This is a genomic window from Collinsella sp. AF16-8 (genome assembly GCF_003462695.1).
Classification (GTDB): domain Bacteria; phylum Actinomycetota; class Coriobacteriia; order Coriobacteriales; family Coriobacteriaceae; genus Collinsella.
Map to the genome: position 1 here is coordinate 115,344 of NZ_QRXX01000003.1, position 115,343 is coordinate 230,686.

Genomic DNA, 115,343 nt, shown 5'->3' on the forward strand with positions numbered 1-115,343 from the left:
CAAGGTATTTGAGCGGTTCTATCGCGTGGACAAGAGTAGGTCCAAGGCACGCGGCGGAACCGGCCTGGGGCTTGCCATTGTCAAGCATGCGGCCCTGTATCATCACGCCACGCTTGATCTGTCGAGCGAGTTGGGCGTGGGAACCACCATTACGGTGACGTTTCCCATACAGCAGGACGAGCCATTCGCATAGCGATACAACACAGATATTGATGTAGACGCCGCATTTGACTTTCGGGTGCGGCGTTGTTGTGCAATTTTACGATTGCTTCCGACATTTTTACAGGAGAGCCTGTTTCTTATGTATAGAGTTTGGTCTCGGTAAAAAGATGCGATAACATACGGACAGTTTTGTCAATCCGAACTGGGGAAATGAAAGGCAAGCTGCATGACCCTTCTCGAACTGTTCCAGCTGCTGAAGAAGCACCTCAAGCTGGTCATCACCCTTCCGGTGGTCTGCGCGATCGCCATGGGCATCGTGTCCTTCGTTGCGATGGACAACACCTATACCGCGACGACGAGCATGTACATTCTCGCCAAGACCGACGATAGCGGTCAGATGAGCTACAACGATCTCTCGGCGAGCCAGATGCTTTCCAACGATATCGCCACGCTGCTGGATAGCGATAGCGTTAAGAGCGGCGCCGCCAAAGAACTGGGCCTTACCGATCTGGATGACTACAAGGTGTCTGTTTCCTCCGAGACCACCACGCGTGTCATTACGCTTTCGGTTACCGGCACCGATGCCAAGGAGACGGCTGAGGTCGCAAAGGCCATTGCCAGCTCGGTGAGTACGGTCGCTCAGAACGTCGGCGCTGCCCAGAGCATCAACGTTATCGACGAGGCTAAGACCCCCGAAGCCCCCAGCGGCCCCAAGCGCACGCTGTATATTGCCGTCGCGTTCCTCGCCGGTATCTTTATCGCAGTTGCCTATGTCGTTTTGGCAGACATGCTCAATACCCGCATCCGCGGTGCCGAAGAGGCAGAAGAGCTCCTGGGTATTCCCGTTGTTGGCCGAATTCCGGCTATGAAAGGTGGTAAATAGGCATGGCTAAGGCAAAGAACACCGATAAGCTCGTTGTGCAGAATGCCGCCAAGACCCTTCTGGCCAACATCCGCTTTGCGAGCGTGGATGACCCCATTCGCACCATCACCGTTACCTCCTCGATTCCCAACGAGGGCAAGTCTACGGTTTCCATTAACCTTGCTCAGGCAATCGCCACGAGCGGCAAGAGTGTCCTGCTGGTCGAGGCTGATATGCGTCGCAGGTCCCTTGCCGATATGCTCGGCGTCCGCTCCCGCGGCGGACTCTATGCAGTCCTGTCCGAGCAGGTTTCTATCGACCAGGCGATTGTCGAGACGGGTCAGAAGAACTTCTACTTCCTCGATGCCGAGCCGCACATTCCCAATCCTGCCGACATCATCGTCTCCCATCGCTTTGCCAAGCTGGTAAAGGCACTGTCCGCCAAGTTCCAGTACGTCATCTTCGATGCTCCCCCGGTCGGCACCTTCATCGATGCTGCCGAGATTGCCAGCCTGACCGACGGCGCGCTGTTCGTGGTGCGCGAGAACTTTACCAAGCGCGAAGAGGCGCTCAACGCCATCGGTCAGCTTAAGAAGTCCGAGAAGGTCAAGCTCATCGGTACCGTCATGAATTACTGTGAGACCGAGACCAGCGAGTACTACTATTCTTACTACACCAAGGACGGTAAGAAGGTTAAGAAGGGCTCCGACAATCAGGGGACTTCCAAAAAGGGCATCTTCACCAACCGAGCAAACGTTTAGTTGATTAAGGCTGACCTATGCGTGACATTCATTGCCATATCTTGCCGGGTGTAGACGACGGCGCCGCCGATCTCGATGAGAGCTTGGCGATGCTCGAGGCTGCCAAGCGGGCCGGTGTAACCAGAATCGTTTGCACTCCTCACTGCCGTGATCCCTATTTTGATTACGACAAGATGTGGGATGCCTTTGAGCTGCTGCGTGATAACGCTGACGGTTTTCCGCTCCAGATGGGCTTCGAGGTCAACCATCGAAAGCTCGTTGAGCTTGGTATCGATGCCGCGGAGCACCTGCATTTCGATGGGACCAACGAGTTTCTGCTCGAGCTTTCGACGCATGCCGATGCGTATGCGTTTAGAGAGTACGAGAACACGATTTACGATTTGCAGTGCCGTGGCTACCAGGTGATCATCGCTCATCCTGAGCGCTATCGTGCGGTTCAAAAGGATGTAAGCGTGGCGGAGCGCCTGGTCGATATGGGCTGCAAGCTGCAAGCTTCGGCGGACTTTATTGCCGGCGGTCGCTTTGGTCGCGAGAAAAAGCCGGCACAGCGCCTGTTCGATCAGAACCTGTACAGCTTCATCGCGAGCGATGCCCATAACGTGGGTCATTACGATTGCCTGGCGAAGGCTCGCGCGAAGTTTAGCGTGCGCGGAGCTCATTTTCGCTAAAATCTGTCCCTAACGTTCGCATTGAATGAAAGGGCAGCATGGATATCCAACTTAAGACGGGATGCTTTGATGACGCGGCGTTGGTGCGCCGCGTCGTTTTTATGGACGAGCAGGGCTACGAGAATGAGTTCGACGCTATCGACGAGGATCCGAACTGCATTCATGTGACGCTCTATGTAGACGGCGAGCTTGCCGGTTGCTCGCGCGTGTTTCCCGAAGAGCTTGAGCGCGCGGCTGACGCAGGGGCTCCGGTGTCGCCGGCGTGCGACTTGGACGAAGGCGTCGCGGCGGGGGAGACCTACATTATGGGGCGCGTGGCTGTGCTGCCGAGCATGCGCCGTCGCGGTCTGGCGAGCAAGATTGTCGAGGCCAGTGATACGTGCGCGCGTGATGCCGGCGCCAAGCTCATTAAGCTGCATGCGCAGGAATACGTGCTGCCGCTCTATGCCAAGGCGGGCTACACGCAGATTGCCCCGGTGGACTACGAAGACGAGGGCCAGCCCCATGCTTGGATGGCCAAGCGCGTAGATGGCAGATAGGGACGTTCCTTTCCTGCCGGCAGTCGGGGACACTCCTTGGCAATTGGCGTATCAGAGCGTTTGGACATACAGTTTTTCGATTCCGTATGTATATATGCGCGCTAATGGGTTATAAAATCTAAGTCTGGACATAGCAGGTCTGCGATGCGGCTCGGGCAACCGGGCCGTTTTTGCGGACGGGGGTAGCGCGAAAGGACTGCACATGCGTCAATTTAAGACCGAGAGCAAAAAACTGCTCGACCTCATGATCAACTCCATCTACACCAATAAGGAAATCTTCCTGCGCGAGCTTATCTCTAATGCGAGTGACGCCGTCGACAAGCTCAACTTTAAGAGCCTGCAGGACCCGAGTGTCAAGCTCGACCAGGGCGACCTGGCTATTCGCGTCTCTTTTGATAAAGACGCCCGCACCATTACCATCTCGGATAACGGCATTGGCATGACCGCCGAGGAGCTCGAGCGCAATCTGGGCACCATCGCCCATTCCGGCTCCGAGGAGTTTAAGACCGAGAACGCCGAGCAACAGGGCTCCGATGTCGACATCATCGGCCAGTTTGGCGTGGGCTTCTACTCCGCCTTTATGGTTGCCAGCCACGTGAAGGTCGTCAGCCGCGCTTATGGCGAGGACACCGCTCACGTGTGGGAGTCTGATGGTCTTGAGGGTTACACCATCGAAGACGGCGAGCGCGCCGAGCACGGCACCGATGTCATCCTGACGCTGCGCGAGAACGAGAAGCTCGACGCCGACGGCGAGGCCGAGACCTACGATCGCTTCCTGACCGAGTGGGGCCTCAAGAGCCTGATTCAGCAGTACAGCAACTATGTGCGCTACCCGATTCAGATGATGGTGAGCAAGAGCCGCCAGAAACCCAAGCCCGAGGACGCCGGCGACGACTACAAGCCCGAGTACGAGGACTACCAGGAGCTCGAGACCATCAACTCCATGACGCCGATCTGGAAAAAGCGCAGCTCCGACGTTGAGCAGAAGGATTACAACGAGTTCTACAAGTCCACGTTCCACGACTTTGACGATCCCGCGCGCACTATCAGCTTCCATGCCGAGGGCACGCTCGAGTACGACGCCCTGCTGTTTGTGCCGGGCCGCGCCCCGTTCGATCTGTACAGCAAGGACTACGAGAAGGGCCTGGCGCTCTACAGCTCCAACGTGCTGATTATGGAGAAGTGCGACGACCTGCTGCCCGACTACTACAACTTTGTCCGTGGCGTCGTGGATTCCGCCGACGTGTCGCTCAACATCTCGCGCGAGACGCTGCAGCAGAACCGTCAGCTCAAGGCTATCGCCAAGCGTGTGGAAAAGAAGATTACCGCCGACCTTGAGGACATGCGCGACAACGACCGTGAGGCATACGAGAAGTTCTTTGAGAACTTTGGCCGCGGTCTTAAGTACGGCATCTACTCGAGCTATGGCATGAAGGCCGATGAGCTCGCCGACCTGCTACTGTTCTGGTCTGCCAAGGAGCAGAAGATGATTACCCTGGCCGAGTATGCCAAGGGCATGCCCGAGGATCAGAAGGCCATCTACTACGCCGCCGGCGACTCGCGTGAGCGCTTGGCCAAGATGCCCGTCGTGAAGGGCGTGCTCGACCGCGGCTACGATGTACTGCTGCTGACGCAGGACGTGGATGAGTTCACCTTCCAGGCCATGCGTGAGTACGTGGCTGCCGATATGCCCAAGGTCTACGAGGATGACGCTGCTCGCGAGGCTGCCGAGAAGGCAGTTGCCGATGGTGCCGAGCCCGAGATCGGGGATCGTCACCTGGAGCTTAAGAACGTCGCGACCGGCGATCTTGACATGGCGACCGATGACGAGAAGAAGGAGGCCGAGGACGCCACCAAGGAAAACGAGGACCTCTTTAGCGCTATGAAGGAGGCACTCGGTGACAAGGTCGAGAAAGTTGCCGTCTCCGCGCGCCTGACCGATGCCCCCGCTTGCATCACCACCGAGGGTCCGCTTTCGCTCGAGATGGAGAAGGTGCTCCAGAAGGGGCCCGAGGGCGCGCCCGACGGCATGCCCAAGAGCCAGCGCGTTCTCGAGCTCAACGCCAAGCACCCGGTCTTTGACAAGCTTGTCGCTGCCCAGAAGGCAGGTGACGCCGACAAGATCAAGCAGTACTCCGGCCTGCTCTACGATCAGGCCCTGCTGGTCGAGGGCATCCTCCCCGAGGACCCCGTTGCCTTCGCGGCGGCTGTTTGCGAACTTATGTAGTTTGGTAGTTACGCGGTTCTACGAACCGCGTAACTACTCGACGCTGCCCTTCGTTCCGCCGTTCTAACGAACCTATTGGTTCCGTCGTTCTAACGAACGACGGACCGGTCGACGCTGCAAACGCCCCTAAGCGGCAATCTGACGTTCAATCGTCGGTCGCGTACCAAAGTACGCTTCCCTCCTCTTTCACGTCACCTTGCTCGCTCAGGGGCGTTTTCGCTGACTTATGCTCAACCTGCGACGCTTTCGTGGCCCTAAGTAGTCATCGGGGACGTTCTTGTTTGACTAGTCGTTTAAGAACATTCCCAATGACTATTCGGATTGCTAATTTGTGCGGGCTGTGGTTTTGTGACCTGCTGAAATTAAAGATACTGTACAACTGTACACTAACTCATCTTCGTAGTATATTGCTACCCGCAAAACTCAGCACCATTGTGCCGCGAGGCACTAAAGCGCCTACGTACAATGGTTGTCGATAGTACGATTCGATTCAACGACAGGATGGATGGTCCAAGCGTGAGTCTCGGCAGCAAACTATCCAACGCAAAGGTCTCCTTTGCGATATTCAAGCGCGACATTAAGCGACTTCTTGTGAACCCCGTCGCCTTGGTGGTTACCCTGGGCGTGTGCGTTATCCCCTCGCTGTATGCCTGGTACAACATCGTGGCAAACTGGGATCCGTACGGAAACACCCAGGGTATCAAGATTGCCATCGCCAACAACGATCAGGGCACTCAGAATGACTTGGTGGGCGAGCTCAACGCGGGCGACAAGGTCGTCGATCAGCTCAAGGAGAACGATCAGTTGGGCTGGACCTTCGTCGATTCGGCGGCCGATGCCAAGGAGGGCGTCGAGAGCGGTGAGTACTATGCGGCCATCGTAATCCCCAAGAACTTCTCGGATAACCTGGTCTCGATGCTCGACGGTAACTACCATCAGCCCAAGCTTACGTACTACGTCAATGAGAAGAAGAGCGCTATTGCACCCAAGGTTACCGACACCGGTGCAAACACCATCGAGCAGCAGATTAACTCGGAGTTCGTCTCCACGGTGGGTGAGACCGTTGCCAGTATTGCCAAGGATGCCGGAGTCGATTTAAAGGACAAGGCAACCCAGGCTCAGGATTCGTTGGCCGGTTCGGTATCAGAGGCTTCTGACACGTTGGGCGAAGTGCGCGATTCGATTGGCGACATGAATGCCGCCATCGATAAGACGAGTGGTTCCATTGCCTCGGCAGATGCAGCACTTGCCGGTCTGCAGGGTCAGGCGCCGTCGCTGACGCAGGCGATCTCCCAGGGCAACGACCTGCTGGGCGAGGCTCGCGCCACGGCGGGTAACTCTGTCGCCTCGCTCTCCAAGGCGCTCTCGGAAGGCAGCCTTGCGCTCACCAAGACGTCAGCCTCCGCGAACGCTGCGATTGGCAAGCTGACGGGCACGATCACATCTACGACCACCCGCATCGACAACTCGCTCGAGTCTCTCCAGGCGACGATCGACCACAATAAGGCCGTTATCGGGCACTTGGAAATTCTCGTCAATGACACGTCGACAGGTTCCAAGGAAATTGACGCGCGCATTGTATCGACCATCGGTTTGCTCCGCGAGCAGAATGAAAAGCTTCAGAGCATCAAGGACGGTCTGTCTGCACAGTCGAGCGCCATGGCGAATGACGCCGCGGCTGTCTCGGGTGCCAGCGACGCTATCAATAACGCAATCCAGACCGGTGCGACCAACCTTGGCCAGGCCCAGACGGACCTGGGTCAAAACGCGCTGCCGAAGGCCTCGAGCGCGCTTGATTCATTTGCCGCCGTCTCGGGTGATCTGACGGGAATCGTGTCTGGCCTCACGCCTACTATTGCAAGTGCGCACGGTACACTTTCGCAACTCAACGCTACGCTCGGTCAGGCCAAGACCACGCTGTCCCAGACCGACGCCTCGCTTGCCAAGGTCCAGGACAAGCTCGCCACCGCCGCCAACGACATCGCGGCGCTGCAGACCTCCGAGTCCATGGGCGAGATGGCCGACCTGATGGGCGTCGACGTCGATGACGTTGCTGACTTCATGGCATCTCCGGTCGAGCTGACCTCCAAGTCGATCTATCCGGTTAAGAGCTTCGGCTCGGGCATTGCTCCTTTCTACACCAATCTGGCGCTTTGGGTGGGCGGCTACGTGCTCATCGCCATTTACAAGCTCGAGGTCGATCGCGAAGGCGTTGGCAGCTTTACCGCGCGTCAGGGCTACTTTGGCCGCTGGTTGCTCCTGGTGATTCTGGGCGCGTTGCAGGCCATTATCGTTACGGTGGGAGATCTGGTTATTGGCGTACAGTGCGTCAGTCCGCTCCTATTTGTGCTGGGCGGCATCGCCATCTCATTTACGTACGTCAACATCATTTACGCGTTGTCCACTACGTTTAAGCATATCGGCAAGGCAATCGGCGTCATTCTTGTCATCGTGCAGATCCCGGGTTCGTCGGGCATGTATCCCATCGAGATGATGCCCGGCTTCTTCCAATGGCTGCATCCGCTGCTGCCCTTCACCTATGGCATCAACCTGCTGCGCGAGACCGTCGGTGGCATGTATTCGTTCAACTATCTGTTTAACCTGTGCATTCTGGGCGTGTTCTTGATCGTGGCGCTCTTTATCGGCCTGCAGCTGCGTCCGCTGCTGCTCAACCTCAACCTGCTCTTTGATAAACAGCTTGCCACGACGGGCCTCATGATTTGCGAGTCCAACGATATGCCGCGCCAGCGTTACTCGCTGCGCACGGCCATGCGCGTCATGCTCGATTCCGATTCGTACCGTCGTGAGCTGCTCGACCATGCGGTGACTTTTGAGCACCGTTACCCCTACTACATCAAGGGTGGATTTGCCGCCGTGGTGGGCGTACAGGTTCTGCTCTTTGTGCTGTCGACGGTTCTCGACTTGGACAACAACGGCAAGATCATCCTGTTGGTCATCTGGATCATCTCGGTTATTGCCATTTGCGGCTGGCTCATTAACATCGAGTACATTCGCGCGAGCCTCAATACCCAGATGCGCATCTCGGCGCTCTCGGACGAGGACCTGCGTCGCGAGATGCGCGAGCACACGGCCGCCATCCCGGCTGCTCGTCGTATGTTTGGCCTCAATGCCAGTGAGCGTGGCTCCAAGGACGGCGACCAGTCCACGGGCCGCTTGCCGCATATCGGCTCGCACCAAAAATCTCAGGGCACCGATAGCGCTGCAACAAATGATGGGGGCACTGCCCCGCTCGGAAAGCATTCCAAAGGAGGTGAGGCATAAATGAAGAACATCCTGCACCTGTTTAAGCGCGATGTCCAAAACGTGTCTCGCTCCGTGATCGGCATGATCGTCGTGATGGGCCTCATCATCGTGCCGTGCCTGTACGCGTGGTTTAACATCGCCGGCAGCTGGGACCCGTACGGCAATACCGGCAATCTTAAGATCGCCGTGGTCAATACCGATGAGGGTTACGAGAGCGACCTGATTCCCGTCGAGATCAACGTGGGCGAAAACGTGACGGCGACCCTGCGCGGTAACGAGAACTTTGACTGGGTTGTCCTCAACGATCGTGACAAGGCTATCGAGGGTGTTAAGTCGGGCGCATACTATGCCGCCGTCGTTATCCCCAAGACGTTTAGCGCCGACATGATGACGCTTTTCTCGACCGACGTGAAGCACGCCGACATCGAGTTCTACGAGAACCAGAAGGCCAACGCCATCGCCCAGATCGTGACCGAAAAGGGTTCGAGCGCCGTCCAGAGCCAGGTGAATGAGACCTTTACCAAGACCATCACGACCATCGGTCTAAAGACGGTGTCCAGCTTGCTCGACTACATGAGCACCGACCAAGTCAGCAACTTTATCGCCAACCTGTCCTCGACGCTGGGCGATTCGGTCGAGGACCTGCAGGACGTTCAGGCCAATGCTTCGTCGCTGGCGGGCATTTTGAGCTCTACATCCGATTCGTTGACGTCGGCGAGCGGTATGCTCAAGCAGACGGGCACCGTTGATGAGTCGACGAAGCAGTTGATGGAGCACGCCGAGAGCGGCATTAGTGATTCCAAGGAAGCACTCAAGGCCGCCAACGACGCCATCAACGCCGCGATTGACGGAAGTGCGGGCTCGTTTGACAACGTGTCCGCCGAGCTTGCGAAGGCATTCGATGCCGCGAACCAGCATGTCAACGTTACGGTGACCCAGCTCAACGAAGCCGCGTCGGCACTCGAATCGCGTGCCAAGGAAATCGACGACACGGCCGACCAGCTCCGCAGCTTTGCCGATCAGGTGAGTGACGAAAAGCTCCGGGACAGCCTCAAGTCTGTGGCTACATCGCTGGGCAGGATCGCGACGGAGTATCGTAACAACGCCAAGGACCTGAAGGCAACCGCAAAGTCCCTTTCCGACAGCATGGCAGAGGTCAACAGCACGCGTGCCGAGGTCGACCAGGCCATCGCCGATGCCAAGGCGGGCATCTCGGGCGCTAAGTCTGACTACGACTCTACGTTCTCGGTTAAGGCCAAGGAGCTCAAGAAGACTATTTCGGGCGTTTTGGATTCGCTCAACGGTATCTCGGGCGACCTGGATAGCGCTGTTGCCGGCCTGACCGACGCATCCGGTTCGCTGGCAAAGGGTCTCTCCAAGGCCGCAAAGCTGGTCAACAAGGCTTCCGATCAGCTGGGCGAGGCGTCGGACAAGATCAGCGCGTTCAAGGACGAGCTCGACGGCGCCCTGATGTCGGGTGACCTGGCGACGATCAAGACGATGATCGGCAACGACCCCGAGGGCCTGGCCGTGTCGCTTTCCGGCCCCGTCGCGCTCGACCGCAAGCCGGTCTATCCGATTCGCAATTACGGCTCTGCCATGGCGCCGTTCTACACGATTCTGTCGCTCTGGGTCGGCTCGATCGTACTGGCGGCCATGATGAAGGTCTCGGTCGACGATGAGCTCATCAACGAGCTCATCCCCGTACGCCTGCACGAGATCTATCTGGGCCGTTACCTGTTCTTTGGCGGTTTGGCCCTGCTGCAGGCAACGCTCGTGTGCGCGGGCGACATTCTGTTCTTTGGCATTCAGTGCGACAACCCGCTGCAGTTTGTGCTGGCGGGCTGGGTCGCGAGTCTCGTGTTCTCCAATATCGTCTACACGCTTACGGTTTCGTTTGGCGATATCGGCAAGGCACTCGCTGTCGTGCTGTTGGTCATGCAGGTCGGCGGTTCGGGCGGCACGTTCCCCATCGAGATGACCGGCCCCGTGTTCCAGGCGATCTATCCGTTCCTGCCGTTTACTCACGGCATCAACGCCATGCATGCCGCCATGGCTGGCGCCTACCATATGGAGTACTGGGTTGAGCTGGGTATTCTGGCGAGCTATCTGATTCCGTCGCTGGCCCTGGGCGTCGTCTTCCGCCGCCCGGTCATCAAAGCCAACGACTGGATCATCGAAAGGCTTGAAAGCACGAAGCTTATTTAGTGCAGCAGCGTGACATTGACAAAACATCGAGGTTTTCTGTACCGACGCTTTAGCGTAGTGAATTGCGTGGGTTGCTTGGTTGTTGCTACAGTAGCGGGGCGTGCCGGGGGTCCGGTGCGCCCTGTTTTTATTTGACCATGAGGCGGCATGCGGTCAAGCGCGTGCGGACACCACGCCCAGATTGAGCGCGAGGATGCCCTATGCCCCAGCATGTCACTGACAATATCGAAATGATGCCCGATAGCCCTGTTGCTCGCGAGGACCTGGGTGCGGGCGGCGCCTCCCGTGGCGCCGGTGCTCGTTCGCCGTTGTTCTGGAAAGTTCTACTGCTTTCGGTGGCGATTATCTGGGGCTACTCCTTTACCACTATGAAGGACGCGCTCGACACTATTCCGGTGTTTGAACTGCTCTACGTGCGCTTTCTGCCTGCGGCGTTGGTCATGTTTGCCATCTTCCACAAGCGCATCATCGCGCACCTCAACGCCCGCAACCTTATCGTCGGACTTGGAATGGGCGCACTTATGTGGGCCGCCTACGCTCTGCAGACAGCCGGTCTGGCGCACACCACGGCGGGCAAGAACGCTTTTTTGACGGGCACTTATTGCATTCTGGTTCCGTTCGCGAGCTATTTCCTAAGCGGCGAAAAGCTCACTCGTTACAACTTGGGCGCCGCATTGCTCTGTCTAGCGGGCATTGGCCTGGTGGCGCTCGATAGCGTCGAGTTCAACATCGGCGATGCCATTACGCTGGGCGGCGCGGTCTTCTTCGCCATCCAGATGGCGGTGACCGCCAAGTACGGTCGCAAAATGGACATCAACGTCATCACGTTTTGGATGTTTGTGGGCAATGGCGTGCTGAGCCTGATCTCGTCGCTGCTATTCGAGACCCAGGCGCCTCTGTCCGTGTGGACGCCGAATTTTATCTGTGTGATGGCGTTTCTCTCGGTGGGCTGCACATGCGTGGCTCTGCTCATCCAAAACGTCGGCCTGGCGCATGTCCCGGCTTCGACGGGCTCGCTGCTCCTTTCGATGGAGTCGCCTTCGGGCGTGTTGTTTTCGGTGCTGCTGATGGGGGAGGCGCTCACCTCGCGCCTGCTCGCCGGCTTTGTGCTTATCTTCCTGTCGATTATCTTGAGCGAGACTCACTTCGATTTTTTGCGTCGAAAGCCGCGCCCGCAATTGTAAACAACTTGTTGCGCCGCCCTCCTGGGGCGGCATTTTTTATGCCTCGCCCTTAAAGTTGTACCTTGCGCTTTACGCTATCAAAGTGCTTACTGCAAAAACGTTACTGGAGGGCATTTATGGCACTAGCTCAGTCCGATCTTCAACCGCAATCAGCGTCCAAGGCCACCGTGGCGGCGCAGGCCGCTATCGGTGACGGTCTTGTTGCAGAAGCTCAGGCGTTTGCCAACGAGCTTGCCACATGGCGCCATGATCTCCATCAAACGCCTGAGCTCGGTAACAACCTTCCGCAGACGTCCGCCTTTATCCAGGCGCGTCTGGACGAGATGGATATTCCCTATGCCGTGCTTGTTGACGGCTCCTGTGTCGTTGGCCTAATCGGTGCCGGCGCGGCAGCTGCTGCTCGGGGTAACGGTACGTGCACGGACAAACAGGCCGGTACGGTCATCATGCTCCGTGGCGACATGGATGCCCTGCCTGTTGCTGAAGAGTCAGGCGAGCCTTTCGCCTCTACGAACGGCTGCATGCACGCATGCGGACACGATATGCACGCGACGGCGCTGCTTGGTGCGGCGCGCCTGCTCAAGGCCCGCGAGTCCGAGCTTGTCGACGCCAACGCCACGATTAAGTTGCTGTTCCAACCGGGCGAGGAAACCTTTGAGGGTGCCCGCGCCGCCATCGCCGACGGTCTGCTGCAGAACCCGCGTCCCCAGGCCGCCTTCGCCATACATGTCAATAGCCAGTCGCCGCTTGGCCTGGTGCTCTACGGCAGCCCGGCGCTCTCGGGCGTGTACGGTTTTCGCATCACGCTTCAGGGCAAGGGCGGCCATGGCTCGAGCCCCGAGATCTGCATCGACCCCATCACGGCCGGCGTGCATGTGCACCTGGCGCTTCAGGAGCTTATCTCTCGCGAGGTGCCGGCGGCCAAGGAGGTCGCGCTTACCGTTGGCAAGTTCGCCGGCGGTCAGGCCGCAAATGTCATCCCCGACACTTGTGTGCTCGAGGGAACGCTGCGTGGCTTCGACGTCGAGCTCATGGAGCACCTCAAGACCCGCATCGCGGAGGTCGTCAAAGGCGTTGCCACGACCTATCGTACGCCGGCGACTATCGAGACACTCTCGGATGTTCCCCCGCTCGTACTCGACGACGGCATGACGCAGGCGTCGCTTGGCTACGTGGGCGCGGTGCTGCCCAAGTCCGCCTTCCTGCCGCTGTTCCACGCCATGGCGAGTGAGGACTTCGCGTTGATCTCGAGCGAGATCCCGAGCGCGTACTTTACCGTGGGCGCTGCTGTGACTGATACGGACGAGCATTTTGCTCAGCATCATCCCAAGGCACGTTTTAGCGATGCCGAGCTTCCCCTTGGCGCCGCGGTTTATGCCGCCGTCGCTTTGGGCTATATCGCTGACCACAAGGAGTAATCCATAGCCCAGCAGCATAAATTCTTCTCCGGTTGGCTCGTCGTGGCCTCCGGCTTTGTCATCATGGCCACGGTCGTTATCGCCAAGATTTCGCTCGGCGCGATCTATGACCGTTTTGGCCTGCGCTTTGGCAATATCCTTGGCTCCGTTGCGTGCATTATCGCCTGCGTGGCGTTGTGCTTCCCGACGACGGACCTCGGTCCCATCGTGGCCGCGGTGAGCTTTGGTATCGGAACGTGCATGGGCACCATCACGCCTACCATCGCCGCGTCCAAGCAGTTTGGCATGGCCGACCTCGGCAAGGTCACGGGCACCATTACCTCGCTCGAGATGGTTGGCGGCACGGTGGGCGCCATCGTCTCGGGAATACTGTTCGATGCCACGGGTGCCTTTACGAGCACATGGATCGTGTGCCTGGCGTGCTCGGTGGCAATGCTGGTGTTCCTGCTGGCGTCTGAGCCCATCGCGGCTAAGCTGCGCGCGAGCGTGGCGGGGGAGTAGGGACGACGTCGCTCGTAGCTCTTTGCCCCGTTTTGTCCGTGGCTGCCTTGGAAGCCGAATGGATGCTCGTACCGTCATTCGGTTTCCCATGCAGCCACGGGCTCAAGAGATGACCCGAAGTCTTTCCGTCCAACGGATTTTGTGATCCGAAGAGGCGGAAGGATTGCAGATTGCACACCGCGGCGGTGCATCTGGCCGAACGAGTCCCCATACCCTCGTTCGGTCAGATGCACCGCCGCTGTTTGTGTTTGTGCCGTATAATGACCACTACCTATGACGCGATACAAAAGAAAGGTGTTTGCCCATGCAGGCACAGAAGGCGGAGGGAACCCGCGACCTTATCGGCGCTGAGATGCGCGCCTGGCAAAAGATGCAGCAGATTGCTGCCGGCGTGTTCGAGCCGTTTGGCTTTAAGCCCATCGAGACGCCCGCCATCGAGCAGGTGGACGTGTTTGTCCACGGCATCGGCCAGTCGACCGACGTCGTGCGCAAGGAGATGTTCCGCGTGTTTAGCGGCGCCAACCTGGAGCGCGTCTTTACCGAGGGCACCGATACCAAGCTCAAGCCCAAGCAGCGCCTGGCGCTTCGTCCCGAGGGCACGGCTGGCGTGGTGCGCGCCGTCGTGGAGAACAACTTGGTGCCCCAGGGCTCCACGCCGTTTAAGGCTTACTACGCCGAGGCCATGTTCCGTGGCGAGCGTCCCCAGAAGGGCCGCTTGCGCCAGTTCCATCAGGTGGGCATCGAGTGGCTCGGCGCTCCCGATCCGGCGGCAGACGCCGAGTGCATCATTATGCTCATGGAGTTTTACAAGCGCCTGGGCTTCGATCTGTCCAAGCTCCGTCTGCTCATTAACTCGATGGGCGATGCCCAATGCCGTCCGGCCTATCGCGAGCAGGTTAAGCAGTTCATTCTCGACCACGCCGATGAGATGTGCGACGAGTGCCGCGAGCGCGCCGAGCTTAACCCGCTGCGCGCCTTCGACTGCAAGAACGACCACTGCCGCGAGATCATGGCCGACGCCCCGCTGATGGGCGACAACCTGTGCGATGAGTGCCGCGAGCACTACGAGCAGGTCAAGCGCTATCTGGACGTCGCCGGTATCGAGTACGTCGAGGATCCCACCCTGGTGCGCGGCCTGGACTACTACACCCGTACCGTCTTTGAGGTCGAGGCCCCTGGCGCCGGCGTCGGCTCCATCGGTGGCGGCGGCCGCTACGATGGCCTGGTCGAGCTCGAGGGCGGCAAGCCCACGGCCGGCGTCGGCTTCGCCGTCGGTTTTGAGCGCGCCCTGCTGGCCCTGCAGGCCTTTGGCAGCGACCTGGGCGCCGAGGAGACCCCGTGTGTCTACGTCGCCAATGCCGGCAAGGAGTTGCGCCAGAACGTCTTTGCCATTACGCAGGAGCTTCGCGCCGCAGGTATCGTGACCGAGGCAGACTATCAGGGTCGTTCGCTTAAGGCTCAGTTTAAGCAGGCCGACAAGGTGGGCGCTAAGCTCATTTTGGTCTTGGGCGGCGACGAGCTTGCCGCCGGCAAGGTCAAGGTGCGCGACATGGAGAGCCATGACGAGGCCCTCGTCGATCTGGCCAACGTGGTCGAGGCGGTTCGTGAGCGCCTGTAGCGCATGATTTTTGAGCTGTGGACTCACTAAAGCGCTCAGCTCATTGAGAGCGATTGTTACGGGGGTGTTTCGCATTTATGCGGAATGCCCCCGTTTGCATATGCCGCCCACCGAGAAATACGACCATTTGGGGCAAAAAGCCTTGCAATGCAGAAAATACTTTTGTGTGGTAAAGCGCAATCAGCGTCGAAAGTTTTTGCCGAGTGCCTATAATAAATACCGCATGTTACGTGCATAGAAGGAGGAATGGGAGGAAACGTGGCTGAGAACCTAAGCAACCAGTCTGTACCCGAAGCCGCGGCGCGCGTCGCTGCCGTGGTCAACCGCCTCGTTAACCGAATCGGCTCGAATGCCGAATCCAAGGAGCGTCTCGCCGAGATCGAGATCCCCGAGGAGCTGCGCGACAATCTGGCGCTGTTCTTGCGCCTGGAGCGCCGTGTGCTTAGCGAGTATGATCCCGAGATCGCGGACCTGTTCGACAAGATTTTGACAGCCGAGATTGTGGCCAATGCCGGAAACCCCGGCACCCGTGCTGCCGACGAGTCCGTCGACGAGCAGGGCGTGCCCACTGCCGACGAGCCCACCGCCGTGGCGTTTCGCGAGGTCGTTGATCTGATCGACAGCCTGCCGCTCGATAAGCAGCAGGTTATCGTCCGCGCCTTTACGAGCTTCTTCCATCTGGCAAACCTGTCGGAGGAGAACTACCGTGTGGCGCAGCTGCGCGAGCGCGAGGCCGGCGCATCGACCGATACCGAGGTCGATCCCGCCAACGAACTCACCGTCGCCTATCACCAGTTGGTAAACGAGATGGGTGTCGAGGGCGCCAACGAGCTGCTCGGCAAGCTTGAGTTCCACCCTGTCTTTACAGCACATCCCACCGAAGCCCGTCGCAAGGCCGTCGAGGGCAAGATTCGCCGTATCTCCAACCTGCTGGAGGAGCGTCCGCGTCTGGGCGGCTCCGACCTGGTGGAGAACGAGCGCCATATGCTGCAGGAGATTGACGCCCTGGTGCGTACGAGCCCCATCGCGCTCAAGAAGCCCACGCCGGTCGAGGAAGCCGATACCATCATCGACATCTTCGATAACACACTGTTCGACGTTATCCCCGTCATCTATCGTCGTTTTGACGACTGGGTGCTGGGCGACAAGGCCGGTACCGTGCCGCCGCTGTGCCCGGCGTTCTTCCATCCCGGCAGCTGGATCGGTTCCGACCGCGACGGTAACCCCAATGTCACCGCCAAGGTGAGTCGTGAGGTCGCCGCCAAGTATTTCACCCATATGGTGCTCAAGCTCGAGGACAAGTGCCGCCGCATCGGCCGCAACCTCACGCTCGAGGCCACCTACAGCAAGCCGTCTGCCGAGCTCATCAACCTGTGGAACCATCAGGTCGAGATGAGCACCCAGTACACGGCACGCGCCGAGCTGATCTCCGAGCACGAGCCGCATCGCGCCGTCATGCTCGTCATGGCAGACCGACTCAACGCCACCGTCCGTCGCATCACCGACACCATGTACCACAGCGCCGATGAGTTCCTGGAGGACCTGCGCGTCGTCCAGCGCTCGCTGGCCGCCTGCGGTGCCGTCCGTGCTGCCTACGGCCCGGTCCAGACCATCATCTGGCAGGTCGAGTCCTTCGGCTTCCATATGGTCGAGATGGAGTTCCGTCAGCACTCCGTGGTGCACGCTCGCGCCCTCAAGGATATCCACGAGAACGGTATCCATGGCGACCTGCAGCCCATGACGCGCGAGGTCATCGATACCTTCCGCGCTATCGGCTCCATCCAGAAGCGCTACGGCAAGAAGATGGCGCATCGCTACATCATCTCGTTTACCAAGAGCGCCCAGCATGTGGCCGACGTCTTTGATCTGGCCCACCTGTCCTTTGCACACGAAGAGGATGTCCCCGAGCTCGACGTGATCCCGCTGTTCGAGCAGCTCGAGGACCTCGAGGGCTGCGTCGACGTGCTCGACCAGATGCTTACGCTGCCCGTGGTGCAAAAGCGCCTTGCCCAGACCAACCGCCGCATGGAGGTCATGCTGGGCTATTCCGACTCCTCCAAGGACGCCGGTCCTACCACGGCCATGCTCGCGCTGCACTCCGCGCAGGAGCGCATCGCCAAGTGGGCCGAGAAGAACGATATCGACCTGGTGCTCATGCACGGTCGCGGCGGTGCCGTGGGCCGTGGCGGCGGCCCGGCCAACAAGGCCGTGCTGGCTCAGCCCAAGGGTTCGGTCAACTGCTTCTTTAAGCTCACCGAGCAGGGCGAGGTCATCTTTGCCCGTTACGGCAACCGCACGCTGGCCCAGCGCCATGTTGAGTCCGTTGCCGCCGCAACGCTTTTGCAGTCGGCCCCGAGTGTCGAGAAGACCAACACCGAGACCACGCAGAAGTTCTGGGATATGGCGGAGAAGCTCAACGCAGTAAGCCATGAGCGCTATCTGGACCTGTTGAACACCGAGGACTTTACACCGTGGTTCTCGACCGTGACGCCGCTGACCGAGGTCGGTCTGCTGCCGATCGGCTCGCGTCCCGCCAAGCGCGGCCTGGGCGCCAAGTCGCTCGACGACCTGCGTACCATTCCGTGGATCTTTAGCTGGAGCCAGGCGCGCATCAATCTGGCCGCTTGGTACGGCCTGGGTACTGCCTGCGAGCAGCTTGGCGACCTTGATCAGCTCAAGGCTGCCTACCAGGAGTGGCCGTTCTTCCGCACCTTTATCGACAACATCGAGATGTCGATCGCTAAGACCGACCAGCGCATTGCCAAGATGTATCTGCACCTGGGCGATCGCCAGGATCTGTCCGAGAAGGTCTTCACCGAGATGCAGCTCACCCGTAAGTGGGTCCTTGCCATCGTCGGTGACGAGTGGCCGCTACAGCGCCGCCGCGTGCTTGGCTGCGCTGTCCGCGTGCGCAACCCCTACGTCGACGCCCTGTCCATCGCCCAGGTCCGCGCCCTTCGCGAGGTGCGTATGAACCAGGACGAGATGGCCGAGGAGAAGAAGGCCGAGTACATGAGCCTGATTCTTTCGACTGTGACCGGCGTCTCGGCAGGATTGCAGAACACGGGGTAATCGATAGCCCTGTGGCTCTCACCGGGACCCGACGGGTTTCCCTCTGAATGCGTCCTCGCACTTGAAGCCCCCTTATCCTGCTCCTTCGGAGCTGCGGATAAGGGGGCTTCGTGCTGCGGAATGCATTCAGAGGGAAACCCGTCGGGTCCCTTCGTCCTCGGTCTTCGGGGATTGGGGCTGAAGGGAATAAAGCGCGCTTCGCGCTTAGTGTGGAGTGCGGCGAGGGCTTCTTGCGTCCTGCGGAGTGTGCCTAAAAGTAAACTGATGGCGGGCCCTGCGATGTCCGGTCTTCGACGGATTACTGCTGGGGAAAAGATAACGCGCTTCGCGCGTTTTGGATGGGGTCTATCCTGGTGGCGCATTTGGCGCTTCTCGCCTTACGACTGTGGCGGCCGCGGTCCTGTTTGGGATCGCGGTCGTTTTGTTGTGGGTCAAATATGAACGTTGTGTTAATGAGTCGGTAGACGGTGGTGTTTTTCGGTGAGCGGCGTATCCTTCCAACGGTTTATCTAGTGTGTCAGTTGAAAGGAAGAGGGCGCTCGTCATTGTTTGAATGTGAACTGCCGTTTGACCACAAGACGTTGCATCTTGAACTCGAGGATAAGAACTTCGCGGGTGTGATGGAAGGTCATCAAAACGAGTTTAAGACCACGAAATCGCAGGAAGAGCTGGTTGAGGAGTCGCTTGCCAACCCTTACGGCTCGCCTTCGCTCGAGGAGCTTTGTGCTGGCAAGAAGGATATTGTCATCATTAGCTCAGATCATACGCGTCCCGTTCCCTCGCGTGTGACGATGCCCATTCTGCTGCATCACATTCATGCCGCTGCGCCCGAGGCGCGCGTTCGTATTCTGGTTGCAACTGGCATGCACCGTCCGTCGACGCACGAAGAGCTCGTCAACAAGTACGGCGAGGAGATTGTTGCGAACGAGGAGATCGTCATGCATGTCGCGACCGACGACAGCATGATGAAAAAGATCGGCACCCTGCCTTCTGGTGGCGAGTGCATCATCAACAAAATCGCTGCCGACTGCGATCTGCTGCTTGCCGAGGGCTTCATTGAGCCGCACTTCTTTGCCGGTTTCTCTGGCAGCCGCAAGTCTGTCCTGCCTGGCATCGCCAGCTACAAGACCATCATGTACAACCACAACGGTCAGTTTGTGAACGACTCCCATTCGCGTGCCGGCAACCTGTGCCACAACCACGTGAGCGAGGACATGTTCGCCGCTGCCGAGATGGCGCACCTCGCCTTCGTGCTCAACGTAGTGCTTAACGGCAAGCACGAGGTCATTGGCTCCTTTGCCGGTGACATCCACAAGGCACACGAGGCTGGCTGCGAGTTCGTGAAGAGCCTTGCCGGTGTTGAGCCCGTCGAGTGCGAGATTGCCATCACCACCAACGGTGGCTACCCGCTCGATCAGAACATCTACCAGGCCGTGAAGGGCATGTGCGCTGCCGAGGCCACGCTTCCCGAGGGCGGTGTGATCATCGACGTCGCCGGTTGTGCCGACGGTCACGGCGGCGAGGGCTTCTATCACAACATCGCTGACAACGATCCGGCGGAGTTTGAGCGCGCCTGCATCGATCGTCCCAAGGACGAGACCCTGCCCGACCAGTGGACGAGCCAGATTTTCGCCCGCATCCTGGCGCATCACCCTGTGATCATGGTTACCGACCTGTGCGATCACCAGATGCTCAAGGATATGCACATGACGCCGGTCAATACCATCGAGGAGGCGCTCAAGCTTGCCTTTGAGATGAAGGGCGCCGATGCCAAGGTGGCTGTCATTCCCGATGGCCTGGGCGTTGTCGTTGCGCAGCACTAGCGCGTGGCTTAAACGAATCGTTTATAACCGACAAGAAAGATAAGGTTTTATGCTTACCAAACTCCTCTGCGAATTCGGCGCTACGGCCCTCATGATCGTCTTTGGCGTGGGCGTGCACTGCGATACTGTGCTCAAGGGCACCAAGTATCAGGGCTCCGGCCATATGTTTGCCATCACCACCTGGTCTTTTGGCATCTCGGTCTGCCTGTTTGTCTTTGGCGGCGCCGTGTGCATGAACCCGGCCATGGTGCTTGCCCAGTGCATCGTAGGCCTGGTGCCGTGGAGCAGCTGCATCCCCTTCATGATTGCCGATATGCTCGGCGGTTTTGTGGGTGCCGTAATCGCTTGGTTGATGTATGCCGATGAGTTCAAGGCTTCCGAGGGCGTCGTCGACCCCATTGCCCAGCGCAACATCTTCTCGACCAACCCCACCACCGAGGGCACGAACTATGCTCGTAACTTCTTCTGCGAGGCTATCTGCACCTTCGTGTTCATCAGCGCCATCCTTGCTGCTGCTAGCCGCGCCGGCGAGAACGTTCTGATGCTCGCCATCTGCGTCGGCCTGATCGTTTGGGCTGTTGGCATGGGCATGGGCGGCATCACCGGCTTCGCCATGAACCAGGCACGTGACCTTGGTCCTCGCATGGCCTATCAGGTGCTGCCGATTAAGAACAAGGCCGACAACAACTGGAAGTACGGCCTGCTTGTTCCTGGCATCGCTCCGTTTGTCGGTGCCGCTCTGGCCGCGCTGTTTGTGCATGGTTTCTTGGGCATGTTCTAGTCCAAGACAATTGATATAACGCCCGGGTCCGGCATAGGTTATCTTTCCGCCGCGTCCTCGGACATGCAAGAAGCTCCCGCTGCGCACTTCGTGCGGCGGGAGCTTCTTGCGTCCTGCGGAGTGCGGCGGAAAGTTAACCTATGCCGGACCCTGCGGGAATCCAGTTGCGTTCGAACAAGCAACCAACATATATATCTGAATTTGGATGTGGTGGGCACTTTGTTGTTAGGCGCTTTGAGGTGCGAGTGACACTTTGGGATGCGTGGCGCCTTGGGGTGGGGCGGTGCTTTGGGATGAGAGGCTTACTTACTTAGTTGAAGAGGGGTTTTATGGCTGATAGGTAGTCTTTGGCTACGTCCTCTTTTGGGGCTTGGAAGTTGTGCCAGGCCCACCATTGGACCATTCCTACGAAGCTTGAGGCTATGTGGTGTAGTAGGAAGCTTCGGTCCATGGTGGCGGCGGGGCCGTTTGGGTCGGTGGGGACGGTTTCGGCTGCTCGTGACATGATGGTCTTGCGTAAGCAGTCGGCGAAGACGCGTGAGCCGGCGCCGGCTACGAGGGCTCGTACGCCCTGGCGGCGTTCCCAGAGGTTGTTGAGGATATGCTCGACTTGTACGAGCGGATCATCGAGCGGTGTGCCATCGTCGTCGAGGGCGTGGGTGCAGATGTCGCTCACGAGTTCGGACAGTAGGTCATCTTTGCTCTTGAAGAGGCCGTAGAACGTGGCCCGACCCACATGGGCGCGAGCGATGATGTCGCCGACGGTGATCTTGCCGTAGTCCTCCTCGCGAAGGAGCTCGGAGAATGCTGCAACGATGGCGGCGCGGCTTTTTTCCTTGCGGGCATCCATGGCTATGCGTCCGCGTGAACGAGCAGGCAGCGGAGCGTGCCGGAGCAGCCCTCGTAAGGGCGCTTGCCGGCGCCGTAGCCGACGGCCTCGATGTGGTAACGGACCGGCAGGTGCTCGGACGTGCGCAGTGCGGCGACGACGGCAGCGCCCGTGGGCGTCACGAGCTCACCAGCGACCGGTGCAGGCGTGAGGGCGATATTGCCCGCCTGACACAGGTTGACGACAGCGGGGACGGGAATGGGCATAAGGCCGTGGGCGCAACGGATGGTTCCGTGGCCCTCGGAGAGCGACTCGACCACGATATCCTCAATACCCAGATCGTCGAGGCAGATGGCAACGGAGCAGACGTCGACGACGGAGTCGACGGCGCCCACCTCATGAAACAGGACGGTGTCGGGCGTTTTGCCGTGAGCCTTTGCCTCGGCATCAGCGAGTACGGAAAAAATGGCGAGGGCGCGACGCTTGGCGCCATCGCTTAGCTGCGAGCCATCGATGATGGCGGTGACGTCCGCCAAAGAACGGTGGTGATGGCCGTGGGCGTGATGGTGACCCTCGTGGCCATGACCGTGGCCCTCATGGTCATGCTCGTGGCAGTGCTCGTGTTCGTGCTCGCCATGATCATGATGGTGGTGCTCATGCTCGTGCGTGTGCTCGGCAGCTGCTTCGTTGCCGTAGAGCCAGGCCATATCGTGATCGTGGTTCTCGAGCTCCTCTGCAAGCTGGACGTCGAAATCGCAGGCGTTGATGCCATGCTTGCTTACGCGTGTGACGGCGATCGTAAAGCCGTCGACCGGCAGCGTGGCGAGCTGCTCGCGCAGGTGCTCCTCGCTGGCGCCTAGGTCGAGCAGGGCCGCGACGGTCATATCGCCGCTGATGCCCGAGGTGCCGTCGATGATAAGCGTGTGCTGATGATTGGACATGGAATGCTCCTTAACGGGCGCAGGGCGTGCCGGCGCTCAGATGATTGATAAGACTTGCCTGGTAGGCGGCGCCAAAGCCGTTGTCGATATTGACGACCGAAACGCCGCTGGCGCAGGAGTTGAGCATGGCGAGCAGTGCGGCCATGCCGCCAAAGTTCGCGCCATAGCCCACGCTGGTGGGGACGGCGATGACCGGACAGCTCACAAGGCCTCCGATGACGCTCGCCAGGGCGCCCTCCATGCCGGCGATGGCGATGACCACCTGCGCCTGGGCAAGTTCCTCAGCATGAGCGAGCAGGCGGTGCAGGCCGGCGACACCCACGTCGTAGAGGCGATCGACCTCGTTGCCGTAGAACTCGGCCGTCAACGCGGCTTCCTCGGCAACGGGCAGGTCGCTCGTGCCGGCGCAGGCGACGACGATGCGTCCGTTGCCGTTGGGGGAGGGCTTGCCACCCACCAGGGCGAGCTGGGCGTCCGGGACATATCCCAGGTCGATGCCGTTGCCGAGGAGCTCCGAGGTGCGGGCTGCCTTTTCGTCGTCCAGGCGCGTGACCAGGATGCGCTCCTGGCCGGCATCGAGTAATGCTTTGATAATGGCGGCAATTTGCTCGGCGGTTTTACCGGCGCCGTAGACAACTTCGCCGGCTCCCTGGCGCACCCCGCGCGAAAGGTCGAGCTGCGCAAAGCCCAAATCGGCGGTCGGAGCCGTCTGGATGCGCGTGAGGGCGTCGGCAGGGGTGACTGCTCCGCCGGCAACATCGCTCAGCAGCTGCTCTAGATCTCGCTTATCCATATATGTTCCCTTCGACGGCGCAAAGTTTAGCACTCAAAGGGTATGTTTCCGAACACTAAGACAGAATTGTTCGGAAACTATAGGACAGACTGATTCAATTGCTAGACGGATTGGCTAGTCGCGCAGGATGATGTCCATGGCGAGCATCAGATTGCGCTCGTCGATGGCAAACGGGGCGGCCTCGCGCGTCTTGGGCTTGGCACAAAACGCGATGCCCGTGCCCGCGGCCTGAATCATGGGGATGTCGTTGGCACCGTCGCCGATCGCGACGGTGTGGGCCATATCGACGCCGCACTCAACTGCCCAGTCCAGCAGCTGGATGAGCTTGGACTCCTTGGTCACAATGTCGGCAGCCAACTTACCGGTGAGCTTGCCGTCCACGACCTCCAGACGATTGGCCAGGCAAAAGTCGATGCCCGCGGCGGCCACGATCTTATCGGCGACTTCGTGAAAGCCGCCGCTCACCACGCCGACCTTCCAGCCCTTGCTGTGTGCCGAGCGCACAAGCTCCAACGCGCCGGGGGTAAATGTCACGCGCTCAAAGGTGCGCTCGAACACGCTCTCGTCCAGGCCGGCGAGCAGCCCCACGCGCTCCTCGAGCGCCTGCTTAAAGTCAAGCTCGCCGCGCATGGCGCGTTCGGTGATCTGTGCCACCTGCTCGCCCACGCCGGCCTCTTCGCCCAACAGGTCGATGACCTCCTGGTTGATGAGCGTGGAGTCGATATCCATAACGATGAGGCGTGCAGTCATGGCGGGCCTTTCCGAGTGCTGTTTTATTGGGGCATATTGTCGCACGTGACGAGCGCGGGCGGGTGTCGCGGCGCGTCAATTGTTTCGTCTCCGTCAAGTCTTTGGGCAGGAGCCACTTTTTCGCAGCACATCGACGCGAGTGCGATAAGATAGAACGCCATGTCTGGCTGCGCGGTTTACGCAGGCTGGGCAAATCTGTACGACGCCGCCCGGAACGACACGGGGCGGCACAGATCCATAAAGGAGGATCACTGGTATGAGCCAGACCCGTCCCATCGATGAGCATTCCATGCACACCCGTACCTGCGGCGAGCTTCGCAGCGAGAACGTGGGCGAAGAGGTCACCCTCACCGGTTGGGTGAGCCGTCGCCGCGACCACGGCGGCCTTATCTTCTGCGACCTTCGCGACCGTGAGGGCATCACGCAGCTCACCTTCGACCCCGAGCACTCCGACGGCGACGCCTTTAAGATCGCCGAGACCATGCGTCCCGAGTGGCCCATCAAGATTCACGGCGTCGTGCGCGCCCGTGGCGAGGAGACCACCAACACCAAGCTCGCGACCGGCGAGATCGAGGTCCTGACCGACCACGCCGAGGTGCTCAACACATCCGTCACCCCGCCGTTCCAGATTGAGGACGGCATCGAGACCAGCGAGGACACCCGTCTGCGCTATCGCTATCTGGACCTCCGTCGTCCCGAGATGATGGCCAACCTCAAGCTGCGCTCCGACTTTACCTTTGCCATTCGCGAGGCGCTGCACAACCGTGAGTTCATGGAGGTCGAGACGCCCTCCCTGTTCAAGTCCACGCCCGAGGGCGCCCGCGACTTCATCGTTCCCAGCCGCATCCAGCCGGGCAACTTCTACGCCCTGCCGCAGTCCCCTCAGCTCCTGAAGCAGCTGCTTATGGTCGGTGGCGTCGAGCGCTACTACCAGGTTGCCAAGTGCTTCCGCGACGAGGACTTGCGTGCCGACCGTCAGCCCGAGTTCACCCAGGTCGATATCGAGATGTCCTTCGTGGACCAGAACGACGTTATGAGCGCGCTCGAGGAGGTCCTGGCCGACGCCTTCGGCCGCATGGGTGTCGAGATGCCCACGCCGCTGCGCCGCATGGACTATTGGGAAGCCATGGACACCTATGGCTCTGACAAGCCCGATACCCGCTATGGCATGCACCTGGTCGACCTGACCGACATCTTTGCCAACTCCAAGTTCAAGGTCTTTGCGACTGCCGCAAACGAGGAGGGCTCCGTCGTCAAGGCCATCAACGCCAAGGGCGCCGGTGCCTGGGCTCGCGCCAAGATCGATAAGCTCGCCGGTGTGGCCTCCACGTTTGGCGCCAAGGGCCTGGCCTGGATCGCATTCCGCGAGGACGGCTCCATCAACAGCCCCATCGTCAAGTTCTTCTCGGACGAGGAGATGGCGGCTCTGCGCGAGCGCATGGGCGTCGAGCCCGGCGACCTTGTGATGTTCGCCGCCGGTCCGCGCCTGCTCTCCGACGAGATCCTGGGCGGCATGCGTTCCCACATGGCCAATGCGCTCGAGATCAAGCGCGAGGGCCACGACTTCCTGTGGGTCGTCAACTTCCCGCTGTTCCACTGGGACGAGGATCGCAAGGCTTACGCTGCCGAGCACCAGCCCTTCACCCTGCCGACCGAGACCGACATCGCCAAGATCGAGGCCGACCCGCTGGCGGCCGGTTCGTGCACCTACGACTTTGTCATGGACGGCTTTGAGGCCGGCGGCGGCGGTATGCGTATCCACAACGCCGAGATGCAGATGTCCATGCTCAAGCTCCTGGGCTTTACCGAGGAGCGCGCCGAGTCGCAGTTTGGCTTCCTCATGGAGGCGCTCAAGTTTGGTGCGCCCCCGATGGGCGGTTTCGCTCTGGGCCTGGACCGCGTGTGCATGCTGCTCACCGGTTCCGACTCCATCCGCGACGTCATGGCGTTCCCCAAGACGGCCAGCGGCTCCGACCTCATGTCGGGCGCCCCGAGTGCCGTTAGCGGCGCCCAGCTCAAGGACGTCAGCCTGCGCCTGATGTAGGCAAGCGGCTACATATTGCCCGTAACGAGGGAGGGACACGTGCCTTCCCTCGTTTTTTATACGCCGAGATTGTGAGGGCATGGGATGACCGGGCGTTGCGGAAAGTGCGTCCCGGAATCTGCGTCCAGAACGGGTCGCGCTTTCCCAAAGGGGGTCCTCTGGGAAAGCGCGACCCAGAATTCGGCAAAATAATGGGACACAGTTTCCGCTTGAGCGGTCTAACGGAAACTGTGCCCCAGAATGAGCGCTCAAAACGGGGCAGGCTTTCCGCAACAACTGTCTGGCGAAAAGCCCGGCCCAGTTTCCTACAGCGAGTCTCTCTGAACGAGCTGCATGTGCATCACGGAGGTGGTGGGCTCGGCGCCCTTGATCATGTCGAGCGCAATGTTGGCGGCCATGTGGCCTTCTTCGCGCAGGGGCTGGCGGACGGTCGTGAGTGCGGGGACGCTGCGCGCCGCAATCTCGTGATCGTCGAAGCCGACGACAGAAACGTCCGCCGGAACGGATAGGCCTGCCTCGTTGAGTGCGGTGATGACGCCAGCCGCGATACGGTCCGATCCGCAGAGCACGCCATCGAAAGCAATCTCGCGCGCGAGGATCTGGTGCATGGCCTGATAGCCGTCTCCGCTGTTCCAGCCGGTATAGATAACGTTTGCGCCTGGGAGGTCTTCGCCCAGGACGGTGCGGTAGCCGCGCAGGCGGTCGACAACAGCGGGGTTGTCTTGCGGTCCCAACACGGCGACGATATCTTTGCGCCCGCGATCTTTCATAGCGAGTGCCGCAAAGCGTCCACCCTCTTCGTCGTCAGAGTAGACTGTCGAGAACACATCGCGATAGGGGTGGCCCTCGAGCTGGCCGCACAACACGGTGGGTACGCCCAGCTCGCGCAGCACCTCGAGCAGCTCGCTGCCCTTGTAAGGGGAGACGTCGATCACGGCGTCGAACGAGCGGCGCTCAAAGTGCTCGCGTGCGCGGTTGCGCTCATGCGTAGAAGACGCCTGCAAGATAACGGGCAGATAGGATGACTCCGACAGTTCTTCGGTAATGCCGCTCAAAAACTCGCTATAGGTGGGGTCGCTGAAGAGTTCACTCAGGGGCTCGGTCACGAGCACGGCGATGATTTCCGTGCGTCCGACAGCGAGCGCTCGGCCACGAGCGTTGGGGACAAAATTGACTTTCTTGGCCGCTGCGCGGACGCGCTTTTTGGTTTCCTCGCTAATGCGGGGCGAATCGTTGAGGGCGCGCGATGCCGTGGAGCGCGACACGCCGGCAGCTGCGGCAACCTCGGCAAGCGTAGGTGCGGTGCGAACTGGTTGGGTCATGGCGTCTCCTGGAAAATGCGGTCGATGTTGTCACTGATACGGGCTGGTGCGGATAAAGCTTACTATAGTGCGCCTGAACAGCGTTCATGATATCCGGCCACTGGTGGCATTTCACGTTCAAGCTGCTGTTGAACATGGCTTGCACGGGTGGGGCATAGATGGGCGCGGCCGTTGTCAGCCGCCTGGGAATGCTGTTTTGCGCTGAGTTTCGATACTCAGGGTGACATAAGTGTCGTGGTTGTACAACCGGTTGCACCGTTAACCCGACCAAATCGACCGTTCAGCGGACAACCGGTTGCACAGTTTTTTGCATCGCCCGTAAGATAAGGACAACCGGTTGCACAAGAATCACTAAGATGACGAAGGAGCATCACCATGGACGCCATTAACGATTGGGAAAACCAGGCGCTCACCCACAGGAACCGCCTGGCACCCCATGCGTACTTTATGGGTTACGAGACCGCCGATCTCGCCGCTACGTACAGCCGCGAGCTGTCGCGCGGGTTTGTCCAGCTGTCCAGCTCGTGGCAGTTCCGCCTCTTTGAGGGGCCTGCTGCCGTCTCCAACGAGAACCTCTCCACGTATAAGCCCGAGTGGGATCACGTGGAGGTTCCACACCTGTGGCAGGTAGATGGCTATGGCAATCTTGCCTATACCGACGAGGGCTTCCCGTTCCCGGTGGATCAGCCGTTTGTTCCCTCCGATGACCCCACGGGCGTTTACCAGCGCATCGTCAACCTTCCCGCCGTTCCCGCCGGCGCTCGCGAGATTATTCGCTTCGACGGCATCGAGAGCTATGGCGAGCTGTACGTCAACGGCCAGTTTATCGGCATGACCAAGGGCTCGCGTCTGTCCGCCGAGTTCGACGTGACCGACGCGCTCGTCGAGGGCGACAACCTGTTTGCGGTCAAGGTCCTGCAGTACAGCGATGGCAGCTATATCGAGGATCAGGACATGTGGTGGGCTTCGGGCATCTTCCGCGATGTGTACCTTATGCAGCGTCCCGCCGCGCACCTGGTCGACTTTAGGTTCCGCACGCACCGCGAGGGCGATGCCGCTCTGATCACGCTCGATACGGTGGCCGAGGGCGCTACCCGCGTCGTGTTTACGCTCAGCGATGGCGAGAACGTGGTCGCTACGGGCGAGTGCGTCGACGGCCATGCCGAGTGCAGCGTTGCCGATGCCCACTTCTGGAATCCCGAGGACCCCTTCCTCTATGACCTTACGTTTGAGGTCTACGACGGTGACGAGGTCAGCGAGTACGTTCCGCATCGCCAGGGCCTTGCCGAGGTGACGGTCGAGGGCAATCATATCTACCTCAACGGCACCTACTTTAAGATGCATGGCGTCAACCGCCACGATCACGACGATCACAAGGGCCGCGCCGTGGGCCTCGATCGCATGCGCCGTGACCTGGAGCTCATGAAGCGACACAACATCAACGCGGTGCGCACCTCTCACTATGCCAATGACCCGCGCTTCTACGAGCTGTGCGATGAGTATGGCATCATGCTGGTCGCCGAGACCGATATGGAGAGTCACGGCTTCGAGAATATCGGCAATATCGCCCTGGTCACCGACGACCCGGCATGGGAGCCGGCCTACGTCGACCGCATTGAGCGCCTGGTGATGCAGGAGCGCAACCACGCCTGCATCATTATGTGGTCGATGGGCAACGAGAGCGGCTATGGCTGCAACATCCGCGCGATGTACGCCAAGGCTCACGAGCTCGATGATCGTCCGGTCCATTACGAGGAGGACCGCAACGCCGATACCGTCGACGTCATTTCCACGATGTACTCCCGTGTGTCGCAGATGAACGACTTTGGTGAGCATCCGTTCCCCAAGCCGCGCATCAACTGCGAGTACGGCCACTCCATGGGCAATGGCCCCGGAGGCCTGTCCGAGTACCAGGAGGTCTTCGATCGCTGGGATTGCATCCAAGGCCAGTTTATCTGGGAATGGTGCGACCACGGTTTGGCTGCTGTGACCGAGGACGGCGTTGCTTACGATATGTATGGTGGCGACAACGGCGATTACCCCAACAACAGCAACTTCTGCATCGATGGCATGGTGTTCCCTTGGCAGCAGCCGAGCCCGGGCCTCACTGAGTATGGCCAGGTCATCTGCCCGGTTCGCATGGCTTATGACACCGAGGCGGGCGAGCTGACCGTCACGAACAAGCGCTGGTTTACTACCCTCGAGGATGTCTGCCTGTCGGCGGAGACCCTGGTAGACGGCGATGTAGTGTGCCGCAAGACGCTTATGCCCGGCGCGGTGGCTCCCGGCGAATCCGTCCAGCTGCCACTGGTGATTCGCGAGGCCGCGGTAGGCGAGACCCTGCTGACCGTGCGCGCCTACACCATGGCGGCTCACGCCTGGTGCGAGCCGATGTTCCAGCTGGGCGCAAGCCAGTTTGCCATCGCAAACCATCCGGCGCCGGCCATCGCCGCCCCCGCTCGTCCTGAGCTTACGGTCGAGGAGACCGAGCAGGAGATCCGCATTCACTCCCTCAACGGCGAGCTGACCTTCAGCAAAGTCAACGGTACCGTGAGCGAGTGGAAGGCATCCGGCCGCGACGTAATGGCCTCTGGTCCCCAGGTTGGTTTTTGGCATCCGCTCGTCGACAACCACGCTCAGGAGTATGACTCCCTGTGGAAGGACAACTTCATCGATGTGATGCAGACGTCTACCCGCAAGGTTTCTTGGAAGCAGGACGGCAATGCGGTCGTCGTTACCGTGAGCCAGCGTATCGCTCCTCCCGTCCGCGCGTTCGGCATGCGCGTCGAGCTCGTCTACACCGTGCTTCCGAGCGGTCGCGTCGACCTCAAGGTTTCCGGCGAGCCCTACGGCGATTACTCGGATATCATCCCGCGCATCGGCATCTCCTTCGAGGTCCCCGGTTGCAATCGTGCCGTCGAGTGGTATGGCCACGGCCCGGGCGAGAACTATCCGGACTCGCTGCGCGCCAACCCGGTCGGTCATTACCGCACTACGGTCGACGACATGTTTACGCCCTACGTTATGCCTCAGGACTGCGCCAACCGTGAGGGTACCCGCTGGGTTGCCCTGCGCTCCAGTCACGGTGACGGCGTGTTGGTGACTCGTCCGGCTGATGCCGCCTCCAACCCGTTCTCGTTCTCGGCATGGCCCTATAGCTGCGAGGCAATCGATAACGCCAAGCACGTCTACGACCTTGTCAAGGGCGATACGGTCACGGTCAACATCAACGACCAGCTGCTCGGCCTTGGCTCGAACTCTTGGGGTTCCGAGGTACTCGATTCCTACCGCACCCGTTTTGAGAGCTTCAGCTTTGAGGTGTCCCTGCGACCGCTGACGTCTGCCGATCTGGCTCAGGCGCTGGCACCCATTAAGGAGGCATAAGTCATGCATGTCTTTAACTCGCGCGCCGATTTCGACGCTCAGATGAAGTCTGTCAAGAAGTGGATGCGCACCGGCCAGGCGCTCGATGGTGTTGCCGACCTGCAGCATGACGTGGCGTACTCCATCGGCGACTCGTTGGTGTACTGGTGGGTGAACGCCCACGAGGCAGCTACCGCCGATCTGGTCGGTCACCGTCGCTACCATGCCGTGCTCGCCCCGCTCGACGGCGACCTGACCGTCGAGGTGGCTTCCAAGACGGATCTTACCTGCACGCGCGCCTACAGCGATATCGACGATCGCGAGCGCTTTGAGGGTACGGGGGAGACCGTGACGATTCCCGCCGGCGGCGTTGCCGTCGTCGAGATCGACGAGGCCTACCGTGTCGTGGCCGATGCCGCGGATCCCCGCGTCGTGGTACTGCACGTGACGGTTGAAGGTTATTCCTTCCCCAACAAGTAGTATTCGTCCGTTTGGACGTTTGCTTCGCGCCGTTAAGGGGGATGGCTTTGTTGACTCCCTTTTCCCCATTCCCCTTAGCAGGTGCGCCGTCCACGATTGCGCTTGCAGTCCGGACGGTTTTAGATGAGATATAACGGATGATTGGGAGGGCTTATGAGCTCTGAAAAACGAGGAACGATCGGTTCGTTCGCTCTGCTGGGCATGACGGTCGCCGCCGTGTTCGGTATCAAGAACATCATCAACAACAACGCGGCCATCGGCTTGGCAGCTGCGCCGTCGTTCTTCTTCGCCACGCTTTTGTACTTTGTCCCCTATACCCTGGTTACCGCTGAGTTCGTCGGCCTCAACAGGGACTCCGAGTCTGGCGTGTACGCATGGGTTAAGACCTCGATGGGTGGTCGCTGGGCGTTCCTGACGGCATTTAGCTACTGGTTCGTTAACCTGTTCTACTTTGCGTCCGTCCTGCCCAACGTCATCATTTACGCGAGCTACGTGTTCTTTGGTGCCAATGCCGAGCTCTCGCAGCTGTGGATCACCATTATCGAGATCGTCGTCTTTGCTATCGCCACGTGGGTTTCGACCAAGGGCGCTAAGTGGATCGGCTCCATTTCCTCTTTCGGCTCGACCGCGGCTCTCGGCCTGACTGCCGTGTTCATCTTGCTGTCCCTGGCTGCTGCCTTTGGCGGCGTCGAGTTCGCTACGGCTCCTACCCCCGCTAACATGGCTCCCGACATGAGCAACTTCGCAACTATGTGGGGCTTCTTCGGTACGCTTGCCTGGATCATCCAGGGCGTTGGCGGCGCTGAGTCTGTCGGCGTGTTCCTTAACGACCTTAAGGGCGGCGTCAAGGCCTTCGTGCGCACCGTCGTTATCGCCGGCCTGACCATCGGCCTTCTGTACGCAGGCGCTTCGCTGCTGGTCAACCTGTTCATTCCCGAGGGCGGCGTTGCCATCTCCACCGGTATCTTCGACGTATTCGGCGCTGTCTTTGCCCACTTTGGCATTCCCATGGAAGTGTCCACGCGCGTCATTGGCCTGATCCTTCTCGCTGCCACGCTGGGCTCCCTCATGATGTGGACCTCTGCTCCCATCAAGGTCTTCTTCACCGAGATCCCCAAGGGCGTCTTTGGTAGCAAGATCGTCGAGCTCAACGAGCACGGCATTCCCGCCCGCGCCGCTTGGCTGCAGTTCGCCATCGTCGTCCCCATCCTGATCATCCCGGCCTTGGGCTCTGGTAACCTCGACGACCTGCTCATGATCGTCACCAACATGACGGCTGCCACTGCTCTGCTCCCGCCGCTGCTGATCCTGCTTGCCTACTTTATGCTGCGCAAGAACTTCGACGCCGCTCCCCGTGACTTCCGCATGGGCTCGCGCAGCTTTGGTCTGGTCGTTGCCGCATTCCTGCTTGTGGTCTTCTGCTTTGTGCTTGTCTGCGGCACCATCCCGCTCGATCAGCCGCTGTGGCTGACGCTGGTCTACAACGTTGGCGGTGTAGTTGTCTTCCTGGGCCTTGCCGTGATGTGGTACAACCGCTATATCAACCGCCTGCGCGAGACCGATCCCGAGGCCGCCGAGAGCGAGCTGCGCCCCTCCGTCCTCGACATGATGGAGTAGCGGCTAGGATTAATCTACGGCTGTGGAATAAATCGGTTCCCTTTCCTAAGGAGGGGCCTTACGAGGCCCCTCCTTTTGTGTTTTGGGGCATGGTTTTGGACCCCGTGGTCAAAAAATGCCAAATATGAGTACTGTTGCAAAAGAGGTGTCATATTTTTCGGCCTGTTCTGAGCAAAAACGGGCTCAAAATCAATTTATATAACCCCCTTTAAAGGGCGTTTGACGGCTTTCAACCTCTTCGAATCGCTCAAAGGAGGCAATTTGCTCTCGATTTTGCTGCTACTAAATTGGTGACAGTACTCATATTTGCCACTTTTTGCCCACGAGGTGTTCAGAGGAGCTCTCGACAAGCATCTAACGCTACAATAACTACCACGTGGCTGGGTTTGCCGGCCGAATGTGCGATGCCGTGGGAGGGGACATGGTCGAGTTTACAAAGACGATTAAAGATCCGTTGGGACTGCATGCCCGCCCGGTTGCGCTGCTCTATGACATAATTGCCAAGCATCGTAGCAACGTATCAGTCAGCATCGGCGATCGCCATACCGACGGCCGCGATGTAATGGGGCTCATGGCTCTCTACGGCGAGTGCGGCGAGGACATCATCTTCCGCATTTCGGGCGTAGACGAGGCCTCGTGTGTCACGTCGATCAGAAACCTCTCCCTCTAAACGCAACAATGTGACAAAGGGGCTGTCCCCTTGTCACACCTGTTTCATATGGGAAACTTTTTCGAAAACTGAATAGGGACCCTTTCCAAAAAGTTAACCACGTGCTAGTTTACTGTAGCGAACATAGACGTGGTTAACTTTTGCTGCGTCGATGTTGAGGACGAACTGACGTTAGGAGCACACTCATGTCTTGCGGACCGCAGATGCCGGCCATGCCGCTTTCGATGGTGAAAGCGGGCGAAACCGTGCACGTGTCTCGTGTAAAGGGCAATGAGGACATGAAGCACCACCTCAAGGACCTCGGCTTTGTCGAGGGCAGTGAGGTTCACGTGGTGAGCTCGAGTGGTGCCAATATCATCGTCACCGTGCTGGGCGCACGCTTTGGTATCGATACCAAGGTCGCCATGCACATCATGACCGTCGGTTAGTTCGCAGCATTTCATAAAAGCTGAAAGGGGGAAAAGAATATGAAGACGTTGGGTGACGTTAAGGTGGGCGAGAGCTCTACCATCGTCAAGCTTCACGGCGAGGGCGCGCTTCGCCGTCACCTTATGGACCTGGGCCTCATCAAGGGCACTTCGTTCAAGGTCGTTAAGGTTGCACCGCTCGGAGATCCGGTCGAGATCAACGTGCGCGGCTACGAGCTTTCCATCCGCAAGGAGGAGGCTGCCGTCGTCGAGGTCCAGTAAGGGCCCGCGGCAACTATTTATGCAGATAAAGTTAGGTTTTTCTAACTTAAATTTGCAATGTTGAAGCACATTATCCAGCCCGTGCGGAGAAAGCAGCGCGGGCACACAAGGAAGAAGGATTGAATGGCGGATTCTCAGATCCATGTCGCGCTGGCGGGTAACCCCAACTGCGGCAAGACCACGCTTTTCAACCTGATCACCGGCGCCAACGGCTACGTTGGCAACTGGCCCGGCGTCACGGTTGAGAAAAAGGAAGCCAAGCTCCTGAGTGACAAGAACGTCACGATTACGGACCTCCCCGGCATCTACTCGCTTTCCCCCTACAGCCCCGAGGAGCAGTGCTCGCGCGATTACCTCATGAGCGGCGAGCCCGATGTGGTCGTCCAGGTTGTCGACGCGACCAACCTTGAGCGCAATCTGTACCTGGCACTTCAGGTCATCGAGACCGGCCTACCCGTGGTCGTGGCCCTCAACATGGCCGACCTCGTGGAGAAAAACGGCGACAAGATCGACACGGACAAGCTTTCCAAGAAGCTCGGCTGCCCGGTCATGATGATCTCGGCCCTTAAGAACAAGGGTATCAACGAGCTGTTCGAGCAGGTCAAGAAGTCCGCTGCTTCCAAGGGCCAGGTGCCGGAGCACAAGTTCGATTCCTCCATCGAGGACGTTCTGGACCACATCGAGAACAACCTGCCGGCGAGCGTTCCCGCCAACAAGCGTCGCTACTACGCTGTCAAGCTGTTTGAGCGCGACGCGGACGCCTGCAAGCTCATCAACCTCACCAAGGAGAAGGCCGCTCGCGTCGAGCAGCTGGTCGCCCAGTGCGAGCAGGATTGCGACGACGACGCCGAGTCCATCATCACCGGCGAGCGCTATGGCGTGATTGCCCACATTATCGACGAGTGCATGACCAAGGCTCCGGCCAAGATGAGCACCTCCGAGAAGATCGACCGCGTGGTTACCAACCGTATCCTGGGCCTGCCGATCTTTGTGGTCATCATGTTCTGCGTGTACTACATCGCCGTTTCCACCCTGGGCGGCACGGTGACCGACTTCACCAACGACCAGCTCTTCGGCACCGACGGCTGGTACGTGCTCGGTCAGGGTCGCGACGCCTATGACGCAGCTGTTGAGGCTGCGGGCGACAACGCCGACTCGGTCGACCCGGCACAGTACGGCCCCTATGTCCCGGGTATCACCACCGCGGTGCATGACGCTCTCGTGGCGGGCGGTACCGAGGACGGTGGCCTCGTCGATTCGCTGGTCTGCGACGGCATCGTGGCTGGCATCGGCGCCATCATGGGCTTCGTCCCGCAGATGTTCCTGCTCTTTGTGATGCTGTCTTTCTTGGAGGACTGCGGTTACATGGCCCGCGTCGCCTTCATCATGGACCGCGTGTTCCGCCGCTTTGGCCTGTCCGGTAAGTCCTTTATCCCCATGCTCGTGTCCTCGGGCTGCGGCGTCCCCGGCGTCATGGCTACCAAGACCATCGAGAACGAGAAGGACCGCCGCATGACGGTCATGACCACCACGTTCATCCCTTGCGGCGCCAAGCTGCCGATCATCGCCCTGCTTATGGGTTCCATCATTGGCGACTCTTCTACCACCGCTGCGTGGATCAGCCCGCTCTTCTACTTCCTGGGCGTCTTTGCCGTCATTGCCTCGGGCCTCATGCTCAAGAAGACCAAGCTCTTCGCCGGCCGCCCGACGCCGTTTGTTATGGAGCTTCCTGCCTACCACTTCCCGGCGATCCGCTCTTGGGCGCTGCACGTGTGGGAGCGCTGCTTCGCATTTATCAAGAAGGCCGGCACGGTCATCTTTGCGTCCACCGTCGTCGTTTGGTTCCTCTCCAACTTTGGTAGCTACAACGGCGCCTTTGGCTACCTGCCTTCCATGGAGGGCATCCCCGAGGAGTTCATGGATTACTCCGTGCTTGCCATGTTCGGCAACCTGGTCGCTTGGATCTTCGCCCCGCTCGGCTTTAGCACCTGGCAGGCCACCGCACTGACCGTCTCTGGCCTCGTCGCCAAGGAGAACGTTGTCGCCACCGCCGGCTCGCTGCTGTCCGTTGCCGACGCCGGCGAGACCGACCCGAGCCTGTGGACCGCGTTTGCGGCTATGTTCCCGACCATGGGCGCTTGCGTCGCCTTTGGTGCCTTCAACCTGCTGTGCGCTCCGTGCTTTGCCGCTATCGGCACCATCCGTAACCAGATGAACTCCGGTAAGTGGACCGCGATTGCCATCGGCTACGAGTGTGCCTTTGCTTGGGTCATCGGCCTGTTCATCAACCAGTTCTATAACCTGCTTGTTCTTGGGCAGTTTGGTATCTGGACGGTTGTGGCCATCGTGCTGCTGGCTGCGATGCTCTTCCAGATCTTCCGTCCCATGCCCAAGCATGCATGGACCGACGGGGACGAGACCAACACCGCTTCTGCCACGGTTTCCGCTTAAGTCCGAATAAGGATTAGCCCCTTTTCACGAGCCCGGGTGTCCCAGCGACACTCGGGCTTTTTGGTGCAATGGGGGACAGATTGCTTTGCTCCAGAAGTTAAGATGTGACGTTTCCGCAGATAAAACCGACCAAAATAAACCTGTCCCTTTTTGGCAGGTGGAGAATGGGGTAAAGTAAGTGGTGGTTAACTAGAGGAGGCTTTCTATGGCACCTATCGATATTGTTGTACTGGCTGTTATCGGTATTGCGTTTGTCGCCGTGTGCGTGCGCATTTATCGCAAGGGCACCTGCGCCGACTGCGCTCAAGGTGGCGTTTGCACGGGACATTGCTCCAACAAAAAGACTTGCGCCGCACTTAAGGGCGTAGACAAAATTGCCGAAGACTTGGGCCGCGGGATCAAATAAGGCCCGGACATCCAGGCGCCCCGCGAGCATCCGTTCGCGGGGCGCTTTGCACATTTGGCGGCGAGCGCGGCGAGCTGAAGGGTGATTTTGGGGTATCGTTACCTGTACTGTTAATTGGCAACTTATCTATAACGGAGTAACCCCATGAGCGCTCGCGTAACCATGAAGGACATAGCCGCCGAGCTTGGCGTTTCCATCAATACCGTGCATAAGGCCCTGACGGGCAAGGCCGGCGTGAGCGAATCCGTGCGCTCTAAGGTGAATGCCAAGGCCGAGGCCATGGGCTACCATCGCAACACAAGTGCCTCAAGCCTGCGGCGCAAGGATATCAACCTGGTGTTTTGCCTGCCCCGCGCATCGCGCGAGGGGGCGTACTTTTTCCGTTACCTTTGGGAAGGCTGCAACCGCTTTGAGCAGGAGGTCATCGATCAGGGCATTACGGTTGAGCGCGTAGAATTTGGCGTGGGCGGCTACGCCGATGCGCTCGAGCAGATTGATGAGCGTCTGCAGGTAGGCGAGAAGATTGACGGCCTGCTTGCCTATGTTCCGGGCGATGATCGCGCGACCGAACTCTTGAGGCAGATTGCCGAGGCGGGTGTGGCGATTGAGCTCGTCGACGGCGACCGACCGCACCTCGATCGCCTGGGTGCCAGTCTGGCGGACTATTCCGCGGCGGGCAGTCTTATGGCAGAGCAGGCGGCTAACCTGGTCCACGCTTCTGGGGCTGACGCCCGCGTGCTCCTGTTGGCGGGCGATCCTTATACCGATTCACACTATCTGACCGCCCGCGCCTTTCATAATTACCTGCGCGAGCACGATATTCCATGGCGGGTTGAGGACCTTGCCGGTGCCCATGCGCAAGTCAAACAGCTCGAGCGCGAGCTTGAGCAGCGCTTGAGTGCGCCGGATGCTCCCGAGCTCATCTGTAGCGTTTTTGCCGTTGGTTCCGAGGTGGTCGCCGACGCGCTTGTTTCAAGCGGCAAGGCCGGCAAGGTCATGGTAATCGGCAACGACCTGTTCCCCGAGAGCGCCTTGGCCTTGCGCCGTGGCATCTTTACCAATATTGTCTATAAGGACCCGGTGAGCTTGGCCTACCGTGGCGCCAAGACTTTGGGCGAGTATTTGCTGTGGGGTAAAACTCCGGCGGAGCCCGTGCAGAAGGGTGCTGTGGAGATGGTGTTTGCCAGCAACGTCGACCGCTACTGCGAGCTTGCGGGAATTTAGCCGTTTGGTCAGGTACCCCCTCTTGCGACGTGCATTTTTTGGAGTATTCAGCAATGGCGTGTCCCGAAAGGGGCTAGGACGACTGTTTTAAGTGCCCCCGATGGCGTAATTCGCCATCGGGGGCACTTATTTATGCCGATTGGGCGCAATATGAGCATCAAATAGGGCTTCGAAGACGGTGCGCGGTGCGCTCCGATGCTGAATACTCCCAAAAATGCACGACGGAACATGACCCACCTGGTCAAAGCACTCAAGTTCGGTATTCGGGGCGCCTGCCAATTCGCAATACATGCAAGTCACGGCTCCAGTAACCGTTGAACGGGCAAAATCGACCGTTCACCCCATGGTGGTTAGGTGAACGTTCACCTTTTAAGTCGCAATGAATTAGTATAGTGAACGTTCACCTAGAGGATAACGAGCGCATCGTGCGCCCGCTCCGCCAACAAAGGGGTTGTTTGATGAAAAACTTCATGGACGATCAGGATTTCCTGCTGAGCACTAAAACCGGCGAGGAACTGTTCCACAACTTTGCCGAGGGTATGCCTATCGTTGACTACCACTGCCACATTTCTCCCAAGGAGATCTGGGACGACAAGCGTTTTGAGAACATCACCGAGGTTTGGCTGGGCGGCGACCACTACAAGTGGCGCCTAATGCGTGCCAACGGCGTCGACGAGCGCTTCATTACCGGCGATGCCCCTGCTCGCGAGAAGTTCCAGAAGTGGGCCGAGACCCTGGGCCGCTGCGTGGGCAACCCCGTCTTTGAGTGGAGCCACCTGGAGCTTAAGCGTTACTTTGGCTACGAGGGCGTCCTGAACGGCAAAACCGCTCAGGAGGTCTGGGACCTTGCCAACGCCAAGCTCGCCGAGGCCAGCTTTACCTGCCGCAACCTCATCAAGCAGTCCAACGTCCGCATGATCTGCACTACCGACGACCCCGCCGACAGCTTTGAGTGGCACAAGAAGATTGCCGCCGACGACAGTTTTGACGTTCAGGTCGTTCCCGCCATGCGCCCCGATGCCGCCCTGCGCATCGAGCGTGGCCAGGAGTTCGCCGACTACTGCAAGCATCTCTCCGAGGTTGCTGGCGTTGAGATCAGCGACTTCGAGGGCATGAAGGCTGCCATCTCCAAGCGCTACGACGTTGCCCACGAGCTGGGCTGCCGCGCTTCCGACCACGCGCTCGACTACGTTATGTACGTTCCGGCTACCGCCGACGAAATCGAGACTATCTTTGCCAAGGGCCTTGCCGCCGAGCCGCTTACCGAGGACGAGGTCCTCAAGTACAAGACGGCCTTTATGCAGTTCGTCGCCGGCGAGTATGTCCGCCTTGGCTGGGCCATGCAGCTGCACTTTGGCTGCAAGCGTGACAACAACCGCGCTATGTTCGCCAAGCTCGGTCCCGACACCGGCTACGACTGTATCTCCAACTACACGCCGTCCGACCAGCTGGCCGATTTCCTCAACTCCATCCAGGAGTCCACGGGTCTGCCCAAGACCATCCTGTACAGCCTGAACCCCATCGACAACACCATGATCGATACCGTGATGGGCTGCTTCCAGGAGGCTCCGACCGCCGGCAAGATCCAGAACGGCTCTGCCTGGTGGTTCAACGACAACGAGGTCGGTATGCGCGAGCAGCTCACGGCGCTGGCTAACGAGGGCGTGCTGGGCAACTTTGTGGGCATGCTTACCGATTCCCGCTCCTTCCTGTCCTACCCGCGTCACGAGTACTTCCGTCGCGTGCTGTGCGGCGTGATCGGTGAGTGGGTCGAGCAGGGCAAGTACCCCGCCGACATGGAGCTGCTGGGAGCCATTGTGCGCGACATCAGCTACAACAACGCGGTCCGCTACTTTGGCTTTGACCTGGATACCGTCGAGGCCTAAACCCGCATCGAATCACACCGAACTCGGGAGCGCCGTTGCCACACGCGACGCTCCCGTTTTGCCTGCACGCTAACAGCAATCTAAGGAGAGACATCGATGGAGAACATCAGCTACGAGACGCTCGAGAAGATCGGCTACAAGGGCTACCTGCTGTCCAAGGACGCGTCCGAGAAGGTTCTGCAGTTTGGCGAGGGCAATTTCCTGCGCGCCTTCGTCGACCGCTTCTTTGACATGGGCAACGAGGCAACCGGCTGGAACGGCAAGGTTGTCATGGTGCAGCCCATCAGTGGCGCCTTTGGCTTTGCCGACGGCATCAATGCCCAGGACGACCTGTACACCGTGCTGGTGCGCGGTAAGGAGAACGGCAACACGGTTGACGAGTCCCGTGTGATCAGCGCTTGCAGCCGCTGCCTCAATCCGTACCGCGAGGCGGACTACCGCGCCATGATGGAGGTTGCCGTCTCCGACGACCTAGAGATTATCGTCTCCAACACCACCGAGGCTGGCATTGCCTACGATCCGTCCTGCAAGGCCGACGATATGCCGCCCGCGAGCTTCCCCGCCAAGCTTGTCCAGGTCCTTCACACCCGCTGGGCTGCCGGCAAGCCGGGCGTCATCGTGCTCGCCTGCGAGCTCATCGACCATAATGGCGAGGAGCTGCTGCGCATCATGAACCAGTACGTAAGCGATTGGGGCTGGGAGGACGAGTTCTCGCAGTGGATGGCCAACGACTGCACCGTCTGCACCACGCTCGTCGACACTATCGTCCCCGGCCGCATCCGCGACCCCAAGGAGGCCGCTGCCGTGGCCGAGCGCCTGGGCTACGAGGATCCCTTCCTGGCCGTGCGCGAGCCCTTCCAGATGTGGGGTATCCAGGGCGATGAGTCGCTCAAGGAGCGTCTGCCCTTCATGAAGGCCGGCCTGCCGGGTGTCTTTGTTACCCCCGATGTCACCCCGTACAAGAAGCGCAAGGTCCGCATCCTCAACGGTGCCCATACCGCCTTTGTCCCGGGTTCCTGGGTTGCCGGCTTTGACATCGTGCGCGATTGCATGCACGACGAGACCGTTCGCGGCTTCATGAACACCATGCTCTACGACGAGGTCATCCCGACGCTTGCCGCCGACCTGGACGTCGAGGACTGCAGGGCCTTTGCCGCCGCCGTCGAGAACCGCTTCGACAACCCGTTTATCGACCACGCGCTGCTCTCCATTTGCCTCAACTCCACCGCTAAGTGGCGTGCCCGCGACCTGCCTACGCTCAAGGACTATGTTGCCGAGACCGGCAACCTGCCCAAGTGCCTGGCGACGAGCCTCGCTACGCTCATTGCCTTCTATACTCAGGAGCTCGTTGCTCGTGAGGGCGATGGCCTGCACCTGCGACGCGCCGACGGCACCGAGTACACCGCTCAGGACGATGCCTTCGTGCTCGATTTCTACGCCGCCCACGCCGGTGCAGACGATGCCGAGCTGGTGCACGACGTGCTCACCAATGAGCAAATGTGGGGCGAAGACCTTACGCAGATCGCCGGTCTTGAGGGGTTCGTCGTCAACGCGCTTGCCGTCGTGCGCGTCGAGGGCGCCAAACAGGCCTTCGCCAACGCCCAGGCCTAAATCCTTCTGTGCGCCCGCCGGGCAACTGGCGGGCGCCCGCTGACTTCTGCTCAACCTGTAGGGTTAGGACCATTTGTAATGAACACTATCCAGATCAATCCGGCCGACAACGTGATCGTTGCGCTGTCGCCGCTTGCCAAGGGCACCGCCGTCGCGGTTCCCGGGGTGGGCGAGGTCGTGGCCGCGGAGGATATTCCGCAGGGCCACAAGATGGCCGTGCGCGCCATTGCGGCGGGGGAGGACGTCGTCAAGTACGGTCTTCCTATCGGCCACGTGACGGGCGACATCCAGCCCGGTCAGTGGCTTCATACGCATAACGTCAAGACCAACCTTTCGGGCGAGGTCGAGTACACTTACAACCCGACGCATCCGGTCGTTGAGCCGGTTGAGCCCGAGACCTTTATGGGCTTCCGCCGCGCCGACGGCCGCGCCGCGACGCGCAACGAGCTGTGGATCATCCCCACGGTCGGCTGCGTCAACGAGGTCGCACGTGCCATGTGCGAGCAGGCTCAGGATCTGGTCGAGGGCTCGCTGGAGGGCGTTTACTACTTCCCGCATCCCTTTGGCTGCTCGCAGACCGGTGCCGACCATGCCCAGACGCGCCGTCTGCTGGTGGCGCTCTCGCGTCACGCAAACGCTGCGGGTGTGCTGTTCCTGTCCCTCGGTTGCGAAAACTGCACGCACCAGCAGGTACTCGACGAGCTCGGTGACTTCGATCGCGAGCGCGTTCGATTCCTCGCCTGCCAGGATGTAGCCGACGAGCAGGTCGAGGGTCACAAGATCCTGTCCGAGCTTGCCGACCTGGCCAAGCAGGCCAAGCGTGAGCCCATTCCTGCCTCCGAGCTGGTCATTGGCCTTAAGTGCGGCGGCTCTGACGGTCTTTCGGGCATTACCGCCAACCCCACGATCGGTCGCGTGAGCGATATGGTTGTCGCCCGCGGCGGCACGTCGGTGCTCACCGAGGTTCCCGAGATGTTTGGCGCGGAGAGCATTCTGCTCGATCGCTGTGAGGACGAGCGGGTCTTCAACGCTGCCTCTGACATGCTCAACGGCTTTAAGGACTACTTTATCAGCCATGGTGAGGTGGTCTACGAGAACCCGAGCCCCGGCAACAAGGACGGCGGCATTACCACGCTCGAGGACAAGAGCTGCGGCTGCGTGCAAAAGGGCGGATCTGCCCCCATCGTCGACGTACTGCCGTATGCCGGTCAGGCTACCAAGCATGGCCTGAACATGCTGTGCGGTCCGGGCAACGACATGGTATCCACCACGGCCCTGACGGCTGCCGGCTGCCACGTAATCCTGTTCTCGACCGGCCGCGGCACGCCGTTTGGCGCACCGGCGCCTACCCTCAAGGTGTTCACCAACCAGCGTCTGTGCGACCACAAGGCCAACTGGATGGACTTTAACGCCGGCGTGGTCGCCACGGGCGGGCGTACGCTCGACGAGGCTGCCCACGACCTGTACCAGCTGGTGCTAGAGACGGCGAGCGGCAAGCTTACGAGTGCCGAGCGTCGCGGCTGCCACGAGATCAGCATTTGGAAGGACGGCGTCTGCCTGTAGCGGCAAATGGATTCGCATAGGCCACTGTTGACCATGGCCCCGTCGGGAGTGTTCCCGGCGGGGCCATGTTTGTTTCGTCTGTTCAAGCCTGTCTTCCTGGGGGGGGGCACGGAAGCCGCAAAACAATAAACGTTCACCTAATCGACCTCAAATTTAAACCCATTCAATACCCATGTAATCGTGATTTTTTTCAAGTCAGATGTCCGTTTAACGGCAAAAAACGACCGTTCAAGGATAATATACAAGTGAACGTTCACCTTTCATAAGCAATCGCGCATAATCTAGCTAAACGTTCACCCTGAACGGCATGCAGACAGACATCGGTATGGACTCCAATGTCTTGTTACAAGACAATCGAGAAAAGAGAGGGAGCTCGATGACTAACAAGATCGGTAAAAAGCGCAAGATCACATTCTGGACGCGCTTGGGCTTTGGTATGGGCGGCATGCTCAACTCCGGTGCCCTGAGCTTTACGCACAGCTACATGGTGCTGTTCCTGTCCACGGAGTGCGGTCTGTCCGCAGGCGAGGCTGCGCTGATCAGCTCGTTCGCCATCTATCTCAACGCCATTCTGTGCCCGCTCATGGGCTTTGTGGCCGATAACTTCTACGCTACCAAGATCGGCCGCATCTTTGGCCGCCGCCGTTTCTGGATCTTGCTGGCTATCCCGATGATGGTCGCCGAGCCGCTCATCTTTGTGGCTACGCCGTTTGGTTTCCCGTACTACTTTGTGTTGTACCTGATCTACAACGTCGCGTACACGTTCTGCACCGCCAACCTGTCGCCGCTTACCATCGAGATGACCGATGACTTCAAGGAGCGTACGTACCTCACCGGCTACAAGCACCTCTTTGGTAACGCCGCCGGCTTCCTGATGGCAGCACTCGTCGGCTTTGGCTTTGGCACCTTCGGCGAGACCAACCCGTTCAGCTACTTCATTATTGCTACGATTAACGCTTCGGTCATGGCAATCTCGCTGCTGTGCGTGTACCTGTCCACGTGGGAGCACACCCCCGAGGAGGTCGCTCAGGAGAAGATCGAGAGCGTCGGCGAGGGTATCAAGAAGTTTTTCATCGACGTTATCTCTACCTTCCGCAACAAGTCCTTCCGCAAGGTCCTGTATGCGCAGGTCTCCACGAAGCTCGCCGCTGCCTGCTGGTCTGCGTGCCTGTCCTTCTTCATCGTCTACTGTCTGCAGATTCCTAAGTCCTACGAGTCCGTGATGGAGATGCCCGGCAAGGTCGTCGCTATCGTCTGCACCGCCATCTGGGTCGCCCTCATGGCCAAGAAGGGCTTCCACAAGTCTTGGTACCTGGCAAACGTCGGTTGCGCCGCGTGCATCATCGCCTACAACTACTTCGCCTTTGGTCAGATCAACGGCACCTCCACGATCGCCATCGCCATGATCGCCTACCCCATCATCTTCGCCATCTGGAAGTTCTTCTACGTTGGCTTCCAGTATCTGCCCGATGTTCTGCTCAACTACATCCCCGATGTCGATGAGCTCATCACCCTGCGTCGTCGCGAGGGCATCTACAGCTCCGCACAGCAGCTCTGCCAGCAGATCGCCCAGGCTGTTGCCGTCAACGTATGGGCTATCGTCCTTGCTGCCTCCGGCTTCATTCAGACCGCCGGCAACAGCGACGCCGTGACCCAGCCCGCCACCGTGCCTCTGTACATCTGCGGCTACATGCTCATCGGCTGCGCCGGCTTCTTCCTGCTCGCGGCCGTCCTTGCCCGCGGCATCAAGATTGACAAGGAGCAGTGCGACATCCTTTGCGACGAGATCCACCGTGTCAAGGAGGGTGGCAAGATGGCCGACGTCAAGCCCGAGGTCAAGGCGCTTTGCGAGGAGCTCTCCGGCTTTAAGTACGAGGACTGCTTTGCCCACAACAATGTTGGCTTCCAGGACGGCAGCGTAATTCCCGCCGAGTAGGGCCAACGCATTGTCCAAACCAAAGGGCCGTGCCACCGGAGATCCACCGGCGGGTACGGCCCTTTTTTAAAAACGAGTAGTATGAACTTCTGATTACATTTGAGGGAGAGACCCATGGAGACGAACGTTATCTGGCGCAATGCCCGCGCGGCCGTTATCGAGCTCGACGATGGCGGCTACTTTACCTGTGCCGATACGTGGGAGATCTTTGTCAACGATGAGCCCGCCGGTACCACGAATACGGTCGAGACCTATGTCGATGGCCTGACTCCCGGCAAGCGCAACCTGATCCGCTTTGTCTGCGGCGAGCGCGAGTTGAGCGTAGGCGTCACCACGCCGGCGGAGCCCTTTACCATCAACGTTCGCGACTGCGGAGCCAAGGGCGATGCCGAGCACGATGACACCACCAACATTCAGGCTGCCATCATGGCCTGCCCCAAGGGCGGGCGCGTGCTGATCCCCGCCGGCAACTACCGCATCAAGTCCCTCTTCCTTAAGAGCAATATCAACATCGAGCTTGCCGAGGGCGCGGTGCTGCTGGCCCGCCACGACCGCGCCGCGCTTGCCTACATTCCGGGCACGGTCACGGGTGACGAGGGGGCTGGGTACGCCGGCACCGATATGCTGCCCCTGGGCCGTTGGGAGGGCGAGAGCTTCTCGACCTACTGTTCGACCTTTACGGGCCTGAGCGTGCACGACGTGTGCATCTATGGCCGCGGCGCCATCGACGGCCAGACCGATTTTGCCGAGGACAACTGGTGGAACAAGGACTTTAAGAACATCTTCCGTCCCGAGGAGGGCCGCGAGATCGCCCGCCCGCGCATGATCTTCCTGTCCGAGTGCGAAAACGTGAGTCTTGCCGGCTTTACCGTGCGCAACAGCCCGGCGTGGAATATCCATCCCATTCTGTGCGAGCACGTCGATGCCCTGTGCCTGTCCATCGAGGGTCCCAAGAACTCCCACAACACCGACGGTTTCGATCCCGAGAGCTGCGGTTTTGTCCGCATCCTTGGCTGTCAGTTCTCGGTGGGCGACGACTGCATCGCCATCAAGAGCGGCAAACTGGGCATTGAACCCGAGCTCCGTCCCGCCACGCACGACGTGCTGATCTCGCACTGCTACATGCACGACGGCCACGGCGCTGTGGTGCTGGGATCCGAGGCCGCCGGCGGCATCAAGGACCTCACCGTGAGCAAGTGTCTCTTTGAGCGCACCGACCGCGGCCTGCGCGTCAAGACACGCCGCGGACGCGGCAAGGACGCCGTCAACGAGGGCATCACCTTCGAGCACATTCGCATGGATAAGGTGCTCACGCCCTTCGTGGTCAACTCGTTCTACTTCTGCGACAAGGACGGCAAGACCGACTACGTGCAGTCTCGCGAGGCGCTGCCCGTCGACGACCGTACGCCCGGCTTTGGCGCCACGACGTTTTGCGATATCGAGGCCACCAACTGCCATGCGGCCGCGGCCTATATCACGGGCCTTCCCGAGAGCAAGGTGACGCGCCTGACGTTCCAGGATGTCCATGTGACCTTTGCCGCCGATGCCGAGCCCTTTGTGCCGGCCATGGCCTGCGGCGTGGAGCCCATGGTGCGCCAGGGCATCATCGCGCAGAACGTGAAAGTCCTCGACCTGCAGAACGTGCGCATCGAGGGTCAGGATGGCGACGAGCTGCAGCTGCAAAACGTCGACAAGGTTATCCGCGCGTAGGGTAGTGCTCCTGCACAAGTGAATACGGCATGTTGAGGCGTGCGACGGTCGGGTCTGCCCGGCTGTCGCACGCAATCTATAGGTGCCGGCATTGCATGGTGGGTGTTCTGTGACAGAAAGCGTAATGACAGATGAGTGGTAAAGAGCAGCTCTTTGAGGTATCGCTCGAACGCGAAGGCGCGTATCGCAGCATTTCGGCGGCGCTCGAGGCGGCGGAGCGGTGCGTGTCCGATACGACCGTGCCGGTGCGTGTGCTGGTGGCGCCGGGCGAGTATCGCGAGCAGGTCGAAATTCGTCGTCCGCATGTGACGCTCGAGGGCGAGACGGCCGACAGCGTGCGTATCGTGGGAGGCCTGGGTGCCAAGATGCCTTCGGAAGATGGTAGCGGCCAGGATGGAAGACTCGGCACCTTCCGTACGTACACGGTGCTGGTCGATGCCGACGACGTGACGCTTGCGGGTCTAACAATCGAAAACAACGCCGGTGATGGGCGCGAGGTCGGCCAGGCGATTGCCCTGTATGCCGATGGTGACCGCCTGGTTGTCGATGCCTGCTGCATTAAGGGACACCAGGACACGCTCTTTTTGGGGCCGCTGCCGCCGCGCGAGGCCAAGCCGGGCGGCTTTATAGGCCCCAAGCAGTTCGCCCCGCGCCGCGTGGGGCGGCAGTATTTTCGACGTTGCCGGATCGAGGGCGATGTCGACTTTATCTTTGGCGGCGCGCGTGCCTACTTTGAGGGGTGTGAGATTCGCTCGCTCAACCGCGATATGGATGTCAACGGGTATGTAACGGCAGCCTCCACGCCCCAGGGCGAGCCGTACGGATTTGTGTTTCATGGCTGTTCGTTTACAGCCGATGAGGGCATTGCCCCCGGATCGGTCTATCTGGGTCGTCCATGGCGCGAGTGGGCCCAGACCGTTTTGCTCGAATGCTGGCTGGGCCCCCATATTTCACTCGAGGGTTGGTGGGATTGGAATAAGCCAGCGGCACATGACGGCACCCTGTATGCCGGCGGTGCCCTGTTTGGCCCGGCGGGTGATACTGCCGCTTGGGTGCCGTGGGCGCATTGCCTGACCGGTCAGGATTCCGAACGCTATGCGCGTGACCGAGTGCTTGCCGGCACGGATGGTTGGGATCCCGAGGGCGGCGACGGTGATGCGGTAGAGACGGCCGGGCTATCTGCCAATGGCCGCACCGTGCACATCGAGACGTACTACGAGGACGAACCTGCGCTGCGCGCCCGACTGAAGCGCGAGGGGCGCTCGGCCGCATTTACGGGCAAGACTCCCACAGACTTTGAGGCATGGAAGGCTGCGACCAGGACTCGTCTGTACGATATTTTGGGTCTTTCGCTTATGGACCGCGCCCCGATTGAGATTCGTGAGCTCAATCGCGTGCGGGTTGCCGGCAGCATCGTGCGTACTCATGCGGTGCTGCAGGTTGAGCACGATGTGTGGATGCCGTTTTACCTGTTGGAGCCGTCCCGCCCCAAGCTTGACGAGCGGGGACTCAAGCGCTGCTATATCTGCCCGCATGGTCACCAGGGGGCGGGTGCTGCAAGCATAGCCGGCGTTGCGGGCGTGCCGGCGGTCGACGATGCCGTGCGTAAGTTCAATTACGACTACGGTCTGCGTTTGGCGCGCATGGGTTATGTGACCGTCTGCCCCGATGCGCGTGGTTGGGGATACCGTCGTGACTGGAAGGGTCAGGGCGACGACGAGAACAGCTACCTGCGCGGTACGTGTCTGAATCAAGCACGTATGGCCGAGCCGCTGGGTCTTACGGTCGCGGGCCTCAACGCCTGGGACAACATGCGCTTGATTGATTACTTGGAGACACGCGGTGACATTGCCATGGACGACCTGGGCTGCTTTGGTTTTTCGGGCGGCGGTTACATGACGTTGTACCTGTCCGCGCTCGACCCGCGCGTGCGCAAGGCGTTTGTCTCGGGCTATCTGTACGGCGTTGATGATTCGCTACTGCACCTCAACGGCAATTGCAGCTGCAATTACACGCCTGGACTCTGGCGTCTGCTCGACATGGGCGACATTGCATCGCTTGTCGCGCCACGGCCGCTCTTGGTTCAGAGCTGCGAGAAAGACCATCTCAACGGCGCCCGCGGGCTTGCGAACGTAGACGAGCAGCTCGATATCGTTCGCGACGCCTACGCGCTGCTGGGCAAGGACGAAAACCTTCTGCACGAGGTCTGCCCGGGTGGACACCACCTGGGCGTGGCGCATCTTGCCGAGGATATCGAATGGCTCGATTCGCAAGTTGCGGAATACGCCCACGCATAGCCCCTCGGATGTTGTGAATGAACGGTATGTACCTGTATGACCGCCGGTGTGCGGGTGAGGAGAAGAATATGGAAACGAAAAACTTGAGCGAATCGACCGTCTGCTGCTTTGGCGATTCGACCACCTGGGGCGATAACGGATGCGGCGGGGGAGGCAACGACATCTCTTGGACCTCGCACCTGGGTGCGCTGCTGGGCGGCGCTACGATCGAGAACTTTGGTATTAAGGGTTCGCGTATTGCCGTCAAGGCCGACCGTAGCGATTCGTTTGTTGAGCGCTTGGACGGCATCGATCACACGGCAGATATCTGCATCGTCTTTGGCGGCGTTAACGACTTTAGCCGTAACGTGCCGCTGGGAGAGCTGGGCAGCACGGACGTGCACGAGTTCTACGGTGCGCTCGACTACCTGATCCGCACCATCACGGCGCGCTCGCCTCAGGCAAAGCTGATGTTTATGACGCCGTGCAAGACGAGCGGCAAACACGAGAAGGATATTCCGGCAAGCAACGAGGCCAACCATCTGGGCCTGACGCAAGACGCCTATGTGCGCGCGATGCTGGAGGTCTGCGATCGCTACTCGGTGCCGGTGATCGACCTGTATGCGCAAAGCGGCATCAGCCCGTTTTTGCCGGAGCACCGCGAGCTCTACATGCCGGACGGTCTGCATTACAGCCCTGCCGGCTATGAGCGCCTGGCGCATCGCATCGCTGCGGGCCTCACCGCCGTTTGCCGTTAAAAGTTTGCCGTTCACGGGGATTATAGGGTTAACGTTCACCCTATAATCCCCGTTCGCGTTACACTAGGGGAAACGTTCACCCATCAATAACGTCAGAGGGGACAGCAATGGGTTGCAATCAGATTCTGGACCGTTATATCGAGCAGTTGATCGAGACCTCTACGCCTCAGGCGCCGGCCTGGAATATCGAAAAGCTACGCGCCGGCAAGGAGAACACCTGGAATTACATTGACGGCTGCATGATCAAGGCGCTCATCGAGCTGTACGAGATCACCGGCGAGCAGCGTTACCTGACCTTCGCCGACGACTATATCGACTTCTTTGTCCAGGATGACGGCACCATCAAGCATTACGATCCCCAGGAGTACAACCTCGACAACGTCAACGCGGGCAAAACCCTCTACAAACTCTATGACCTGGTGGGCAAGCCCAAGTACCGTGCCGCCATGGATACCATCTACCGTCAGCTCGAGACCCAGCCGCGTACCAAAGAGGGTGTGTTTTGGCACAAAGCCGTCTACCCCAACCAGATCTGGCTCGACGGCATGTACATGGCGCAGCCGTTCTACATGCAGTACGAGCTGAGCTTCCACAACCGCCGTGCCTGCTCGGATAGCTTCCATATGTTCCAGGTGGTGCACGACCTGATGCGCAACCCCCTCAACGGCCTGTACTATCACGCCTACGACGCGAGCCGCAAGCAGTTCTGGTGCGATCCCGTCACCGGCCTTTCGGCCAACTTCTGGCTGCGCGCCGAGGGCTGGTTCGCCATGGCGCTCATCGATACCTGGGAGCTCATGCCGCCCTCGATGTCGGCCGAGAAGGACGAGATCCGCAAGATGTTCCACGACCTGATCGACGCCATGCTGCCGTATCAGGACGAGAAGACCGGCATGTGGCACCAGGTCATCAACCTGCCCAATATCGCCCCCAACTATCTGGAGGAGTCGGGCAGCGCCATCTTTGCCAACGCCATCATGAAGGGCGTGCGCCTGGGCGTGCTGGGCGAGCGCTACTACCAGTACGGCCGCCGTGCGTTTGACGGCATCTGCGACACGTGCCTGTCCGAGCGCGACGGACAGCTGGCGCTCGACAACATCTGCCTGGTGGCGGGTCTTGGCAACACCGCGCACCGCGAGGGCACGTTTGGCTACTACATGAGCGAGCCCGTCGTCAAAAACGACGCGAAGGGCGTGGCGCCGCTGGTGCTCGCCTATATCGAGACTATGCATCATGACAAGTTGGCCGGTAAGCGCGATCCGCTCGCCCCCTCGGGCGTCTGCTCTATCGACGACCCGTTTGGCGGCTACACGCCGGGCATCAATGCGTGCAAGGAGGTCTAGGCATGGCGCAGTCGAAAGGCGCGCTGAGCGTCGGTGTGCGCCTGCACGACCTGCCCGAGGGTACGGTCGAGGAGCGCATTCGCATGGCAGGCAAACTGGGTTTCTCGTGCGTTCAGCTGCCGAGCAAAGTACTCTACAAGTCCTTTGGCATTAACCGTTCCGGCCTTACGCACGAACTCGCCGACCATCTGCGCGAGGTGCTCGACACCAACGGCGTGCAGGTGGCGGTGCTCGGCTGCTATAAAAACCTGGCAACGCCCGATCAGAATCAACTGGTCGATACCTATGCCGAGTATGAGGCGTGCCTGAGGTTCGCGCGCTGGCTTGGGGGCTGTCCGGTGGGGACCGAGACGGGGCGCCCCAACGCGCAGAACAAGATGGCCGACGACCGTTTTTCGGCCGCTGCGCTCGATGCGTTTTGCAAAGGGCTCGCACGCGTGTGTTCGATGGCCGAAAAGGAGGGCGGCGAGCTTCTGGTCGAGCCCGGCTGGAACGAGATCGTCAATACGCCCGAGCGCTGCCGCGAGGTTCTGGAGCGCGTTTCGAGCACCGCACTCGGCGTGATCTACGACCCGGTGTCGCTGCTGCATCCCACGATCGTCGGTGAGGCTTCCGAGCAGGTGTCGCGCATGCTGCATTTGTGCGGCAGCAAGATTCGCGTGCTGCATGCCAAGGACTACGAGATCGTAGACAACGAGGACCAGGATGGTTGGTGCGATGGCTCGGGCTCTCGTTTGGTATGCCACGGCGCCTGCACGTGCGGAAACTTTGATTTTGAGGCCATTGCCGCCTGGGCAGCCGCCGCGCGACCGGGCATTATGACCGTTATCGAGAACAGCACACCGTCCACGGTCGAGCGTTCGCGCGACGAGTTGCTGCGCATGGGCCGCAGCGTGATGTGCGAGCACGTGATTCTGTAACGAAGCAGGTTGGCGAAAGAGATTGTCGTAGAGGTCCAGGAGAGGAACCGATGGCTATTCATATTGTTGAGGAAGCGAACCGTTGCCTTGGGTGCAAGAAGGCGTTCTGCCAGCTTAAAGGCTGCCCGGTGCAGACGCCTATTCCGCAGGTCATTGACTTGTTCAAGCAGCGTCGTCTGGAAGAGGCAGGTGAGCTGCTGTTCCAGAACAACCCCATGAGCGCGGTCTGCTCCATGATCTGCAACCATTCGGGTCAGTGCGAGGGCGCGTGCATCCAGGGCCGCAAGGGTGCGCCGGTGCACTTCTCGAGCATCGAGAACTATATCTCGACTGCGTATTTGGATCGTAGGGAGTGGAAGCCTGCGCCGTCGTGCGGCAAGCAGGTTGCCGTGGTCGGTTCCGGTCCTGCCGGCATTACCGTGGCCATTAAGATGGCCCAGCTGGGCTGTGCCGTCACGGTGTTTGAACAGCGCCCCGAGATCGGCGGCGTGCTGGAGTACGGCATCCCCGAGTTTCGCCTGCCCCGTGCTCTCGTGCAAAAGTACCGTCACGTGATGTGCTCGCTTGGCGTGCGCGTCCGTCCCTCGACCACCATCGGTGGCGCGCTGCATATCGACGACCTGCTGCGCGACGGCTACGATGCGGTCTTTGTCGGTACCGGTACCTGGCGCGCCCGCAAGCTGGGTATTCCCGGCGAGTCGCGTGGTAACGTACTGTTTGGTATCGATTACCTGGTCGATCCCACGAGCGTGGCGATCGGTCAGAACGTGGCGGTTATCGGCGCCGGCAACGTGGCCATGGATGTTGCCCGCACGGCTCTGCGCTCGGGCGCTCGCAAGGTTACCGTGTATGCCCGATCGCGCCATATCTCGGCCATCGATGACGAGGTGGAGCTGACCGAGCTTGACGGTGCCGAGATCGTGCGCGGCAAGGCGATTTGCGCCATCGACGATAACGGTCCGGTTTTCGAGACGGCTATCTTTGACGAGGGCGACAACGTGGTGGGCTACGAGGAAGAACTTGACCATGTGCCCGCCGACACGGTTGTGATTGCGGCCTCGCAGGTGCCCAAGGACAAACTGGTGCTTACGACGGGCGGTCTGGAGACCGACCATCGCGGTCTTCTTTCGGTCGATGAGTGCGGCATGACCACCGTGCCTGGCGTCTTTGCCGCCGGCGACGTGGTCAACGGCCCGCTCACCGTGGTCCATGCCGTAGCCGGCGCCAAGCTCGCCGTCGAAGGCATGACCAGCTATCTGGGCCTCTAACCCACCCCGCCCATCAGTTGCGGTGGAATACGGACTGTTTTGGCTGTCAAAGGCCTTATCTACTCCGTATTCCACCGCAACTTTTTGTGGGCTGAGTAAAAGCCGGGGGAGCGTGTACGGTCGGGTACAGCGCAGTTGCTGATACGATAAGTACGTTAGCAACTGCCGCCGAGCGGCTCAAACGAAAGGAACCCTGTATGGAGTCTTCCGCCTACCCGATGCTTTTTAGCCCGATCAAGGTCGGTACGACCGAGGTCAAGAACCGCGTCTTTATGCCGCCGGTGTCCACGAACCTGGCCGATCATGGCTATGTGACCGACGACTTGGTCGATCATTACCGTGCCCGTGCCAAGGGCGGCGTGGGCCTCATCATCACCGAGGTCGTGACGGTCGAGCCCACCTATACCTATCTACCGGGTGACATGTGCTGCTACGACGACACGTTTATCCCTGGCTGGGAAAAGCTCGCCGCGGCCGTCCACGAGTATGGCTGCAAGATCATGCCGCAGCTCTTCCACCCCGCCTACATGGCCTTTAACATTCCGGGCACGCCGCGCCTGATCGCTCCGTCCTTTGTGGGCCCGTCCTATGCCCGCGAGGCGCCGCGCCCCATCACGGTCGATGAGATCCACGAGCTCACGCATCAGTTTGGTGACGCTGCTGTGCGCATGCAGAAGGCCGGTGTCGACGGCGTCGAGGTCCATGCGGCACACGCCCACGGCATGCTCGGCGGCTTTTTGACCCCGCTCTATAACAAGCGCACCGACGAGTACGGTGGCTCGCTCGACGCCCGCATGCGCTTCCTGCTCGAGGTCATCGCCGAGATTCGCGAGCGCTGCGGCAAGGACTTTATCATCGACGTCCGTATCTCGGGCGACGAGTACACCGATGGCGGCCTGACCCTCAACGACATGATCTATGTCTCGCGTCGCTTGGAGAAGGCCGGCGTCGACATGATCCACGTGTCGGGCGGCACTACCATCAAGCGCGGTTCTGCAATTCCCGCCGCCGGCACGCAGCAGGCCTCGCACGCCGCCTGCTCGCGCGAGATCAAAAAGCACGTCAACATTCCCGTTGCCACGGTCGGCCGCATTAACGAGGCATGGATTGCCGAGGAACTGATCGAGGACGGCGCCGCCGACATCTGCATGATGGGCCGTGCCAATCTGTGCGATGCCGAGTTCTGCAACAAGGCGGCTGCCGGCAACGCCGACGAGATCCGTCCCTGCATCGGCTGCCTGCGCTGCCTGAACGGCATCATGTTTGGCAAGCGCATCTCCTGCACCGTCAACCCGGACGTAGAGCGCGACGAGGCCGGCTATGAGCCTGCCGCCGAGGCCAAGAACGTGCTCGTTGTGGGCGCCGGTCCTGCGGGCATGGAGGCGGCCTACATTGCCGCCAAGCGCGGCCACAACGTGGTGCTCGTGGATAAGCAGGACGAGCCGGGCGGCGAGATGCGCATCGCGGCCGTTCCGCCGGCAAAGCAGGAGCTCACGCGCGTGATCAAGTATCAGTACCGTCGCCTGGCCGAGGCCGGCGTCACATGCGTCTTTGGTACCGAGCTGACCGCCGAGGACATCCAGCGCGACTACGCGGGTTACGAGGTTGTCCTGGCCTATGGCGCCGAACCCATCGCCCCGGCCTTTATGCAGGGCTTTAAGCAGGTCATGACGGCTGATGACCTGCTGGGCGGCAAGGCTTTCCCGGGCAAGAAGATTGTCATTGTGGGCGGCGGCACCGTTGGCTGCGAGACGGCCGATTACCTGGCCCCGTTGGTCAACGATCTGTCGCCGGCCAACCGCGATGTCACCGTCATCGAGATGACCAAGACGCTTGCTGCCAACGAGGGTGGCGCCGGTCGCGCGGTGCTCATCACGCGCATGCTCTCCAAGGGCGTTCACGTGCTGACCGAGGCCAAGGTGACTGAGATTACCGAGGACGCCATCAGTTACGAAAAGGACGGCGAAGTCCATACCATCGCCGACGCCGATACGCTGGTGCTTGCCATGGGTTACCGTCCCAACACCAAGCTGGCCGATGACCTTGCCGCTGCCGGCGTTGTCACCCACGTGCTGGGCGATGCCCAGAAGTGCGGCAACATCCGCGACGCCATCGGCGACGGCTACAAGGTCGCCTGCGAGCTGTAGGCTCTTGGCAAATAGGGGAGTGGCCGCCTTGCGGTGGCTCAAGCGATAGCCAATCAAAAAAGGCGCCGCGACACATGGATTGTCGCGGCGCCTTTTGCTTGGCGGTTTGTTGGGGGTCGGTGCGCCCCGTGGGCCTTATTACAGGCCCAAGATCTCCTTGACCTTGGCGATGATGGCCTCGTCGGTAGCGTTGGCAAAGAAGTACTCCTGGAAGTGCTCGCCGGCAAGTGCGCCCTTCACCAGGTCCTGATCGATCTCGCCCAGGACGTCGACGAGCGGACGCATGGTCACAGCGCGCACGCCGTCGAGGATCTTCTTGTTGCGTTGCTCGGGCTCAACGCGCTCGGCGGGGTAGCCGTTGCCCGAGCCAAAGCCAAAGAGCTTCTCGAAGGTGTACTCGAGGTTGAGCTCCTGGCCCCAGCCGTTCTTGAGGGCGAAGGGCATGGCGACGGCGTTGCCATCGTTGACCTGGGCAAAGGTGTAGGCATCCAGCGGGTCGGCAACATGGCCGCACAGCACGCCGGGGAAGGAGTTGCAGGCGAGCATAGCGCCCTCGCCGGTGCCGCAACCGGTCACGACGTAGTCGGCGGCGCCGGAGTTGAGCAGCACGGCGGCAAGGATGCCGTTCTGCACGTAGGTGAGAGGCTTGGAATCGGCATCGGCATACATGCCATAGTTAAAGACGGCGTGGCCCATGGGCTCGACAACCTTCTTAAGCGCAGCCTCAATCATGGGGTTCTTGGAGTTCTGAGAATTCTCGTTGATCAGAGCGATCTTCATAGGAGTTAACCTTTCTACCAAGCGTTTTTTCTTTTTGTTTCTGTGCGCGGGCGGCGGCTAATCCGACCCGCGATGAGCCACGCGGGCGGTCGGCAGTTAAGTCTGTCGCGAGTTCCGCACAAACCGAAGCGCCTGTGTTGGCTGGTGCGTGACGGTGGCGAGGGCGCGCGGAGTGCGGCAGATTGGCGTGAAAGAGGAGCGAAGCGTACTTCGGTACGCGAGCGACGGTTTGAGCGCCAAGGTGCCGTGCTCCGCGCGGCCGCAGCCTATTGCGGCTGTTTGCCGATGTAGGCGAGTATGCCGCCGTCCACGTACAGAATGTGCCCGTTGACGAAGTTCGATGCGTCGGAAGCCAAGAACACGGCGGGACCCTTCAGGTCCTCGGGCGTGCCCCAACGGGCTGCCGGCGTCTTGGCAATGATGAACTGGTCAAATGGGTGACGGCTGCCGTCGGGCTGCGTCTCGCGCAGCGGTGCGGTCTGCGGGGTGGCGATGTAGCCCGGCCCAATGCCGTTGCACTGGATATTGGCCTCGCCAAACTCGGAGCAGATGTTCTTGGTGAGCATCTTGAGTCCGCCCTTGGCGGCGGCATAGCCGGCGATGGTCTCGCGGCCGAGCTCGCTCATCATGGAGCAGATATTGATGATCTTGCCGTGGCCCTTGGCGATCATGCCCGGCAGGCAGGCCTTGGACACGATAAACGGCGCATTGAGGTCAATGTCGACGACGCGACGGAAGTCCTCGGCGCTCATGTCGAGCATCGGCGTGCGCTGGATGACGCCGGCATTGTTGACGAGGATGTCGGGCGTGGTGCCAAAATCGGCCTCGATCTTGGCGATGAGCTCGGCGACGGCGGCCTCATCGGTGACGTCGGCAACATAGCCGTGAGCATCAAAGCCTAGCTCGCGGTAGTGCTTCTCGGCCTCGGCGACTTTGTCGGCGTGACGGGCGTTAAAGGCGATTCTGGCGCCGGCTTCGCCGAGTGCCTCGGCCATGGCCATGCCGATGCCATAGGTGGCGCCGGTCACGAGCGCGACCTTGCCGTCTAGGCGGAAGCTGTCCATAAGGTTAGACATTACAATCCTTCCAAAAGAAACGTTCATCTATATAAGTCTTGCTTCTATTACAAGTTCAGTATAGGAGAAGCGGAGGAATTAAAAGTCAGGTTTTCCTAGAATCAGGTGAACGTTCACTTTTAAAAGGTGAACGGTTGTAGCCGCTCGTCGCGATATCTGCTACATGGAGTAGCGCCCGTGCGCATCGCATTTCTCCTCTCATAGATGCGCGGCGCAAGAGGTCCCGAGTTCAACACGAGCTCGGGGTCTTTTTGTTTGGATTACGGACGCATTGCCGGACGAAAACACTATGCGTTTGGTAAATAGTCGTATGAACGTGAAATTTGTATCTAGTTTCCGTACGCAAATAAGACGAAAACAGTTTGCGTCTGGTTCTAAGCAGTACGCAAATGTTTTTCGTCTTATAATACGGTTCAGATGAGCATGAAAAGGAGAAGGACCGTACGTATGGTTGTCAGAGAGAGTCCTACCGTCGAATACAAGGAAAGCGTAACGCCGACGTTTCTTAAAACGGTGAGCGCCTATGCAAACTACGGGACGGGCAAGATAGAGTTTGGCGTTGACGACGGTGGTGTTGCAGTCGGTCTTTCTGACCCGGTTGCGGAGTGTCTGCGCATCGAGAACATGATTAATGACAGTCTGGATCCTGCGCCTCGTTACACGCTCGAGCTCGACGAGAACCGCGGAACTGTAACGCTTACGGTTTACGAGGGGCAGGACAAGCCCTATCGAAGCAAGGGGAAGGCCTACAGGCGAAATGATTCGGCGACGGTAGAGGTCGACCGTTTTGAGTACGGCAGGCTGACGCTCGAAGGCAGCAATCTGACGTTCGATGCGCTCACCTCGGCTCGCCAGGACCTGAGTTTTCATACGCTCGAACACAAGTGCATCGAGCATCTAGGCATTTCTGAGCTCACGTCGGATATCATGCGAACGCTTCGCCTGCTCGGCAAGGATGGCTATACCAATGCCGCGGCGATATTGGCGGATAACAACGAATTTCCGGGCATCGACTGCGTTCGTTTTGGCGACACCGAGGACGTGCTTTTAGATCGTGAGACGACGACGGGCCTGTCTGCAATTGAGCAGGTTGATAGAGCAGTTGCCATGTTCGCGCGCTACTATCGTTATGAGCGCATCGAAGGTGTCGAGCGTGTTCAGACCGACCGGATTCCCCTCGAGGCATTCCGCGAGGCAGTTGCAAACGCTCTAGTGCATCGGACGTGGGACGTGCAAGCGAATGTTCAGGTTGCTCTGTATGATGATCGCGTCGTTGTGACTTCACCCGGGTCGTTGCCCGCTGGCTTGACGACGGAGCAATACCTGTATGGACAGATATCCGTGCTCAGAAATCCCATCGTTGCCGAGGTCTTCTTAAAGTTGGACTATATCGAGAAGTTTGGAACGGGAATTGCGCGCATTAGGCGTGCCTATCGCGATTCGATTAATCAGCCGGTCTTTGATATTCGTGGCGGCGTGGTAGCTGTCGCGTTGCCCGTTACCGATGCCTTTGAAGGGTCTGGAGAAGAGGCTCAGGTTCTTAAGGCCTTGTCGGGCGGACGAATTATGTCGCGAAGTGAGATTGAGAAACAGACGGGGCTGAGCCGTGCGCGAACACTGTCCGCGCTCGAATCTCTGCTCAGCCGAAACGCGATCATGAAACAGGGGACAGGCCGCGCCACGAAATACGAGCGAGCGTAGTCCGAAAGACCTGTGTTGCCAGGCAGGCCTCAAGCCGCGAATGGCTTGGGGCCTTTTGCATGCCGGCTGGCAATGGACCAATTTATGTCAAGTTATAGCAACATATAGCTCCGCTTGCGGGGTTTGCGACGGGCTATTCCTCATCGTCCGTATAGCGCGTGCGTCGTTATTTGCGACATCGATATGTCGGGCACTCGAGCCTCGTTTGCTCCGCGGCTGTTCGCTATTTGGCGCCAAACGCCATGCGGACGAATCGCTGGGCAAACAGCTTGTTGGCGAAGTTGATGATGTGGCCCAAGAACAGTGCCGAGATGGCGGTGGTTACGCCAAAGCCGCCTAAGTTGTGCATGCATACCAGCGACAGCGTGAGCGAGACGACGACATGCGAGCAGTCGAACACGACCTTTACGTCTCCAAAGCGGCGCTTGAGCTTTTCGGCAATGACCTGCACCAACCCATCGGGCGCGTTGGGTACAACGCCCATGTTGACGACGAGGCTTACGCCAAATGCGGTAACGGCGAGGGAGAGCAGCATGGTCAAAACCTGTGCGGGGATCGCCGTGGGATGCAGCGGGTTGACCGCCATAAAGAAATCGGTGAAGCCGCCAATCAGCGTTGAGAAACAAAGTTCGAGCAAAATGCGCGGCTGAAATTCGCGTCGCAAGATGGCCAGTTGCGCCGCGATGTAGGCGACATAGGTAGCAGTAATCCAAAAGCCGAGCGTCTTGCCCGTGAGCATGGATAGGGTCGTGGCAAAGCACGTGAGCGCCGCAACGCCCAGGCCAGATGCCGTCTGGAGGCTCATGCCGAGTGCCAGTACGGCAATGCCCGCCAGATACATGAGCAACCTGATGACGGTATGACGCCAATCAATGTCTGCGCCATGCATGATGATGAGCGGTCGCATGCTGCTGCATCCTTTCGATTGAAAGAAATGTGAAAGAAATGACTGACCTGGGCCGGCAAAGAAGAGGGTTATCGGAGGCGCTGCTTTAAAAGCAGAAAGGCCGGCCCCATGGTCAGTCGTCTAGGAATGTCTCGATGCGCCGGAATGGGACTGAAGGGCTCAGCGAGACGGAAGGAAAGCAAATGAGATGACGTGGGCAATAGGATGCCAAGATGGTAGGGTGCGTCTTAGCATCCTATTGCCCAAGCTTGACGAAATCGGTTTCGCTTGAGGCTTAGTATACGCACAGGAGCCCATTTGCAAAGCGAAATAGAATAAATAAGGTGAACGTTCACCTAATAGCAACAACTTGTTAGCTGAATGCCCAGCCCAGCCTCTCTTCTTAGTCCTGGCGACGCGAGCGCCCCCTATTTCACCGCAACTGAGGGGATGGGGGATGCGATAGTATTACGTGATGAAATTCGACAAACCGTGGGCTTTATCCGAGGGCTTTATGGAACAGCACCAGCATTATCAGAGCCTGCAAGACCAGGCATACAACGCATTGCGCTCTAAGATCATCTATGCCGAGCTCAAGCCCGGCACACGTCTTTCGGCGATTGGTCTGGAAAAGGAGACGGGAATCGGGCGCACTCCCATTCGCGAGTCCTTTGTGCGTCTGCGTGAGCAGGAGCTGGTGGAAACCCGCCCCAAAAGCGGCACCTATGTCTCAAGAATTAGCATGGAGCGTGCCGAGAACGCTTGCTTCTTGCGCGAGAAGCTCGAGAGAAGCGTGCTCATCAAATGCTGCTCGGCCGCCACGTCCGAGCAAAAGCATCGGCTGGAGCAGATTCTTGCCGAGTCCGAGTCGCTCGACCATCGCGAAACGCGTCGTTTTTTCGATCTGGACAACCTGTTCCATGAGACGTGTTTTGAGATTGCCGGCCGTCATATGTTGTGGGATTGGATGAAGAGCGTCAACACGCATTTTGAGCGATACAACTGGTTACGTATGGTGTCGCAGGATCTGGATTGGGAGCCGATTCGTCGGCAGCATCGCCGGATTCTCGAGGCCATTAAGAAGGGCGATACCGACACGGCGAGCTATCTGGCAGAGACGCACCTGCATCTGATGCCCGAGGAACAGGGCCCGGTTATCGCCTTACATCCCGACTACTTTGAGCTGCCCAAAGACGCGGCAATCTAATTCGTCCTCTTCTTTATTAGTTGCGGTTAAATAGGGACTGTTTTGCGGCTCTGGCGGCGTAAGCAGTCCGTATTTCACCGCAAGTGCGAGGCGCTACCGGGGCATGAAAAAGCTGCGGCGCCGCTTGGAGGAAAAGACCGGAAGCAAGGGTCCATTCCCCCAGACGACGCCGCAGCTGTTTTGGTGGACTGGATTATGTTGAGTCGGTTGATTGACCGGGAAAGCAAAGCGGCTCGGGGGCGTGTCGCTTCCGTCACGTTCTATCAGCATACAAGACGGTTTTGGTTCTTGTTCGTGACGGAAACGGCGCGCTTCCGAGCCGCTTTAAAAGAAAGGGGGCGAGGTCTAGGACACGCCCCCTTTCACGATAGAGAGCTAAACCTAGCCGCGGACCTTCTTGACGACGTCCATGGCCTCGCGGGCGATCTGCTCGACCTTGGAGAAGTCGCCGTCGGCGAACAGGGCCGGCTTGACCATCCAGGTGCCACCACAGGCGATGATGGCGCTGGAGCTCAGGTACTCCTCGACGTTGGCGGTGCTCACGCCGCCGGTGGGCATAAAGCGATGACCGACAAACGGAGCGGCGAGGGCCTTGATGGTGTTCAGGCCACCATACTGAGCCGCAGGGAAGAACTTGGTGACCTTGAGGCCCAGGTTCTCGGCGGCGGTAACCTCGGAGGGGGTCACGGTGCCGGGCAGCACGGGCAGGTCGATGTCGATGCAGTGCTTCACGACGTCCTCGTTGTAACCCGGGGAGACGATGAACTTGGCACCGGCGGCGCGGGCCTGTTCAACCTGCTCGACAGTCAGGACGGTGCCAGCGCCGACGCACATCTCGGGCTCGGCCTCGGCCATGGCGGCGATGCACTCGGCGGCGCAGGCGGTGCGGAAGGTGACCTCGGCGGACTTCATGCCAGCTGCCATAAGGGCGTGGGCGAGCGGTGCGGCGTCCTCGACCTTATCGAGCACGACGACCGGCACGATGCCCAGGGACTCAAGCGTGGTGTAGAACTGATCGAACATGATGTTCCTTTCGATGTACGGCGCGCGCTGGCGCGTGATTGCCAAATATGCTGGTCATGAGCCGGTTTTGGATTGGTTATCGGAGGCACTGCTTGGGGTCACAAGCAATTTCAAAACCGGCTGCGCGACCAGTCGTATAGGAAGTGCCAGGCAAAACCGGAATGGGACTGGTGGTTTTGCCCGACCGGAGGAATCGGGGAGCGGGTCGCAGGGGTATGGGTATGGAAAGCTGCGGCCCGCGGAATGGGGACGGCTTAGCGCGCGACGCGGGTGCCACCGTCGGCGGCGGATGCCACGGCTGCGATCTCGTCTGCGGTCACCAGGTTGGAATCGCCCTTGATGGTGAGCTTGAGGATCGAGGCGGCGATGGCGTAGTTGACGGCGTCCTGCGGGGCAAAGTCGTTGATGAGGGCATGGACGAGGCCGGCGTTGAAAGCGTCGCCGGCGGCAACGCCCTCGAGCACGTGCACGTCGTGAGCAGGGGAGAACCAGTGCTCGCCGCTCTCGGCGTCAAAGAGCATGCCCATCCAAATGGAGCGCTCGACGCAGGAGATGTTGCGGACGACCGAGGCGACCTTCTTGCAACCGTACTCGGCGCAGATCTGACGGGCCATCTCGACGTAGGTGTCGCGCTCCTCGATGCCGTGGGCAAGGGAGCCGGAGACGCAGGCCATACCGAGACCGGCAGGAGCGTCCTCGTCGTTGGCAATGCAGATGTCAACGAGCGGCAGGAGTTCCTTCATGGTGGCCTGCGACTTCTCGGGCGACCACATCTTGCCGCGATAGTTCACGTCGCACACGGTGGCGATGCCTTTGGCGCGGCAGGCGGTGAGGGCATCCTTGCAGGCGGCGGCCATCTCGTCGGAGACGGCGGGCGTCACGCCGGAGAAGTAGAAGACATCGACACCCTTGAGGATCTCATCCCAGTCAAAGACGTCGCGCTTGGCCATGTTGATGGCAGAGTACTTGCGGTCGTAGACGCAGCCGTTGCCGCGCTGCGAGGCGCCGACCTCAAACACATAGGAGCCAAGACGGTCGCCCTGGCGCACGACGCGCGAGGTATCGACGTCGTAGACCTTCAGCGAACGCAGGGCGCACTCGCCCAGACGGTTGGCCGGGACAACGGAGACGTAAGCTGCCTTGTCACCCTGGTAGGCCAGGGAAAGCGCGGTGTTGGCTTCGGCGCCGCCGTAGCGGACATCAAACTCGGTCGCCTGCTCAATGCGCAGATGGTCTTTGGGCGAGAGCCTCATCATGATCTCGCCGAAGGTAAGAACCGTTTTACCCATGGTCGCGCAGCTCCTTCTTACTCGTGCGTACACCTTTGATATGGCGTTGGCACGGAGGTGCCAAGACGGTAGGGTACATCTTTGCACCTCCGTGCCAACGCTTGCCGAAATCGGTTTACGAAATCGGTTTCGTTTCGAGTTGTAGTATACTCACCTACAGCGTTTTGCAAGCGAGATTTTTAAAAAAATGCCTAAAATGGCTCAGACTGCCGACAATTGGGAAACGGGGTGCGCTATGGCGCAGATGAGAATCAAGGACATTGCCGCCGAGGCGGGCGTGAGCCCGGCCACGGTCTCGCGCTATCTCAACAACCGCCCCGGGCAGATGACCGAGGAAACTCGCGCGCGCATCGCGGCGGTTATCGAGCGCACCGGCTATCGCCCACGTGCCGCCGCGCGCAATCTGCGCAGCTCGCGTACCAACCTCATCGGCGTGATCTTGGCCGACATCGCCAACCCGTTCTCCAGCGCCATGCTCGAAGGGCTTTCCGCCAGTGCCGCCGCGCGCGGCTGCTCGCTTATGACTGCCATTAGCGGCAACGACCCCGCCAAGGAGGCAGAGTCGCTCACCAGACTTATCGATGCCGGCGTGGACGGCCTGGTCGTCAACACCTGCGGAGGCAACGACAAGGCGATCGCCGCGGCAGCGGGACGCTTGCCCGTCGTGCTGCTCGACCGCGATGTTGCCGACGGTGGCATCGATCTGGTGACCTCTAACAACCGCGAGCTGGTTGCCGGCCTGGTAGACGCCTTGGCCGCTGCTGGCAGCGAGCGCCTGTGCCTGCTCACCGAGGCAAGCGATGACAGCCCCGTGCGTCGCGAGCGCGCCGAGGCCTTTGCCGACGAGCTTTCGCGCCGCGGCCTGGCCGGCGAGGTCGTCACCCTGGCCGACGGTGGCGCCACGGGCGTCGGCCGCCTGGACGAGACCATCCGCGAGTACGCAGGCAAAAAACTCGGCCTCATTGCCGTCAACGGCCTGGTCTTTCTGCGCCTGACCGAGGCGCTGGCGCAGTTGGGACCTTCGTTGCCGGCTAGCCTCAAGATTGCGACGTTTGACGATTACCCCTGGAACCACGTGCTCTTTGGCGGTGTGACCACGGCCGCGCAGGACACCCTCACCATTGCCGAGCGCGTGGTCGAGCGCCTGTCCGAGCGCATCGACGTCGTTACCACTACGGTGGGCGATGCCGCAAAGCTCACCCCCAAGCGCATCGAGATCCCCGGTCACATCGAACACCGCGCTTCGACCTCGCGCTAGCCGCTCGTTCGCAACGGCCTGCCCACGCACGTTTTTTGAGCGCTTGATACGCTTTAACCCTGCGGAAACATTTTTCTGCGATAGTATCTGCGGTATAGACCAGTCGAAACCCGCCCGAAAGAAAGGGGAGCGACATGAACCAGCAGAACATCGATTACGTACTCCGCTCCGTAGAGCAGCGTGACATCCGCTTTGTGCGTCTGTGGTTTGTCGACATTCTCGGCCGCCTCAAAAACTTTGCCATTAGCCCCGAGGACCTCGAGGTCGCATTTGAGGAGGGCATTGGCTTTGACGGCTCGGCCATCGAGGGTTTTGCCACGCCCGAGGAAGCCGACATGCTGGCGTTCCCTGATGCCTCGACCTTCCAGATTTTGCCGTGGCGTCCGAGCCACAACGGCGTCGCCCGTGTGTTCTGCGACGTGTGCACTCCCGATCGCGAGCCCTTCGCCGGCGACCCGCGCGCTGCGCTGCGCCGCATGTTCCATAAGGCCGAGAAGGCCGGCTACCTGCTCAACGTTGGTGCCGAGCTGGAGTACTACTATTTCCCCGACGAGCGCACGCCCGAGCCGCTCGACAACGTGGGCTACTTCGATCTTTCGGTGAGCGACGCCGCGCGCGACCTGCGCCGCAACACGGTCCTTACGCTCGAGAAGATGTCCGTGCCCGTGGAGTACACCTTCCACGCCGCCGGTCGCTCGCAGCACGGCATGAGCCTGCGCCACGCCGAGGCCCTGAGCATGTCCGACGCCATTACCACGGCCAAGCTCATCATTAAACAGCAGGCCTACGAGAGCGGCTGCCACGCTTCCTTTATGCCCAAGCCGTTGGCGGGCGAGGACGGCAGCGCCATGTTTTTGCATCAGTCGCTGTTCGACCACGACGGCAACAACGTCTTTTGGGGCGAGGACGACGAGAAGTACCATCTTTCCGATATCGCCAAACACTATATGGCCGGCATCTTGGCGCACGCGCGCGAGATCAGCGCCATCACCAATCCCACGGTCAACTCGTACAAGCGCATCACCACGGGTGGCGACTCCGTGCCGCAGTACGCCACGTGGGGCCTGCGCAACCGCGCGAGTATGGTCCGCATCCCGGTCTACAAACCCGGCAAGCCGCTGTCCACGCGCATCGAGCTGCGCAGTCCCGACCCCATGGCCAACCCGTACCTGGTCAACGCCGTCACGCTGGCGGCTGGTCTGGACGGCATCGAGCGCAAGCTGGAACTCCCGCCCGAGGCCACGGCCGAGACGCTCAAGCTCACCGACCGTCAGATGGTCGAGGCCGGCTACACGCCGCTGCCGCGCTCGCTCAAAGAGGCGCTCGACGTGTTTGAGGACTCGCAGTTTATGAAGGATGCCCTCGGCGAGCACATCCACAGCTTCTTCCTTAAAAAGAAGCGCGACGAGTGGCATAAGTTTGAGTCTACGATCACCGAGTGGGAGATCAAGCACTACCTGGCGAACTCCTAATCGCGCTGGCTTGTTTCAGTACGATTGAGCTCATTTCTTTGGAGGCCGATATGTCCGATAAGAGTGCCCTGTTCATGGCGCGCACGACGCGCTTCCACGAGTTTGCCCGCAGCTTGACGACTACCCTGGGTGTCGAGGTGAGCCTGGCAACCCCCGATTCGCCGACTGCGGCGCACGACTTTGACCTGCTGATTCTCGATTCCGATGGCATCCGCAGCGACCGCATCGATCAGATTGCCAAGTGGCTCGACGACCGCGGCGGTGTCCCCATGTTGGTGATCGTTGACGACGAGGCGCTCGGTACCCTGCGTCTGCCCAATCACGCGCATGCCGACTTTGTATGCCCCACGGCGACACCCAACGAGCTCAAGGCTCGCGCGCAGCGCCTGATGGGCGAGGAGGAGACCGTTACCGCCGACGATGTGCTCAATATCGATAACCTCGAGATTAACCTGGCTACCTACCAGGTGACACTCGATAACGAGCCCATCGACCTGACGCTGATGGAGTACTCGCTGCTGAGCTTTTTGGCGACGCACCCCAACCGCGCCTACAGCCGCGAGGTGCTGCTGCACCGCGTGTGGGGCTTTGAGTACTGCGGCGGCACGCGCACCGTCGACGTGCACATTCGACGCATCCGCTCCAAGGTGGGCCCGCAGATCGCGGCGCACATCACCACCGTTCGCGGCGTGGGCTATCTGTTTAAGGACTAGATTTCCACCACAAAGGGGACAGGCACCTTTGTGGTGGTTTTGACGCAGGTGCGGGTCCCTCTCGAATCTGCAACAGAACTTAAGCCTTCCTAAAAGATTGCGTTCTCGTACACGTACGCCCGCATATTGGGGTACAACTCAACGTGAACAACGATGGCCCGCCACGTGTTTGGCGGGCCTTTGGTTATTTGACGAAAGGATCGCAGCCATGAGCGAGAACGATTCCCGGCGTCCCCAGGATGTTGGCAATGCCGGCGAGACTCAGCAACAGCCGCGCGTGCAGGTGGAGTCGACGCCTGCCGACGGCAACAACATTCCCTACGTGCAGGCCTACGACACGCAGACCGGAAAGCCGCTGGGCAGCCAGCAGGTTGTAAACAAGCACACAGTGGTCAAGACCAAGACCAAAAAGCTGCCGATCTTTATTACGGCGCTTGCCGGCTGCGCCTGCGGTGCTCTGCTGGTCATCGCACTCATCATGAGCGGCACGCTCAACATTGGCGGCGGAAAGAATGCCGTGACGGCGGGTGCTTCGGGTTCATCGACGCAAAAGATTACGATTGATTCCGAGGACACCACGCTGGCCGAGGCCGTTTCTGCCAAGGCCCTGCTCTCCGTGGTTTCCATTACCGCCACTTCGAGCGGCGGCCAGAATGGCTCGCTTTCGCAGTCTGCCGACGAGTCGAACAACTCGGGCAGCGTCGGTTCGGGCGTAGTACTCGATACCGAGGGCCATATCCTCACCAACAACCACGTGGTCGATGGCTATGACCAGTACGTGGTGACCATGGACGACGGCACCACCTACGAGGCCGAGTTCGTGGGCAACGATGCCTCGAGCGACCTAGCCGTCATCAAGCTCAAGGACGCCGACGCCTCCAAGCTCACGCCGATTGAGATTGGCGACTCCTCCAAGCTCAACGTGGGCGAGTGGGTCATGGCGATCGGTTCGCCGTTTGGCAACGAGCAGTCTGTCTCCACGGGCATCGTGTCGGCGCTCTACCGCTCCACGGCCATGAGCTCTACCAACGGTAACACCATCTATGCCAACATGATCCAGACCGATGCCGCCATCAACCCGGGCAACTCCGGTGGCGCGCTCGTCAACGACAACGGTGAGCTCGTGGGTATTAACTCGCTCATCGAGAGCTACTCGGGCTCCAGCTCGGGCGTGGGCTTTGCTATTCCCGTTAACTACGCCAAGAACATTGCCGACCAGATCATCGATGGCAAGACGCCGGTGCATCCGTACATGGGCGCCACGCTTTCGAGCGTCAACGCGCTCAACGCCCGCACCAACAAGCTGAGCACCGATAGCGGCGCGTATGTGGCGAGCGTCGTTGAGGATGGTCCTGCCGCCAAGGCCGGCATTCAGGAGGGCGACGTCATCACCAAGCTGGGCGACGACGAGATCACGAGCGCCGATGGCCTGATCATTGCGCTGCGCAGCCACGAGGTGGGCGAGAAGGTCGAGATCACGCTCATGCGCGGCAAGGAAGAGAAGAAGGTCACCGTCGAGCTGGGCTCCGACGAGGAGCTGCAGAACCAGCAGCAGAACGACAGCGCAACCGATACTGGCAACGGCGGTATTACCGACGAGCAGCTGCGTCAGTATCTGGAGGAGCTGCTGGGCCAACAGGGCCAGGGCCAAGGCCAAGGCTATGGCCAGGGTTTCTAACGAGCCACTTCACACATATCGAAGCCAGAGGGGGCTGTCCCGCCAACGCGGGACAGTCCCTTTTTTCTTATTGATCCGTTGGGGACGGGGAAACGGATCATTTAGAAATGGCAAGGGCATGAGTTGATCGCGCGATCCACTCCGGTCTGGCGGCTGCCGATTCGATGCGGTTCGAAAGGGTTATTCGGCACCATGGCGACCGGTGGTACTCTTGTATCCGTTTGAAATCGAGCGAAGGAGTGCCGCTATGGAGCAATCGAGCCTGTTTGGTGACGGCGTGGACATCGATACCGAAACGCCCGCGAGCGCGGATGCCGCCGCACCGACCGACGCCCATGCCCAGGCGGCAGCGCGCGCGGCCGAGCTGCGCCACGAGCTCGATTACCACGCCTATCGCTACTACATGCTCGATGCGCCTGAGATCACGGACGCCGCCTTCGACAAAATGCTCGTTGAGCTGCAGGAAATCGAGGCGACCTACCCCGATTTGGTGACGCCCGACAGCTATACCCAGCGCGTGGGCGGATACGTGAGCGAGCAGTTTACGCCGGTCACGCACATGGCCCGCATGTATTCCATGGACGATGCCATGGGCCTGGACGAACTTGACGCGTGGCTCCAGCGCACCGAGGATGCGCTCGGCGCCGGTAGCGTCACCTATACCTGCGAGCTCAAGATCGACGGCTTGGGCGTGGCGCTTACCTACCAAAACGGCACCTTCGTACGTGCGGCCACACGTGGCGATGGCGCAACGGGCGAGGACGTGTCGCTCAACGTGCGCACTATCAAGGATGTGCCCATGCACCTGTCCGAGCCGGCGCTCGCCCACATGGGCGCCGACCGCGATCGCGCCATCGAAGTACGCGGCGAGGTCTATATGCCCAAGGGCAGCTTTGTGCGCCTGAACGACGAGGCCGATGCCGAGGGCCGCGACCCCTTCGCCAACCCGCGCAACGCCGCCGCCGGCAGCCTGCGTCAAAAGGATCCCAAGGTCACGGCGCGTCGCGATCTGGCCACCTTTATCTACGCAATCGCCGATACCGATCCGCTGCACGTCCACAGCCAGCGTGAGTTCCTCGACTGGCTGCGTAGCGCCGGCTTTAGCGTCAACCCCAACGTGGCGCGCTGCGCCACGCCGGTCGAGGTCCACGAGTTCTGCGCCCAGGCCCTCGAGCATCGCGGTGACCTGGACTACGACATCGATGGCGTGGTCGTAAAGGTCGACAGCTTCCAGCAGCAGCTCGACCTGGGCTTTACCGCCCGCGCGCCGCGCTGGGCCATTGCCTTTAAGTTCCCGCCCGAGGAAAAGCAGACCGTCCTGCGCGAAATTCGCATCCAGGTGGGCCGCACCGGTGTGCTCACGCCGGTCGCCGAGTTCGACCCGGTGACGGTTGCCGGCTCCACCATCGCGCGCGCCACGCTGCACAACATCGACGAGATCCGCCGAAAAAACGTGCGCGAGGGCGACACTATCATCGTGCACAAGGCGGGCGACGTGATTCCCGAGGTCGTGGGCCCGGTGCTCGACAAGCGCCCGGCCGACAGCGTTGACTGGCACATGCCCGAGGTCTGCCCCGTGTGCGGCAGCCCCGTTGTCCACGAGGACGGCGAGGTGGCCTACCGCTGCGTGTCCATCGACTGCCCCGCACAGCTCAAGGAGCGCCTGCTCCACTGGGTGAGCCGCGGTTGCATGGACGTGGACGGCCTGGGCGACGAAATCGTCGACAAGATGATCGCTGCTGGCCTGATCCACGATGTCGCCGACTTCTACCAGCTCACGGTCGACGACATCGCCGGCCTAGACACGGGTCGCGTGTATGCCAGCTCCAACAGCAAAAAGGGCGTCAAGAAGGGCGACCCCATCCCGGTGGGCCTCAAGACGGCCGAGAAAATCATCGCCGAGCTCAACAAGTCCAAGAGCCAGCCGCTCGGTCGCGTACTGTTTGCCCTGGGTATCCGCCACGTGGGCAAGAGTGTGGGCGAGGTCATCGCCGAGCGATTCCTGTCGATTGACAAGCTCATCTTGGCAAGCGAAGAGGACATCGCCGAGTGCGAGGGCATTGGTCCCAAGATTGCGGCGAGCGTCAAGCAGTTCCTAGCCGTGCCCGAGAACCTTGCCGTGCTGGAGCGCCTGCGCCAGGCGGGCCTGTCGCTCGAGGTTGACTTGGGTGCCGCGCACGCGCAAGCCGCAGCCGACGCTGGCGTGGCCGGCGAGCTCGCCGACGCACAGCCGCTCGCGGGTCTGACTTTTGTGCTCACTGGCACGCTCGTCAACCGCACCCGCGACGAGGCAGGCGCGGCGCTCAAGGTGCTCGGCGCCAAGGTTTCGGGCAGCGTGTCAAAGAAGACGAGCTATCTGGTCGCCGGCCCCAAGGCGGGGTCCAAGCTCACCAAGGCCGAGCAGCTGGGTGTGCCCGTGCTGGATGAGGACGCACTCGAGCAGATCTTGGCGACTGGTCAGGTGCCCCAGGCTTAAGGCGCTGATAATCAAATGGAAAGCCTATCGGAAAGTGTGATGCTTTCCGATAGGCTTTTATACACGTTAACATTAACGTGTATACTTAGCAGTGAAGATACATGTTGAGAGGAGCCGTTATGGTTACTGTCGCATTTTCGGAGCTGCGCCAAAACCTTACGCAGGTGGCCGAAAAGGTTGCCAATGAGGGCGAGGAGGTTGTGGTCTTCAAGCGGAGCAAGCCGTTGTTCAAGATCGTGCCGCTCGACTATCAAGGCCCGGTTGCAGTGGAATATGACGCTGCCCAGGAGCGCGGGGGTGCAAAGCCGACGCGCGGCTCGGACAAGCCCAAGCGCGACGTGGGTACGATGTGGCATCCCAAGATCACCTGGAAGGAGATTCGCGAGATGCTCGCGGAGGATGAGGACTACCAGGAGTATCTCGATATCGTGGCTAAAATGCCAAAGGGAACGCCGCTCGATACGATGACGGTTGAAGATGAAAAGCGCGTCGCGAGGGAGCGCTACCTATGAGGGCATTTCTCGATACCAATTTTCTGCTCGATTGCGTGCTTCCGGGCCGGCCGGAGCATGGGGCGGCGCAAACGACCAAGGGGCTCGTTGACGTGGGACTTATCGAGGGTGTTGTTTCGGCATGCTCTCTCAAGGATGCATACTACATTCTCACTAAACAGGCGGGCGAGGCGCGCGCCCGCGAGGTAGTGCGCGACTGCCTTAAGAGCTACTCGGTAGAGCCTCTCGACCAAGAAGCTTGTTTTGCCTCCGCCTATTCCGATGAGCCGGACTTTGAGGACGGCTGTATCCGTGCGATGGCAGAGCGTGCCGGTGTGGACTTTATCATCACACGCGACCGCGCCGCTTTTGTGCGCTCGACCATCAAGACCTTCTCGCCCGCAGAGTTCATCCGGGCGTTTCCGATCCCGGAGGAGTAGAGCCGCCATATCGGGGACTGTTCTCGACATGGCGGCTCTCCTGGGGTCGTCGCTGATGATGTCGTCGATGAGGGCGATTTCGCGTTGCCCCGCTACGCTGCTAACTTGTCAAAAGCCCCGCGCCGGTTGAGCACGGTAAATGCAATCACGCAGATGACCGCCGACAGAATCGAGCCGCACGGCGAGGCGATACCCATGGGGAACAGCGTGTCGGAATAGGCGTTCGACAGCAGCCATGCACCGGGCACGCGAATGAGTGCCACAGCCAGCACGTTGTGCGTAAAGCCGATGTAGCTCTTGCCGTATGCAGCGAAAAAGCCGCTAAAGCAAATGTGGATGCCGGCAAAGATTGCATCGAAAATATAACTGTGCATATAGCCGGTACCGGCCGCGACCACTGCGGGGTCCTTGGCAAAAAAGCCAATAAACGCCGGCGCCACCAGCCACATCAGCACCGTGATCAGGCAGCCGTACACCACCGAGATCGTCATGGCATCCTTGAGCACCTGACGCGCGCGTCCGCCCTTGCCCGCGCCGGCGTTTTGCGCCGTGAGTGCGCTGACGGTGGCACCCATGGAACTCGGCACAATGAACAAAAAGCTGATCATCTTCTCGACCAGGCCCACGGCGGCGGCGTCGACCAGACCGCGGTGGTTGGCGATGACGGTGATAAACATAAACGCCACCTGGATGCAGCCGTCCTGCACGGCCACGGGCACGCCGATTTTAAGAATGCTGCCGAGCACCTCGGGCTGGGGGCGCAGGTCGCTGCGCTTAACGTGGATGTTTGTGCGACGGCTCTTGAGCCACACGAGCGCGAGGGCAACGCTGGCCGTCTGCGCGGTCACCGTGCCGAGCGCTGCGCCCACGGGGCCGAGCCCCATGTGGCCGATAAACAGAAAATCGAGCGCGATGTTAATGATGCACGCCACGCCGATCACGTACATAGGCGAGCGCGAATCGCCCAGCCCGCGAAAGATGGCCGAAAGAATGTTGTACGCGGCGATAAACGGAATGCCGACAAAGCAGATGCGCAGGTAGGCAGCGGTGCCTTCGACCGCTTCGGCGGGTGTGCCAATGAGTGCCACGATCTGCGGGCACAGCGCGAGCAGGACAGCGGCCAGCACCACCGAGACACCCATAAACAGCGTGATGGTATTGCCGATGGCGGTCTCGGCGCGGTCGAAGCGGCGCGAGCCCACGGCGTGGCCGACGATGACCGTCGTCCCCATGGCCAGGCCCACGAGCGTCACGGTAATGATATAGAGCGTCTGCGCGCCGTTGCCCACGGCGGTGATGCCGGCGGCGCCGCTAAACTGCCCCATCATGTACAGATCGGCCATGCCGTAGAGCATCTGCAAAAAGTACGAGAGCATATAAGGCAGGGCAAAGACCGCGATGGTCTTGAGGACATTGCCGCGTGTGAGGTCGTGTTCCATAGGTGGGGCTTTCTGGCTGGGTTTGTTTTGCTACCAGTGTAGTGAAAACCCTATAACGATTGTAGAGTCAAGGTTTGTGTCGGCAGTGGGGCGAAAAAAGTCACGCTCGTAATCATTTCCGTTGAATACAGGCATAAGCCGTACATGCGTGGTGCCTGCGCTGGCCTTAAAGAAATCGGTTTCGCATCGCTTGACACCGTTGCCTGTCGCGCAATAATACGTGCGTTTGCGAATGACGTTTGACGGAGATGATGATGCGGGTGCGTAATCTCAAACTGCTGATGTCCTATCTCGGCGAATTCAAACGCGATTTTATCCTCGGCGTGCTGTTCATCGCCGTCGAGACTGCGCTTGAGCTCTTTATTCCCGTGATCATGGCTAACATCATCGACGTGGGCGTGCCCGCGCGCGACACCGGCTATATCCTGTTCCAGGGAGCACTCATGCTGGTGTGCGCGGCCGTGTCGCTTGTACTCGGCCTCGGCTATGCGCGTTATTCAGCACGTGTGGCGGTGGGCCTCGGCGCCAACCTGCGCGCCGCGGAGTACCGCAAGATCCAGACCCTCGCCTTCGGCAATCTCGATGAATACGAGACGAGCTCGCTGGTCACTCGCATGACCACCGACATCACCGTTATTCAAAACGCCGTAGGTAACGGCTTCCGCCCCATGGTGCGCGGGCCGGTAAATCTGGTCATGGGCCTCGTCTACGCTTTTGCACTCTCGCGCGAGCTCGCGGCGGTCTTTGCCGTAATTCTGCCGATGCTCGCCATCGTGCTCGGTATCATTACCGTGCGCGTGAGCCCGCTCTACCGCCAACTCCAGACCTCGATGGACCACCTCAACGGCGTGGTGCAAGAGGACCTTACCGCCGTGCGCGCCGTGAAGGCTTACGTGCGCGCCGAGCACGAGTGCGACAAGTTCGACACCGTCAATACCGAACTCGCCGGCACGGCGACCAAGACCTTCGGCACCGCCGTGCTCAACCTGCCGGTGTTCCAACTCTCGATGTATGTGGCTGCGCTCTCGATCCTGTGGATTGGCGGCCGCATGATCATCGAAGGTCGCTTGGGCGTGGGCTCGCTCACGGGCTTTATGAGCTACGTGCTGCTGATCATGAACTCGCTCATGATGATTTCCAACGTGTTTTTGCTGCTCACGCGCGCTCTCACGAGTGTGGGCCGTATCGCAGAGGTGCTCGATGAAGAGCCCGTTATCGCCAATCCTGTGGGAGACCTCGCGACTGCGACGCCAGGGGACGGCAGTATCGAGTTTCGCGACGTTTCCTTTAAATACCGCGCGGATGCAGCCGAGGATGTGCTCGAGCATATCGACCTTCGCATCGAGAGCGGCTCGACGGTGGGCATCCTCGGCGGCACGGGCTCGGGCAAGAGCTCGCTTGTGCAGCTGATCGCGCGCCTGTACGACGCCACCGAGGGCGCCGTGCTTGTGGGCGGACACGACGTGCGCGACTACGACCTGGTTGCCCTGCGCGACGCCGTGGGCATTGTGCTGCAAAAGAATGTGCTGTTCACGGGCACCGTGCGCGAGAACCTGCAGTGGGGCAATCCACAGGCGTCGGACGATGAGCTCCTCGCGGCTTGCCGCGCGGCGTGCGTGGACGAGTTCCTTGATCGCATCGGCGGACTGGACGGCGAGTTGGGCCAAGGCGGCGCCGGTGTTTCGGGTGGTCAGAAGCAACGCCTGTGCATCGCGCGCACGCTGCTCAAGCATCCGCGCGTGCTCATTTTTGATGACTCCACCAGCGCGGTCGATATGGCGACCGACGCTAAGATTCGCGAGCACATCGCTCGGATTCCCGATACGACCGTGCTCATCATCGCCCAGCGCATTGCGAGCGTCATGGATGCCGATCGCATTGTGGTGTTGGATGACGGTCGTGTCCACGGCGTGGGCACGCACGAGGAGCTGCTGGCGGGCGACAACATCTACCAGGAGATTTACGCCTCGCAGATGGAGTTTGCGGGGAACGCGGACGCCGGCGACGGCAGCGACGATGACCGCGCGAATGATCCGTTTTCCTTCGCCCCCAGCGGATCGACCTTAGAAGGGGGTGAGCGCCATGCCTAAGACCGCGGCCCAAGCACGTCCTGCCGACCTCAAGCGCACGGTGCGCCGCTTGTTCTCCTACATGGGGCATGCCAAGTTCTCGTTGCTCGCGGTGGGCGTGCTCGCCTCCGTTGCCGCCATCGCGAGCCTCGCCGGCACCTACATGGTGCGCCCCATCGTTAACGGTTTGGCCACGGGCGGGGAGGAGCTGCTCGCCAAGCAGGTCATCCTAACGGCGATCATCTACGCCGCGGGCGTGCTCTCGGCTCTGGGCTACTCGCAGATTATGGTGCGCGCGGCCCAGCGCGTGGTCTCCGACATCCGCCGCGACCTGTTCGCGCACATCCAGACGCTGCCGCTCAGCTATTTTGACAGCACGCGCTCGGGCGACATCATGAGCTTCTTTACCAACGACGTTGACACCGTCTCCGAGGCGCTCAACAACAGCTTTGCCAACGTGATTCAGGCCGCCATTCAGGTTGTGGGCACCACGGCCATGCTCATCATCCTTAACTGGCAGCTCACGATTATCACGCTCGTGTGCGATGCGGCCATTGTGCTGTATGCGCGCTACTCGGGCGCGCGCTCTAAGCGCTTCTTTGCCGCCCAACAGGCATCGCTTGGCGACCTGGACGGATATATCGAAGAGATGGTCTCGGGCCAAAAGGTCATCAAGGTCTTTAACCGCGAGGCGGCCAATGTCGCCGGCTTTACCTGCCGCAACGACGAGCTTCGCCGCACCGGCACCGCCGCCGTGAGCTATGCCAACTCCATGGTGCCCATGACCGTCGTGATTGGCTACGTCAACTATGCCATCGTCGCCGTGGCGGGCGGCATGCTCTGCATCAAGGGGCTCGCCGACGTGGGCGCGCTCGCGAGCTATCTGGTCTTTGTACGCCAGGCGGCCATGCCCATCAACCAGTTTACGCAGCTGGGCAACTTCTTGCTCAATGCGTTGGCCGGCGCCGAGCGCCTGTTTGCCGCCATGGATCTTGAGCCCGAGGCGGACGAGGGCCGCGTGGAGCTGGTGCAGACGGGCGACGCCGCGTGGGCGTGGAAGATTCCCGAGGGCCAGGGCGTGGGCGCGTATGGGCACCTGCGCGACGTGGCCGCTGTTGATGAGTCGGGCTGTGCGGTGGCCGCCGACGGAACCGAGCTTGTGTGCGGCTTGGTCCCGCTCGCCGGTGACGTGCGCTTCCACGCCGTGGACTTTTCCTACGTGCCGGGCACCCGCGTGCTCACGGACCTCAACCTGTTTGCCAAGCCGGGCCAAAAGATCGCCTTTGTGGGCTCCACAGGCGCCGGTAAGACGACCATCACCAACCTCATCAATCGCTTCTACGAGGTCGATGACGGCGAGATCACGTACGACGGCATCGATGTCAAGCACATTGCCAAGGCCAGTCTGCGTGGATCGCTGGGCATTGTGCTGCAGGATACACACCTGTTTAGCGGCACCATTGCGCAGAACATTCGCTTTGGCAAGCTCGACGCGACCGACGAGGAAGTGCGCGCCGCCGCCGAGGCCGCCTGCGCCGATTCGTTTATCCGCCGCCTGCCTAAAGGCTACGACACGCCGGTCACGGCCGATGGCGCCAACCTGTCGCAGGGCCAGCGCCAGCTGCTCGCCATTGCGCGCGTGGCTGTTGCCGACCCGCCCGTGCTCATCTTGGACGAGGCCACGAGCTCTATCGACACGCGCACCGAAAAGCTCATCGAACGCGGTATGGACCGCATCATGCGCGGACGCACCACGTTTATGATTGCGCACCGCCTGTCCACCGTCCGCGACGCCGACGCCATCATGGTCCTCGAACACGGCCGCATCATCGAGCGCGGTACCCACGAAGAGTTGCTCGCCCAGCACGGCGAGTACTGGCAGCTGGCGCATGGCTTAAAAGAGTTGGATTAACCCGTTCGAGCACGATGCTTTGGCCCTTCCGTGCCCCTCACCTCGCCTCAAACCATCACAACATTCGACGTTTTTTGCCAAAAACGGGAAAAGCATCGAATGTTGCGATGGTTTTTCTACCACTCGATCGGGCGGAATCGCTTTCTTGCGCACGAAGGTGTGCGGACCCGTGGGCAGGGGAATAAGGTTGGTTATCCGACTCCATTGGAGGGCTCATGGACCTGCCGATCGTCCTGTCCCATAAGACTGCTTGGCTGTACCACAACGTGGCGCGCCCGTCCGAGCCGCTCTCGCGAGCAAGCAGCCTATACGACGAGGACTCGCTTGCTAGCGAGGCGGAGCCGGCTGCGAGCCTGTCCAAATTGGGACTCGATGTCAAGGGGCTGAGGGCTTCAGCGGCAGTTGGGATCGTTACCGACTATCTGGTTTCGCTTGGTATTCCACGAGAAGAGCTCGGTCATATCGACACGCTCGTCAACTTCGATTTTGAGCGCTCGACGCCGGCTGGATTTAGGTGCCACGTGTTTGGGGCACCGGTACCTCCAGACCATCTTCTTGAGGTGGCAGAGGGCCTTCTAGTGGTTGATGAGGTCATGTGCTTTGTCCAAGCGGGTTCGTGGATGAGCGAGCCCGAGCAGCTGGAATATGGGTATGAAATCTGCGCCCGATACCATTTGAATCATCTGTCGACAGACGATTATATCGAGATGGGGCAGAGGTATACCGTTGCCGACTTGATTGCTTATTGCGATGAGAATCGATCTCGTCAGGGGGCCATACGCGCGGCCGCCGTGCTCAAACGCGTGCACGATGGCGCGCGATCGCCCATGGAGACGGCCACCGCAATCATGGTCGTAGCAAAACGTTCCCAGGGAGGGCTGGGATACGCCAAGATCGAGCTCAACCATCGGGTCGATGTTCCCAGCGAGTTCAAGTATCTCGCTAAGGCCGGGTATTTCGAGATTGACGTATATGCGCCTGCGAGCGGTACGGGAATTGAATACAACGGTTCGGACCATCTTGATAAACAGCGCAGCGCGTCGGATGCGGAGCGTATGACCGTGCTGAGCGCGCTGGGCTTTAGGATGATCGTCCTCACCGGGACTCAGTTTGCCCACCAGCTGCAATTGCACCGGGCGGTGAACGCCATCGCACTCGCTATGGGTCTCACGTGCGACCGAAGCGAAGCGTTCCAGAAACGTCAAAACGACCTGCGAGAATTCGTGATTCGACACTGGGGTGGTGGCCTTTAGGGGCGTTCTGGCCCTTCTACGGGGTGCTGTGGGCAGGCAGACCATCACAACATTCGACGTTTTTCGCCAAAATCGGAAAAAGCATCGAATGTTGTGATGGTTTGTATGCTGAGGATGGGCTTGGAAAGTCCGTTTTGCTCGAAGCGACCTGTCCTGTCGTACGGGTGTCGGCATGATTCTCTCGTGCGGTATTATGTTTTCCGAAGAATAAAACGCCGCGTGAGGGGAGGCTGCGTGGACGGGCACGTGCAACATGACGGCTTTGGTCGCGATATCAACTACCTGCGCATTGCCGTTACCGACAAGTGCAATTTCCGCTGCATTTACTGCATGCCGGCCGATGGCGTGGCGCCCCGCGCGCACGACGAGCTGCTCAGCGCCGAGGAAATCGCCCGCTTTGTGCGCCTGGTGGCGGGGGAGGGAATTCGCCGCGTACGCCTGACGGGTGGCGAGCCGCTGGTCAGCCGCCGTATTATCCCGCTCATTCGCGACATCCGCGCGATTCCGCAGATCGAGGACATCTCGCTTACCACCAACGGCGCCCTGCTGCCCAAGCTGGCGCCGCAGCTCAAAGACGCGGGGCTTAATCGCGTCAACATCTCGCTCGACACGCTCGACCCTACGCTCTTTGGAAAGATCACGCACCTGGGCCGGCTCGAACAGACCATGGCCGGCATCGACGCGGCGCTGGCTTGGGGCTTTGAGCCCGTTAAGGTCAACTGCGTTGTGGTGCGTCGGCTCAACCAGGATGTGGCGGCTCTTACGCGGCTGACCGTCGACCGCCCCATCCACCTGCGCTTTATCGAGTACATGCCCATCGGCGACGAGCGTACGAGCTCGCATTGCGCTGTGGACCCGCATGCGCCCGCGCTCAATCCCGAGCTGTGGGACGCGAGCGATACCGTGCCGAGCGACGAACTGCGGGCGCGCATCAATACCGGGGTCGCCGCGACGGGGCTGGCCGAGCTCGAGCCGCTCGACATCAACGACGCTCCTGCCGGCGCGGGCCCTGCGCGCTACTGGCACTTTCCGGGTGCGGCGGGAACGGTCGGCTTCATTAGCGCCATGTCCAACCATTTTTGCGCGAATTGCAACCGTCTGCGCCTGACGGCCGATGGCAACGTGCGTCCGTGCCTGTTCAGCGATGCTGAGTATTCGGTGCGTGAAGCGCTGCGCCGTGGTGATGATATGCAGGTACTTTCGATTTGGCGCGATGCCGTGGCCCACAAACCGCAGGAACACGCGATAATTGAGGGCACGCAACGATTTATGTCCCAAATCGGAGGATGATCATATGGCCAAGAGCAGGTACGCCGATGCCACCAAGGCCGCTCGCAGGGCCGCGATGTCTGCCCACAAAGTCACGGCTGCAGCGAATGCTGGCAACGCCGCCGTGCCCGCGCAGCCGACTGCCAGCGCTGTCACCGAGCCCGCCCGCGACGCCCGTCGCGACGAGCTGACGCATGTGGACGCCAAGGGCGAGGTTCGCATGGTCGACGTGTCCGACAAGGCCGAGACCCATCGCATTGCCATCGCCGAGGGCACCATCCTCATGCATCCCGAGACGCAGGCCATGGTGCTGCAGGACCGCGCCAAAAAGGGCGACGTGCTTGCCTGCGCGCGCGTGGCGGGCATCATGGCCATCAAACGCACGAGCGACATCATCCCCATGTGCCATCCGCTGCTCATTACCAAGAGCAAGTGCGACATTGCGCCCATCGCTCCGGCGGGGACGCCGGCCGAGGACGTGCCCGAGGGCTGGGCGCCGGCGCGCACGGATGGGCAGGTTGGCTTTCACGTACTGGTTACGGCCGGCGTGACGGGCAAGACCGGCATCGAGATGGAGGCCCTGACCGGCGCGAGTGCCGCGTGCCTTACGATCTATGACATGTGCAAGGCCGTCGATCGCGGCATGGAGATCGTCGACGTGCGCCTGCTGCACAAGGAGGGCGGCCGCTCGGGCGTGTGGGATCGCGCAGAGCGTCAGGCCGCTGCTGTTGAGGCCGTGGGAGCCGCGGGCGACGCACCCGCAAGCGCACCTGCCGCCATCGCGCCCGCAGCTCCCGCTCCGGCTGTCCCCGCGATCGCGTTTATCGGCTACCAAAACTCGGGCAAGACCACGCTCGTCGAGAAGGTCATCGCCGAGCTCACGCGCCGCGGCCTGCGTGTGGGTTCGCTCAAGCATCATGGACACCATGGCTTTGATATCGATGTTCCCGCTAAGGATACGTGGCGCCATCACCAGGCTGGCTCCAAGCACGTGGGGCTCATTTGCGCCACGCGCTGGGCGGAGTACGCCGACACGCGCGAGGAGGACGAGATGCCCGCGCGCGAGCTGCTGTCGCGCTACAACGATGTCGACGTGGTGATCATCGAGGGCTACAAGACCGAGGGCTTCGACAACATCGTCGTCGCGCGCTCCGGTGTCGACCGTCTGCGCGGCAAGAGCTCGCTCGACCTGGTCGACGGTCACACGCTGGCCCTTGCCTGCAACGAAGCCCTGGCGCGTCAGGCCTTCGACGCCGGCTTTGCGACCCGAGCCATCAACATCAACGACGCCCGAGCCATCTGCGATCTCATCCAAGACCACCTTTAAGGCTTGACGCTGCGCCGGCCCCAAGCACCCCATCTCGCCCCTCAAGCCGTCGCTCGCGTACCAAAGTACGCGTCGCTCCTCTTTCGGGGCGACCTGGGGCACTTGGAACCGGCTCGCTGCGCTGCCATAACATGCCAAAAAGGGACAGGCATCTTTGTGGTGGTTTTTGCAAAAAAGCTTTGACTTAAAGTTAGCTCAAGGTGTCATAATCGCTGACAAACGATTGCGATCACGGAGGCCTCATGTCAAAACTGTACTTTATGCGTCACGGTCAAACGCTCTTTAACTTGCTTCGTCGCAAGCAGGGCTGGTGTGACTCGCCGCTCACCGAGCTGGGAATCGAGCAGGCTAAAACTGTCGGTGCGACCCTGCGAGGGCGTGGCCTTACGTTTGACCATGCGTACAGTTCGACGTCCGAGCGTGCGTGCGACACGCTTGAGCTTGCGTTCCCCGGTCAGCCTTACGAGCGCGTCAAGGGCCTTAAGGAGTGGAACTTTGGCAAATTTGAGGGCGCGAGCGAGGATTTGAATCCGCGCCTGCCGTACGGCGATTTTTACAAGCAGTATGACGGCGAGGGCGAAGTCGAGTTTCGCGAGCGTATGATGGCGACCATCACCGAGTTCATGCAGCGCCCTGGACATGAGAGCGTGTTGTGCGTGAGCCATGGCGCCGCAGCGGCTCAGGTCATGCGCGGCGTGGGCGTGGAGCCGCTCAAGATGAAGCACCGCATTGGCAACTGCTGTGTGCTCGAACTCGACTTTGATGCTACTACCGGCACATTTGCTCTTGCAGATTTGTACAACCCCTACGGCACCCCGCGCGAGTAACATCGGGGCATCAGCCAAAACCACCACAAAGGGGCCAGGCACCTTTGTGGTGGTTTTGCCGTTTACAGGCGATTTCCTACCGTTCAGCGGACTTTCGCACCAATGGGGCTTACGCTGCATGCAAGTTTCATCCTACAATCGCCCACGTGCTCACAAGTTTGTTACTCCTCTGGAGGCATCACTTGCGCATAATAGAAGACGAGGAATATCGCCCCGTCGTCTAGCGCCGATGTCCGAGGAGTTTTTTCATGCTCATTTTAAAGAAGATCAACAATAACGTTGCTCTCGCCGCCAGCGATGACGGCCGAGAGGTTGTTGTCTTTGGCAAGGGCATCGGTTTTCACGAGATGCCCTACGAGCTTGCCGATGAGTCGCTCATCCAGCGCAAATTCTATAACGTTCCCGAGAGCCTGCAGGATATGGTCGGCACACTTCCCGACGACGTTCTGCTCGCGGCAAGCAACATTGCCTGCTTCGCATCCCAGCAGCTTGGTTGCAAGCTGTCCGGTGGCCTGCCCTTTATCCTGGCAGATCACCTGCAGTTTGCCGTTCAGCGCGACGACGACCAGATCAGCGCTCCCAACCCGCTCGAGCATGAGGTGGCTTTCATCTACCCGCGTGAGCTCGAAATCGGTCAGGCCGCGCTCGCCATCGTGCAAAAGCACACCGGCGCCAAGCTGGGTCAGAACGAGGCCACGAGCATCGCGCTCCACATCGTTAACGCCGAGGTCGACGGCATGGGCCGCGCCAAGGACATGGACTTCATCATGAAGAGCACCCGCGTGCTTGACGAGGTAACCCATTCCGTGGAAAAGCAGCTCGGCTGCTCGCTCGACACGGCGTCGTACTGCTACATTCGCTTTCTTGCGCACCTGCGCTTTTTGGTTCGCCGCCTTGTTAAGGGCAGCTGCACGCAGACCGAGAACTCCTCACTGTTTATGCAGGCCGCCCGCGATTTTCCCGAGGCCTACCAGTGTGCGTACGCCATCAACCGCGTGTTCGAGAAAGAGTTCAAGCAGAGCTGCTCGGACGAGGAGCTCTTGTATCTGATGATGCATATCAACCGTCTGCGATCGGCTTCGCAGACCGAGTGAGTAAAGCCGCCAGCCCGGCGGCAATCGCAACAATTCTTTTTGGTTTCTAACTGCGGGCAAGGTACCGGCTCGCGGTAGGGGATATTTTTGTCGAAATTTGGAAAAGAGAGGACAGATCATGGCAGGTAAATACGACGATCTTGCTGCCCAGATCGTAGAGCTGGTTGGCGGCAAGTCCAACGTCAAATGCGTCGCACACTGCATTACCCGTGTTCGTTTTAAGCTCAAGGACGAGTCGAAGGCCAATGACGAGGCAATCTCCGAGCTGCCCAACGTCATCAAGGTCATGCACGCCAACGGCCAGTACCAGGTTGTTGTGGGCAACATCGTCGAGGACGTCTACGACGCCGTTCTCAAGGCCGGCGGTTTTAGCGACGGCGGCGCCGTCGACGCCGATGACGACGATGCCGCTCCCAAGGGCGTTACCGATGTGATCATCGACCTCATCTCGGGCATCTTCGCCCCCATGCTCGGCACCTTCGCCGCTGCCGGTATCATGAAGGGCCTGCTGGCGCTCGCTACCTTCCTGGTCCCGAGCTTTGCCAACGACGGCGCCTACACGCTGCTCTACACCGTCGCTGACGGCATGTTCTACTTCCTGCCCGTGGTGCTTGGCTTTACCGCGGCCAAGAAGTTCAAGATGAGCGAGTTCAACGGCATGGCCATCGCCTTTGCCCTGGTGTATCCCACCATGGTTGCCCTGACCTCGGGCGAGGTTGTCGGCTCCGTCGAGCTCGGCTTTGCTGGCACCTTCTCTTGGTACACCACGTTCCTGGGCCTGCCGCTCATCATGCCTGCCTCGGGTTACACCAGCTCCGTTATCCCCATCCTGCTCATGGTCTGGTTTGGCTCCACCCTCGAGCACTGGGTTAAGAAGTGGATGCCCGCTTCTATGAAGATGTTCTTCACCCCGCTGATCGTCGTCACCGTTACCGTCACCCTTGGCTATCTGGTCATTGGCCCCATCGCCACGCTCATCACCAACCTGCTTGGTGAGTTCTTCGCGCTGCTGTTTGGCCTGCCCATGATCGGCTCCCTCCTGGGCTGCACCCTCGTCGGTGCCTTCTGGATGTGCCTGGTCATCTTTGGCTTCCACTGGTCGCTCGTGCCCATCGCGCTGGTCAACCTGTCCACTCTGGGCCACGACTACATCCTGGGCTCCGTTATCGCCCACTCCTTCTCGCTGGGCGCCGTGCTCTTCGCCATGTATCTCAAGAACAAGGACGAGAAGTTCCGCGGTATCGCGCTGCCGGCCATGATCTCCGCCTTCTTCTTTGGTGTCACCGAGCCCGCTATCTACGGTGTCGCCCTGCCCGATAAGAAGGCCTTCATCAACGCCAGCATCGGTTCTGCTGTGGGCGGCCTCATCATTGGTCTCTCCGGCGCCGTGGTGTACATGTCCGGTGGTCTGGGCGTCTTCAACTGGCTGTCCTTCATCGACCCCTCCGGTGTTAACGGCATCAACCACATGATCTGGGCTATCGTTGCCTCTTTCGTGGGTGCCGCCGTGGGCTTTGCGATCGAGTTTGCCACCTACAAGCCCGAGGCTGCCAAGTAGCCCAAACGACAAAGACTCGGTACCAAGCCGGCGGGGGGGGGGAGCGCCCCGCCGGTTTTTTTCAAAGGGGCTAGATGCCATGCGCTCGTCCGAGCGACTGCCCAAAATCAAAACCATGCCGGATTACGGGGCTGAAACGGTGAGTGCTGACCATACCCCGTTTTTCCGTAAACTGACAAGCCTCCTACCTGCGGTTTTGTCCTTGCCGTTTCTGGCATGCTCAAGGGGCACTGGTTCTGCCCCGTAAACCGGCATGGTTTTGAACCTGCCAATAAGGGACAGGTTTATTTTGGTCGGTTTTATCTGGGCAAACGTCGTCTCCGTCAGCTCCGTCCGCATATCTTAAGCCGGCATAGTTTCGATGGGTCGGTCCGTGCGCGTCCCGCAACATGCCTCGCCACGAAACCGGCCTATCTACTACGTTTAAGTGGTAGGGGCCAACCACACGGTGGTTTTTCGAAAACCGCCAAGCCGTCTACCTGCGGTTTTATTTTTGACAATTGCGGCGTGGTCGGGGGTTCACGACTAAACGTAGTAGATGGGCCGGTTTCGTGGCGGCCGACTCAACGCGAACTCCGATCGGGACGCAAATTACCTCGTGGACGCCGCTTCGGCGTCCACGCAACATCCCAACACGTACGAAAGGAGCCAACATGGCTTTTCCCGATGGATTTCTGTGGGGCGGTGCCACTGCCGCCAATCAGTGCGAAGGCGGATACAACGAGGACGGCAAGGGCCTCGGCGTTCCCGACATCATGACCGGCGGCACGGTCTCCGAGCCGCGCCACATTACCGACGGCATTCTGCCCCAGTACCACTATCCCAGCCACGAGGCCGTGGACATGTACCATCACTATCTCGACGACATCAAGCTTTTTGGCGAGATGGGCTTTAAGTGCTACCGCATGTCCATCAACTGGAGCCGTATCTTCCCCAACGGCGACGAGGCCGAGCCCAACCAGGCCGGCATCGAGTTCTACCGCCGTGTGTTCCAGGCCTGTCAGGAGCAGGGCATCGAGCCCATGGTCACCCTTAGCCACTATGAGCTGCCTTATGGTCTGTCCAAAAACTACGGAGGCTGGAAGAACCCCAAGCTCATCGATTTCTACCTCAACTACGCCCGCACCGTCATGACCGAGTACAAGGGCCTGGTGCGCTACTGGCTCACCTTTAACGAAATCAATTGCCTGCTCATGGGCGGCTTTGGCGGCGTGATGGGCGGCGGCATGGTGCCCGAGGCAACCGACACGCCCATGGCCTTTGGCGACTGCGACTGGGACGACCCGCAGGCGCGCTTCGATGCCCTGCACCATCAGTTCCTGGCGAGCGCCAAGTGCGTCACCATGGGCCATCAGATCGATCCCCAGAACAAGATCGGCTGCATGATCGCCGGCAACGCCTGCTACCCGCACACGTGCAATCCGGCAGACGTTCTGGCCGCACAAAAGCAGCAGCGCGAGATGAACTTCTACTGCGGCGACGTGCAGGTGCGCGGTGCGTATCCCTCGTGGGCGCCCAGCGTGTGGCGCCGCGAAGGCGTGCACGTGGAGGTTTCGCCCGAGGACGCCGCCACGCTGGCCGCCGGCAAGGTCGACTTCTACAGCTTTAGCTACTACATGAGCGCCACGGCCACGGCTGACCCGGTGCTGCTGGAGCAGGGCAACATCTTTGGTGGCGCCGGCAACGAGTACCTCAAGAAGAGCGATTGGGGTTGGGCGATCGACCCCGAGGGCCTGCGTTACTACCTGGAGGAGGTCTACGACCGCTACCAGGTGCCGCTGATGATCGTCGAGAACGGCCTGGGCGCGGTGGACGAGGTCGAGGCGGACGGTGCGATTCACGACGGCTACCGCATCGATTACCTGCGCGAGCATATCAAGCAGATGGAGATTGCCATCGAGGACGGCGTGGACCTGATGGGCTACACCATGTGGGGCTGCATCGATTTGGTGAGCGCCTCGACCGGCGAGATGAAGAAGCGCTACGGCTTCATCTACGTCGACAAGGACAACGACGGCAACGGCACGCTCGCCCGCAGCCGCAAGGACAGCTTCTTCTGGTACAAGAAGGTCATCGCCACCAACGGCGCCGACCTGGCCTAGCCAAGTCTCAACCAGCGTAAACGTCGCAACCACCACAAAGGGGCCAGGCGCCTTTGTGGTGGTTTTTGCTTTGGTAGATGTGTGGGACATGCCTTACAATCTACCAAGTAGTTCATGACGGGCGAAAAACGGAGAGAAGGGTCCTGATGCGTCCTTAATGTTTCATGCGGATAGATTGATTTGACAGACGGTGGCGAATGCCCACCGCCCGTATTCGTATGAAACAAGGAGTCTCCATGCTCGCATCTCTTCTCTCAAAACCTCAACCTTCGCTGTCCATGCAGGCCAAGCGCCTGGTAGCGATGCGCTTTCTCATCTACACCGGGTTTCAGACCAGCTACTTTATCGGCGTCATCGGAACGCTTACCTATGCGGACGATGCCTCGGTCGTCGCGACATCGCTGGCCGTCCTGTTCATGAACGTTTTCGTGATCCTGGGATCCTTTGCGGGCGGCGCTGCGCTCGACGCATGGGGTCCGCGCCGCCATTTCTTGCTGAGCATCGTCGGCACGCTCGCAACTGGCACGACAATCATCGCCTTTGGTAGCGCGACCGGCGTCGTCCTGCTCGGCGCGGTGTTTCTGGGCTTTGTGATGGGATTCGCCCAGCCCATCGCCACGTCCTATCCGGCCTACCTCACCGACGATCCTGTCGAGCTCAAAGACATCAACTCCGCCATCGCCATGTTTTCAAACGTGAGTATCATCGTTGGCCCCACGCTGGGTGGCTTTGTCGCGGCTGCTGCGTTGTCGCGCGCGGTGTTTGTTCTCATGATGCTCTTTACCGTGCTGGCGCTCATCGCCGGTTGGGGCTTTAGGCCGCAGACCAGCCATGTCGCCGGGGATGCGGATGCCGATTCGGCGGAGGAAGGGGAGCGTGCGGGACAAAGCTCCAACCCCAGCACATCCACCCGCGCCACCTTCGCAGCCAGCATCAAGACAGTCTTCACCAACAGTGTCCTCGCGCTACTTTTCTGCATCATTTTTCTTTCGAACTTTGGCTACGGAGCCTTCGATCCGCTCGAGTCGTTTTTCTATCGCGATGTCCTACGCGTCGGCGTTGAGTGGATGGGCTGGCTCTCGTCGGCCTCGGGCGTGGGCGCGGTACTGGGTGCCGTGCTCGCGCTCCGCTTGCCGCCGCACTTGGTCAACCTAAAAACGCTGCTCGTGGCACTTATGTCCGTGGGCCTGGGAAGCCTGCTCTATGTGGGGACGCCGTACGTGGGTGTGGCCCTTGTCGGTCAGGTCGCCCTGGGCATAGCTTGGGGTGTCGTCAACCCGCTCCACAACACCATCGTGCAGACGACGGCGCCGCTCGAGCAGCTTGGTCGCGTCAATTCGGTCATGGGCTTTGGCAATATGTTCGCTGGCGTGGCCCCGCTGGCGATTGCTCCGTGGCTGGCGGCGACGTTTGGCGTGCAGCAGACGCTCATCGGAGCAGGCATGGTCGTGACGGCAGTCCCCGCGGCGTTGCTGCTGTTTGGGCGCCGGCATTTTGATCGTGCCGCAAGGCAGTAAAGACCATCACAACATTCGATGAAAATCGCGATTTTGCCGAAAAACATCGAATGTTGTGATGGTTTGGCCCACAAACGCCACTTCCCCCACAAAGGGGGCCAGGCACCTTTGTGGTGGTTTTTGCTTTGACGGGCCGCGCCTGTGCCTTGGTATACCATGTACGCCGTTTGCGAATACACCCCACACCGCCGCACAACTCAGAAAGGCCCCCATGGACGCCACCTTCAGCCATATCAAAGCCGTGTTCTGCGATATCGACGGCACGCTGCTCACGAGCCAGCACACGGTGTCACCGCGCACCGTGGCGGCGATTCGCGCCCTGCGCGAGCGCGGCGTGCTCTTTGGCCTGTGCACCGGGCGCGACGCCCACGCGACCGAGGCCATGTACGAGCTCTGGGGCATCGAAGGCCTGGTGGACGTGATGGTGGGCTGCGGTGGCGCCGAGGTCATCGACCGCGCGCACGACATCAACGAGCTGAGCTATCCGCTGCCGGGCGAGACCATCGCGCGCATCTGCAAGCACATGGCGGACCTTCCGGCAACGCCCGTCTGCCCCCGAGACGGCGTGTTCTACGTACCCGAGAGCAACGCGTGCGTCGAGCACCTGTCGCGCGTCGACGGTGTGCCCTACCAGGTGGTCGATTTTGCCGAGTTTTTGCGCGAGCCGCAGCCCAAGGTGATGTTTACCATGGCGCCCGAGGTAATGCCGCGGGTGATTGAGCGGGCGTCGACGTTTGCCGATAACACTGTTAAGGCGGCGGCTCTGCAAACCACGCAGCGGCTCTACGAGTTCATGGATCCGCGCGTGTCCAAGACGCGCGGCCTTGTGCGCGTGGCAGAGCTCAACGACATGGATCTCCAGGACATCTGCGTGTTTGGCGATGCCGATAACGACACCTGCATGGTGGCTGACGCCGGCGTGGGCGTGGCTATGGCAAACGGCAGCGACGCCACCCGCGCCGCCGCCGATTTTGTAACCGCCAGCAACGACAAAGACGGCATCGCGATCTTTATTGAGGAACATCTGCTGTAGCGGGGGGGGAACTACCACAAAGGGGGCAGGCGCCTTTGCGGTGGCCTCAGGCGATTTGGGCGAATTGATACCTAAAATCTGCGCGCAAATTCAAATATGGTCGTCAGAACATCATGCTTCTAACCACCGATGGGTTTTTAGATATTCTCATCAATTTGGTAGGATATTCATCCCGGTTAATGACCCCCGCTCACGGTCGATTTTCGACCGTTCACAGGATGCTCGCTCTTGAGCAAAATGTTGTGCAAATAAAACTAATGCCATTAAAAAATAATACGCAACTAAATTACCAGCAGAAACAAAAAATAGATAGCGAATAAACGAAGGTAAATCTGAGCAAATGTCAAGAGAATTGAGAACTCGCTACAAAAATGTCGGTTTTGTTGCTCAGATGTTTAAACAATCGTTATAATTGCATTACTAAACGAGCGCAATTACAGATTGCGCAGATACGTTTGATGGTGAAAGAGCAAGATCGCGGTCTCTTGGGGAGGAGACATCGATGAAAGCGAATTCGGACAAATCTAAGCAGAGTAATAAAGCGACGCGCCGTGTACTGGCAGGCGTTTTGTGCGGAGCCTCCGTTTTGAGCCTGGTACTGTCGCTCGTCATGCCCCCGATCTCGCAGGCCATTGCCAACGATGCCCAGACGGTTTCTACCGAGGAAACTGTAATGGGGGGGGTTCCTCAAGTGAGTCCGCTGCTGTAGATAACACCAGCGAGGATGCCGAAAACCAGAATAGCGACGAGACCAATGGCGGCGAGGCTGGCTCTTCAAATAGTGCTGAGCAGGCTCAGAGTGCGAATGCGGCTTCAGCGAGAGCGACGGCCACCGTGGAGAAGGGAATTTATGTTCCCACGTCTATCGGTATCGGTACGAATATCGATGTCTCCACCCCCGATCCCGGCGTGGCCACCTACGTCGGCCGCGACATGTACATCGGTGGTAAGCCGAGCGACACTAGTAATCTTGATGCGAAGAACGCCCCCACCGGCTCATATGCCGCTGAGGCGGAGGGCCTTACCTTGGTCCGTGGCAAGCTTGCCATGAATCCAGTCAAAGAGAGCTGGCCCTATCAATCAATTGGTGCTGGTTTCCGCTTTGGCACCGTTGGTTTTGGTTCCCAGTTCCGTCCTGTCGCCGGCAGCACCGTGCTTGCGGTGGCCGGAATTAAAAGTGCGATCACCAAGATGAGCGTTGGTTATAGCGGCGACTCGCCGGAGACGACTACCGTTGGCGCTTGGAAGAAAGGCGCTTGGGTCGGACGGCAGAAATCTTCTGAGGGCGCGACTCCTTCCGGCTTTGCCTACACTGCGCAGATCGCAGGCCCCATCACATACTGGCGCGATAACAATGAACGCCAATCCGTGGTGACAACGCAGGGTAATTGGTACGAGGGCATGAACTCTCAGGAAAGCAACCTGTTCAATCAAACTGTTGATTTGACTAATGTCAACAATAACGATTATTCGAGCTACAACGGTGAAGATGGGTACCTCTCGAAGCTATCGAAACAGCTCAACTCGTTTGCAAATACCGGCACGCTCGAGGTTGGTTTCGCGAGCAATCACAACAACTACGTAATCAACAAGTACGACAAGACGGATTGTAATTATGGCCTGGTGTTTGATGAGTCGTATAAGACCATATATTCGGACTGCGCCGATACGTCGCTCAATGGTAAGAAATTCAAGAATAGCGAGCGTCTTATCACGTTTAAGGGCGACAACACCTCTATGCAGCAGGTGTTCACCATCGATGCTTCTCAGCTGAGCAATACATACAACAACGAGTATTATCGTGGCGTTGATTTCGCATTCGAGGGCATTCCCAAGGGCGCCTCGGTTGTTGTGAACGTTACCGGATCTTCGAATATTGAGTTTCACAATGGCTGGCGCTTTTGGTGGAACGGTACCGAGATTTCGCGTGGTTACGAAACTCAATATTCCGGCAAGGAGCTGGGCGAGGCATACGCGACGGCTTCCCAGTCCATCATGTGGAACTTTGTCGATACGCAAAGCCTTACCATTCGAGGCGGCATCGCGGGAGAAAACCGCGCGGACTGGGGATACGGCGGCACAGCCACCGGTGCCAAGTGGACTGACGACGATCCTGCGGCGGCTATGATCGGATCGATTCTCGTTCCCAACGGAAGTTTCGACGACCATGTGACTACCAACGGCCGCGTTTATGTGGGCGTCGATTTCTCAATGAACAGCCCGAAGGTTGCCGCAGCATTTGGTGAGGGTAACTCGGCTTCCGTCATCGATATGGATCAGGAGCGTCACAACTTCCCGTGGTCTGGGTCGTATACGCCCGACGGCTCCGCCGTTGCGTGGAGCAAGGTCGATGCGGCGAACGGCAACACGTCGCTTCCTGGTTCCTCGTGGGCTATCTATGGTTCTGTCGAGAATGCTGTCGCGGGCAAGGACGCTATCGTGACGGTGACTGACGGTGGCGCAAATGATTACGCTTCGGGTGATGGCAAGCTTCAGTTCAACTATCTGAACCAGAAGGCAAACATCGGCAATTCCAACGATACCAACTACTTCACGTATTACATCAAAGAGGAGACGGCGCCGGCTGGCTACCAGAAGTCAGACACCATCTACTATGCCACTATGAACAATACTGGCGAGAAGCCGAACTACGTTCAGGGTTACGTGGATGAGAACGGCAAAAATGTTCCGTTCGAGAATAACCCCACAGGTGCCATTCCCAACACCAAGATCATCACCGGTACGGTGTCTTGGACCAAGGTGGGGGAGGGCGACACAAAACACACTCCTTTGGCTGGTTCTGAGTGGAAACTCACCAAGACTAATGACGCCGATGGTGCGGCCGTTAACCAGTCCTGGACCGTGAGAGATCAGGTGAGCGACCAGTCGACTTCGAGCGATACCACGTGGGTAGACACCGACACCGCGCCTGGCAAGTTCAAGCTCGAGGGCCTGCTGCCGGGCACGTACACGCTTGTTGAGACCCAGGCTCCGTTTGGCTACGAACTGAACAAGAACACCTACAAGTTCACGGTGGACAGCACAAACGGCTCCATTACGTGGAAAGAGAACGAGCAGCCGAACATCGTTGGCGGCACTACGTACATCTCCGACAAGTGCAGTGCTACGTCCGTGAAGATCCCGGTGACCAAATCCGTTCGCAATACGGATTGGCCGAAGGATGCTGACGGCAACTATGTGCCGTTCGAGTTCAGCATTGTGGCTACGGGTGACTATGCAGCCAAAGCCCCCATGCCCGAAGCGCCCAAGATTTCTGTTGCCCCAAAGGCAAGGGAGACCGACGCCGACAAGCCCAACAACATCACGGCGACCTTTGGCGCCATGACGTTCAACAAGTCGCACCTGTCCGATACCCCCGGTACGGCGGGTGACTACGCCAGGACCTACACCTACACGGTGAAGGAGGTCGCGCCTACCACCGGTGCCATCGATAAGCTCCGCTACTCCAAGGCCGAGTACCAGGTTGCCGTCACGGTGGAGGCCGAGCTGAATAAGGCCGGCAAGTACTCCGGCCTCACCACTTCCACCACGGTCACGCAGATGAAGGACGACATGGGCAACGCCCTGGGTGAGAACGGGCAGGGCGTCGTGGTTCAACCCTCCGCCGCCGCGCCCGACGCCATTCCCGACTCCACCTTCACCAACACCTACTCCACCACTCTGCCCCTTTCTGGTATGTCGGGCGTCACTCTGACGTACCTTGCCGGCGCGGCGGCGCTTTGCGCTGCTGCGGCCTGGATGCACATTCGTCGCAAGGCGAATGCGAAGGGAGGCGAGCGTCGTGAATAAGAAAGTTTGCTCCTTCCCGATCTTGTTTGCGCTGCTCGCCCTCTTGATCGGCACCTGCGCGGTTGTGTTCCCCGCATCCGCGCAGGCCGCGCCGAGCGCGACCGGATCCATCACGGTGACAGGCACCGTGGCGCGCAGCTACGACGCCTACCAGATCTTTGACGCCAACGTCGTCGATGACGACAACGACGCCAAGATCGCCACCGACCTTGTCTGGGCAAGCGATGCCGTGCGCGACGCCGCGCTGCCTGTGTTGCACAGCGCCGGCATGCCCAATTCCCAGACCACCGCACAGGAAGCTGCCGAGTGGCTCAACACCGATTCCCGCCTTACGAGCGCGCTGAGCGCACAGCTCGCTCGTTCCCTCCAGAGCTCTGGCGCCGTGTCCGTGGCCCTTAACGCGGGCACGACGGCCGAGCTGCCCTGTGGCTACTGGCTCATCGTCGCCAAAGACGACGCCATCTCCCAAAACGAGGCCGGCACCGCGCCGATCATGGCCCTGGTCGGCGGCAGCGCCGTCACCGTCAAGCCCAAGGCCGCGACGCCCAAGGTCCAAAAGCACGTGCTGGAGGACAGCACCGCCGCATGGCAGAAGGCCGCCGACGCCACGGTCGCCGACGACCTGTACTGGCGCCTCTCGGCCACGGTCCCGGCCGGGCTCACCGCCTACGACACCTATACGGTGCGGTTCGTCGACACCATGAGCGCGGGGCTCGACCCCTCCAAGGTGGCCGCGAGCATGCGTGTGTACGTGGCGGCGGGCGCGGACGGCGGCTTCGACGCCGTCTCGGCCGGCAAGGACGGACGCGCCGGCACCGAGCCCGCGAAGGGCTGGACCGACATCACGGCCCAGTGCGCCACCAAGGTAGCGGCTGACGGCAAGACCTTCACCGTGCGCACCGGCGACCTGATCGCCGCGCTCGGCGGGGCCGACGCCTTCACCGCGGGCGCTCGCGTGGTCGCCGTGTACAATGCGCCGCTCAGTAGCGCGTGCAACCACGGCATCGCGAAGGGCAACCCCAACGAGGTCTACCTGCGCTACCCGCGCTCTCCCTTTGCCGACCAGTCCGGCGACGCCGGCTTCACCCGCACGCCGAGCGACGACGCGTGCGCCTACACCTGGGATCTCGCACTCACCAAGCGCGGCAGCGACGGCGACAAGCCGCTTGCCGGGGCGGTCCTGAGCATCGCCGACGACCGCGGCCGCACACTGGCGGCCGACGGCACGTGGGATGCGGAGGGCAAGGCCACCGTCACCACGGGCGAGGACGGCCACGTGACCGTCTCGGGCGTGGACTCGGGCAAGCTGGAGGTCCGCGAGCTCAAGGCGCCCAAGGGCTACACCGCCTTTGAGGGCACGCGCTCCGTGATGGTCAAGGCCGAGGGTCTGGACGTCGACCAGGTGGCCGCCGCCAAGCCCAAGCTCACCATCACGGCCGAGTCGCCCCTGCGCGCCGACAGCGCGGACGGGTCGACGGGCAGCCTGGAGGCGTCGCTCATCAACACGCCCACCGGCACACCCCCTAGCATTACCACCGGAGGCTTTATGCCCTCGACTGGCGATATGGCAATGTACGCCGCGGCCGCCGCAGCGGTCGCCGGAGCCGCGCTCGTCGTGGTCGCGCTCCTGGTCAAGCGGGGAGGTGGCAGCCATAAAGAGTAGCTGGCAGCCCCACAGAGAGCGGGGCGAGACGTAGCGAAGTAGATGCTAAGACACAGACAGATGATGACCGATCGAATGAGAATCAAACGGAAAACGGAGGAAAAGAAGATGAGCATGAGCAAGAACATCGCACGCCTGGCAGTAACCGCCGGCCTCACGGCAGCGCTGAGCTTCGGCGGCGTGATGGCGCCCGTGACCATGGCGTTTGCTGAGGGTACGAGGTCGACCGTCACGTTCGAGGACGCCGATTACGCTGCGTCCACGACCTATAAGGGTATCCAGATCTTCAAGGCAAAGGTCACGACGACCGGTGGGAATACGACGGTGAGTAGCATCGAATGGGCCAGCTCCGATGCCCAAACTGCTGTCGTAAACGCCATCAAGAAAAAGGATGCATCCTACAAAAGCGAGAACGCACAGGATGCTGCCGATTGGCTTAGCACCAAATCTGAAGTTACCGGGACCGATTCGAAGGTTGCTAGCGACAACGTTCTCAGTCTAATTGCCGATGGCCTGAAGAACAGCACCACCTGGAAGGTGACGAGCGAGGGCAGTGCATCCCTTTCCGGACTCGGCGCCGGCTACTGGCTCTTCCTCACCGCTACTCCCGGTAAGCCTGCTGACAAGTCGACCGATGTGTCCACCTCTCCCGTCTACGCCGTGATCGACGGCGTGAACGCGACGACCGTTACGCCAAAGAAGGGCGTGCCTACTGTCGAGAAGAAGGTCCTCGACGATGCCGACGCCGCCGATGCCACCGACATCAAGGGCTCCAACAAATGGAATGATGTCGCCGATTCCCAGATCGGCCAGGAAGTTAACTACAAGCTTACCGGCACGATCGCCAGCAACTACGCTACCTTTGGCACGTATGCTTACAAGTTCACCGACGGGCTTTCCAATGGCCTTGACTATGTCAAAGGCTCGGTTAAGGTGTACGCGCTGAACGGCGAGACTTACAGCGAGATTGAGTCGAGCAATTATACCGTGACGGATGCTGATGCTAGCAACAACAACACGCTGACGGTCGAGTTCAAGACCGGAGACGGCAAGAAGGGCCTCAAGGACGTCGCGAGCGTGACCGCCGACACCAAGATCGTTGTCTTCTACAAGGCAAAGCTCAACGGCAACGCCGTGATTGGCAATGCAACCGACGGCAACAAGGGCGGTAACCCCAACACCGTCAAGCTCGAGTACTCCAACAACCCGTATGCCGAGGGCACGGGCGAGACGATCGAGGATACCGTCGCCGACTTCGCGTTCAAGCTCAACCTCAACAAGGTCGACCAGGGCACCGAGAGGGGCCTTGCGGGCGCCGTCTTCACCATCCAGTCCGCTGATTCGAACACTCAAGACCAGTATATCGCCTCGAAGGACGACCCCACCGCGGGCGTCGTCGCGGGCCAGCTCGTGACCGTTGCCGACGTCAACCACCTGCCTGACTACGTGACGTTCACGTCCGACAAAGACGGCAAGATCCCCGTCTCCGGCCTCGACGCCGGCTCCTACAAGGTGACCGAGGTCAAGGCCCCCGGCGACTCCTACACCAAGGCCAAACCCTTCACCTTCAAGATCACCCCGACGTATGACGCCGTGACCATGAAGGTGACGGAGCTTAAGGCGGAGGTTTCCGAGTACGACAAGGGCCGCAACGACATCGCCTTCGGTACGCTTGACGACACTGCCGGTGACAACAAACTGAACGGCACGGAAGGCGCCGGCACCAACGCCGCCACCGGTGAGATCACCATCAACGTCGGCAATACCAAGTCCGTCGGCCTCCCGCTGACCGGTCTCAACGGTGTGACCTTCACTTGGATCGCTGGTGGCGCGGTGCTGTGCATCGGCGTGGCGCACCTCATCCGCAGCCGTAAGCAGGCCGAGGAGTCCGAGCAGGAGTAACGCTCGCTCACCCATCCCTTTGGCAGGTGGGATGCGATGGCCATGAGACTTGCGGACACTTTTCTCGTCCATTGACGCTCTTGCTTTGCCATTCTCTTTTCGGGGCAGACTCCGCACTGGAGTCTGCCCCGTTCTTTTTGGGATAACGCAGTCAGCCTCCATCGTCCGATGCGGGCACGCTCGTCATCGCGTTTCTTGACTCGTATGAGGTTCGGTTTAAGGTCCGTAGGCGCACGCGCGATACGGACGGTGGACGGCATTTGCGCCGAAAGCGCAAATAAGAATGCCCGGGGGTCGGATCCCGGGCATTTAACAAAAACTGAAAACTAGGCCGCCCGCGCTCCCAAACATTTACGCGGGGTGCGTCGTTTTCTATTGAGATTGTATCCCGAATCACCCCGCCGATCCGGGATATTTTGAAAACTCAAATGTAGGCTTAGGCACGAACGGTATCTCTTTAATTCCGAAAATTATGTATAATTCCAATACAAACTGGAATCGAACGAAAACAATGGAAATGAACGAAGCGTTAATCTACTTACAAGAAGCACTAGGCCTCTCCGCCAAGACCAAAACTTGGCCTGGATCCGCACGCTTGCCGCTGCATCTGCGGGCGATTGAAGTCCGCGCTGTTGACGCAAACGGTTTTTCGTTTTTGCTTGCAAGTTTGCCTACTGGCGTCGGGCTTCCCGAGGCTAAGAGGGTCTATAGTCAGCTAGCCTTGCGTGCGGAGACTCCTGTTGTCGTTTCGTTTCCTGATGCCGATGCACGTCAGCGCAAAGCATTGGTCGCACAAGGGATTCCGTTTGTTTGCCCCGGCAGACAGGCTTTTCTTCCATTTATGGGCACGGCCTGCACGGAGAGGGGCGGTGCCCGGTTTCGCAATCACGCGACCAAGATGTCACCCAACGCACAGGCTGCCGCAATCTGGGGAGCAGCCCAGGAGCCATATCGCCCCCATGACCTTTGTCGTGCGCTTGGGATCTCGGCAAGCCGCGCGAGTGAGGCCATAACCGAGCTTGTTGACAGGGGGCTCGCGAGGCGCGAGCGTTGCGAGCGACGTGTCGTCGTGTTCCCTGTTGCCGTTGATCTTCTGCTCAGTGAGCACATGGCAGAGCTCTCCTCGCCTGTCTTGAAGGTCTTATTTGCAAGGAAGACGCCGCAGATCGAGTATCTTGTTGACGCCGGGGAGACGGCGCTCGCTGCGCGTTCGATGCTCGCTGCGCCGGGTATGGAACAAAAGGCCGTCTTAAGAAGTGCATGGCGTCAACTGAGTGACCTCGAAGTCGCAGACGGGGAGTTGCCGGATAACGAAACGGCGATGATCCAAGTGTGGCGCTATGCGCCCGTGTTTGCCAACTCCTCCCGTGTCGATGACATTTCGCTTGCGCTATCTTTGGCGGCAATCGACGATGAGCGAATTCAACTCGAAGTCGATCGCATGTTTGGAAAGGAATATCCATGGCAAGAAGCGCTGTAGAAGGTCTCCAAGAATTCGAACCGTAGGCGGCGTTTCGGTCCTAGCTGCGTTGTCCGGTGCATGAGTTTGCTAATCGGCTATTATTTGTTTAGACAACCTGAGTTGTAGAGGAGTGACCGGCGATGGTGCAGGGCGCCAAACATATGAAGAGCAATAACGCTGCGGCCAACGGCGGCTCAAGCCCTCAGCCCAAACCTCAACCAAAGCCCAAGCGCCGCCGCAAGCGGCTGCCGCGCTGGGCCGACCGGCTCATCACCATCGTCATCATCCTTATCGGCGTGGGCCTTATGACCTGGCCGTGGATCTTGGACCGGCTCGAGGCCTCGGGCGTGTTCAACCAGATCAGCACCGTGTCCAGCACCGTGGACGCGCTGTCTGCCGAGGAGCGCGAGCGCATCCTGCTCCAGGCGCGCTCCTTTAACGAACAGCTGGCGGGCGAGGCCACCGAGCTTCCCGCCGACCAGATCGAGCCCTACGCTCAGCAGCTCATCTTTGACCGCGACCCTATGATGAGCTGGGTCGAGATCCCCTCCATCGACGTGAGCATGCCCATCTACCACGGTACGAGCGAGGAAGTCCTTATGGCGGGCGTCGGCCACCTGGAGGGCACGAGCCTGCCGGTGGGCGGCACCTCGACGCATTGCGTGCTCACCGCGCACTCGGGCATGCGCAACCTGAGCATGTTCGACGACATCCACTCGCTGGAGCCCGGCGACCTGGTGCTGCTGCACACCATGAACAAGACGCTCGCCTACAAGATGGTGGACTCCGAGGTGGTGCTGCCCGAGGAGATGGAGTCGCTGACCATCGAGCCCGGCGCCGACAAGGTGACGCTCGTCACCTGCACGCCCTACGGCGTGAACGACCATCGCCTGCTGGTGCATTGCGTGCGCACCAAGTACAACAAGAAGGACGTCGACAAGCAAAAGTCGCTGGCCGGCCGCCACTGGGGCAAGCGCGAGTTTGCCGTGCTCATCGTGGTCCTAGCCATTGTGCTGTTGCTGCTGGACATCGTGATCCACGCGGTCCGCAAGCACCGCAAGGCCAAGGCCTCGGCATAAGACATCGTCCAGAACCACCACAAAGGGGACAGGCACCTTTGTGGTGGTCGGGGCTTCCAAACCATCACAACATTCGATGAAAATTTCGATTTTGGCGAAAAGTGTCGAATGTTGTGATGGTCTTCGTTGTGGGCGAGACGGTTTTCATTGCGGGCGGGATGCTTTTCGTTGCGGACGGGACGGTTTTCGCTATGGACGGTGCGGTTTTGCTGCAGAATCGCCGGCCCGTCGCCTGCCAATCCACCGCTCTCGTTACGTTTTCGCTGCATTTGGGTAAAGCACCTGCTCCAAGCGGCGTTGCCCTGTATACTAGAGCGGTTTAACTGTTATGCGGAAGGGAGCGCCTATGGCACTCAGCGAGAAAGACGTGCGCGGCATCGCCGAGTACGCAAAGATCGCACTGACCGATGACGAGCTCACCCAGATGACGTCCTACATGAACGACGCCGTCCAGATGCTCGAACCCGTCCTGCAATATGACTTGCCCGACGTGGAGCCCACGTTCCATCCTATCGGAAGCCTGTCCAACGTGATGGGCGATGACCTGCGCGAGCCCGAGCGCGATCTGCCGCTCGACGTCGCGCTCGAAAACGCCGGCAGCGCGCGCGACCGCTACTTCCGCGTGCCGTCCATTTTGGGAGAGGGGGAGAGCGAGTAATGGCGCTAAGCTTCGATTCCCTTACCGCCGCCCAGATCGCCGCGGGCGTTGCCGCCGGCGACTTTACCGCTACCGAGGTGGCCCAGGCCTCCCTTGCCGCCATCGAGGCGCGCGAGGGCGGGGTCCAGGCATTCCTGCAGGTGGCGCCCGAGCTTGCGCTCGAGGCCGCTGCGCGCGTGGATGCCGACCGTGCCGCAGGCAAGCCGTTGCCCCCGCTCGCGGGCGTGCCGCTGGCCATTAAGGACAACATGAACCTCGTGGGCACGCGCACCACCTGCGCCTCCCGCATGCTCGGGGACTACCAGAGCGTCTACACCGCCACCTGCGTCCAGCGCATGCTCGATGCCGGCTGCCTGCCCATGGGCAAGGCCAACATGGACGAGTTTGCCTTTGGCAGCTCCACCGAGAGCTCGGCGTTCCACCGCACCAACAACCCCTGGGATACCGAGCGCGTGCCTGGCGGCTCCTCGGGCGGCTCCGCTGCCGCCGTCGCCGCGGGCGAGGTCGCGCTCTCGCTGGGCTCGGACACCGGCGGCTCCATTCGCCAGCCGGCGTCGCTGTGCGGCGTGGTGGGCTTTAAGCCCACGTATGGCGCCGTGAGCCGTTACGGCGTGGTCGCCTTTGGCTCGTCGCTCGACCAGGTGGGTCCCTTTGGCCGCACGGTCGAGGATGTCGCGCTGGCCATGAACGCGCTTACCGGCGCGGGCCACGATCCGTACGACTGCACCAGCCAGGATTGCGCCGTCGACTTTACCGAGCATCTCAACGACAGCATCGAGGGCAAGCGCGTGGGCATCATCCCCGCGTTTATGGAGGCCGAGGGCCTGACCCCCGAGGTCAAGGCCGCTGTTCAGCGCGCCGCCCAGGAGCTGCAGAACCAGGGCGCCGAGCTGGTCGAGGTCGACCTGCCGCACCTGGACGCCGCTATCGCCGCCTACTACGTCATCGGCCCGGCCGAGGCGTTCTCCAACCTGGCCCGCTTCGACGGCATTCGCTACGGCTATCAGGAGGAGGGCTGCGCCAACCTGTCCGACCAGAGCTCGCTTTCGCGCGCCCACGGCTTTGGTGCCGAGGCCAAGCGACGTCAGATGCTCGGCGCCTACCTGCTGAGCTCGGGCGTGTACGACAAGTACTACTACGCTGCGCAAAAGGCCCGCACGCTCATCACGCAGGACTACGACGCCGCGTATGCCAAGGTGGACACCATCCTCATGCCCGCCTCGCCGCGCACGGCCTTTAAGTTTGGCGAGATCAGCGATCCCACGCAGATGTACCTCTCCGACCTGTACACCATTTCGCTTAACATCTGCGGCAACGGCGGAATCTCGGTGCCGCTGGGCCTGGGCGAGGACAGCAAGCTGCCCGTTTCTGCCCAGCTGGTGGGTCCGGCCTTTAAGGACCGTCAGCTGCTCACGTTTGCCCGCGCCTTGGAGCGCGGCTTTGCCGATGCCGCCACGGGTGCGCCCGCGCTTTCCGTCGCGCCCGATTTTGCTGGGAAGGGAGGCGAGCTGTAATGAAGGAGCTTTCCGAGGTCCTGCAGGATTGGGAGGCTGTGATCGGCCTGGAGATCCATACCGAGCTCACCGCACTCGATACCAAGATGTTCTGCAACTGCAAGCTCAGCCACGATGACGAGCCCAACGCCAACGTGTGCCCGGTGTGCCTGGGCCTGCCCGGCGCCCTGCCAGTGCCCAACAAGCGCGCCATCGAGAGCATCGTCAAGGCCGGTCTCGCCACCAACTGCGAGATCCAGCGCCACTCGATGTTCTACCGCAAGCACTACTTCTATCCCGATATGGCCAAGAACTTCCAGACCACGCAGGGCCCGGTCGCCTTTGCCATGTACGGTCACCTGGACCTGGACGTGACCGGTCGCGGTGCCGCCGAGCGCCCCGACTGCGCGTTTGGCGAGGCCGAGGCTCAGAGCCTGGCGAGCGCCTCGGCCAATGCCGAGGGCCTGTCCACGTCCATGTCCTCCACGATGCGCGAGGGCAATCAGCGCGCCGGCCACCTGGCCAGCTATGACGCGTCCAACCTGCAGATGCCCGAGCGTCGCGAGGACGGTTCCTACACGGTGCCCATCCGCATCCTGCGCATCCACATGGAGGAAGACGCCGCCAAGATGGTCCACGTGGGTGGCGCCGAGGGTCGCATTACCGCCGCGGCCGAGTCGCTCGTCGACTACAACCGCTGCGGCACGCCTTTGATTGAGCTCGTGACTGAGCCCGACTTGCGCACGCCCGAGGAAGCACGCCTGTTTATGGAGAAGCTCCGTCGCATCTTTGTGACGCTGGGCATTTCCGATTGCTCCATGGAGAAGGGCTCCATGCGCTGCGACGGCAACGTGTCGCTGCGCCGCCGCGGCGAGACCAAGCTGGGCACCAAGACCGAGCTCAAGAACCTTAACTCGTTTAAGAGTCTGCACGATGGCCTTGCCTACGAGATCTGCCGCCAGGCCGAGGTGCTCGAGGAGGGCGGCATTATCTACCAGGAGACCCGCCACTGGGAGCCCAGCCGCAAGCGCACCGTGGTCATGCGTGTGAAGGAGACGGCCGATGACTATCGTCTGTTCCCCGACCCCGACCTGGCGCCGTTCGACCTGGACGACGAGTTTATCGACCGCTGCCGTGGCGAGATCCCCGAGCTGCCCGATGCCAAGCGCGTCCGTTTTGAGGCCGACTTTGGCATTAAGGCGGCCGACGCCGAGCAGATCGCCGGCGACCCGGAGTTTGCCGACTTCTTTGAGGCCGCCGCTGCCGGTATGGCCGGCAAGGAGGCCCAGACGGTCGCAAACCTGCTGGTCAACGAGATGATCGCCTACCTTAAGGGCGCGGGCGTGTCGCTCGCCGAGTCCGGCATCGCGCCGGCTCAGGTGGCGGCACTCGCCAAGCTGCTGGCGACCGATGCCATCAGCTCCAATCAGGCGCACGAGGTCTTTGAGGCCATGGCTCAGACCGGCGACGATCCCAACAAGATCGTCGACGAGCGCGGCATGCGTCAGGTGAGCGATGCCGGCGCGCTGCAGCCGATCGTGGACGAGGTGCTGGCAAACTGTGCCGATCAGGCGCAGCAGTATCGTGACGGCAACCAGAAGGTCATCGGCTTTTTGGTGGGCCAGTGCATGAAGGCGAGCCGCGGCAAGGGCAACCCGAAGCTCTTCAACGAGTTGCTGAGAACGTCGCTCTCGTAGCTGCGAGGCCGGGGAAGCCCCGAGTCGCCGGGGTATTTCCTCCAAATTTCAAACAGTCCTATGCAAGACGAAGGCCACATTTAGTGGCCTTCTTTGCATGCGGAACTCATTTGGAGCAAACACCCCGGCGACTCGGGGCTTCCCCGGCCAGACGACTCGGCCGTTCGGGTCAGGTGGGCTGGATTGAATTTGGTGAATGAGGGCGTCGTTGGCGCCCTCATTCTTTATAAATGTTGGGAGCGCCAGGTGGTGGGGGTGGTGCCGGTGTGTTGCTTGAAGGCTTGGGCGAAGGCGGCCTGCTGAGGGTAGCCTAGACGCTCTGCCACCTGCGCTATCGTGAGCGCGCTATCGGCCAAAAGGTCCTGTGCTCGCTCCATACGGCGTCTGCGAATGTAGACGCCCAGGGACTCGCCAGTTTGGGCTTTAAAGGTGGCGCATAGCTTGGAGCGGCTTGTGTAGAGCCTCTCGGCCACCTCGTTGATACCCACACGCCTGCCTTTGTCGAGCGCGCGCTCAATCATTACCGTTGCTTCCTCGGCAATGGTCACGCTGGCGCGTGTGTCTGCCGCCTGCTGCGCCTGCTTGTGGGCCGCGCGCGAACAGGCGAGCTCCGCGACCATGGTCTCCACGATGCCTTGCATATAGACGTGTCCGCCTACGGTGCGGGCGCGGTCCTCGTTAATCCGGTGTAGTGTGTGGCAGATGGCGGACGTCGCTTCCTCGTGCCATGGCTCGGCAAACGCCTCAAAGACCCCTGCGAACTCGGTGGGATAGCGGTGCTCCAGTTCGTCAAAATATCCAGGCAAAAAGAGGACCGAGCGCGAGTGGTAGAGCTGCCCTGCAAACAGCGGGCTTAGCTCCTCACCGCAGCTATCTTGGACAAAGCTGCAGATCGCGCTGTTCGGCCACGGTCCATGCAGCGGCTTGAGGTTCGCAGGCGTTATGCCGGCTTCGGGCATGCACATGAGCGTGGGCGCGCTGACCTCGCTCACGCACGCGTACGGTTCGGGCGTGTATTCGGCTAGCTGCATGTTGTGCGTCGGGGTAATGAAATGCTCCATGACGATGCAGGTGGGGGAAAGGGGCATGATCCATGCGCGTCCGTGTGCCCGATCGTTTGCCACCTCGCCGGTAAAGACGGCGCCCTTGCCGGAAAGCTCCAGGCCAAACTGCTCAAACTGCGGTGCGTAGAGCTCGGTTATATCGGTTGCTGCCCGCCGCATTTTCAAAAGCGTCCCCTTCATTTGCGAAAACGTCCACGCCTGGCCCAATTGTGTGCCCTGGCTAACACGCCCATGATAAGTTTCTTACGGTTAACTCTCAAGCCGTTAGAAAGGAATCTCATGGCAAAGGGATCAAAAAAGGAAGGCGGCGGCATCGGCGAGCTACTTGCATATGCCGGTGACCGTAAATTCCTAACGTATTTGGGCATGGCCCTCTCGGCGTTCTCGCAGCTGTTGAGCTTTGGCCCGTACGTGTGCATCTGGCTTGTTGCGCGAGACCTGATTGCCGTGGCGCCCAACTGGAGCGAGGCCGCCGACATCGCGATGTATGGTTGGTGGGCTGTTGGTTTTGCCCTGGCAAGCATCGTGGTCTATTTCGTGGGGCTCATGTGCACGCACCTGTCCGCGTTTCGCTGCGCATCCAATATCCGCAAGGCTACGAGCGAGCATCTGCTTAAGCTGCCGCTCGGCTACTTTGACGCGCACGCCACCGGTGAGCTGCGCCGTATCGTAGACGGCTGTGCCGCCTCCACCGAGACGCTGCTCGCGCACATGCTGCCCGATATCGCCGGTGCCACCGCCATGGTCGTGGGTCTGCTTGTGCTGCTATTTGCCCTCGATTGGCGTTTGGGCGCGGCATGCTTAATCTCGGTCGTCGTTTCGTTTTGCGCCATGGCCGCCATGATGAGCGGCAAGGGCGCCGAGTTTATGAAGGCTTACATGGGCGCGCTGGTCAAGATGAACAAGACCGGCACCGAATACGTACGCGGCATCCCCGTGGTCAAGGTATTCCAGCAGACGGTCTACTCCTTTAAGGCGTTCCACGATGCGATCGCCGAATACGCCGATATGGCACAAAGCTATGCGGGCACGTTTTGCCGAGGTCCGCAGGTACTCAACCTTACCGCGCTCAATGGTCTTGTGACATTCCTGTTGCCCGTGGCGTTGCTGTTGGCGCCGGGCGAGACGGACTTCGCGCATTTTATGGCAAACTTCACGTTTTACGCGATCTTTTCGGCCGTGGTACCGACGGCCATGACCAAGCTCATGTTTGTGGGCGAGGCCTCTCAGATGAGTGCCGATTCGCTGGCTCGCATCCGAAGCGTTATGGATTCCAAGCAGCTCTCCGTGCCCGCCCTGCCCAAGCACCCTGCTGGCAGCGATGTGCGATTTGAGGACGTGAGCTTTACGTACGAGGGTGCCGAGGCGCCTGCCGTCAACCATGCGAGCTTTAGCGTTTCCGCGGGTAGCACCCTCGCCCTGGTGGGTCCCTCGGGCGGCGGTAAGTCAACCTGCGCCAGCCTGATCCCGCGTTTTTGGGATGTTTCCGCAGGCCGTGTGCTCGTAGGCGGTGTGGACGTTCGCGACATGGACCCGCACGAGCTTATGGACCAGGTCGCCTTCGTGTTCCAGACCAACCAGCTGTTCCGGCAAACACTTGCCGATAACGTGCGCGCTTCCAAGCCTACGGCCACTGACGACGAAGTGCGTGCGGCCCTCTCCGCAGCTCAGTGCGACGACATTGTGGCCAAGCTTCCACAGGGCATCAATACCATACTCGGTGCCGGCGGAGCATATCTTTCGGGCGGCGAGGTCCAGCGCGTGGCACTCGCCCGCGCGATCCTTAAAGACGCGCCTATCGTGGTGCTCGATGAGGCCACGGCGTTTGCCGACCCCGAGAACGAGGCGCTCATCCAGCGCGCCTTTAGCAAGCTGGCGGCGGGTCGCACGGTCATTATGATTGCGCACCGACTCTCGACTGTAGTGGGGGCCGACAAGATCGTGGTGCTCAACCAGGGTAGCGTGCAGGAGTCGGGTACCCATGCCGAGTTGCTGTCCCAAGAGGGTCTGTATGCCAAGATGTGGGCCGAATACGAACAGGCCGCGAGCTGGAAAATCACTGCAGCGACCGCGGATGCCGCTGTCACGAAGGGAGGCGAGGCCTAAATGTTCGCCTCATTCCAAAAGAAGTACTTCCTATCCGATAAAGGCGTCGCCGGCGTAAAACGCGGCATTTTCTGGACCACGCTCACCAATCTCATTACCATGGCCGGCATGGGCTTTTTATTCCTGGTTATGGCCGGCTTTGTCGAGCGTCTCGCCAGCGGGGCTGACCTGCCGGATGCCCTGCCGATCGTGGGCGGCCTCCTGGTCTTTTTTGTGTTGCTCTTTGCTTCTAACTGGCAGCAGTATTACTACACCTACTGCATCTTTTACGAGGAGTGCGGCAAGCAGCGTATGGAGATCGCCGAGCGCTTGCGCAAGCTGCCGTTGTCGTTTTTCGGCCGTCGTGATCTGGCCGATCTAACCGAAACCATCATGGGCGACGTTCAGACTATGGAGCACGCCTACAGCCACGTGCTGGGAGAGCTTTGGGGTGCCATCATCGCAAGCGCCATTGTGTTCGTGGCGTCGCTGTTCTTTTGCTGGCAGCTGGCGATCGCGGCGTTTTGGAGCGTTCCCGTGGCCTTTGCCGTGCTGTATCTGACGCGCGGCCCCATGATCCCGGTGTTCGACCATGTGCGTGCCGAGAAGGTCAAGGTCACCGAGGCGATCCAGGAGACGCTCGACTGCGTGCGCGAGATCCGCGCCACCAACCAGGAGGCCCATTATCTTGAGGGACTCAACGCCGTGATCGATGCCGAGGAGCGCGAGACCACCAAAGGCGAGCTCGCCAACGGGCTTTTGGTCAACTCCGCCTTTGCCATCCTGCGCCTGGGGATTGCCACCACGTTGGTCACGGGCGCTGCGATGGTCGCCTCCGGCCAGGTCGACTTTTTGATGATGTTTGCCTTCCTGCTTATGGTGAGCCGCATCTATGCGCCCTTTGATCAGGCGCTGATGCTGATGTCCGAGCTGTTTGCCGCCGAGTCGTCGGCCAAGCGCATGCGTTCCATCATGGAAGAGCCCGTGGCGCGGGGCAGCGAGCAGTTTGAGCCCGTAGGCCACGATGTGGTGTTCGATCACGTGGCATTTGGCTATGGTGCGGGCGAGGACGGCCGCGCCGGCGAGAAAGTTCTTACCGATGTGAGCTTTACCGCCAAGGAAGGCGAGGTCACGGCACTGGTCGGTCCTTCGGGCTCCGGTAAGTCCACGGTGAGCCGCCTGGCCGCGCGCTTTTGGGACGCCACCGAAGGCACGGTCACCGTGGGCGGCGTGGATGTTGCGAGCGTGGATCCCGAGGTGTTGCTGCGCGACTACGCCATTGTGTTCCAAGACGTGCTGCTCTTTGACGACACGGTGATGGGAAACATCCGCCTCGGGCGTCGTGGCGCCACCGATGAGCAAGTGCTTGCGGCTGCGCGTGCCGCCAACTGCGATGAGTTTGTGAGCCGCATGCCGCAGGGTTACAACACCATGATCGGCGAGAACGGCTCCAAGCTGTCCGGCGGTGAGCGCCAGCGCATCTCTATCGCCCGTGCGCTGCTCAAAGACGCGCCTATCGTGCTGTTGGACGAGGCGACGGCGAGCTTGGATGTGGAGAACGAGACCGTGGTTCAGCAGGCGCTCTCCCGTCTGCTTGCAGGTAAGACGGTTATCGTTATTGCCCACCGTATGCGTACGGTGGAAAATGCCGATAAGATCGTTGTACTCAAGGATGGTGTGGTTGCCGAGCAGGGCACTCCGGCGCAGCTCAAGGCGGCAGGTGGAGAATTCGCCCGCATGGTGGCGCTGCAAAAGGAAGCAGCTACCTGGCAGTTGTAAGAAGGGGCAAAGGGACAGTCCCTTTGTCACATTGACAATCGGTTACTCCGCATCGTTAATTTTCAAAAGGTTAGCCATGGCTGACCTAGATAGTTAGATAAAATTGAGATATTTCAAAAGCGTGCTCGAGCAAACTTATTTACTCGGGTGCTGAGGCACCGTGCCGCGTCCAATGCGGCAAAAGGGAGAAGCAACATGAAGAAGTCGACGTTCAATACCCTGCTTGTCGGTGGCGGTTTTCTGCTTGGCACGGCCGGCATCAAGCTGCTTACCAGCGCTCCGGTCAAGAATGCCTGCGTGCAGGGTATCGCGTGTGGCATGCGCATCAAGAACGGCTACCAGGACATGGTCGAGCAGGCCAAGGCTAATGTCGACGACATGGTTGCCGAGGCTGCTTACATCACCCAGAGCGAGGCCGCTGCTGACGAGGCAGCCGAGTAACGCTCCCAGGCACAAACTATGAGATTCTCGATTATTAGCGAGATCCCCGGCAGGACCCGTCTTCAATTGGCGGGTCCTGTGCCAGAGAGCGATCTCGATGCACTTCTTAAGCTTGGCGGCGACATCGACGGCGTGCACAAGGTGCGCGTCTACGGCCGCATCGGCCAGATGGCACTCGAATACGACGAGTCGCGCCGCGATGCCGTGCTGGCCGCCGTCGGTGCGCTCGACGCTCAGGCCATTGCCGACGCAAAGACAGGCTACGTGATGCAGCTTGAGCCACGCAAGCACAAGCTCGTCATGGATCTTGCCACACTTATCGGTGCCCATTACGCACGTCGCTGGTTCTTGCCGACGCCTCTGCGTGCGGTGTTTGTCGTGGCCGGTTACATGGCATTTTTGCGCGCTGCCCTTCATGAGCTCGCGCAGCCGCGCCTGACCGTTCCCGTGCTCGACGCTTCGGCCATCGGCATTTCGTTCGTCAAGCGTGATGTCGACACCGCGGGCCAGACGATGTTCCTGCTCAACGTGGGCGAGCTGCTCGAGGACTACACCCGCGCCATGAGCGAAAACGAGCTCATCAACTCGCTGCTCGATGTGCCCGACAAGGCGCAAAAGGTCGTCGGCGACACCGAGGTAAGCGTTGCCGCCACCGAGCTCGAGCACGGCGACTTGGTCGCCGTGCGCACCGGCATGTCCATCTGCATCGACGGTGTTGTCGAGCAGGGGAGCGCTATGGTCAACCAGGCGACCCTGACCGGCGAGCCGCTGGCCGTCGAGCGCAGCGTGGGCGACGACGTGTTCGCCGGTACCGTCGTGGAAGACGGCGGCATCTTGGTGCGCGTGCGCGCCAATACGGCGCAAACCAAACTGCGCTCAATCGTCTCGCTCGTGCAGACGGCCGACTCGCTCAAGTCCGAGGGCCAGTCGCATATGGAGGACCTTGCCAACAAGATCGTCCCGTGGAACTTCCTGCTCGCGGGCCTGGTTGCGCTTACTACCCGCAGCCTCATCAAGACCTCGGCGGCACTGATGGTCGACTACTCGTGCGCACTCAAGCTCACGGGTTCCGTTGCCGTCATGACCGCTATGAGCGATGCTGCCAAGATGGGCGTCATGGTCAAGGGCGCGAAGTACTTTGAGTCGTTTGCCAAGGCCGACACCATTGTGTTTGACAAGACCGGCACGCTTACCGAGGCGCAGCCGCGTCTTGCCTGCGTGCTCACCACCGATGGCTGGAGCGAGGACGAGGTCCTGCGCCTTTCCGCTTGCTTGGAGGAGCATTTTCCGCATCCGGTGGCGCGTGCCGTGGTCAATGCGGCACGCGAGCGTGGGCTCGAGCACCGCGAGCGCCATGCTGCTGTCGAATACATCGTGGCGCACGGCATCGCTTCGTCCATTGAAGGGCGTCGCGCGATTATCGGCTCGGCACACTTTGTGTTTGAGGACGAGGGCGCGCAGCTCGATTCCGACATTAAGGAGCGCATTGAGTCTCAGATGCAGGGCCTGTCACCGCTGTATCTGGCGGTCGATGGCAAGGTCGTCGGCGTGCTCGGCATCGAGGATCCGCTCAAGCCCGGGGTCCGCGAGGCAATCGCCGACCTGCATGCGCTGGGCGTCAAGCATGTCGTTATGCTCACGGGCGACTCCGAGCGCACGGCCGAGCGCATTGCGCGAGAGGCGGGTGTCGACGAGTTTAAGGCCGAACTGCTGCCCGAGGACAAGTACGCCTATGTGGAGCGCATTAAGAGCGAGGGGCGCCATGTTGCCATGGTGGGCGACGGCGTCAACGATTCGCCGGCGCTCGGTTTGGCCGACGTGGGCTTGGCGATGGGTGGCGGAAGCGACATCGCCAAGGAGGTCGCCGATATCATCCTGACCGATACGGATCTTGCCGCAATCGTGCGCCTGCGCCGCATGAGTCAGGGCCTCATTGATCGTCTGACGAGCTCCTACTCTAAGGTGATGCTCACCAACTCGGCGCTGTTGGCATTGGGTATTACCGGCATGATCACTCCGCAGACGTCGTCACTGCTGCACAACGGCTCAACGATCGCCTACAGCCTGGGCAACGCAAAGGCGTACCTGCGTTAGCAGACGTGTTCGCCCACGTTATCTGGCCTGCGCCCAGACGGCATCGGTGTCGTCCGAGCGCAGGCCTTTTGCGTTTGACCATGTGCTAGCTTCTCTATATAGTGTTGCTAGCAGGGCTAGCAATTGAAGGGAGCGGGATCGGCGTGGGTGCTGTTAGCGGCATGGCGCAGGTGAACGTTCGCGTAGATCGCCAGGTCAAGAACCGTGCCGAGGAGGTGCTGCGGCTTTCGGGTGGGTCACTGCCCGAGCTCATCAAAAAGGTGGTGGCTAAGGTCGCGCAGGGTGGCGGGCAGTGCGAGGAAGTGCTTGCGGCCGTCGACGACCGGCAGCAGACCGTCGCGCCCGATGCACCGTTCGCCGCATCATGGGCGGTGGCGGATCAGCTTTACGCGGATCTGGGCATCGCTACGTCGCCCGTATCCGACGATCGCGATTGGGACACAATCTATTCCGAAGCCATGGACGAGCGCTATCGCCAAAAGGGGATGATCCTGTGAGCAGGGCTTCCCTCAAAATAATGGTGGATGCCAACGTATGGGTTGATTCGTTTTGCGTCGACCATGCCGAGTCGCTTGCCGCGCGTGCGTTTATTGGGCGGGCGACGGAATCGGGCGCAACGTTGCTCTTTCCAGTACATATCGCCAAGGACGTGCTGTACGTTGTCCAGCACGAACTGAAGCGTAGCGTTCTTGCCAGCGGGGGAGCGCTCGACGAGGCTTCTGCCCGCGCGATTGGCGATGCGGCGCTGGCGTTTGTTCGGAATATGACCGAAAACGCCACGGCCGTGGGTGCAGATGCGTCGGACCTTTGGCTGGCCGACAAATACGTAGCGCTCCATCGCGATTACGAGGACAACTTGGTGCTCGCCGCGTGCAAGCGCGCGCAGGTCGATTACTTGGTGACCAACGATCGCAAGCTGCTCGAACATGCCGATCTTGCAGCAAAGACCCCGCGCCAAATGATGCCGATTCTGGCTTTGGCCGAACGCGGCCGCGCGGCTATCGGTTGACGCAAACTGTTTGCGGGCCTCTTGGACGACGATGCGCCAAGGGGCCCGCGTCTGCTATTTACAAAAGCTCGGCCTTAATGGCGGGACTTTCTGCGAGCTGCTCGGCTGCCTTTTCGTCGGAGCTATCGAGTGCTGCCAGGCTTCGGTAGACCCACTCGTTGACCTGGGTGTTCTTGACGCCTGCGGTCTGCATAAGGGCGCCTACCTCGCGGATTGCTGCGAACAGATCGGCCTTGGGGCCCGCGAGCTCGACCTCGATACCGTGGTAGGCAGCCACGCCGCGGTTCTCACTCACGTGGTCGATAAAGCCCTCGACGGTCTCAAGCTGCTGAGTGAGAGCTGCATCATCGTCAGCGTCCAGCGCGACGAGTGCGTTCGATACCGTGAGGGCGGGATGTCCGCAGGGGACAAAGCCCTCGATGACATCCATAGCTTCGGTAATGGTTGCGCCTAGGCCTGCGAGGGCATTGACGAGTTGCTGCTTGGTATCCATAACGGTCCTTTCGACGGGTCAATTTTGCTTGGCGAAAATATACGTGACGCGATCGGTAGCAAAAGTGCGAAGTGTGGCGCACATTGGGGTCTTCACAGCTCGTGCATAGAACAGCTGTCCGCTTTCAGAACGTGGTAAGATAACACTCCACAAGCGGGGCTTGCCCCGCATGTTCCTTGAAAAGTCGACGGTTATCGGGTGTTTGCAGGCCCGATACCATCCAGACTTTCCCGACATTCGGGGGCGACTGGTTTCGACACGATAGCTCTGAGAGAGGAAGCAAGCCGAGGTCTCCTCGCCTCGTTAAACAGGGGTACCGTCAAATTGAATTGACAACAACTCTTCTTTTGAGCCTATGGCTCTCGCTGCTTAGTTTATAGCGGCGCGTCAACCCGGTGATTTCCCCGACACCGGCGCGACGTCATGTTAGGGGAATGCTCCTGCGCACGTAATCGGTATGGCGCAGGCTAAGACCGAACCGGTTAGGACACCGCGAGCGTGTCGCTGCGCGCAAAGCGTCCGAGACTAAACCAGCGACTGAGCTTGGAGATGCCAATCAGGGGGCTTTCGTGGACCGGAGTTCGATTCTCCGCGCCTCCACCATAAGTAACAGGCAGGTAGATACTCATATCTACCTGCCTTTTTATTTCTTGTCCGCACCGCGGAGAATCGAACTCTGTGCAGGGCGCGGGCGTAAAGAAAACGCGTAAGCGTTTTTAGCCCGCGGGCGAGGACGCCGGCAGGTGGCCGAAGCCGGTGCGGATTTGCGAAGCAAATACGCGGATTCTCCGCGCAAAGCCCCAGCCAAAACAGATGTGCTGCCGACGGCATTTCTGCTGGCTGTGCCCCGCGCCGACAGATCCCCTTCATCCGCGGAGAATCGAACTCTGTTTAGGGCGCGGACGTTAAGCAAACGCTACGGCAACGCAGGGTGGGACACGCTTTCCTAACGGCGGCCCAGGCGGAAAATCCATCCCGGAATTCCGGCTCAGACTGGGGTGCAGTTTCCGGATGACGCCTCAAGCGGAAACTGCATCCCGGAATCTTCATTCGGAATGGGATGCAATTTCCAAATGAATGGCTAGCGGAAAGTATATCCCGGAATCCGCGCTCAGAACGGGTCGCGCTTTCCCAACGGCGGTCCAAGCGGAAAGCGCATCCCGTAATCCCGCCTCAAACTGGGACGCACTTTCCGCTGCACCTGCCGCCTCGAAAAACCTGCGCGCCCTCCATTCCAAAACTGGGTAGAAGAAAGCCAAAACGCAATCGCAGGAGGTCAATATGACTGCAGAAGATAAGGCAAAGAACGCCGGCAAGGTCGCGCTCGTCTTGGAGGGTGGCAGTTTTCGTGGGCAGTTTACCGCCGGCGTGCTCGACGTTCTCATGGAGGCCGGTGTCGAAATTCCGGCGGTATATGGCGTATCGGCCGGTGCGCTCAACGGCGTCAACTACAAGTCACACCAGATCGGTCGCGTCAATCGCATCAACCTGACCTTCTGCAATGACAACCGCTACATGGGTGCCGCATCCTTCGCATCCACGGGCTCCATCGTGGGTTACGACTTTATCTTCAACGATATCCAGGACCGCCTGGATCCCTTTGACAACGAGGCGTTCGACGCGAGCCCCATCGAGATGTACGCCGTCGCGACGGACATGCTGTTTGGAACCGCTGCCTACCTGCCGGTCAAAAGCGCCGTGCTCGACCTCGATGCTGTGCGCGCCTCCACCTCGCTGCCGCTGGTGACGCCGCCGGTCGAGATCGACGGGCACAAATACGTCGACGGCGGCGTGGCCGATTCGGTTCCTATCGAGCATGTGCTCGAGGAGGCGGGCTTCGACCGTGCGGTCGTCATCGTCACCCAGGACCGCTCGTACGAGAAAAAGCCCTACGAGTTTATGCCTGCCGCGCGCGCCCGCTATGCCGACTACCCCTACCTGCTCGAGGCTATCGAGACGCGCCACGACCGCTATAACCTCCAGCGCATGCACCTGTGGAAGTATGAGCGCGAGGGCCGCGCGCTGGTCATCGCTCCGCAAAAGCCGGTCGAGGTCGGCCATGTCGAGCACGATCCGGCAAAGCTTTTGGACCTGTATATCCAGGGCCGTCAGGAGGCAAAGCGCCTGCTCGCGGAAATCCAAGAGTTCGTTGAGCGCTAGCGACGGCGAACCCTCAAAAAATGACAACAGCTAAAGAGTTGGAAAAATCACGGCTCGTGGATGACATGTGCAGAAACTCTGGTCGGAGCCAAAATACCTGTTGACTCGTACGGCGAGCGGGGTAATATGGACGGGTTACTTGCAGAGCCCCGTGAATCTCTGTAACAACACGTACTGTACATGGAGGAGTCTAAGTGATTTCGAAATCGACTCACTACGCCAAGCAGGGCGAGGTCCAGCGCAACTGGGTTCTCGTCGACGCCGATGGTGCTGTCCTGGGCCGTCTTGCCACCCAGATCGCAATGATCCTGCGCGGTAAGAACAAGCCCCAGTTCACGCCCAACAGCGACTGCGGCGACTTCGTTGTCGTCATCAACGCCGATAAGGTCCAGCTTACCGGTAACAAGGCCGACACGAAGACCTATTATCGCCACAGCGGCTACAACGGCGGCCTCAAGGCTGAGAGCTTCCGCCAGGCT

General features: G+C 60.2%; 86 protein-coding genes and 1 other RNA gene (2 of these 87 cut by a window edge). 74 read left to right on the plus strand and 13 right to left on the minus strand.

The annotated features are described in order from the left end of the window. From DWW73_RS04085 to larD, 15 genes are all read left to right on the plus strand, one after another. Positions 1-193, plus strand: the 3' end of a protein-coding gene (locus tag DWW73_RS04085; RefSeq protein WP_117634258.1) for a cell wall metabolism sensor histidine kinase WalK. 1,232 nt of this gene lie to the left of the window's left edge; only the last 193 of its 1,425 coding nucleotides appear in the window; the start codon falls outside the window, past its left edge; the stop codon is at positions 191-193. A 195-nt stretch (positions 194-388) separates the two neighbouring features. Beyond that, positions 389-1,045 carry a YveK family protein gene (locus DWW73_RS04090; protein ID WP_055250503.1) on the plus strand — a complete coding sequence of 219 codons (657 nt, stop codon included), beginning with the start codon at positions 389-391 and terminating at the stop codon, positions 1,043-1,045. A gap of 2 nt (positions 1,046-1,047) precedes the next feature. Then, entirely contained in the window at positions 1,048-1,785 is a 738-nt protein-coding gene (locus tag DWW73_RS04095; protein WP_117583801.1) for a CpsD/CapB family tyrosine-protein kinase, read from the plus strand. A 17-nt stretch (positions 1,786-1,802) separates the two neighbouring features. Next, positions 1,803-2,453, plus strand: coding sequence for a tyrosine-protein phosphatase (locus DWW73_RS04100; protein WP_022094060.1), 651 nt, complete (start codon positions 1,803-1,805; stop codon positions 2,451-2,453). A 38-nt stretch (positions 2,454-2,491) separates the two neighbouring features. Continuing rightward, positions 2,492-2,992: a GNAT family N-acetyltransferase gene (locus tag DWW73_RS04105; protein WP_117563685.1), complete on the plus strand. Its 501-nt coding sequence runs from the start codon at positions 2,492-2,494 to the stop codon at positions 2,990-2,992. 202 nt (positions 2,993-3,194) lie between these two features. Further along, positions 3,195-5,219: a molecular chaperone HtpG gene (htpG, locus tag DWW73_RS04110; RefSeq protein WP_117778824.1), complete on the plus strand. Its 2,025-nt coding sequence runs from the start codon at positions 3,195-3,197 to the stop codon at positions 5,217-5,219. A gap of 516 nt (positions 5,220-5,735) precedes the next feature. Beyond that, positions 5,736-8,501 carry a YhgE/Pip domain-containing protein gene (locus DWW73_RS04115; protein ID WP_233509118.1) on the plus strand — a complete coding sequence of 922 codons (2,766 nt, stop codon included), beginning with the start codon at positions 5,736-5,738 and terminating at the stop codon, positions 8,499-8,501. After that, the gene (locus tag DWW73_RS04120) at positions 8,502-10,691 is read left to right on the plus strand and encodes a YhgE/Pip domain-containing protein (RefSeq protein WP_117778826.1); all 2,190 of its coding nucleotides are present in this window, start codon (positions 8,502-8,504) and stop codon (positions 10,689-10,691) included. A gap of 200 nt (positions 10,692-10,891) precedes the next feature. After that, the gene (locus DWW73_RS04125; protein WP_117778827.1) at positions 10,892-11,875 is read left to right on the plus strand and encodes a DMT family transporter; all 984 of its coding nucleotides are present in this window, start codon (positions 10,892-10,894) and stop codon (positions 11,873-11,875) included. Positions 11,876-11,991: 116 nt separating this feature from the next. Continuing rightward, a complete protein-coding gene (locus DWW73_RS04130) occupies positions 11,992-13,293 on the plus strand; it encodes a M20 family metallopeptidase (RefSeq protein ID WP_199413462.1) in 1,302 nt (433 codons plus the stop codon). 3 nt (positions 13,294-13,296) lie between these two features. After that, positions 13,297-13,794 carry an MFS transporter gene (locus DWW73_RS04135; protein ID WP_255413119.1) on the plus strand — a complete coding sequence of 166 codons (498 nt, stop codon included), beginning with the start codon at positions 13,297-13,299 and terminating at the stop codon, positions 13,792-13,794. Between the two features lie 304 nt (positions 13,795-14,098). After that, positions 14,099-15,412 (plus strand): histidine--tRNA ligase, encoded by a 1,314-nt coding sequence (gene hisS / locus DWW73_RS04140; RefSeq protein ID WP_117778828.1) that lies wholly within the window; start codon positions 14,099-14,101, stop codon positions 15,410-15,412. A gap of 258 nt (positions 15,413-15,670) precedes the next feature. Continuing rightward, the gene (locus DWW73_RS04145; RefSeq protein WP_369833029.1) at positions 15,671-18,484 is read left to right on the plus strand and encodes a phosphoenolpyruvate carboxylase; all 2,814 of its coding nucleotides are present in this window, start codon (positions 15,671-15,673) and stop codon (positions 18,482-18,484) included. 545 nt (positions 18,485-19,029) lie between these two features. After that, a complete protein-coding gene (gene larA, locus DWW73_RS04150) occupies positions 19,030-20,307 on the plus strand; it encodes a nickel-dependent lactate racemase (protein WP_117778829.1) in 1,278 nt (425 codons plus the stop codon). 49 nt (positions 20,308-20,356) lie between these two features. Beyond that, positions 20,357-21,088, plus strand: coding sequence for a D/L-lactic acid transporter LarD (gene larD, locus DWW73_RS04155; protein ID WP_117778830.1), 732 nt, complete (start codon positions 20,357-20,359; stop codon positions 21,086-21,088). A 310-nt stretch (positions 21,089-21,398) separates the two neighbouring features. On the opposite strand, the gene DWW73_RS04160 is transcribed toward larD, so the two are convergent. The 4 genes from DWW73_RS04160 to serB form a co-directional block, all read right to left on the minus strand. Beyond that, positions 21,399-21,938: a TetR/AcrR family transcriptional regulator gene (locus DWW73_RS04160; RefSeq protein ID WP_117778831.1), complete on the minus strand. Its 540-nt coding sequence runs from the start codon at positions 21,936-21,938 to the stop codon at positions 21,399-21,401. 2 nt (positions 21,939-21,940) lie between these two features. Then, on the minus strand, positions 21,941-22,858 hold the full coding sequence (locus DWW73_RS04165; RefSeq protein WP_117778832.1) for a LarC family nickel insertion protein: 918 nt from the start codon (positions 22,856-22,858) through the stop codon (positions 21,941-21,943). 10 nt (positions 22,859-22,868) lie between these two features. Next, entirely contained in the window at positions 22,869-23,651 is a 783-nt protein-coding gene (gene larB, locus DWW73_RS04170; protein WP_117778833.1) for a nickel pincer cofactor biosynthesis protein LarB, read from the minus strand. 114 nt (positions 23,652-23,765) lie between these two features. After that, positions 23,766-24,401 carry a phosphoserine phosphatase SerB gene (serB, locus tag DWW73_RS04175; RefSeq protein WP_117563673.1) on the minus strand — a complete coding sequence of 212 codons (636 nt, stop codon included), beginning with the start codon at positions 24,399-24,401 and terminating at the stop codon, positions 23,766-23,768. A gap of 256 nt (positions 24,402-24,657) precedes the next feature. Here serB and aspS point away from each other — a divergent pair, with 256 nt between their 5' ends. Then, on the plus strand, positions 24,658-26,445 hold the full coding sequence (gene aspS, locus DWW73_RS04180; RefSeq protein ID WP_117778834.1) for an aspartate--tRNA ligase: 1,788 nt from the start codon (positions 24,658-24,660) through the stop codon (positions 26,443-26,445). Between the two features lie 305 nt (positions 26,446-26,750). On the opposite strand, the gene DWW73_RS04185 is transcribed toward aspS, so the two are convergent. Then, positions 26,751-27,767, minus strand: a complete 1,017-nt coding sequence (locus tag DWW73_RS04185; protein ID WP_117778835.1) for a LacI family DNA-binding transcriptional regulator — start codon at positions 27,765-27,767, stop codon at positions 26,751-26,753. Between the two features lie 375 nt (positions 27,768-28,142). Between DWW73_RS04185 and DWW73_RS04190 the strand changes: the two genes are divergently transcribed. From DWW73_RS04190 to DWW73_RS04285, 20 genes are all read left to right on the plus strand, one after another. Beyond that, positions 28,143-31,151 carry a glycoside hydrolase family 2 TIM barrel-domain containing protein gene (locus DWW73_RS04190; RefSeq protein WP_117778836.1) on the plus strand — a complete coding sequence of 1,003 codons (3,009 nt, stop codon included), beginning with the start codon at positions 28,143-28,145 and terminating at the stop codon, positions 31,149-31,151. A gap of 3 nt (positions 31,152-31,154) precedes the next feature. Then, positions 31,155-31,610: a hypothetical protein gene (locus DWW73_RS04195; RefSeq protein ID WP_117736198.1), complete on the plus strand. Its 456-nt coding sequence runs from the start codon at positions 31,155-31,157 to the stop codon at positions 31,608-31,610. A gap of 153 nt (positions 31,611-31,763) precedes the next feature. Continuing rightward, entirely contained in the window at positions 31,764-33,227 is a 1,464-nt protein-coding gene (locus tag DWW73_RS04200; RefSeq protein ID WP_117736197.1) for an amino acid permease, read from the plus strand. Positions 33,228-33,648: 421 nt separating this feature from the next. Beyond that, positions 33,649-33,897: an HPr family phosphocarrier protein gene (locus DWW73_RS04205; protein ID WP_117634215.1), complete on the plus strand. Its 249-nt coding sequence runs from the start codon at positions 33,649-33,651 to the stop codon at positions 33,895-33,897. Between the two features lie 185 nt (positions 33,898-34,082). Then, the gene (locus tag DWW73_RS04210; RefSeq protein ID WP_231500839.1) at positions 34,083-34,325 is read left to right on the plus strand and encodes a FeoA family protein; all 243 of its coding nucleotides are present in this window, start codon (positions 34,083-34,085) and stop codon (positions 34,323-34,325) included. 39 nt (positions 34,326-34,364) lie between these two features. After that, on the plus strand, positions 34,365-34,586 hold the full coding sequence (locus DWW73_RS04215; RefSeq protein WP_006234774.1) for a FeoA family protein: 222 nt from the start codon (positions 34,365-34,367) through the stop codon (positions 34,584-34,586). 123 nt (positions 34,587-34,709) lie between these two features. Then, positions 34,710-37,037 (plus strand): ferrous iron transporter B, encoded by a 2,328-nt coding sequence (locus DWW73_RS04220; RefSeq protein ID WP_117778837.1) that lies wholly within the window; start codon positions 34,710-34,712, stop codon positions 37,035-37,037. Positions 37,038-37,242: 205 nt separating this feature from the next. Further along, on the plus strand, positions 37,243-37,443 hold the full coding sequence (locus DWW73_RS04225) for a hypothetical protein (RefSeq protein WP_035136858.1): 201 nt from the start codon (positions 37,243-37,245) through the stop codon (positions 37,441-37,443). Positions 37,444-37,587: 144 nt separating this feature from the next. Next, the gene (locus tag DWW73_RS04230) at positions 37,588-38,667 is read left to right on the plus strand and encodes a substrate-binding domain-containing protein (protein ID WP_117778838.1); all 1,080 of its coding nucleotides are present in this window, start codon (positions 37,588-37,590) and stop codon (positions 38,665-38,667) included. Between the two features lie 458 nt (positions 38,668-39,125). Continuing rightward, positions 39,126-40,553, plus strand: coding sequence for a glucuronate isomerase (gene uxaC / locus DWW73_RS04235; protein ID WP_117778839.1), 1,428 nt, complete (start codon positions 39,126-39,128; stop codon positions 40,551-40,553). Positions 40,554-40,649: 96 nt separating this feature from the next. Next, the gene (locus DWW73_RS04240; protein WP_117778840.1) at positions 40,650-42,164 is read left to right on the plus strand and encodes a tagaturonate reductase; all 1,515 of its coding nucleotides are present in this window, start codon (positions 40,650-40,652) and stop codon (positions 42,162-42,164) included. Positions 42,165-42,242: 78 nt separating this feature from the next. Continuing rightward, entirely contained in the window at positions 42,243-43,727 is a 1,485-nt protein-coding gene (locus DWW73_RS04245; protein WP_117778841.1) for a UxaA family hydrolase, read from the plus strand. 376 nt (positions 43,728-44,103) lie between these two features. Beyond that, positions 44,104-45,663: an MFS transporter gene (locus tag DWW73_RS04250; RefSeq protein ID WP_158563779.1), complete on the plus strand. Its 1,560-nt coding sequence runs from the start codon at positions 44,104-44,106 to the stop codon at positions 45,661-45,663. Positions 45,664-45,777: 114 nt separating this feature from the next. Next, entirely contained in the window at positions 45,778-47,373 is a 1,596-nt protein-coding gene (locus DWW73_RS04255; RefSeq protein WP_117778843.1) for a glycoside hydrolase family 28 protein, read from the plus strand. Positions 47,374-47,504: 131 nt separating this feature from the next. Further along, the gene (locus DWW73_RS04260) at positions 47,505-49,670 is read left to right on the plus strand and encodes a pectinesterase family protein (protein ID WP_117778844.1); all 2,166 of its coding nucleotides are present in this window, start codon (positions 47,505-47,507) and stop codon (positions 49,668-49,670) included. A 68-nt stretch (positions 49,671-49,738) separates the two neighbouring features. Continuing rightward, complete coding sequence (locus DWW73_RS04265) at positions 49,739-50,407, plus strand: SGNH/GDSL hydrolase family protein (protein WP_117778845.1); 669 nt, start codon at positions 49,739-49,741, stop codon at positions 50,405-50,407. Between the two features lie 107 nt (positions 50,408-50,514). Then, positions 50,515-51,750 (plus strand): glycoside hydrolase family 105 protein, encoded by a 1,236-nt coding sequence (locus tag DWW73_RS04270; RefSeq protein ID WP_117778846.1) that lies wholly within the window; start codon positions 50,515-50,517, stop codon positions 51,748-51,750. 2 nt (positions 51,751-51,752) lie between these two features. Next, on the plus strand, positions 51,753-52,670 hold the full coding sequence (locus tag DWW73_RS04275) for a sugar phosphate isomerase/epimerase (protein WP_117778847.1): 918 nt from the start codon (positions 51,753-51,755) through the stop codon (positions 52,668-52,670). 50 nt (positions 52,671-52,720) lie between these two features. Continuing rightward, a complete protein-coding gene (locus DWW73_RS04280) occupies positions 52,721-53,938 on the plus strand; it encodes an FAD-dependent oxidoreductase (protein ID WP_117778848.1) in 1,218 nt (405 codons plus the stop codon). 197 nt (positions 53,939-54,135) lie between these two features. Further along, the gene (locus tag DWW73_RS04285; protein ID WP_117778849.1) at positions 54,136-56,085 is read left to right on the plus strand and encodes an NAD(P)/FAD-dependent oxidoreductase; all 1,950 of its coding nucleotides are present in this window, start codon (positions 54,136-54,138) and stop codon (positions 56,083-56,085) included. A gap of 138 nt (positions 56,086-56,223) precedes the next feature. On the opposite strand, the gene DWW73_RS04290 is transcribed toward DWW73_RS04285, so the two are convergent. Continuing rightward, positions 56,224-56,865, minus strand: a complete 642-nt coding sequence (locus DWW73_RS04290; protein WP_117778850.1) for an RpiB/LacA/LacB family sugar-phosphate isomerase — start codon at positions 56,863-56,865, stop codon at positions 56,224-56,226. Positions 56,866-57,131: 266 nt separating this feature from the next. Next, a complete protein-coding gene (locus DWW73_RS04295; RefSeq protein ID WP_117778851.1) occupies positions 57,132-57,941 on the minus strand; it encodes a gluconate 5-dehydrogenase in 810 nt (269 codons plus the stop codon). A gap of 447 nt (positions 57,942-58,388) precedes the next feature. On the opposite strand from DWW73_RS04295, the gene DWW73_RS04300 reads away from it, so the two are divergent. Beyond that, entirely contained in the window at positions 58,389-59,642 is a 1,254-nt protein-coding gene (locus DWW73_RS04300) for an ATP-binding protein (RefSeq protein ID WP_158548901.1), read from the plus strand. Positions 59,643-59,865: 223 nt separating this feature from the next. Here DWW73_RS04300 and DWW73_RS04305 read toward each other — a convergent pair whose 3' ends face one another. Beyond that, positions 59,866-60,549, minus strand: a complete 684-nt coding sequence (locus DWW73_RS04305; protein ID WP_117778852.1) for a YitT family protein — start codon at positions 60,547-60,549, stop codon at positions 59,866-59,868. Positions 60,550-61,042: 493 nt separating this feature from the next. Between DWW73_RS04305 and DWW73_RS04310 the strand changes: the two genes are divergently transcribed. Continuing rightward, positions 61,043-61,735, plus strand: a complete 693-nt coding sequence (locus DWW73_RS04310; protein ID WP_233509120.1) for a GntR family transcriptional regulator — start codon at positions 61,043-61,045, stop codon at positions 61,733-61,735. Positions 61,736-62,116: 381 nt separating this feature from the next. On the opposite strand, the gene eda is transcribed toward DWW73_RS04310, so the two are convergent. Further along, a complete protein-coding gene (gene eda / locus DWW73_RS04315) occupies positions 62,117-62,758 on the minus strand; it encodes a bifunctional 4-hydroxy-2-oxoglutarate aldolase/2-dehydro-3-deoxy-phosphogluconate aldolase (RefSeq protein ID WP_089573205.1) in 642 nt (213 codons plus the stop codon). Between the two features lie 254 nt (positions 62,759-63,012). Continuing rightward, positions 63,013-64,047, minus strand: a complete 1,035-nt coding sequence (locus tag DWW73_RS04320; RefSeq protein ID WP_117778854.1) for a sugar kinase — start codon at positions 64,045-64,047, stop codon at positions 63,013-63,015. Between the two features lie 235 nt (positions 64,048-64,282). Between DWW73_RS04320 and DWW73_RS04325 the strand changes: the two genes are divergently transcribed. The 7 genes from DWW73_RS04325 (at position 64,283) to DWW73_RS04355 (ending at position 72,575) form a co-directional block, all read left to right on the plus strand. Then, entirely contained in the window at positions 64,283-65,305 is a 1,023-nt protein-coding gene (locus DWW73_RS04325) for a LacI family DNA-binding transcriptional regulator (protein WP_158563780.1), read from the plus strand. 134 nt (positions 65,306-65,439) lie between these two features. Continuing rightward, positions 65,440-66,777 carry a glutamine synthetase family protein gene (locus DWW73_RS04330; protein ID WP_117778856.1) on the plus strand — a complete coding sequence of 446 codons (1,338 nt, stop codon included), beginning with the start codon at positions 65,440-65,442 and terminating at the stop codon, positions 66,775-66,777. A 50-nt stretch (positions 66,778-66,827) separates the two neighbouring features. Continuing rightward, positions 66,828-67,490, plus strand: a complete 663-nt coding sequence (locus tag DWW73_RS04335) for a response regulator transcription factor (protein WP_089573201.1) — start codon at positions 66,828-66,830, stop codon at positions 67,488-67,490. Positions 67,491-67,698: 208 nt separating this feature from the next. Then, a complete protein-coding gene (locus DWW73_RS04340) occupies positions 67,699-69,168 on the plus strand; it encodes a S1C family serine protease (RefSeq protein WP_117778857.1) in 1,470 nt (489 codons plus the stop codon). Positions 69,169-69,415: 247 nt separating this feature from the next. Next, the gene (ligA, locus tag DWW73_RS04345) at positions 69,416-71,644 is read left to right on the plus strand and encodes an NAD-dependent DNA ligase LigA (RefSeq protein WP_117778858.1); all 2,229 of its coding nucleotides are present in this window, start codon (positions 69,416-69,418) and stop codon (positions 71,642-71,644) included. Between the two features lie 119 nt (positions 71,645-71,763). After that, on the plus strand, positions 71,764-72,156 hold the full coding sequence (locus tag DWW73_RS04350) for a type II toxin-antitoxin system Phd/YefM family antitoxin (protein ID WP_158563781.1): 393 nt from the start codon (positions 71,764-71,766) through the stop codon (positions 72,154-72,156). After that, entirely contained in the window at positions 72,153-72,575 is a 423-nt protein-coding gene (locus tag DWW73_RS04355; protein ID WP_117778860.1) for a PIN domain-containing protein, read from the plus strand. Before DWW73_RS04350 ends, DWW73_RS04355 begins: the two co-directional genes overlap by 4 nt. A 92-nt stretch (positions 72,576-72,667) precedes the next feature. Here DWW73_RS04355 and DWW73_RS04360 read toward each other — a convergent pair whose 3' ends face one another. Further along, positions 72,668-74,014: an MATE family efflux transporter gene (locus tag DWW73_RS04360; RefSeq protein WP_117778861.1), complete on the minus strand. Its 1,347-nt coding sequence runs from the start codon at positions 74,012-74,014 to the stop codon at positions 72,668-72,670. Positions 74,015-74,268: 254 nt separating this feature from the next. On the opposite strand from DWW73_RS04360, the gene DWW73_RS04365 reads away from it, so the two are divergent. The 20 genes from DWW73_RS04365 to gatB all read left to right on the plus strand — a co-directional run bounded on the left by DWW73_RS04365 (position 74,269) and on the right by gatB (position 103,739). Next, positions 74,269-76,104: an ABC transporter ATP-binding protein gene (locus DWW73_RS04365; protein ID WP_199413464.1), complete on the plus strand. Its 1,836-nt coding sequence runs from the start codon at positions 74,269-74,271 to the stop codon at positions 76,102-76,104. Then, entirely contained in the window at positions 76,097-77,995 is a 1,899-nt protein-coding gene (locus tag DWW73_RS04370) for an ABC transporter ATP-binding protein (RefSeq protein ID WP_117778862.1), read from the plus strand. The genes DWW73_RS04365 and DWW73_RS04370 overlap by 8 nt, the downstream gene beginning before the upstream one ends. 215 nt (positions 77,996-78,210) lie before the next feature. Continuing rightward, positions 78,211-79,248 (plus strand): hypothetical protein, encoded by a 1,038-nt coding sequence (locus tag DWW73_RS04375; protein WP_117563642.1) that lies wholly within the window; start codon positions 78,211-78,213, stop codon positions 79,246-79,248. A 234-nt stretch (positions 79,249-79,482) separates the two neighbouring features. Next, entirely contained in the window at positions 79,483-80,538 is a 1,056-nt protein-coding gene (gene moaA, locus DWW73_RS04380) for a GTP 3',8-cyclase MoaA (protein ID WP_233502285.1), read from the plus strand. A gap of 4 nt (positions 80,539-80,542) precedes the next feature. After that, a complete protein-coding gene (gene mobB / locus DWW73_RS10390) occupies positions 80,543-81,844 on the plus strand; it encodes a molybdopterin-guanine dinucleotide biosynthesis protein B (protein WP_117563641.1) in 1,302 nt (433 codons plus the stop codon). Between the two features lie 242 nt (positions 81,845-82,086). After that, entirely contained in the window at positions 82,087-82,671 is a 585-nt protein-coding gene (locus DWW73_RS04390) for a histidine phosphatase family protein (protein WP_117563640.1), read from the plus strand. A gap of 248 nt (positions 82,672-82,919) precedes the next feature. Beyond that, entirely contained in the window at positions 82,920-83,765 is an 846-nt protein-coding gene (locus DWW73_RS04395) for a PRD domain-containing protein (protein WP_117778863.1), read from the plus strand. Positions 83,766-83,883: 118 nt separating this feature from the next. Beyond that, positions 83,884-85,323, plus strand: coding sequence for a PTS transporter subunit EIIC (locus tag DWW73_RS04400; RefSeq protein WP_117635881.1), 1,440 nt, complete (start codon positions 83,884-83,886; stop codon positions 85,321-85,323). Between the two features lie 653 nt (positions 85,324-85,976). After that, complete coding sequence (locus tag DWW73_RS04405) at positions 85,977-87,425, plus strand: glycoside hydrolase family 1 protein (RefSeq protein WP_117563637.1); 1,449 nt, start codon at positions 85,977-85,979, stop codon at positions 87,423-87,425. Between the two features lie 236 nt (positions 87,426-87,661). Further along, positions 87,662-88,942: an MFS transporter gene (locus DWW73_RS04410; RefSeq protein ID WP_158563782.1), complete on the plus strand. Its 1,281-nt coding sequence runs from the start codon at positions 87,662-87,664 to the stop codon at positions 88,940-88,942. Between the two features lie 211 nt (positions 88,943-89,153). After that, positions 89,154-89,975 (plus strand): HAD family hydrolase, encoded by an 822-nt coding sequence (locus DWW73_RS04415; RefSeq protein WP_117563635.1) that lies wholly within the window; start codon positions 89,154-89,156, stop codon positions 89,973-89,975. 502 nt (positions 89,976-90,477) lie between these two features. Next, positions 90,478-90,684 carry a hypothetical protein gene (locus DWW73_RS04420; RefSeq protein ID WP_089573188.1) on the plus strand — a complete coding sequence of 69 codons (207 nt, stop codon included), beginning with the start codon at positions 90,478-90,480 and terminating at the stop codon, positions 90,682-90,684. A gap of 125 nt (positions 90,685-90,809) precedes the next feature. Further along, on the plus strand, positions 90,810-93,785 hold the full coding sequence (locus tag DWW73_RS04425) for a SpaA isopeptide-forming pilin-related protein (RefSeq protein ID WP_117778865.1): 2,976 nt from the start codon (positions 90,810-90,812) through the stop codon (positions 93,783-93,785). Then, positions 93,778-95,448, plus strand: a complete 1,671-nt coding sequence (locus tag DWW73_RS04430) for a SpaA isopeptide-forming pilin-related protein (RefSeq protein WP_158548898.1) — start codon at positions 93,778-93,780, stop codon at positions 95,446-95,448. Before DWW73_RS04425 ends, DWW73_RS04430 begins: the two co-directional genes overlap by 8 nt. A 114-nt stretch (positions 95,449-95,562) precedes the next feature. Continuing rightward, a complete protein-coding gene (locus tag DWW73_RS04435; protein ID WP_158548897.1) occupies positions 95,563-97,350 on the plus strand; it encodes a SpaA isopeptide-forming pilin-related protein in 1,788 nt (595 codons plus the stop codon). Positions 97,351-97,861: 511 nt separating this feature from the next. Continuing rightward, complete coding sequence (locus tag DWW73_RS04440) at positions 97,862-98,830, plus strand: MarR family transcriptional regulator (protein WP_117563631.1); 969 nt, start codon at positions 97,862-97,864, stop codon at positions 98,828-98,830. 143 nt (positions 98,831-98,973) lie between these two features. Beyond that, positions 98,974-99,891 carry a class C sortase gene (locus DWW73_RS04445; RefSeq protein ID WP_158550115.1) on the plus strand — a complete coding sequence of 306 codons (918 nt, stop codon included), beginning with the start codon at positions 98,974-98,976 and terminating at the stop codon, positions 99,889-99,891. 346 nt (positions 99,892-100,237) lie between these two features. Then, the gene (gene gatC, locus DWW73_RS04455; RefSeq protein WP_055250987.1) at positions 100,238-100,549 is read left to right on the plus strand and encodes an Asp-tRNA(Asn)/Glu-tRNA(Gln) amidotransferase subunit GatC; all 312 of its coding nucleotides are present in this window, start codon (positions 100,238-100,240) and stop codon (positions 100,547-100,549) included. Beyond that, on the plus strand, positions 100,549-102,063 hold the full coding sequence (gatA, locus tag DWW73_RS04460; protein WP_117563628.1) for an Asp-tRNA(Asn)/Glu-tRNA(Gln) amidotransferase subunit GatA: 1,515 nt from the start codon (positions 100,549-100,551) through the stop codon (positions 102,061-102,063). The genes gatC and gatA overlap by 1 nt, the downstream gene beginning before the upstream one ends. Further along, entirely contained in the window at positions 102,063-103,739 is a 1,677-nt protein-coding gene (gene gatB / locus DWW73_RS04465; RefSeq protein ID WP_117563627.1) for an Asp-tRNA(Asn)/Glu-tRNA(Gln) amidotransferase subunit GatB, read from the plus strand. Before gatA ends, gatB begins: the two co-directional genes overlap by 1 nt. A gap of 224 nt (positions 103,740-103,963) precedes the next feature. On the opposite strand, the gene DWW73_RS04470 is transcribed toward gatB, so the two are convergent. Continuing rightward, on the minus strand, positions 103,964-104,962 hold the full coding sequence (locus DWW73_RS04470; protein WP_158550113.1) for an AraC family transcriptional regulator: 999 nt from the start codon (positions 104,960-104,962) through the stop codon (positions 103,964-103,966). A 120-nt stretch (positions 104,963-105,082) separates the two neighbouring features. On the opposite strand from DWW73_RS04470, the gene DWW73_RS04475 reads away from it, so the two are divergent. From DWW73_RS04475 to DWW73_RS04495, 6 genes are all read left to right on the plus strand, one after another. Continuing rightward, a complete protein-coding gene (locus tag DWW73_RS04475) occupies positions 105,083-106,909 on the plus strand; it encodes an ABC transporter ATP-binding protein (RefSeq protein ID WP_199407864.1) in 1,827 nt (608 codons plus the stop codon). Further along, positions 106,910-108,667, plus strand: coding sequence for an ABC transporter ATP-binding protein (locus tag DWW73_RS04480; RefSeq protein WP_117563625.1), 1,758 nt, complete (start codon positions 106,910-106,912; stop codon positions 108,665-108,667). Positions 108,668-108,862: 195 nt separating this feature from the next. Further along, positions 108,863-109,108 carry a DUF6110 family protein gene (locus tag DWW73_RS04485; protein ID WP_055250999.1) on the plus strand — a complete coding sequence of 82 codons (246 nt, stop codon included), beginning with the start codon at positions 108,863-108,865 and terminating at the stop codon, positions 109,106-109,108. Positions 109,109-109,186: 78 nt separating this feature from the next. After that, positions 109,187-111,202 carry a heavy metal translocating P-type ATPase gene (locus DWW73_RS04490; protein WP_233509121.1) on the plus strand — a complete coding sequence of 672 codons (2,016 nt, stop codon included), beginning with the start codon at positions 109,187-109,189 and terminating at the stop codon, positions 111,200-111,202. A gap of 143 nt (positions 111,203-111,345) precedes the next feature. Then, complete coding sequence (locus tag DWW73_RS10130) at positions 111,346-111,699, plus strand: hypothetical protein (RefSeq protein WP_055251003.1); 354 nt, start codon at positions 111,346-111,348, stop codon at positions 111,697-111,699. Further along, positions 111,696-112,211, plus strand: a complete 516-nt coding sequence (locus tag DWW73_RS04495) for a PIN domain-containing protein (protein WP_158548894.1) — start codon at positions 111,696-111,698, stop codon at positions 112,209-112,211. Before DWW73_RS10130 ends, DWW73_RS04495 begins: the two co-directional genes overlap by 4 nt. 58 nt (positions 112,212-112,269) lie before the next feature. Here the strand turns inward: DWW73_RS04495 and DWW73_RS04500 are convergent, their stop codons facing one another. Continuing rightward, positions 112,270-112,704: a hypothetical protein gene (locus DWW73_RS04500; RefSeq protein ID WP_117563622.1), complete on the minus strand. Its 435-nt coding sequence runs from the start codon at positions 112,702-112,704 to the stop codon at positions 112,270-112,272. A gap of 239 nt (positions 112,705-112,943) precedes the next feature. On the opposite strand from DWW73_RS04500, the gene ssrA reads away from it, so the two are divergent. From ssrA to rplM, 3 genes are all read left to right on the plus strand, one after another. Further along, positions 112,944-113,307, plus strand: a transfer-messenger RNA (tmRNA) gene (ssrA, locus tag DWW73_RS04505). A gap of 678 nt (positions 113,308-113,985) precedes the next feature. Further along, entirely contained in the window at positions 113,986-114,864 is an 879-nt protein-coding gene (locus DWW73_RS04510) for a patatin family protein (protein ID WP_055251009.1), read from the plus strand. A gap of 194 nt (positions 114,865-115,058) precedes the next feature. Continuing rightward, on the plus strand, positions 115,059-115,343 hold the 5' portion of the coding sequence (rplM, locus tag DWW73_RS04515; protein ID WP_022094635.1) for a 50S ribosomal protein L13. Its footprint extends 159 nt past the window's final position; the window shows 285 of its 444 coding nt (coding positions 1-285); the start codon lies at positions 115,059-115,061; its stop codon lies beyond the right edge, outside the window.

What these genes read in the sequence shown, in the direction of transcription:
- gatC (WP_055250987.1), top strand. Translation starts at nt 100,238, where the DNA reads ATGGCACTCAGCGAGAAAGACGTGCGCGGCATCGCCGAGTACGCAAAG.
- DWW73_RS04240 (WP_117778840.1), top strand. Translation starts at nt 40,650, where the DNA reads ATGGAGAACATCAGCTACGAGACGCTCGAGAAGATCGGCTACAAGGGC.
- htpG (WP_117778824.1), top strand. Translation starts at nt 3,195, where the DNA reads ATGCGTCAATTTAAGACCGAGAGCAAAAAACTGCTCGACCTCATGATC.
- DWW73_RS04100 (WP_022094060.1), top strand. Translation starts at nt 1,803, where the DNA reads ATGCGTGACATTCATTGCCATATCTTGCCGGGTGTAGACGACGGCGCC.
- DWW73_RS04205 (WP_117634215.1), top strand. Translation starts at nt 33,649, where the DNA reads ATGGTCGAGTTTACAAAGACGATTAAAGATCCGTTGGGACTGCATGCC.
- larD (WP_117778830.1), top strand. Translation starts at nt 20,357, where the DNA reads ATGCTTACCAAACTCCTCTGCGAATTCGGCGCTACGGCCCTCATGATC.
- DWW73_RS04265 (WP_117778845.1), top strand. Translation starts at nt 49,739, where the DNA reads ATGGAAACGAAAAACTTGAGCGAATCGACCGTCTGCTGCTTTGGCGAT.
- DWW73_RS04230 (WP_117778838.1), top strand. Translation starts at nt 37,588, where the DNA reads ATGAGCGCTCGCGTAACCATGAAGGACATAGCCGCCGAGCTTGGCGTT.
- DWW73_RS04320 (WP_117778854.1), bottom strand. Translation starts at nt 64,047, where the DNA reads ATGGGTAAAACGGTTCTTACCTTCGGCGAGATCATGATGAGGCTCTCG.
- DWW73_RS04365 (WP_199413464.1), top strand. Translation starts at nt 74,269, where the DNA reads ATGCGGGTGCGTAATCTCAAACTGCTGATGTCCTATCTCGGCGAATTC.
- uxaC (WP_117778839.1), top strand. Translation starts at nt 39,126, where the DNA reads ATGAAAAACTTCATGGACGATCAGGATTTCCTGCTGAGCACTAAAACC.
- DWW73_RS04200 (WP_117736197.1), top strand. Translation starts at nt 31,764, where the DNA reads ATGAGCTCTGAAAAACGAGGAACGATCGGTTCGTTCGCTCTGCTGGGC.
- DWW73_RS04215 (WP_006234774.1), top strand. Translation starts at nt 34,365, where the DNA reads ATGAAGACGTTGGGTGACGTTAAGGTGGGCGAGAGCTCTACCATCGTC.
- DWW73_RS04510 (WP_055251009.1), top strand. Translation starts at nt 113,986, where the DNA reads ATGACTGCAGAAGATAAGGCAAAGAACGCCGGCAAGGTCGCGCTCGTC.
- DWW73_RS04440 (WP_117563631.1), top strand. Translation starts at nt 97,862, where the DNA reads ATGGAAATGAACGAAGCGTTAATCTACTTACAAGAAGCACTAGGCCTC.
- DWW73_RS04415 (WP_117563635.1), top strand. Translation starts at nt 89,154, where the DNA reads ATGGACGCCACCTTCAGCCATATCAAAGCCGTGTTCTGCGATATCGAC.
- DWW73_RS04095 (WP_117583801.1), top strand. Translation starts at nt 1,048, where the DNA reads ATGGCTAAGGCAAAGAACACCGATAAGCTCGTTGTGCAGAATGCCGCC.
- gatA (WP_117563628.1), top strand. Translation starts at nt 100,549, where the DNA reads ATGGCGCTAAGCTTCGATTCCCTTACCGCCGCCCAGATCGCCGCGGGC.
- DWW73_RS04105 (WP_117563685.1), top strand. Translation starts at nt 2,492, where the DNA reads ATGGATATCCAACTTAAGACGGGATGCTTTGATGACGCGGCGTTGGTG.
- serB (WP_117563673.1), bottom strand. Translation starts at nt 24,401, where the DNA reads ATGACTGCACGCCTCATCGTTATGGATATCGACTCCACGCTCATCAAC.
- DWW73_RS04420 (WP_089573188.1), top strand. Translation starts at nt 90,478, where the DNA reads ATGAAAGCGAATTCGGACAAATCTAAGCAGAGTAATAAAGCGACGCGC.
- DWW73_RS04485 (WP_055250999.1), top strand. Translation starts at nt 108,863, where the DNA reads ATGAAGAAGTCGACGTTCAATACCCTGCTTGTCGGTGGCGGTTTTCTG.
- larB (WP_117778833.1), bottom strand. Translation starts at nt 23,651, where the DNA reads ATGGATAAGCGAGATCTAGAGCAGCTGCTGAGCGATGTTGCCGGCGGA.
- DWW73_RS04395 (WP_117778863.1), top strand. Translation starts at nt 82,920, where the DNA reads ATGCTCATTTTAAAGAAGATCAACAATAACGTTGCTCTCGCCGCCAGC.
- DWW73_RS04340 (WP_117778857.1), top strand. Translation starts at nt 67,699, where the DNA reads ATGAGCGAGAACGATTCCCGGCGTCCCCAGGATGTTGGCAATGCCGGC.
- DWW73_RS04280 (WP_117778848.1), top strand. Translation starts at nt 52,721, where the DNA reads ATGGCTATTCATATTGTTGAGGAAGCGAACCGTTGCCTTGGGTGCAAG.
- DWW73_RS04285 (WP_117778849.1), top strand. Translation starts at nt 54,136, where the DNA reads ATGGAGTCTTCCGCCTACCCGATGCTTTTTAGCCCGATCAAGGTCGGT.
- DWW73_RS04260 (WP_117778844.1), top strand. Translation starts at nt 47,505, where the DNA reads ATGAGTGGTAAAGAGCAGCTCTTTGAGGTATCGCTCGAACGCGAAGGC.
- DWW73_RS04410 (WP_158563782.1), top strand. Translation starts at nt 87,662, where the DNA reads ATGCTCGCATCTCTTCTCTCAAAACCTCAACCTTCGCTGTCCATGCAG.
- DWW73_RS04305 (WP_117778852.1), bottom strand. Translation starts at nt 60,549, where the DNA reads ATGCGACCGCTCATCATCATGCATGGCGCAGACATTGATTGGCGTCAT.
- DWW73_RS04390 (WP_117563640.1), top strand. Translation starts at nt 82,087, where the DNA reads ATGTCAAAACTGTACTTTATGCGTCACGGTCAAACGCTCTTTAACTTG.
- DWW73_RS04160 (WP_117778831.1), bottom strand. Translation starts at nt 21,938, where the DNA reads ATGGATGCCCGCAAGGAAAAAAGCCGCGCCGCCATCGTTGCAGCATTC.
- DWW73_RS04220 (WP_117778837.1), top strand. Translation starts at nt 34,710, where the DNA reads ATGGCGGATTCTCAGATCCATGTCGCGCTGGCGGGTAACCCCAACTGC.
- DWW73_RS04500 (WP_117563622.1), bottom strand. Translation starts at nt 112,704, where the DNA reads ATGGATACCAAGCAGCAACTCGTCAATGCCCTCGCAGGCCTAGGCGCA.
- DWW73_RS04190 (WP_117778836.1), top strand. Translation starts at nt 28,143, where the DNA reads ATGGACGCCATTAACGATTGGGAAAACCAGGCGCTCACCCACAGGAAC.
- DWW73_RS04130 (WP_199413462.1), top strand. Translation starts at nt 11,992, where the DNA reads ATGGCACTAGCTCAGTCCGATCTTCAACCGCAATCAGCGTCCAAGGCC.
- DWW73_RS04325 (WP_158563780.1), top strand. Translation starts at nt 64,283, where the DNA reads ATGGCGCAGATGAGAATCAAGGACATTGCCGCCGAGGCGGGCGTGAGC.
- DWW73_RS04250 (WP_158563779.1), top strand. Translation starts at nt 44,104, where the DNA reads ATGACTAACAAGATCGGTAAAAAGCGCAAGATCACATTCTGGACGCGC.
- DWW73_RS04255 (WP_117778843.1), top strand. Translation starts at nt 45,778, where the DNA reads ATGGAGACGAACGTTATCTGGCGCAATGCCCGCGCGGCCGTTATCGAG.
- DWW73_RS04295 (WP_117778851.1), bottom strand. Translation starts at nt 57,941, where the DNA reads ATGTCTAACCTTATGGACAGCTTCCGCCTAGACGGCAAGGTCGCGCTC.
- DWW73_RS04475 (WP_199407864.1), top strand. Translation starts at nt 105,083, where the DNA reads ATGGCAAAGGGATCAAAAAAGGAAGGCGGCGGCATCGGCGAGCTACTT.
- DWW73_RS04090 (WP_055250503.1), top strand. Translation starts at nt 389, where the DNA reads ATGACCCTTCTCGAACTGTTCCAGCTGCTGAAGAAGCACCTCAAGCTG.
- DWW73_RS04375 (WP_117563642.1), top strand. Translation starts at nt 78,211, where the DNA reads ATGGACCTGCCGATCGTCCTGTCCCATAAGACTGCTTGGCTGTACCAC.
- mobB (WP_117563641.1), top strand. Translation starts at nt 80,543, where the DNA reads ATGGCCAAGAGCAGGTACGCCGATGCCACCAAGGCCGCTCGCAGGGCC.
- DWW73_RS04330 (WP_117778856.1), top strand. Translation starts at nt 65,440, where the DNA reads ATGAACCAGCAGAACATCGATTACGTACTCCGCTCCGTAGAGCAGCGT.
- DWW73_RS04300 (WP_158548901.1), top strand. Translation starts at nt 58,389, where the DNA reads ATGGTTGTCAGAGAGAGTCCTACCGTCGAATACAAGGAAAGCGTAACG.
- DWW73_RS04355 (WP_117778860.1), top strand. Translation starts at nt 72,153, where the DNA reads ATGAGGGCATTTCTCGATACCAATTTTCTGCTCGATTGCGTGCTTCCG.
- DWW73_RS04400 (WP_117635881.1), top strand. Translation starts at nt 83,884, where the DNA reads ATGGCAGGTAAATACGACGATCTTGCTGCCCAGATCGTAGAGCTGGTT.
- DWW73_RS04120 (WP_117778826.1), top strand. Translation starts at nt 8,502, where the DNA reads ATGAAGAACATCCTGCACCTGTTTAAGCGCGATGTCCAAAACGTGTCT.
- DWW73_RS04245 (WP_117778841.1), top strand. Translation starts at nt 42,243, where the DNA reads ATGAACACTATCCAGATCAATCCGGCCGACAACGTGATCGTTGCGCTG.
- DWW73_RS04480 (WP_117563625.1), top strand. Translation starts at nt 106,910, where the DNA reads ATGTTCGCCTCATTCCAAAAGAAGTACTTCCTATCCGATAAAGGCGTC.
- DWW73_RS04210 (WP_231500839.1), top strand. Translation starts at nt 34,083, where the DNA reads ATGTCTTGCGGACCGCAGATGCCGGCCATGCCGCTTTCGATGGTGAAA.
- DWW73_RS04405 (WP_117563637.1), top strand. Translation starts at nt 85,977, where the DNA reads ATGGCTTTTCCCGATGGATTTCTGTGGGGCGGTGCCACTGCCGCCAAT.
- DWW73_RS04165 (WP_117778832.1), bottom strand. Translation starts at nt 22,858, where the DNA reads ATGTCCAATCATCAGCACACGCTTATCATCGACGGCACCTCGGGCATC.
- DWW73_RS04360 (WP_117778861.1), bottom strand. Translation starts at nt 74,014, where the DNA reads ATGGAACACGACCTCACACGCGGCAATGTCCTCAAGACCATCGCGGTC.
- DWW73_RS04370 (WP_117778862.1), top strand. Translation starts at nt 76,097, where the DNA reads ATGCCTAAGACCGCGGCCCAAGCACGTCCTGCCGACCTCAAGCGCACG.
- DWW73_RS04435 (WP_158548897.1), top strand. Translation starts at nt 95,563, where the DNA reads ATGAGCAAGAACATCGCACGCCTGGCAGTAACCGCCGGCCTCACGGCA.
- DWW73_RS04225 (WP_035136858.1), top strand. Translation starts at nt 37,243, where the DNA reads ATGGCACCTATCGATATTGTTGTACTGGCTGTTATCGGTATTGCGTTT.
- DWW73_RS04275 (WP_117778847.1), top strand. Translation starts at nt 51,753, where the DNA reads ATGGCGCAGTCGAAAGGCGCGCTGAGCGTCGGTGTGCGCCTGCACGAC.
- DWW73_RS04470 (WP_158550113.1), bottom strand. Translation starts at nt 104,962, where the DNA reads ATGCGGCGGGCAGCAACCGATATAACCGAGCTCTACGCACCGCAGTTT.
- DWW73_RS04335 (WP_089573201.1), top strand. Translation starts at nt 66,828, where the DNA reads ATGTCCGATAAGAGTGCCCTGTTCATGGCGCGCACGACGCGCTTCCAC.
- ligA (WP_117778858.1), top strand. Translation starts at nt 69,416, where the DNA reads ATGGAGCAATCGAGCCTGTTTGGTGACGGCGTGGACATCGATACCGAA.
- DWW73_RS04290 (WP_117778850.1), bottom strand. Translation starts at nt 56,865, where the DNA reads ATGAAGATCGCTCTGATCAACGAGAATTCTCAGAACTCCAAGAACCCC.
- aspS (WP_117778834.1), top strand. Translation starts at nt 24,658, where the DNA reads ATGAGCCAGACCCGTCCCATCGATGAGCATTCCATGCACACCCGTACC.
- DWW73_RS04195 (WP_117736198.1), top strand. Translation starts at nt 31,155, where the DNA reads ATGCATGTCTTTAACTCGCGCGCCGATTTCGACGCTCAGATGAAGTCT.
- DWW73_RS04350 (WP_158563781.1), top strand. Translation starts at nt 71,764, where the DNA reads ATGGTTACTGTCGCATTTTCGGAGCTGCGCCAAAACCTTACGCAGGTG.
- DWW73_RS04125 (WP_117778827.1), top strand. Translation starts at nt 10,892, where the DNA reads ATGCCCCAGCATGTCACTGACAATATCGAAATGATGCCCGATAGCCCT.
- DWW73_RS04445 (WP_158550115.1), top strand. Translation starts at nt 98,974, where the DNA reads ATGAAGAGCAATAACGCTGCGGCCAACGGCGGCTCAAGCCCTCAGCCC.
- DWW73_RS04185 (WP_117778835.1), bottom strand. Translation starts at nt 27,767, where the DNA reads ATGACCCAACCAGTTCGCACCGCACCTACGCTTGCCGAGGTTGCCGCA.
- eda (WP_089573205.1), bottom strand. Translation starts at nt 62,758, where the DNA reads ATGTTCGATCAGTTCTACACCACGCTTGAGTCCCTGGGCATCGTGCCG.
- hisS (WP_117778828.1), top strand. Translation starts at nt 14,099, where the DNA reads ATGCAGGCACAGAAGGCGGAGGGAACCCGCGACCTTATCGGCGCTGAG.
- gatB (WP_117563627.1), top strand. Translation starts at nt 102,063, where the DNA reads ATGAAGGAGCTTTCCGAGGTCCTGCAGGATTGGGAGGCTGTGATCGGC.
- DWW73_RS04310 (WP_233509120.1), top strand. Translation starts at nt 61,043, where the DNA reads ATGGAACAGCACCAGCATTATCAGAGCCTGCAAGACCAGGCATACAAC.
- DWW73_RS04270 (WP_117778846.1), top strand. Translation starts at nt 50,515, where the DNA reads ATGGGTTGCAATCAGATTCTGGACCGTTATATCGAGCAGTTGATCGAG.